109 protein-coding genes and 1 pseudogene (2 of these 110 running past the window's edge) are annotated in these 110732 nt (G+C 73.6%); 64 read left to right on the forward strand and 46 right to left on the reverse strand.

Translation table 11 applies throughout. The annotated features are described in order from the left end of the window. From BOQ63_RS37500 to BOQ63_RS37545, 10 genes are all read left to right on the forward strand, one after another. Positions 1 to 820 carry the 3' portion of an ROK family transcriptional regulator gene (locus BOQ63_RS37500; protein ID WP_030278791.1) on the forward strand. The gene continues 389 nt to the left of window position 1, outside the view, so the window shows 820 of its 1209 coding nt (coding positions 390-1209); its start codon lies off the left edge, out of view; the stop codon is at positions 818 to 820. Positions 821 to 944: 124 nt separating this feature from the next. Further along, positions 945 to 1361 carry a TOBE domain-containing protein gene (locus BOQ63_RS37505; protein ID WP_030278789.1) on the forward strand — a complete coding sequence of 139 codons (417 nt, stop codon included), beginning with the start codon at positions 945 to 947 and terminating at the stop codon, positions 1359 to 1361. An 81-nt stretch (positions 1362 to 1442) separates the two neighbouring features. After that, complete coding sequence (locus BOQ63_RS37510) at positions 1443 to 1880, forward strand: hypothetical protein (protein WP_072655767.1); 438 nt, start codon at positions 1443 to 1445, stop codon at positions 1878 to 1880. Beyond that, positions 1877 to 2596 carry a glycerophosphodiester phosphodiesterase gene (locus BOQ63_RS37515; protein WP_030278785.1) on the forward strand — a complete coding sequence of 240 codons (720 nt, stop codon included), beginning with the start codon at positions 1877 to 1879 and terminating at the stop codon, positions 2594 to 2596. The genes BOQ63_RS37510 and BOQ63_RS37515 overlap by 4 nt, the downstream gene beginning before the upstream one ends. Continuing rightward, a complete protein-coding gene (locus BOQ63_RS37520) occupies positions 2593 to 3684 on the forward strand; it encodes a winged helix DNA-binding domain-containing protein (protein ID WP_150476273.1) in 1092 nt (363 codons plus the stop codon). The genes BOQ63_RS37515 and BOQ63_RS37520 overlap by 4 nt, the downstream gene beginning before the upstream one ends. Before the next feature lie 81 nt (positions 3685 to 3765). Then, positions 3766 to 4848, forward strand: a complete 1083-nt coding sequence (locus BOQ63_RS37525; protein ID WP_223886156.1) for an AI-2E family transporter — start codon at positions 3766 to 3768, stop codon at positions 4846 to 4848. Between the two features lie 71 nt (positions 4849 to 4919). Then, positions 4920 to 5801 (forward strand): Vgb family protein, encoded by an 882-nt coding sequence (locus tag BOQ63_RS37530; RefSeq protein WP_030278779.1) that lies wholly within the window; start codon positions 4920 to 4922, stop codon positions 5799 to 5801. Positions 5802 to 6038: 237 nt separating this feature from the next. Then, entirely contained in the window at positions 6039 to 7784 is a 1746-nt protein-coding gene (ctaD, locus tag BOQ63_RS37535; RefSeq protein WP_050367185.1) for an aa3-type cytochrome oxidase subunit I, read from the forward strand. Positions 7785 to 7885: 101 nt separating this feature from the next. Continuing rightward, positions 7886 to 8419 (forward strand): hypothetical protein, encoded by a 534-nt coding sequence (locus BOQ63_RS37540; RefSeq protein ID WP_063737870.1) that lies wholly within the window; start codon positions 7886 to 7888, stop codon positions 8417 to 8419. A gap of 145 nt (positions 8420 to 8564) precedes the next feature. Further along, the gene (locus BOQ63_RS37545; RefSeq protein WP_051746552.1) at positions 8565 to 9275 is read left to right on the forward strand and encodes a response regulator; all 711 of its coding nucleotides are present in this window, start codon (positions 8565 to 8567) and stop codon (positions 9273 to 9275) included. A 50-nt stretch (positions 9276 to 9325) separates the two neighbouring features. On the opposite strand, the pseudogene BOQ63_RS37550 reads toward BOQ63_RS37545, so the two are convergent. After that, positions 9326 to 11028 (reverse strand): annotated as a pseudogene (locus BOQ63_RS37550) (sensor histidine kinase). A 358-nt stretch (positions 11029 to 11386) separates the two neighbouring features. Here BOQ63_RS37550 and BOQ63_RS37555 point away from each other — a divergent pair. Next, positions 11387 to 12244, forward strand: a complete 858-nt coding sequence (locus BOQ63_RS37555) for a universal stress protein (RefSeq protein ID WP_030278769.1) — start codon at positions 11387 to 11389, stop codon at positions 12242 to 12244. Positions 12245 to 12375: 131 nt separating this feature from the next. Here the strand turns inward: BOQ63_RS37555 and BOQ63_RS37560 are convergent, their stop codons facing one another. From BOQ63_RS37560 to BOQ63_RS37580, 5 genes are all read right to left on the reverse strand, one after another. After that, a complete protein-coding gene (locus BOQ63_RS37560; RefSeq protein WP_150476274.1) occupies positions 12376 to 12891 on the reverse strand; it encodes a copper chaperone PCu(A)C in 516 nt (171 codons plus the stop codon). Then, positions 12888 to 15155, reverse strand: coding sequence for a heavy metal translocating P-type ATPase (locus BOQ63_RS37565; RefSeq protein WP_454130577.1), 2268 nt, complete (start codon positions 15153 to 15155; stop codon positions 12888 to 12890). The genes BOQ63_RS37560 and BOQ63_RS37565 overlap by 4 nt, the downstream gene beginning before the upstream one ends. After that, positions 15152 to 15313 carry a hypothetical protein gene (locus BOQ63_RS37570; protein ID WP_158713983.1) on the reverse strand — a complete coding sequence of 54 codons (162 nt, stop codon included), beginning with the start codon at positions 15311 to 15313 and terminating at the stop codon, positions 15152 to 15154. The genes BOQ63_RS37565 and BOQ63_RS37570 overlap by 4 nt, the downstream gene beginning before the upstream one ends. 97 nt (positions 15314 to 15410) lie before the next feature. Then, positions 15411 to 15542 carry a hypothetical protein gene (locus BOQ63_RS37575; RefSeq protein WP_267885507.1) on the reverse strand — a complete coding sequence of 44 codons (132 nt, stop codon included), beginning with the start codon at positions 15540 to 15542 and terminating at the stop codon, positions 15411 to 15413. 158 nt (positions 15543 to 15700) lie between these two features. Next, positions 15701 to 16105 carry a PIN domain-containing protein gene (locus tag BOQ63_RS37580; RefSeq protein WP_030278759.1) on the reverse strand — a complete coding sequence of 135 codons (405 nt, stop codon included), beginning with the start codon at positions 16103 to 16105 and terminating at the stop codon, positions 15701 to 15703. A 62-nt stretch (positions 16106 to 16167) separates the two neighbouring features. On the opposite strand from BOQ63_RS37580, the gene BOQ63_RS37585 reads away from it, so the two are divergent. After that, complete coding sequence (locus BOQ63_RS37585) at positions 16168 to 16347, forward strand: hypothetical protein (RefSeq protein WP_030550650.1); 180 nt, start codon at positions 16168 to 16170, stop codon at positions 16345 to 16347. A 29-nt stretch (positions 16348 to 16376) separates the two neighbouring features. Here BOQ63_RS37585 and BOQ63_RS37590 read toward each other — a convergent pair whose 3' ends face one another. Together BOQ63_RS37590 and BOQ63_RS37595 are read right to left on the reverse strand one after the other, a co-directional pair. Further along, a complete protein-coding gene (locus BOQ63_RS37590; protein ID WP_046387164.1) occupies positions 16377 to 16790 on the reverse strand; it encodes a PPOX class F420-dependent oxidoreductase in 414 nt (137 codons plus the stop codon). 48 nt (positions 16791 to 16838) lie between these two features. Beyond that, positions 16839 to 18215, reverse strand: a complete 1377-nt coding sequence (locus tag BOQ63_RS37595; protein ID WP_078867002.1) for a D-alanyl-D-alanine carboxypeptidase family protein — start codon at positions 18213 to 18215, stop codon at positions 16839 to 16841. 212 nt (positions 18216 to 18427) lie between these two features. On the opposite strand from BOQ63_RS37595, the gene BOQ63_RS37600 reads away from it, so the two are divergent. Next, entirely contained in the window at positions 18428 to 18625 is a 198-nt protein-coding gene (locus BOQ63_RS37600) for a hypothetical protein (RefSeq protein WP_072655773.1), read from the forward strand. 79 nt (positions 18626 to 18704) lie between these two features. On the opposite strand, the gene BOQ63_RS37605 is transcribed toward BOQ63_RS37600, so the two are convergent. Further along, positions 18705 to 19463 carry a TetR/AcrR family transcriptional regulator gene (locus BOQ63_RS37605; RefSeq protein WP_030278749.1) on the reverse strand — a complete coding sequence of 253 codons (759 nt, stop codon included), beginning with the start codon at positions 19461 to 19463 and terminating at the stop codon, positions 18705 to 18707. 91 nt (positions 19464 to 19554) lie between these two features. Between BOQ63_RS37605 and BOQ63_RS37610 the strand changes: the two genes are divergently transcribed. The 3 genes from BOQ63_RS37610 to BOQ63_RS37620 all read left to right on the forward strand — a co-directional run bounded on the left by BOQ63_RS37610 (position 19555) and on the right by BOQ63_RS37620 (position 25495). After that, a complete protein-coding gene (locus BOQ63_RS37610; RefSeq protein WP_030278747.1) occupies positions 19555 to 20409 on the forward strand; it encodes a siderophore-interacting protein in 855 nt (284 codons plus the stop codon). 473 nt (positions 20410 to 20882) lie between these two features. Continuing rightward, a complete protein-coding gene (locus BOQ63_RS37615) occupies positions 20883 to 24374 on the forward strand; it encodes a S8 family serine peptidase (protein WP_030278745.1) in 3492 nt (1163 codons plus the stop codon). Between the two features lie 152 nt (positions 24375 to 24526). After that, positions 24527 to 25495, forward strand: a complete 969-nt coding sequence (locus BOQ63_RS37620; protein WP_030278743.1) for an alpha/beta fold hydrolase — start codon at positions 24527 to 24529, stop codon at positions 25493 to 25495. Here BOQ63_RS37620 and BOQ63_RS37625 read toward each other — a convergent pair. Together BOQ63_RS37625 and BOQ63_RS37630 are read right to left on the reverse strand one after the other, a co-directional pair. Further along, on the reverse strand, positions 25492 to 26226 hold the full coding sequence (locus BOQ63_RS37625) for a response regulator transcription factor (RefSeq protein WP_030278742.1): 735 nt from the start codon (positions 26224 to 26226) through the stop codon (positions 25492 to 25494). The genes BOQ63_RS37620 and BOQ63_RS37625 overlap by 4 nt on opposite strands. Further along, positions 26223 to 27464: a sensor histidine kinase gene (locus tag BOQ63_RS37630; RefSeq protein ID WP_078938765.1), complete on the reverse strand. Its 1242-nt coding sequence runs from the start codon at positions 27462 to 27464 to the stop codon at positions 26223 to 26225. Before BOQ63_RS37630 ends, BOQ63_RS37625 begins: the two co-directional genes overlap by 4 nt. A gap of 258 nt (positions 27465 to 27722) precedes the next feature. On the opposite strand from BOQ63_RS37630, the gene BOQ63_RS37635 reads away from it, so the two are divergent. Further along, positions 27723 to 29933, forward strand: a complete 2211-nt coding sequence (locus BOQ63_RS37635) for an MMPL family transporter (protein WP_078938763.1) — start codon at positions 27723 to 27725, stop codon at positions 29931 to 29933. A 47-nt stretch (positions 29934 to 29980) separates the two neighbouring features. On the opposite strand, the gene BOQ63_RS37640 is transcribed toward BOQ63_RS37635, so the two are convergent. From BOQ63_RS37640 to BOQ63_RS37650, 3 genes are all read right to left on the reverse strand, one after another. Further along, the gene (locus tag BOQ63_RS37640) at positions 29981 to 31423 is read right to left on the reverse strand and encodes a vWA domain-containing protein (RefSeq protein ID WP_150476275.1); all 1443 of its coding nucleotides are present in this window, start codon (positions 31421 to 31423) and stop codon (positions 29981 to 29983) included. Then, positions 31420 to 32328: an AAA family ATPase gene (locus BOQ63_RS37645; RefSeq protein WP_079183928.1), complete on the reverse strand. Its 909-nt coding sequence runs from the start codon at positions 32326 to 32328 to the stop codon at positions 31420 to 31422. The genes BOQ63_RS37640 and BOQ63_RS37645 overlap by 4 nt, the downstream gene beginning before the upstream one ends. A gap of 170 nt (positions 32329 to 32498) precedes the next feature. Beyond that, positions 32499 to 33170 (reverse strand): hypothetical protein, encoded by a 672-nt coding sequence (locus tag BOQ63_RS37650; RefSeq protein ID WP_030278732.1) that lies wholly within the window; start codon positions 33168 to 33170, stop codon positions 32499 to 32501. Positions 33171 to 33476: 306 nt separating this feature from the next. On the opposite strand from BOQ63_RS37650, the gene BOQ63_RS37655 reads away from it, so the two are divergent. The 3 genes from BOQ63_RS37655 to BOQ63_RS37665 all read left to right on the forward strand — a co-directional run bounded on the left by BOQ63_RS37655 (position 33477) and on the right by BOQ63_RS37665 (position 35617). Continuing rightward, positions 33477 to 34229 carry a TetR/AcrR family transcriptional regulator gene (locus tag BOQ63_RS37655; RefSeq protein WP_072655776.1) on the forward strand — a complete coding sequence of 251 codons (753 nt, stop codon included), beginning with the start codon at positions 33477 to 33479 and terminating at the stop codon, positions 34227 to 34229. 141 nt (positions 34230 to 34370) lie between these two features. Further along, the gene (locus BOQ63_RS37660; protein WP_030278729.1) at positions 34371 to 35024 is read left to right on the forward strand and encodes a DUF6230 family protein; all 654 of its coding nucleotides are present in this window, start codon (positions 34371 to 34373) and stop codon (positions 35022 to 35024) included. Positions 35025 to 35026: 2 nt separating this feature from the next. Next, a complete protein-coding gene (locus BOQ63_RS37665; RefSeq protein WP_435820362.1) occupies positions 35027 to 35617 on the forward strand; it encodes a DUF6114 domain-containing protein in 591 nt (196 codons plus the stop codon). 117 nt (positions 35618 to 35734) lie between these two features. Here the strand turns inward: BOQ63_RS37665 and BOQ63_RS37670 are convergent, their stop codons facing one another. Then, entirely contained in the window at positions 35735 to 36823 is a 1089-nt protein-coding gene (locus tag BOQ63_RS37670) for an NAD(P)-dependent alcohol dehydrogenase (protein WP_072655777.1), read from the reverse strand. 144 nt (positions 36824 to 36967) lie between these two features. Here BOQ63_RS37670 and BOQ63_RS37675 point away from each other — a divergent pair, with 144 nt between their 5' ends. Then, positions 36968 to 37864 (forward strand): helix-turn-helix domain-containing protein, encoded by an 897-nt coding sequence (locus BOQ63_RS37675; protein WP_037828204.1) that lies wholly within the window; start codon positions 36968 to 36970, stop codon positions 37862 to 37864. A gap of 100 nt (positions 37865 to 37964) precedes the next feature. Continuing rightward, the gene (locus BOQ63_RS37680) at positions 37965 to 39242 is read left to right on the forward strand and encodes a globin domain-containing protein (protein WP_030278723.1); all 1278 of its coding nucleotides are present in this window, start codon (positions 37965 to 37967) and stop codon (positions 39240 to 39242) included. On the opposite strand, the gene BOQ63_RS37685 is transcribed toward BOQ63_RS37680, so the two are convergent. Beyond that, on the reverse strand, positions 39235 to 40623 hold the full coding sequence (locus tag BOQ63_RS37685; RefSeq protein WP_072655779.1) for a selenium-binding protein SBP56-related protein: 1389 nt from the start codon (positions 40621 to 40623) through the stop codon (positions 39235 to 39237). The two genes, BOQ63_RS37680 and BOQ63_RS37685, sit on opposite strands and share 8 nt — an antisense overlap. Before the next feature lie 246 nt (positions 40624 to 40869). On the opposite strand from BOQ63_RS37685, the gene BOQ63_RS37690 reads away from it, so the two are divergent. Both BOQ63_RS37690 and BOQ63_RS37695 read left to right on the forward strand, forming a co-directional pair. Beyond that, on the forward strand, positions 40870 to 41841 hold the full coding sequence (locus tag BOQ63_RS37690; protein ID WP_072656442.1) for an alpha/beta hydrolase: 972 nt from the start codon (positions 40870 to 40872) through the stop codon (positions 41839 to 41841). Between the two features lie 29 nt (positions 41842 to 41870). After that, positions 41871 to 42719: a spermidine synthase gene (locus BOQ63_RS37695; RefSeq protein ID WP_030278717.1), complete on the forward strand. Its 849-nt coding sequence runs from the start codon at positions 41871 to 41873 to the stop codon at positions 42717 to 42719. A gap of 592 nt (positions 42720 to 43311) precedes the next feature. On the opposite strand, the gene BOQ63_RS37700 is transcribed toward BOQ63_RS37695, so the two are convergent. After that, complete coding sequence (locus BOQ63_RS37700; RefSeq protein ID WP_030278713.1) at positions 43312 to 44205, reverse strand: NADP-dependent oxidoreductase; 894 nt, start codon at positions 44203 to 44205, stop codon at positions 43312 to 43314. Positions 44206 to 44275: 70 nt separating this feature from the next. Between BOQ63_RS37700 and BOQ63_RS37705 the strand changes: the two genes are divergently transcribed. The 6 genes from BOQ63_RS37705 to BOQ63_RS37730 all read left to right on the forward strand — a co-directional run bounded on the left by BOQ63_RS37705 (position 44276) and on the right by BOQ63_RS37730 (position 49140). Then, on the forward strand, positions 44276 to 44881 hold the full coding sequence (locus BOQ63_RS37705) for a TetR/AcrR family transcriptional regulator (protein ID WP_072655780.1): 606 nt from the start codon (positions 44276 to 44278) through the stop codon (positions 44879 to 44881). Positions 44882 to 44971: 90 nt separating this feature from the next. Continuing rightward, complete coding sequence (locus tag BOQ63_RS37710; RefSeq protein WP_072655781.1) at positions 44972 to 45814, forward strand: class I SAM-dependent methyltransferase; 843 nt, start codon at positions 44972 to 44974, stop codon at positions 45812 to 45814. 289 nt (positions 45815 to 46103) lie between these two features. Next, positions 46104 to 46769, forward strand: coding sequence for a DedA family protein (locus BOQ63_RS37715; protein ID WP_030278707.1), 666 nt, complete (start codon positions 46104 to 46106; stop codon positions 46767 to 46769). A gap of 88 nt (positions 46770 to 46857) precedes the next feature. Next, the gene (locus BOQ63_RS37720) at positions 46858 to 47538 is read left to right on the forward strand and encodes an O-methyltransferase (protein ID WP_030278705.1); all 681 of its coding nucleotides are present in this window, start codon (positions 46858 to 46860) and stop codon (positions 47536 to 47538) included. Between the two features lie 73 nt (positions 47539 to 47611). Beyond that, the gene (locus BOQ63_RS37725) at positions 47612 to 48511 is read left to right on the forward strand and encodes a Gfo/Idh/MocA family protein (protein ID WP_072655782.1); all 900 of its coding nucleotides are present in this window, start codon (positions 47612 to 47614) and stop codon (positions 48509 to 48511) included. Then, positions 48508 to 49140: a ribonuclease FAU-1 family protein gene (locus BOQ63_RS37730; RefSeq protein ID WP_072655783.1), complete on the forward strand. Its 633-nt coding sequence runs from the start codon at positions 48508 to 48510 to the stop codon at positions 49138 to 49140. Before BOQ63_RS37725 ends, BOQ63_RS37730 begins: the two co-directional genes overlap by 4 nt. 6 nt (positions 49141 to 49146) lie before the next feature. Here the strand turns inward: BOQ63_RS37730 and BOQ63_RS37735 are convergent, their stop codons facing one another. Beyond that, positions 49147 to 50256 carry a hypothetical protein gene (locus tag BOQ63_RS37735; RefSeq protein WP_030550625.1) on the reverse strand — a complete coding sequence of 370 codons (1110 nt, stop codon included), beginning with the start codon at positions 50254 to 50256 and terminating at the stop codon, positions 49147 to 49149. Positions 50257 to 50503: 247 nt separating this feature from the next. Here BOQ63_RS37735 and BOQ63_RS37740 point away from each other — a divergent pair, with 247 nt between their 5' ends. The 3 genes from BOQ63_RS37740 (at position 50504) to BOQ63_RS37750 (ending at position 53751) form a co-directional block, all read left to right on the forward strand. Continuing rightward, positions 50504 to 52510: a transglycosylase domain-containing protein gene (locus tag BOQ63_RS37740; RefSeq protein WP_046386278.1), complete on the forward strand. Its 2007-nt coding sequence runs from the start codon at positions 50504 to 50506 to the stop codon at positions 52508 to 52510. A 23-nt stretch (positions 52511 to 52533) separates the two neighbouring features. Beyond that, the gene (locus tag BOQ63_RS37745) at positions 52534 to 53541 is read left to right on the forward strand and encodes a glycoside hydrolase family 113 protein (RefSeq protein ID WP_072655784.1); all 1008 of its coding nucleotides are present in this window, start codon (positions 52534 to 52536) and stop codon (positions 53539 to 53541) included. 72 nt (positions 53542 to 53613) lie between these two features. After that, positions 53614 to 53751 (forward strand): hypothetical protein, encoded by a 138-nt coding sequence (locus BOQ63_RS37750; RefSeq protein WP_167395709.1) that lies wholly within the window; start codon positions 53614 to 53616, stop codon positions 53749 to 53751. A gap of 58 nt (positions 53752 to 53809) precedes the next feature. Here BOQ63_RS37750 and BOQ63_RS37755 read toward each other — a convergent pair whose 3' ends face one another. From BOQ63_RS37755 to BOQ63_RS37765, 3 genes are all read right to left on the reverse strand, one after another. Then, complete coding sequence (locus tag BOQ63_RS37755) at positions 53810 to 55072, reverse strand: polysaccharide deacetylase family protein (RefSeq protein ID WP_072655785.1); 1263 nt, start codon at positions 55070 to 55072, stop codon at positions 53810 to 53812. 120 nt (positions 55073 to 55192) lie between these two features. Next, entirely contained in the window at positions 55193 to 56194 is a 1002-nt protein-coding gene (locus BOQ63_RS37760) for a trypsin-like serine peptidase (protein WP_150476276.1), read from the reverse strand. A 115-nt stretch (positions 56195 to 56309) separates the two neighbouring features. After that, on the reverse strand, positions 56310 to 57347 hold the full coding sequence (locus BOQ63_RS37765; protein ID WP_072655786.1) for a medium chain dehydrogenase/reductase family protein: 1038 nt from the start codon (positions 57345 to 57347) through the stop codon (positions 56310 to 56312). A gap of 120 nt (positions 57348 to 57467) precedes the next feature. On the opposite strand from BOQ63_RS37765, the gene BOQ63_RS37770 reads away from it, so the two are divergent. Beyond that, positions 57468 to 58109: a TetR/AcrR family transcriptional regulator gene (locus BOQ63_RS37770; protein WP_072655787.1), complete on the forward strand. Its 642-nt coding sequence runs from the start codon at positions 57468 to 57470 to the stop codon at positions 58107 to 58109. On the opposite strand, the gene BOQ63_RS37775 is transcribed toward BOQ63_RS37770, so the two are convergent. Together BOQ63_RS37775 and BOQ63_RS37780 are read right to left on the reverse strand one after the other, a co-directional pair. Beyond that, positions 58106 to 58291, reverse strand: a complete 186-nt coding sequence (locus BOQ63_RS37775; protein ID WP_030278685.1) for a hypothetical protein — start codon at positions 58289 to 58291, stop codon at positions 58106 to 58108. The two genes, BOQ63_RS37770 and BOQ63_RS37775, sit on opposite strands and share 4 nt — an antisense overlap. Then, a complete protein-coding gene (locus BOQ63_RS37780; protein WP_072655788.1) occupies positions 58288 to 58632 on the reverse strand; it encodes a recombinase family protein in 345 nt (114 codons plus the stop codon). The genes BOQ63_RS37775 and BOQ63_RS37780 overlap by 4 nt, the downstream gene beginning before the upstream one ends. Before the next feature lie 105 nt (positions 58633 to 58737). Here BOQ63_RS37780 and BOQ63_RS37785 point away from each other — a divergent pair, with 105 nt between their 5' ends. The 6 genes from BOQ63_RS37785 (at position 58738) to BOQ63_RS37810 (ending at position 64076) form a co-directional block, all read left to right on the forward strand. Continuing rightward, positions 58738 to 59562 (forward strand): helix-turn-helix domain-containing protein, encoded by an 825-nt coding sequence (locus BOQ63_RS37785; protein WP_072655789.1) that lies wholly within the window; start codon positions 58738 to 58740, stop codon positions 59560 to 59562. A 3-nt stretch (positions 59563 to 59565) separates the two neighbouring features. Then, positions 59566 to 59775 (forward strand): DUF397 domain-containing protein, encoded by a 210-nt coding sequence (locus BOQ63_RS37790; protein ID WP_072655790.1) that lies wholly within the window; start codon positions 59566 to 59568, stop codon positions 59773 to 59775. A gap of 130 nt (positions 59776 to 59905) precedes the next feature. Further along, positions 59906 to 60934: a phosphotransferase family protein gene (locus BOQ63_RS37795; RefSeq protein ID WP_030278677.1), complete on the forward strand. Its 1029-nt coding sequence runs from the start codon at positions 59906 to 59908 to the stop codon at positions 60932 to 60934. Beyond that, positions 60934 to 62145, forward strand: coding sequence for an acyl-CoA dehydrogenase family protein (locus BOQ63_RS37800; RefSeq protein ID WP_072655791.1), 1212 nt, complete (start codon positions 60934 to 60936; stop codon positions 62143 to 62145). The genes BOQ63_RS37795 and BOQ63_RS37800 overlap by 1 nt, the downstream gene beginning before the upstream one ends. 59 nt (positions 62146 to 62204) lie before the next feature. After that, a complete protein-coding gene (locus BOQ63_RS37805; RefSeq protein ID WP_141763793.1) occupies positions 62205 to 62669 on the forward strand; it encodes a hypothetical protein in 465 nt (154 codons plus the stop codon). Between the two features lie 120 nt (positions 62670 to 62789). After that, positions 62790 to 64076: an alpha/beta hydrolase family protein gene (locus tag BOQ63_RS37810; RefSeq protein WP_072655792.1), complete on the forward strand. Its 1287-nt coding sequence runs from the start codon at positions 62790 to 62792 to the stop codon at positions 64074 to 64076. 68 nt (positions 64077 to 64144) lie between these two features. On the opposite strand, the gene BOQ63_RS37815 is transcribed toward BOQ63_RS37810, so the two are convergent. The 5 genes from BOQ63_RS37815 to BOQ63_RS37835 all read right to left on the reverse strand — a co-directional run bounded on the left by BOQ63_RS37815 (position 64145) and on the right by BOQ63_RS37835 (position 67725). Continuing rightward, the gene (locus tag BOQ63_RS37815; protein WP_037828201.1) at positions 64145 to 64624 is read right to left on the reverse strand and encodes a ricin-type beta-trefoil lectin domain protein; all 480 of its coding nucleotides are present in this window, start codon (positions 64622 to 64624) and stop codon (positions 64145 to 64147) included. Between the two features lie 198 nt (positions 64625 to 64822). After that, positions 64823 to 65764, reverse strand: a complete 942-nt coding sequence (locus BOQ63_RS37820; RefSeq protein WP_072655793.1) for an ATP-grasp domain-containing protein — start codon at positions 65762 to 65764, stop codon at positions 64823 to 64825. Positions 65765 to 65947: 183 nt separating this feature from the next. Further along, complete coding sequence (locus tag BOQ63_RS37825; RefSeq protein ID WP_030278668.1) at positions 65948 to 66592, reverse strand: hypothetical protein; 645 nt, start codon at positions 66590 to 66592, stop codon at positions 65948 to 65950. Continuing rightward, positions 66589 to 67227 carry an RNA polymerase sigma factor gene (locus tag BOQ63_RS37830; protein WP_078938471.1) on the reverse strand — a complete coding sequence of 213 codons (639 nt, stop codon included), beginning with the start codon at positions 67225 to 67227 and terminating at the stop codon, positions 66589 to 66591. The genes BOQ63_RS37825 and BOQ63_RS37830 overlap by 4 nt, the downstream gene beginning before the upstream one ends. A gap of 84 nt (positions 67228 to 67311) precedes the next feature. Beyond that, on the reverse strand, positions 67312 to 67725 hold the full coding sequence (locus tag BOQ63_RS37835; RefSeq protein ID WP_030278663.1) for a winged helix-turn-helix transcriptional regulator: 414 nt from the start codon (positions 67723 to 67725) through the stop codon (positions 67312 to 67314). 79 nt (positions 67726 to 67804) lie between these two features. On the opposite strand from BOQ63_RS37835, the gene BOQ63_RS37840 reads away from it, so the two are divergent. After that, positions 67805 to 68635: an NAD(P)H-binding protein gene (locus BOQ63_RS37840; RefSeq protein WP_150476277.1), complete on the forward strand. Its 831-nt coding sequence runs from the start codon at positions 67805 to 67807 to the stop codon at positions 68633 to 68635. On the opposite strand, the gene BOQ63_RS37845 is transcribed toward BOQ63_RS37840, so the two are convergent. Genes BOQ63_RS37845 through BOQ63_RS37855 form a run of 3 tightly spaced genes read right to left on the reverse strand, consistent with a single transcriptional unit; the run spans position 68624 to position 71138 of the window. After that, complete coding sequence (locus tag BOQ63_RS37845) at positions 68624 to 69595, reverse strand: NADPH:quinone oxidoreductase family protein (protein ID WP_030278660.1); 972 nt, start codon at positions 69593 to 69595, stop codon at positions 68624 to 68626. The two genes, BOQ63_RS37840 and BOQ63_RS37845, sit on opposite strands and share 12 nt — an antisense overlap. Continuing rightward, positions 69592 to 70383: an SDR family NAD(P)-dependent oxidoreductase gene (locus BOQ63_RS37850; RefSeq protein ID WP_030278657.1), complete on the reverse strand. Its 792-nt coding sequence runs from the start codon at positions 70381 to 70383 to the stop codon at positions 69592 to 69594. The genes BOQ63_RS37845 and BOQ63_RS37850 overlap by 4 nt, the downstream gene beginning before the upstream one ends. Beyond that, positions 70380 to 71138: an SDR family oxidoreductase gene (locus BOQ63_RS37855; RefSeq protein WP_072655794.1), complete on the reverse strand. Its 759-nt coding sequence runs from the start codon at positions 71136 to 71138 to the stop codon at positions 70380 to 70382. Before BOQ63_RS37855 ends, BOQ63_RS37850 begins: the two co-directional genes overlap by 4 nt. Positions 71139 to 71331: 193 nt before the next feature. On the opposite strand from BOQ63_RS37855, the gene BOQ63_RS37860 reads away from it, so the two are divergent. The 4 genes from BOQ63_RS37860 to BOQ63_RS37875 all read left to right on the forward strand — a co-directional run bounded on the left by BOQ63_RS37860 (position 71332) and on the right by BOQ63_RS37875 (position 73765). After that, positions 71332 to 71958: a TetR/AcrR family transcriptional regulator gene (locus BOQ63_RS37860; RefSeq protein WP_030550601.1), complete on the forward strand. Its 627-nt coding sequence runs from the start codon at positions 71332 to 71334 to the stop codon at positions 71956 to 71958. 90 nt (positions 71959 to 72048) lie between these two features. Beyond that, positions 72049 to 72678: a maleylpyruvate isomerase N-terminal domain-containing protein gene (locus tag BOQ63_RS37865; RefSeq protein WP_030278651.1), complete on the forward strand. Its 630-nt coding sequence runs from the start codon at positions 72049 to 72051 to the stop codon at positions 72676 to 72678. Positions 72679 to 72766: 88 nt separating this feature from the next. Further along, complete coding sequence (locus BOQ63_RS37870) at positions 72767 to 73138, forward strand: hypothetical protein (RefSeq protein ID WP_072655795.1); 372 nt, start codon at positions 72767 to 72769, stop codon at positions 73136 to 73138. Between the two features lie 327 nt (positions 73139 to 73465). Continuing rightward, positions 73466 to 73765, forward strand: a complete 300-nt coding sequence (locus tag BOQ63_RS37875; protein WP_043480473.1) for a hypothetical protein — start codon at positions 73466 to 73468, stop codon at positions 73763 to 73765. Positions 73766 to 73848: 83 nt separating this feature from the next. Here BOQ63_RS37875 and BOQ63_RS37880 read toward each other — a convergent pair whose 3' ends face one another. Further along, complete coding sequence (locus tag BOQ63_RS37880; protein WP_030550599.1) at positions 73849 to 74952, reverse strand: carboxylate-amine ligase; 1104 nt, start codon at positions 74950 to 74952, stop codon at positions 73849 to 73851. 329 nt (positions 74953 to 75281) lie between these two features. Between BOQ63_RS37880 and BOQ63_RS37885 the strand changes: the two genes are divergently transcribed. The 3 genes from BOQ63_RS37885 (at position 75282) to BOQ63_RS37895 (ending at position 80100) form a co-directional block, all read left to right on the forward strand. Next, positions 75282 to 75851 carry a GNAT family N-acetyltransferase gene (locus BOQ63_RS37885; RefSeq protein ID WP_072655796.1) on the forward strand — a complete coding sequence of 190 codons (570 nt, stop codon included), beginning with the start codon at positions 75282 to 75284 and terminating at the stop codon, positions 75849 to 75851. Positions 75852 to 76060: 209 nt separating this feature from the next. Next, positions 76061 to 77857: a glycosyltransferase family 2 protein gene (locus BOQ63_RS37890; RefSeq protein WP_078866994.1), complete on the forward strand. Its 1797-nt coding sequence runs from the start codon at positions 76061 to 76063 to the stop codon at positions 77855 to 77857. A gap of 122 nt (positions 77858 to 77979) precedes the next feature. After that, positions 77980 to 80100 carry an acyltransferase family protein gene (locus tag BOQ63_RS37895; RefSeq protein WP_223886158.1) on the forward strand — a complete coding sequence of 707 codons (2121 nt, stop codon included), beginning with the start codon at positions 77980 to 77982 and terminating at the stop codon, positions 80098 to 80100. 140 nt (positions 80101 to 80240) lie between these two features. Here BOQ63_RS37895 and BOQ63_RS37900 read toward each other — a convergent pair whose 3' ends face one another. Continuing rightward, positions 80241 to 80702, reverse strand: a complete 462-nt coding sequence (locus BOQ63_RS37900; RefSeq protein WP_030278637.1) for a hypothetical protein — start codon at positions 80700 to 80702, stop codon at positions 80241 to 80243. A gap of 283 nt (positions 80703 to 80985) precedes the next feature. Between BOQ63_RS37900 and BOQ63_RS37905 the strand changes: the two genes are divergently transcribed. Genes BOQ63_RS37905 through BOQ63_RS37915 form a run of 3 tightly spaced genes read left to right on the forward strand, consistent with a single transcriptional unit; the run spans position 80986 to position 82406 of the window. After that, complete coding sequence (locus tag BOQ63_RS37905; protein ID WP_030278635.1) at positions 80986 to 81216, forward strand: hypothetical protein; 231 nt, start codon at positions 80986 to 80988, stop codon at positions 81214 to 81216. Positions 81217 to 81255: 39 nt separating this feature from the next. Further along, positions 81256 to 81762 carry a hypothetical protein gene (locus tag BOQ63_RS37910; protein ID WP_141763794.1) on the forward strand — a complete coding sequence of 169 codons (507 nt, stop codon included), beginning with the start codon at positions 81256 to 81258 and terminating at the stop codon, positions 81760 to 81762. Beyond that, positions 81759 to 82406 carry a class I SAM-dependent methyltransferase gene (locus BOQ63_RS37915; protein WP_223886159.1) on the forward strand — a complete coding sequence of 216 codons (648 nt, stop codon included), beginning with the start codon at positions 81759 to 81761 and terminating at the stop codon, positions 82404 to 82406. The genes BOQ63_RS37910 and BOQ63_RS37915 overlap by 4 nt, the downstream gene beginning before the upstream one ends. Before the next feature lie 112 nt (positions 82407 to 82518). Here the strand turns inward: BOQ63_RS37915 and BOQ63_RS37920 are convergent, their stop codons facing one another. Both BOQ63_RS37920 and BOQ63_RS37925 read right to left on the reverse strand, forming a co-directional pair. Continuing rightward, positions 82519 to 83160 carry a histidine phosphatase family protein gene (locus BOQ63_RS37920; RefSeq protein WP_072655800.1) on the reverse strand — a complete coding sequence of 214 codons (642 nt, stop codon included), beginning with the start codon at positions 83158 to 83160 and terminating at the stop codon, positions 82519 to 82521. A gap of 100 nt (positions 83161 to 83260) precedes the next feature. Beyond that, complete coding sequence (locus tag BOQ63_RS37925; RefSeq protein WP_094742855.1) at positions 83261 to 84178, reverse strand: oxidoreductase; 918 nt, start codon at positions 84176 to 84178, stop codon at positions 83261 to 83263. A 48-nt stretch (positions 84179 to 84226) separates the two neighbouring features. On the opposite strand from BOQ63_RS37925, the gene BOQ63_RS37930 reads away from it, so the two are divergent. The 10 genes from BOQ63_RS37930 to BOQ63_RS37975 all read left to right on the forward strand — a co-directional run bounded on the left by BOQ63_RS37930 (position 84227) and on the right by BOQ63_RS37975 (position 94338). Continuing rightward, positions 84227 to 85252, forward strand: coding sequence for a DUF5937 family protein (locus BOQ63_RS37930; RefSeq protein ID WP_223886160.1), 1026 nt, complete (start codon positions 84227 to 84229; stop codon positions 85250 to 85252). A gap of 20 nt (positions 85253 to 85272) precedes the next feature. Continuing rightward, a complete protein-coding gene (locus BOQ63_RS37935; protein ID WP_030278624.1) occupies positions 85273 to 85623 on the forward strand; it encodes a response regulator transcription factor in 351 nt (116 codons plus the stop codon). Continuing rightward, entirely contained in the window at positions 85620 to 86588 is a 969-nt protein-coding gene (locus BOQ63_RS37940) for a D-2-hydroxyacid dehydrogenase family protein (protein ID WP_030278622.1), read from the forward strand. The genes BOQ63_RS37935 and BOQ63_RS37940 overlap by 4 nt, the downstream gene beginning before the upstream one ends. 41 nt (positions 86589 to 86629) lie before the next feature. Further along, on the forward strand, positions 86630 to 87670 hold the full coding sequence (locus BOQ63_RS37945) for a hypothetical protein (protein WP_078866992.1): 1041 nt from the start codon (positions 86630 to 86632) through the stop codon (positions 87668 to 87670). 292 nt (positions 87671 to 87962) lie between these two features. Beyond that, complete coding sequence (locus BOQ63_RS37950) at positions 87963 to 88835, forward strand: hypothetical protein (protein ID WP_150476278.1); 873 nt, start codon at positions 87963 to 87965, stop codon at positions 88833 to 88835. Positions 88836 to 89147: 312 nt separating this feature from the next. Beyond that, positions 89148 to 89963 carry an ABC transporter ATP-binding protein gene (locus BOQ63_RS37955; protein ID WP_030278615.1) on the forward strand — a complete coding sequence of 272 codons (816 nt, stop codon included), beginning with the start codon at positions 89148 to 89150 and terminating at the stop codon, positions 89961 to 89963. Between the two features lie 141 nt (positions 89964 to 90104). Then, complete coding sequence (gene efeO, locus BOQ63_RS37960; RefSeq protein WP_030278613.1) at positions 90105 to 91253, forward strand: iron uptake system protein EfeO; 1149 nt, start codon at positions 90105 to 90107, stop codon at positions 91251 to 91253. A 56-nt stretch (positions 91254 to 91309) separates the two neighbouring features. Next, the gene (efeB, locus tag BOQ63_RS37965; RefSeq protein WP_150476279.1) at positions 91310 to 92620 is read left to right on the forward strand and encodes an iron uptake transporter deferrochelatase/peroxidase subunit; all 1311 of its coding nucleotides are present in this window, start codon (positions 91310 to 91312) and stop codon (positions 92618 to 92620) included. A 34-nt stretch (positions 92621 to 92654) separates the two neighbouring features. Continuing rightward, positions 92655 to 93488 carry an iron uptake transporter permease EfeU gene (gene efeU / locus BOQ63_RS37970; RefSeq protein WP_072655803.1) on the forward strand — a complete coding sequence of 278 codons (834 nt, stop codon included), beginning with the start codon at positions 92655 to 92657 and terminating at the stop codon, positions 93486 to 93488. Positions 93489 to 93714: 226 nt separating this feature from the next. After that, a complete protein-coding gene (locus tag BOQ63_RS37975; RefSeq protein ID WP_051746539.1) occupies positions 93715 to 94338 on the forward strand; it encodes a DUF4232 domain-containing protein in 624 nt (207 codons plus the stop codon). Positions 94339 to 94409: 71 nt separating this feature from the next. Here the strand turns inward: BOQ63_RS37975 and BOQ63_RS37980 are convergent, their stop codons facing one another. The 4 genes from BOQ63_RS37980 to BOQ63_RS37995 form a co-directional block, all read right to left on the reverse strand. Next, a complete protein-coding gene (locus BOQ63_RS37980; protein WP_072655804.1) occupies positions 94410 to 96998 on the reverse strand; it encodes an ABC transporter permease in 2589 nt (862 codons plus the stop codon). 81 nt (positions 96999 to 97079) lie between these two features. After that, positions 97080 to 97850 carry an ABC transporter ATP-binding protein gene (locus tag BOQ63_RS37985; RefSeq protein ID WP_050366984.1) on the reverse strand — a complete coding sequence of 257 codons (771 nt, stop codon included), beginning with the start codon at positions 97848 to 97850 and terminating at the stop codon, positions 97080 to 97082. 178 nt (positions 97851 to 98028) lie between these two features. Continuing rightward, on the reverse strand, positions 98029 to 100182 hold the full coding sequence (locus BOQ63_RS37990; protein ID WP_037829876.1) for a restriction endonuclease: 2154 nt from the start codon (positions 100180 to 100182) through the stop codon (positions 98029 to 98031). Positions 100183 to 100364: 182 nt separating this feature from the next. Beyond that, positions 100365 to 100997 carry a maleylpyruvate isomerase N-terminal domain-containing protein gene (locus tag BOQ63_RS37995; protein ID WP_030285063.1) on the reverse strand — a complete coding sequence of 211 codons (633 nt, stop codon included), beginning with the start codon at positions 100995 to 100997 and terminating at the stop codon, positions 100365 to 100367. A gap of 124 nt (positions 100998 to 101121) precedes the next feature. Here BOQ63_RS37995 and BOQ63_RS38000 point away from each other — a divergent pair, with 124 nt between their 5' ends. Next, positions 101122 to 102060 carry a DUF2797 domain-containing protein gene (locus BOQ63_RS38000; RefSeq protein WP_191093626.1) on the forward strand — a complete coding sequence of 313 codons (939 nt, stop codon included), beginning with the start codon at positions 101122 to 101124 and terminating at the stop codon, positions 102058 to 102060. A 124-nt stretch (positions 102061 to 102184) separates the two neighbouring features. Here BOQ63_RS38000 and BOQ63_RS38005 read toward each other — a convergent pair whose 3' ends face one another. From BOQ63_RS38005 to BOQ63_RS38020, 4 genes are all read right to left on the reverse strand, one after another. After that, positions 102185 to 102496, reverse strand: coding sequence for a hypothetical protein (locus BOQ63_RS38005; RefSeq protein ID WP_030285068.1), 312 nt, complete (start codon positions 102494 to 102496; stop codon positions 102185 to 102187). Positions 102497 to 102831: 335 nt separating this feature from the next. Further along, the gene (locus tag BOQ63_RS38010; RefSeq protein WP_030285070.1) at positions 102832 to 103569 is read right to left on the reverse strand and encodes a succinate dehydrogenase/fumarate reductase iron-sulfur subunit; all 738 of its coding nucleotides are present in this window, start codon (positions 103567 to 103569) and stop codon (positions 102832 to 102834) included. Further along, the gene (locus BOQ63_RS38015; protein ID WP_030285072.1) at positions 103566 to 105509 is read right to left on the reverse strand and encodes a fumarate reductase/succinate dehydrogenase flavoprotein subunit; all 1944 of its coding nucleotides are present in this window, start codon (positions 105507 to 105509) and stop codon (positions 103566 to 103568) included. Before BOQ63_RS38015 ends, BOQ63_RS38010 begins: the two co-directional genes overlap by 4 nt. Then, positions 105506 to 106210, reverse strand: a complete 705-nt coding sequence (locus BOQ63_RS38020; RefSeq protein WP_030285074.1) for a succinate dehydrogenase cytochrome b subunit — start codon at positions 106208 to 106210, stop codon at positions 105506 to 105508. The genes BOQ63_RS38015 and BOQ63_RS38020 overlap by 4 nt, the downstream gene beginning before the upstream one ends. 96 nt (positions 106211 to 106306) lie before the next feature. Between BOQ63_RS38020 and BOQ63_RS38025 the strand changes: the two genes are divergently transcribed. Then, positions 106307 to 107227, forward strand: coding sequence for a LysR family transcriptional regulator (locus BOQ63_RS38025; protein ID WP_030285076.1), 921 nt, complete (start codon positions 106307 to 106309; stop codon positions 107225 to 107227). 47 nt (positions 107228 to 107274) lie between these two features. Here the strand turns inward: BOQ63_RS38025 and BOQ63_RS38030 are convergent, their stop codons facing one another. Both BOQ63_RS38030 and gcl read right to left on the reverse strand, forming a co-directional pair. Then, positions 107275 to 107763, reverse strand: coding sequence for a glutathione peroxidase (locus BOQ63_RS38030; protein ID WP_030285078.1), 489 nt, complete (start codon positions 107761 to 107763; stop codon positions 107275 to 107277). A 170-nt stretch (positions 107764 to 107933) separates the two neighbouring features. Continuing rightward, complete coding sequence (gcl, locus tag BOQ63_RS38035) at positions 107934 to 109715, reverse strand: glyoxylate carboligase (RefSeq protein ID WP_072655807.1); 1782 nt, start codon at positions 109713 to 109715, stop codon at positions 107934 to 107936. A gap of 498 nt (positions 109716 to 110213) precedes the next feature. Between gcl and BOQ63_RS38040 the strand changes: the two genes are divergently transcribed. Further along, the gene (locus BOQ63_RS38040; RefSeq protein ID WP_072655808.1) at positions 110214 to 110510 is read left to right on the forward strand and encodes an MTH1187 family thiamine-binding protein; all 297 of its coding nucleotides are present in this window, start codon (positions 110214 to 110216) and stop codon (positions 110508 to 110510) included. A 5-nt stretch (positions 110511 to 110515) separates the two neighbouring features. Here BOQ63_RS38040 and BOQ63_RS38045 read toward each other — a convergent pair whose 3' ends face one another. After that, on the reverse strand, positions 110516 to 110732 hold the final stretch of the coding sequence (locus BOQ63_RS38045) for a DoxX family protein (RefSeq protein WP_046385763.1). The gene runs 266 nt beyond the window's last position; only the last 217 of its 483 coding nucleotides appear in the window; the start codon falls outside the window, past its right edge; the stop codon is at positions 110516 to 110518.

The following is a 110732-nucleotide window of genomic DNA, read 5'->3' on the forward strand; positions in this document are numbered from 1 at the left end:
CGTCGCCGAGAGGATCGTCCGCACCCTGCTGGAGACCGCGCGCGGCGCCGGCGTCGAGCAGCTGCACACCGTCGCGGTCGGCGCCCCCGGCCTGGTCGACCCCGCCACCGGCCGACTGCACAGCACCGGCAAGCTCCCCGGCTGGCACGCCGAACTCCTCACCGCACTGCGGGAGTTGCCCGGCACCGATGTCATCCTGGAGAACGAGGTCAACCTGGCCGGCCGGGCCGAGTACCGGGTCGGCGCCGCGCGCGACCGCGACACCTTCGTGCTGATGTGGCTCGGCCACAGCGTCGGCGCCGCCGTCATCCTGGACGGCCGGCTGCGCCGGGGCTTCTCCGGCGGTACCGGCGAGATCTGCTTCCTGCCCGTCCCCGGCACGGTCGGGCTGCCCAGCGCCGACAGCTGCGAGGGCGGATTCCACGGCCTGGTCGGCAGCGCCGCGATCTGCGCGCTCGCCCGCAGCCACGGGCTGTCCGCCGACCCGGCCGGGGACGCGTCCGCCGCCGAGGCCGCCGTGCGCACCGCACTGGCCGCCGGTGCGGCGGGCGAGGCGTTCCTGGACGAGCTGGCCGAGCGGATCGCGCTCGGCGCGGCCGCGCTCTGCGTGGTGCTCGACCCGGGCTGCGTGGTGCTCGGCGGCGAGATCGGCCGGGCCGGCGGCGCCGAGCTGGCCGGCCGGGTCGAACGGCGGCTGGCCGGGTTCTCCCCGCTGCGCACCGAGGTGCGGGCCGGTACGGCGGGCGGCGGGGCGGTGCTCGCCGGGGCGGTGCTCACCGCCGGGGACGCCGTGCGGCGGGACCTGTTCGGCGAGCCGTAGGCCGTGCCGCCGTGCCGCCTCCGTGGGCTGGTCCGGGGCTGTTTCCCGTCGGCGTGCCCGGTACGGCAGGATGGCGGACGGGGGGCACGTACCCCGTACCTCGTACCACCGTCAGGAGTCGCACATGGGCCAGCCCGAGCTGCCGGTCAACCCGTACCGCATCGGTGAGGCGGCGGCGCTGCTCGGCGTCAGCGCGGACACCATGCGGCGCTGGGTGGACGCCGGGCGGCTCGCCGCCGTGCGGGACGAGCACGGGCACCGGATCATCCCCGGGGCCGAGCTCGCCGCCTTCGCCCGCGAGCTGGCCCGGCCGGAGAACGCCGAGGCCGAGGGCCGGCCGTCCTCGGCGCGCAACCGCTTCCCCGGGATCATCACCCATGTGGTGCTCGGCGACGTGGCCGCGCAGGTGGAGGTGCAGGCCGGGCCGTTCCGGGTGGTGTCGCTGATCAGCCGGGAGTCGGCGGAGGAGCTGAACCTGGTGCCGGGCGCACCCGCCACGGCGGTCATCAAGTCGACCAATGTGATGATCGAGCGGCGTTAGCCACCTCCCTTCCGATTCCCTTCCGACTCCCCGCCGAGCCACACCGAAGAACCGAAGACGAGTCCCGACCGAGAGGCCCGGATGCCGCCCCCGCACCTGCCGACCACCCAGAGCGCCGTGCTGGCGATCGAGGCCGTCGCCGCCCGGCACGGCCGCGCCGTGCGGGCCCAGCACGACATCGGGAGCGACCGGACCTTCGCCGGGCTGGTCGGCCACGAGGACGGACCGGACGCCATCCCGCACGAAGCCCTGCTGGAGTTCGACGGCAGCCCGCGGACCGCCGTCCGGCTGTTCACCCACGACGAGGTGACCGTGACCGTCGAGGGCATCCCCTTCGACGTCCCGCGCGACAGCGTCCCGGCCTTCCTGAACTCCGTCTGGTCCGGCCTGGTGCACGTCAGGGCGCGGACCTTCCCGCCGTCCACCACCCTGATCGTCACCGTCCCGGGGGAAGCCGGCTACCGCGAGTCCCTCGGCCTCCACGACCTCACCCCCTGGCTGTCCGGAAGGATCCGATGAGCCCCGCCGCCCCCGCCGACCGCCGCCCGGTGCTCGCCGTCGCCCACCGCGGCGACCCGTACCGCCACCGCGAGAACACCCTGCCCTCCGTCGAGTCCGCGCTCGCCGCCGGGGCCGACGCCGTCGAGGTGGACGTCCAGCTCACCCGCGACAAGGTGCCGGTGCTGCTGCACGACCCCACCCTGGAACGGCTCTGGGGCGACCCGCGCTCGATCGGCCGGGTCACCACCGAGCAGCTGGACGAGCTGCGGCAGGGGGAACTGGCCGTCCCCACCCTCGCCGAGGCGATCAAGGCCGTGGCGGAAGCCAACGGCCCGCGCCTGCTCATCGACCTGGACGACCCCGGCCCGGCCGCCGCCACCTGGTCCGTCGTCACCGGGCTCGGTGCCGAGGCGCTGGTCGCCTTCTGCGGCCACACCACCGCCATGCTCGCCGTGCGCGAGCTCAGCCCGGACGCCGAGATCGCGCTCACCTGGAAGCAGCCGCGGATGCCCGCGCCCGCCCTGCTGCGCGACCTGCGCCCGCGCTTCCTCAACCCGCCGTTCGGTCTGGTCACCCCCCGGTTCGTCGGGGAAGCGACGGACGAGGGACTCGCCGTCTCCACCTGGACCGCCGACCTGCGCCGCACCATGCGCCGACTGCGCGACACCGGCGCCGCCTCCATCACCACCAACCGGATCTCCGTGCTGCGCTCCGTCGTGGACGGCCGCCGGTGACGGTGCTCGGCACCCGCGCCCTGAGCCGCGCACTGCTGGCCCGTCAGCACCTGCTCGCCCGTACCGACCGGACACCCCTGGAGGTGATCCACCACCTCGGCGGCCTCCAGGCCCAGGCCGCCCCCCAGCCGCCGTACCTCGGGCTGCTCTCCCGGCTGGACGGCTTCGCCCCGGAGCAGCTCACCGGGTTGATCGAACAGCGGGCGGTGGTCCGGATCGCGCTCCAGCGCGGCACCATCCACCTGGTCACCGCCGAGGACTGCCTGACCCTGCGTCCGCTGCTCCAGCCCGTCCTGGACCAGGCCCTGCGGACCACCTACGGCAAGCGGCTGGCCGGACTCGACCTGGCCGTGCTGGCCGCCGAGGCCCGCGCCCTGGTCGAGGAGGAGCCGCGCACCTTCCAGCGGCTCGGCGCGCTGCTGGCCGCCACCCGCCCGGACCGCGACCCGGCGGCGCTGGCCCAGGCCGCGCGGTGCCTGCTGCCGCTGGTCCAGGTGCCGCCGCGGGGACTGTGGGGGCGCGGCGGACCGGCCGCCCACACCACCGCCGAGGCCTGGCTCGGCCGCCCGCTCGACCCCGAGCCCTCGCCGGACGGCCTGGTGCTGCGCTACCTCGCCGCCTTCGGCCCGGCCGGCGCGGCGGACCTGAGGAAGTGGTGCGGCCTTCCCGGCCTCGGCCCCGTCCTGCAGCGGGTCGCGCCGCGGCTGCTGACCTTCCGGGACGAGCAGGGCCGGCTGCTGTACGACCTGCCGCAGGCGCCCCGGCCGGAGCCGGACGCCCCGGCGCCGGTGCGGCTGGTCGCGCCGTTCGACAACCTGCTGCTCTCCCACGCCGACCGGAGCCGGGTGCTGCCGGAGGAGTACAAGGGGCGGGTGATGACCCGGAACGGGCTGGTGCCCGGCACCCTGCTGGTGGACGGGCTGGTCGCCGGGACGTGGGGGCTGACGGGGGAGCGGGAGGTGGCCGTCCAGCCGTTCGTCCGCCTGGCGCCGGCGGACCGCGAGGCGGCGGAGGCGGAGGCGCACCGCGTACTGGCCTTCGCGGGCGGGGGCGGGGGCGGGGCGGTGCGGATCGAGGCGGTGGGCTAGCCACCACAACGGGCGGATCGTCAGATTCTCTGTTGAGATGGGTCGGTTCGGACTCAACGACGACCCCCGTCGGAGGCTGCCGTGTCCGTGGAGCGCCCGCCCGGTGGGCGGCCCGACCACCGCAGGCCGTACCTGATGCTGCCGCCCGCCGTGCGGTGTGCGGCGGCCTGGTCGGTGGCGGTGATCCTGCTGATCACCGTGGGCTCCCTGGTGGTGTTCGCGCTGGTCGAGCTGAGGGCCGCCACCGTGCCGTTCCTCCTGGCGCTGCTGGGGGCCTCACTGCTCCACCCGGTGGTGCCCTGGCTGGTGCGGCGGGGGCTGAGCCGGAGCCTGGCGGCCGGGCTGACCTGCCTGGTGCTGGTGGTCGCGGTGGTCGGGGTGGTCGCCCTGCTGGTCAACTCCCTGGTGCACAGCGCCCCGCAGATCGCCGCCTCGCTCCCGGCCGCCGGGCAGCGGCTGGCCCGGTGGCTCGGACCGTTCGGGGCGAAGATCCAGCACGCGCTGGAGAACGCCAAGGGCGAGACCAACTCGCTGGTCTCGACGCTGACCAACGGCGTGCTCTCCGGGCTCGGCCTGCTCACCCAGCTGATCACCGGCGCGGTGCTGGCCCTGGCGCTGGTCTTCTTCTTCCTGCGCGACGGCCACCGCACCGGTGACGCCATCCGCGCCACCCTGCCCGGGCGCGGCGCCGAGACCGTGGTCGCCTGCGCCGACCGTGCCTTCGACGCGATGGCGGGCTTCATGCGCGGCACCACGCTGATCGCCCTGATCGACGCGGCCTTCATCACCGTCGGCCTGCTCGCCCTCGGCGTCCCCGGCGCCGCGGGCCTGGGCGCGCTGGTCTTCATGGGGGCGTACATCCCGTTCGTCGGCGCGTTCCTGTCCGGCACGGTGGCGGTGCTGGTCGCGCTGGCCGACGGCGGGCTCGGCACCGCGCTGTGGGCGCTCGGTGTGGTGCTGACGGTCCAGATGATCGAGGGCAACATCCTCCAGCCGGTCATCCAGAGCCGCACGGTCGAGCTGCACCCGGCGACCATCATGGTCGCCGTCGTGGCCGGTTCCGGCATCGCGGGCATCATCGGCGCACTGCTGGCGGTGCCGGTGTGCGCGGCGGGCATGGGCGTGGTCTCGGTCCTCCGGGGGCTGCCGGGCGGGCGCGAGTGACCTGGTTGCCCCCGGGAGGGCAGGTGTGCGAGCATCACTAATGCGACGGGAGTCGCGATAGGGGTGGAGGGGTGCGGGTGGAACTGTTCGAGGTGGCCGGGGCGGGGGACGGGCCGTACGGGATTGCCGTCGGCCCCGACGGGGGCGTGTGGTTCACCCTGGTGCACGCCGGGGAGATCGGGCGGCTGGGCGCCGACGGGGCGGTGGAACGCCTCGGGCTGGGGGCGCCGGGGTGCGGCCCCTCGGTGATCACCGTGGGGCCGGACGGGGCGCTGTGGTTCAGCCGGATGCGGGACCACCGGATCGGGCGGATCACCGTGGACGGGAAGATCTCGTCGTACGGGCTGCCGACCGGGGACGCCGGGCCGTACGGGATCGCCGCCGGACCGGACGGGGCACTGTGGTTCACCGAACTCAACGCCCATCGGGTCGGGCGGATCACGGTGGACGGGGAGGTGGCCGAGTATCCGCTGCCGCAGGCCGGGGCCTTCCCCTCGCTGATCACCGCCGGGGCCGACGGCGCGCTGTGGTGCACCCTCAACCAGGCCGACGCGATCGCCCGGGTGAGTGTCCACGGCGAGGTGACCGTCCACCGGCTGCCCACCGGGGGCACCGCGCCGGTCGGGATCACCGCCGGGGCCGACGGCGCGCTCTGGTACGTCGGGATCGGCGGCGGACTGGTCGGGCGGATCACGGTGGACGGGCAGGTCACCGAGTACCCGCTCGCCGACCGCGCGGCCAAGCCGCACGCGATCGCCGCCGGGCCGGACGGACGGCTGTGGTTCACCGAGTGGGGCGCAGGCCGGATCGGCGTGCTCACCCCGGACGGGCGGCTGGACGGCCACCCGATCCCGGGCCCCCGCGCCGAACCGCACGGGATCGCCGTCGGCCCGGACGGGGCGGTGTACGCGGCCCTGGAGCGCGGGCAGATCGCCCGGTTGGCGGGCGCGTGAACTGACCGGGCGCCAACTCCGGTCAGACCGCCGGCGGACCGCAGGGCCCGACGGGAAGTCCCGGGTGCGGTGCGGAACTCGGGCCCAGCGGCCCGGGCCGGGCGGGCCCAAGGGCCCTGGGGCGTACGTGGCGTGGATCCGGATCATGGATCGCCACCCATTCGCACGACGTTCCGAAGGAGTGCGTCCTTGAGCGCCACCCAGGCACAGGGCGACCCCACCCCGCCGCCGACGGCCCTGCCGCAACACCCGGTTCGGGCCAGGCGGCCCGGTTCGGCCGTGGTCAGGCTGTTGACCACCACCGACCACAAGACGATCGGCACCATGTACCTGGTGTCCTCGTTCGCGTTCTTCCTGATCGGCGGCATCCTCGCCCTGGTCATGCGCGCCGAACTCGCCCGGCCCGGAACGCAGATCCTCTCCAACGAGCAGTTCAACCAGGCCTTCACCATGCACGGCTCGGTGATGCTGCTGCTCTTCGCGATGCCACTGTTCACCGGCTTCGCCAACTGGATCATGCCGCTGCAGATCGGCGCGCCCGACGTGGCGTTCCCGCGCCTGAACATGCTGTCCTACTGGCTGTTCATGTTCGGCTCGCTGATCGCCGCCGCCGGTTTCGCCACCCCGCAGGGCGCCGCCGACTTCGGCTGGTTCCTCTACGCGCCGCTGTCCGACGCCGTCCACTCGCCGGGAGTCGGCTCCGACATGTGGATCATGGGCGTCACGCTGTCCGGCTTCGGCAGCATCTTCGGCGCGGTCAACTTCATCACCACCATCATCTGCATGCGCGCCCCCGGACTGACCATGTTCCGGATGTCCATCTTCTGCTGGAACGTGCTGCTGACCTCGGTGCTGGTGCTGCTGGTCTTCCCGGTGCTGGCCGCCGCGCTGCTCGCGCTCGAATGCGACCGCAAGTTCGGCTCGCACGTCTTCGACCCGGCCAACGGCGGGGCGATGCTCTGGCAGCACCTGTTCTGGTTCTTCGGGCATCCCGAGGTGTACATCCTGGCGCTGCCGTTCTTCGGCATAGTCTCGGAGGTCATCCCGGTGTTCAGCCGCAAGCCGATGTTCGGCTACGCGGGCCTGATCGCCGCCACGGTGGCCATCGCCGGGCTGTCGGTGACGGTGTGGGCGCACCACATGTACGTCACCGGGCAGGTGCTGCTGCCGTTCTTCTCCTTCATGACCTTCCTGATCGCCGTGCCGACCGGCGTCAAGTTCTTCAACTGGGTGGGCACCATGTGGAGGGGCTCGCTGAGCTTCGAGACGCCGATGCTGTGGACGGTCGGCTTCCTGGTCACCTTCCTGTTCGGCGGTCTGACGGGCGTGCTGCTCGCAGCCCCGCCGATCGACTTCCACGTCTCCGACTCGTACTTCGTCGTCGCCCACTTCCACTACACGCTGTTCGGCACGGTGGTGTACGCGATGTTCGCCGGCTTCCACTTCTGGTGGCCCAAGATGACCGGCAAGAAGCTCGACGAACGGCTCGGCCGGATCACCTTCTGGACGCTCACCGTCGGCTTCCACGCGACCTTCCTGGTGCAGCACTGGCTGGGCGCCGAGGGCATGCCCCGCCGGTACGCCGACTACCTCGCCTCGGACGGCTTCACCACCCTGAACACCGTGTCCACCATCGGGTCCTTCCTGCTCGGCCTGTCGATCCTGCCGTTCCTCTACAACGTCTGGAAGACCGCCAAGTACGGCGAGCGCGTCACCTCGGACGACCCCTGGGGCTGGGGCCGCTCGCTGGAGTGGGCCACCTCCTGCCCGCCGCCCCGGCACAACTTCGTCAGACTGCCCCGGATCCGCTCCGAATCCCCGGCCTTCGACCTCCACCACCCGGACATCGCGGCCCGGGACGTCCTGGAGCACACCGGGAAGCCGGCCAGGCACCTGGGCGGGGTGGAGCCGGTGAAGTACGACCGGCCGCTGACCCGGGCGCAGCGGGCCCAGACGTCCACGTCCTCTTCCGCCGACGGCTGAGGCCGTCACCCCGAACGGCCGTCCCCGCCCGTGCCGCCGCCCCCGGCGGGCGGGGGCGGCCCCCACCCTTCGTGATCCGTGCGCCCCAGGAAGGCCGGCCCATGACCCACACCGTGCTCGCCATCGGCACCGCCGCGCTCACCGCGAGCGGCTGCGTCTGGTACCTGCCCGCCATCGCCGACCTCCAGGCCGGCGCCGACCGGCCCCGCTCCACCCGTACGGCCGCGGCGGCCTGCGTGCTCTGGTGGGCGGCGCTCGCGCTGGCGGGCGGACTGCTGCTCGCCGTGCCCGACTGGCACCCGGCCGCTCAGGTGGCCATCACCGGACTGGTCGGTGGCACGGCCCTGCGGCTGCGGGCGGCTTGGGACCGGCGCGGAGAGCAGCGGGAGGGCGCGGCGCGCTGGGCCGCACTGGAGGGCGGCCCGGTGCCGCGCAGCGCCCGCCCGGCGGCCCCCGCCCTGGTGGGGTGGCTGGTGGTGGGGGCGGCGTTGGCTTCGCTGGGCGCGGTGGCGGTCCTGCTGTCCGCCGGGGGCGGGCTGGCCTCGAGGGTGGCGCTGGCGGGGGTGAGCGGGGCGGGCGTGGCGCTCGCGTTCCTGCTGGTGGGGCTGGGCAACGCCCGTCGGCAGGGGCGCTGAACGGCGTCCGGCCCGCGCCGTCGGAGGGACGGTGACGGGGACGGGCGAATGGGGTCGTTCGGCCCTGGGCCCCTGCCCTGACGCGCGGCATGATGCGGTGGGCCCCGCTGTTCGTGTGCGGGGGTGACGAGGGCGGAGCCGCGTGATGGCGACCATGGCGGAGGGGGCCGAGGCATCGGCGCCGGTCCGGGTGTTCCTGCTGGACGACCACGAGGTGGTCCGCCGCGGGGTGCACGACCTGCTGGACGGCGAGCCGGACCTGGTGGTGGTCGGGGAGGCCGCGACGGCCGAGCAGGCGCTGGTCCGGGTGCCGGCGCTGCGGCCCGACGTGGCGGTGCTGGACGTGCGGCTGGGCGACGGGGACGGCGTCTCGGTCTGCCGTGAGCTGCGGTCGCGGATGCCCGACCTGGCCTGTCTGATGCTCACCTCCTTCGACGACGAGGAGGCGCTGCTGGACGCCGTGATGGCGGGCGCCGCCGGGTACGTGCTCAAGCAGATCAGCGGCACCGACCTGGTCGCCGCCGTCCGGACCGTCGCCTCCGGCCGTTCGATGCTCGACCCGGGCGCGGCCACCCGGCTGCTGAACCGCCTGCGCAGCGACGCCGAGCCGGCCCGACCGGTGACCGCCGGACCGGCCCTGACGGCGCGCGAGCAGGAAGTGCTGGCGCTGATCGGGGAGGGCCTGACCAACCGGCAGATCGGCGAGCGGCTCTACCTCGCCGAGAAGACGGTGAAGAACCACGTCTCCCGGCTGCTCGCCAAGCTCGGCGTGGAGCGCCGGGTGCAGGCGGCGCTGATCGCCACCGAGCTGCGGCAGTCCGCCGCCGCCCGGCCGTCCCCGCTGCGCCGCGGCTGACGGGCACCGGTGACCGGAACGCGTCCCCTACGCTGGGCGGCGCAGCCGGGTCACGACCCGAGCGGTGCCTCCCACGCCAGGCGGGTGCCGCCGCCCTCGCCGTCCGCCGGGCCGAGGGTGAGCGCCCCGCCGACCCGTTCGGCGCGTTCGGCGAGGTTGCGCAGCCCGCTGCGCCGACCGCCCTCGGGGATGCCCACCCCGTCGTCCGCGACGCTGAGCACCAACCGTCCGGCCAGGGCGCGCAGGGTCACCTCGACCCGGGTCGCGCGGGCGTGGCGGGCGGCGTTGCTGAGCGCCTCCGCCAGGACGGCGACCACGTGCTCGGCGAGCTCCTGCGGGACGTCGGTGTCGAGCAGGCCCTCCATGCTCAGCCGGGGCGCGAGGCCGAGCGGGCCCTGCGCCTCGGTGACGACCCGGGTGGCGCGGGCGCGCAGGCCGCGGTCGGGTTCGCTGTGGGCGCGCAGGCCGAAGATGGTCGAGCGGATGATCTTGATGGTCTCGTCCAGGTCCGCCACCGCCCGGGCGACCCGGTCGGCGGCGGCCGGGCTGTCGATCAGCCGGCCCGCGCTCTGCAGCGTCATCCCGGTGGCGAACAGCCTCTGGATGGCCAGGTCGTGGAGGTCCCGGGCGATCCGGTCGCGGTCCTCCAGCAGGTTCAACTGCTCGGCGTCACGCCGCCGTTCGGCCAGCTCCAGGGCGAGCGCCGCCTGGTCCGCGAAGCCCAGCAGCGGCCCGGTCTCCTCCGGCCCAAAGGCGGCCTCGCCCCGCGCCCGGGCGAGCAGCAGCACACCGCGCCCGTACCCGGTGCCGGTGCCCAGCGGCACCGCGACGGCCGGGCCCAGCCCGTCGAAGCGGCCCGCCGGACCGGCCGCGAAGCGCGCGTCGCAGGCCAGTTCGTCGCTGGTCACCGGCGAGCCGGAGGCGTACGCGGCACCGGAGAGCGTGCCGTCCACCGGCACCGTCACCCCCAGCCGGGCCGAGGGCTCGGCGCCGAGTGCCACCTCCACCGCCAGATCCTCGGCCCGTTCCTGCGGGCCGGCCAGCGCCACCGAGACGTCCGCCAGCTCGGCGCCGGCGATCTCCCGGGCCCGGTGGGCGATCAGCTCGACCACCTCCAGGCGAGGCGCGCCGGACAGCAGGCTGCGGGTGATCTCGGTGCTCGCCCGCAGCCAGCGCTGGCGTAGCTGCGCCTCCTCGTACAGCCGGGCGTTGTCGATCGCGACCCCGGCCGCGACGGCCAGGGTGGCGATCACCGCCTCGTCGTCCTCGTCGAAGTCCAGTCCGCCGCGCTTGTCGGTCAGGTAGAGGTTGCCGAACACCTCGCCGCGCACCCGCACCGGCACCCCAGGAAGGTGTGCATCGGCGGGTGGTTGGGCGGGAAGCCGACCGAGGCCGGGTGGTCGGACAGCACCGGGCAGCGCAGCGGTCGAGGGTGGTGGATCAGTTCGCCGAGGATGCCCCGGCCGGAGGGCGGCGCGCCGATCCCCGCCATCTCCTCGTCGGACAGACCGACCGTCAGGAACTGCGACAGGCTGTGCCCGTCCGGGCCGATCACGCCCAGCGCGCCGTAACGGGCGTCCACCAGGTCGACGGCGGCCTCGACGATCCGGTGCAGCGCCTGCGCGAGGTCCAGCTCACGGCCGACCGCGAGCACCGCCTCCAGCAGGTTGTGCACCCGGTTCTGGGTGCCGCGCGCCGCGTCGATCCGCCACTGGAGCTCCTCCAACAGCTCGTCCAGGCGCAGCCGGGGCATCCGCGCGCCGCCACCCGCCGCGCTGCCGTCCCCTCCGCCCACCGCTGTCCTCCTCGTTCTCGGCCCGCGCTCGTACCCGCCCGGACCAGTCCTCGCCCCGACCGCCCACGCCGACTGGCGGAAGCGGCTCGGGCGCCGCTCCACCAGCGGGAATGTCGTGTCCACACGGTAGTGCCCGGGTGTCGGCGGGGTGGAGGGCGGGGTCGCCCGTAGTGTTCCGGCCGACGGGTCCTTCGTCCCGCGGGCAGAGGGCTTGCGGCCTCTGGCGGCGGGCCGTCGGCGGACGACAGGGTGGGAGCAGGGCGGACGGGGCGTCAGCGCGCACCGTTCCCGGCACCGAGACAGTGGAGGAACTCTGATGACGTCAACCGTGGTGGCCGGGATCGACGGCTCGCCGGCCAGCACCGCCGCCGCCCAGTGGGCCGCCGAGGAGGCGCGGCGCCGCGGGGCGACGCTGCGGCTGGTGCACGCCTGGCCGTGGCTGACCGACGGGGTGTCCTCCTACGCCGGACCCGACGACCTGCCGGCAGCCGCCCAGCGCATCCTGACCGAGGCCGCCGACACGGTCCGCGAAGCGCACCCCGAGCTGACCGTCCGCACCGACGCGGTGCTGGACGCCCCGGCGGACGGGCTGGTGGCGGCCGGCGCGGAGGCGGACCTGCTGGTGCTCGGCTCGCGCGGGCGCGGCGGCTTCACCGGGCTGCTGCTCGGCTCGGTCAGCATGGCGGTCGCCGGGCGCAGCGGCACGCCGGTGGTCGTGGTGCGGGACACCGGGCAGGGGCACGGGCCCTCCGGCGAGGTGGTGGTCGGCGTGGACGCCCACGCCCCCGAGGAGGAGGTGCTCGCCTTCGCCTTCCGCGAGGCCGCCCTGCGCGGCGCCCGGGTCCGGGCGGTGCACGGCTGGGACCTGCCGCCGCTGTTCGGCTACGCGGGCGGGGCCGTACCGGCGACACAGGTCGAGCAGCTGGAGGCGCTGGAGGCGAAGCTGCTGACGCTCGCCCTGGCCGGGCAGCGCGAGCAGCACCCGGCGGTGGAGGTGGTCGAGGACGTCCGGCTGGGGGCCGCCCGCGGGCTGGTGGAGACCTCCGCCGGGGCCGCCCTGGTGGTGGTCGGCCGACGCCGCCGTTCGATCGAGTTCGGCCCGCGCCTCGGCCGGGTCGCGCACGCGGCGCTGCACCACGCCGAGGCGCCGGTCGCGGTCGTGCCGCACGGCTGACGCGGACGGCCCGGCGGGCGGGGAGGTGGTCGTGCTCCCCGCCCGCCGGGGCCTTCTGCCCACAGGGTGCCTACCCGTCCGCCGGGCACTTCCCGCTCGCCGGGTCCTTCCCCGTCCGCCGGGCCGTCGGCTCAGCGCGGGCGCTCGCCGGGCGGCAGGACGGTGGCGGTCAGCCGCAGTGGCGGGCTGTGCCGGAAGGTGAGGGTGAACTCCACCCGTCGGCCGGGCTCCAGCGGGGGCGGGGCGGCGATCATCAGATCGGCGTCCTCGGGGGACATCGCCAGTACGCCCCGGCTGAGGACGGGCAGGGCGGGGGCCGGCTCCCAGCGGCCCGCCGCGCCCTGGTGCAGGTGCCGCTTCAGGGTGACCGGTCCGCCGAACTCCCAGCTGGCGCCGGTCAGTTCGTCGGGGACGTCGCCCGGGTTGCGGATCGTGAAGAAGGCCGAGGTGGCCGAGGCCGCGCCCGCCGTCGGCAGCAGCATCCAGCCGTCGTCGGCCTCCACCGGGCGCGGAGCCCCGGCGCCGCCGACGGCCGTCCAGCCGGTGAGGAGGGCCAGCGCCAGCGCCGCCGCGCCGACCGGCGGGCCCGCCGCCTTCAACCGCTCCGCCTTCAACCGCTCCGCCTCGAGCCGGTCCAGCGCCCTCACCGCCGGCCCCCCTGCCGCCGCTGCCCGCGCCCCGGTTCCCAGGTGCGCAGCCGCAGGCTGTTGCCCACCACCAGCAGCGAGCTGAGCGACATCGCGACCGCCGCCAGCATCGGGTTCAGCAGCCCGACGGCCGCCAGCGGGATCAGCACCAGGTTGTAGCCGAAGGCCCAGAGCAGGTTGGCCCGGATGGTGGCCAGGGTCTGCCGGGCGAGGCGCACCGCGTCCACCACCGCCTCGATCTCGCCGCGCACCAGGGTCAGCCCGGCCGCGCCGATCGCGGCGTCGCTGCCGGAGGCCAGGGCCACCCCGAGGTCGGCCGAGGCCAGGGCGACCGCGTCGTTGACGCCGTCGCCGACCACCGCCACCGTTCGTCCGGCGGCCCGCAGTTCGGCCACCACCTCGGCCTTGTGCTCGGGCGAGGCCGAGTCGTGCACCCGCTCGATGCCCAGTTCGGCGGCGACGGCCCGCGCGGCGCCCGGGCCGTCGCCGGTCAGCAGGACGGTCTCCAGGCCCATCCCGCGCAGCCGGTGGAGCGCTCGCCAGCTGCCCGAGCGCAGCGTGTCGCCGACCGCCAGCACGGCCGCCGCCCGACCGTCCAGCTCCACCAGTACGGCGGTGCGGCCCGCGTCCCCGGCCGCCGCGACGGCCCGGACGAGCTCCGGCGGCAGTGCGGCGGCGGCGCCGTCCGGCCGGACGGCCCGGACCGACCGGCCCTCGACCGTGCCGGACACCCCGAGGCCGGTCGTGGCCGCGAAGCCGTCCACCGGCGGCAGGGCCCCGCAGCGTTCCCGGGCGGCCGCCGCCACGGCCCGTCCGATCGGGTGCTCCGAGCGGTGCTCGACCGCGCCCGCCAGCCGCAGCACCTCGTGCTCGGGGAGCCCGGTGAGGCCGTCGGTGACCGTCACCGCCGCCAGTTCCATCCGGCCGGTGGTCAGCGTGCCGGTCTTGTCCACCACGACGGTGTCCACCCGGCGCAGGCTCTCCAGCACCTCCGGCCCGCGCACCAGCACACCCAGCTCGGCGCCCCGGCCGGTCGCGGCGAGCAGCGCCGTCGGGGTGGCCAGGCCCAGCGCGCACGGGCAGGCCACCACCAGCACGGCGACCGCCGCCGTCACCGCCGCCTGCGGGGCCGCGCCCGCCCCCAGCCAGAAGCCCAGCACGCACACCGCGACGGTCAGCACACAGGGCACGAACACCCCGGCGACGGCGTCCGCCAGCCGCTGCGCCCGGGCCTTGCCGGCCTGGGCGTCGGCCACCAGCGCGGTGATCCGGGCCAGTTGGGTGTCCGCGCCGACGGCCGTGGCCCGTACCACCAGCGCCCCGCCGACGTTCACCGTCGCCCCGGCCACCCGGTCCCCGGGACCGACCTCGACGGGGACGCTCTCCCCGGTCAGCAGGCTCAGATCGAGTGCCGAACCGCCTTCGACCACCACCCCGTCGGTGGCCACCCGTTCCCCCGGCCGTACCACGAACTCCTGCCCGGGCAGCAGGAGTTCGATCGGTATCAGGCGCTCCTCGCCGCCCTGGGCCCGGACGCACACCTGTTTGGCGCCCAGCTCGGCCAGCGCCCGCAGCGCGGACCCGCTGCGGCGCCGCACCCGGCCTTCCAGCAGCCGTCCGGCCAGCACGAACAGCGGTACACCGACCGCCGCCTCCAGGTACACGTGCGCCGCGCCGCCGCCGTCGGCGGTCAGCGAGAACGGCATCCGCATGCCCAACTGCCCTGCGCCGCCCAGGAACAGGGCGTACGCCGACCAGCCGAAGGAGGCGACGACGCCCAGAGCGACCAGGGTGTCCATGGTCGCGGCGGCGTGCCGCAGCCCCCGCAGGGCCCGTCGGTGGAAGCCCGCCGAACCCCAGGTCACCACCGGGACGGCGAGCGCGAAGCAGACCCACTGCCAGGCGGTGAACTGCAGCGCGGGCACCATCGACAGCACCAGCACCGGGACGGCCGACAGGGCTGTCACCAGCAGCCGCCACCGCTCGTCCGGTTCCTCCTCCGCCGGTCCGCCGGGCAGTCCGGCCGGGGCCAACTCGGCGGTGTAGCCCGCCCGTTCGACAGCAGCGACCAGTTCCTCGACGGTCACCCCGGCCGGGTGCAGCACCCGGGCCCGCCCGGTCGCCAGGTTCACCCCGGCCGTCACCCCGTCGATCCGGCCCAGCCGCTTCTCGACCCGGCCCACGCACGCGGCGCAGGTCATCCCGCCGACCGCCAGATCGGTGGACACCAGCGCGTCGGAGTCCACCCCCGCGACCGGGCTCACCGCATCCCGCCCATGTCGTGCCCACCCGTCCCGGGCGAGGCCCCGCCGCCCCGGCTCGGCGTCAGCCCCGGCGCCACCGGCCCGGCCTGCCGCCCCACCGCGTACGCCACCACGAACACCACCACCAGCAGCAGGACGAATCCCGCCAGCACACTCAACGACCGGACTCCCGGCGATTTCGCACTCACCCCCCACCAGTCGGACGACCGGAGGGGTTGGTTCCCGCGCCTTCCGAGGTCGCTTCCGTCCCCGGCGTCACCCGGCATCCGGATGGGAGGGATTCCACAGCCGGTCGGCCTCGCCGCGGGCGAGGTGCTCCTCGTAGCTCCGCGCCTTCTCCCGCATCACCTCCAAGGCTCCCTGCCGCTCCCGGATCTGCGCCTCCACGTGCTCCTGGTGCCGGCGCAGCACCTCGAGCCGTGCTGACGTGTCAGGGGAGCGTCGTGCGCCTGGTGGAGATGCTCCCGCGCGAGGGCTGGGGCTTCGAGTTCACCGTGCACACCTCGGACCCGTCGATCCGCCGGGGGGGTAGCCGCCTCCCGGGATCACTGACTCCGGACGCTGCGGGGTCCGGTGACGTCGGCGCCCAACTCGGCGACACGGGCTCGCAGTGCGCGGTCGGCGGTGACCACCAGGCAGGCCCGCGCCGGATCTTCGGCGCGGGCCTCGCGGACCAGTTCCACGATCCGGTCGTCCCCGCTGCCGTCCGCCGGCACCACCCGGACCTCGGGCAGGCCGGTGACGCCCCGGGCCGCTCCTTCGACCACCAGCACCACCTCCAGCGGGCCGGGGTGCTCCGGCAGGCCCCGATCGGCGATCGCGACCAGGGAGTCCCGCAGGCGCTCGGCGGCGCCGTGCCGGTCGTGCCACCAGCCGTCGGGCACCGAGCCGACCACGTTCGCACCGTCCACCACCAGCAGGAGCAGCGGCGCGGTCTCGTACTGTTCCATGGCCGTCAAGCCTCCCACGGCGAACGGCAGCCGGGCGTCACCCCGGCCGGCCAGGCCGGAGGATGGAGCGGGGGATCGCCCAGGACACCCCCGCCCGTGCCCTGATCGACACCGGCGAGCACCAGCGCGCCGCCCGGCTGCTGCACGAGCGCGTCACCACCCGCCGCCCGCACGTCTACGAGGACCTCCTCCTCGCCCCGCGGAGCTCGACCGGCCCGCGGGCGCACGCCGACGACCGGTGACCTCCGACTCCGGAGGTCACCGGCCAGGGTCAGTCCGCCAGGGTGATCCGGATGCCGACGGTGCCGCGTTCGCCGCGGCGCAGGCGGCTGCCGAGCAGGGTGAGCACGCCGAGCAGGCCGTACTTCTGCCGCAGCAGGGTGCGGTAGGCGGCGGTGCGCTCCGGGCCGAGGATCTCGGCGGTGGCGGGGTACTGCCCGCCGGTCGGGTTGCCCTTGACGTCGCAGGGGCCGACCAGGACGTCGGCGCGGTTGCGGATCCGCTTGACCTTCCAGGAGTCCGTGACGGTCCAGATGCCGAGGGCCTCCCCGTCGCGGACGACCCACACCGGGGTCGGCACCGGGGTGCCGTCCTTCTTGTAGGTGGTGACGAGCAGGTAGCTGCCGGCGGAGAGGCTGACGATCCGGGCGAGCCGGTCCGAGGCGGCGGGGTCGGGCGTGGTCATGGCCGGAAGTCTAGGGCCTGGGCCCGGTTCCGCGGGCGCCGTCGCAGGTCAGCCCCGCCGGGGGCGGCGGCGCAGCAGGGCGAGGGTGCGGCGGGCCAGCCGCCGGTGGCTGCGGCTGCCGACGCCGGTGGAGCCGATGCCCATCACTCCGACGCCGCTGGGACCGCCGACGAGCATCGGTGCGGCCGGGGCGGCGGATGCGGTGGAACGGGCCGAGGCACGGCGGCGGCCGACGGTACCGGCGGCGCCCCAGACAGCGAGTCCGGTGGCGAGCGCGGCCCCTGACCACAGCGCGGGCGCCAGCCCGGGGCCGCCGTGGAGGACGGGCGGGCGGGACCACGGCGGCAGGTCGGCGCCGCCGTTGCCGGCGGCCTGCGGGGTGCCGCCGGACGGGGTGCCGGCCGCGCCGCCGGTGCCGCCCGTGGTGGCCTGCGGGGCGAGGTCCTCGACCAGCTGCCCGACCGGCTGCACCTTGCCCGCGGCCGCGAAGCCCCAGTCGAGCAGGCTGGCGGCCTCGTCGTACACCCTGCCCTGGGCCCGGGGGTGCATCACCGTCACCAGCAGGGTGCGGCCGCCGCGCTCGGCGGCGCCGGTGAAGGTGGCGCCGGCGTTGGTGGTGTAGCCGTTCTTCACGCCGATCAGGCCCGGGTACTTGCCGAGCAGCCGGTCGGTGTTGGCGATGTCGAAGACGGTGCGCTGGCCGGTGTTCTTGTCCAGGCCGCCGGGGAAGCGCGCGGTGCGGGTGGAGCAGTACGAACGGAAGTCGGCGTTGCGCAGCCCGGCGCGGGCGAACAGGGTGAGGTCGTACGCGGAGGAGACCTGGCCGTCCATGTCGTAGCCGTCCGGGGAGGCCACCTTGGTGTCCTTGGCCTGGAGCGACCGGGCGCGGGCCTGCATCTCGCTGACGGTCTGCGGGACGCCGCCGTTCATGTGCGCCAGGACGTGCACGGCGTCGTTACCGGAGCTGAGGAAGACGCCCCGCCAGAGGTCCTCCACCCGGTACGGCAGGTTCTCCTTGACGCCGACCAGGCTGCTGCCGACACCGAGGTCGGCGAGTTCGTCGGCGGTCACCTGGTGCTCCAGCGAGCGGTCGAACTTCGGCAGCACGGTGTCCGCGAACAGCATCTTGAGGGTGCTGGCCGGGGGCAGCGGCAGGTGGGCGTTGCGGGCGGCGAGCACTTCGCCGGTGCCGGCGTCGGCGACCAGCCAGGAGCGGCCGGTCAGTTCGCCGGGCAGCGCGGGGGCACCGGCCAGCGGCGCGACCTGGACGTCCGAACGGCCCAGCCGCTCCCCGCCCACGGCGGAGGAACCGGTGTCCTGGGCGAGGGCTGCCGGGGCACCGACGCCGAGCGCCAGGGCGGAGACGGCGGAGACGGCCGCGATCCTGGTCGCGGACGGTGGCTTCGGTTGACGCTTTGGCTGCACACGGCGAACGTACCGGCGCCGCCGCCGGGCCGCCGTGCCTGCTGCTCCGTCCGGAGCCACCGGCCCTTCCGTCGCCCGCCTGCCCGTCCTCCTGCCTGCCCGTCCTCCTGCGTGCCCGTCCTCCTGCGTGCCCGGCGCCCGCGACTTTGGTGATCGCCGGTCGCGCCGAAAGTCGGTTGGGCGGGCGGCCGCGGGTTCCTAGGCTCGGAGGCATGAAGAACCTGCTCGGCTACCTCGGTTTCGTGCTGATCCTGGGCGGCGGCTCCGGCCTGTTGTCGGACCGGCTCGGGGGTTTCCGGCTGTTCGGGTTCGTCCGCTTCCTGGTGCTGGACGGCCACGAGACCGCCGGGTACGCGGTGCTGCTGGTGCTCGGCGTCCTGCTGGCGATCCCGGCCGCCCGCCAGGGCTGACCCCGCAGCACCGGCCCACCCGCCGGGGCTGAGCCACCATGGCCGACCAACCGGGGCTGACCCGTTCGGCCCGAGCGCCTCAGCTCCCGGCCCCCGAGGCCACCCCGTCGAGCAGCACCGCGAGTCCGGTGCGGAAGGCCTCCCGGCCGCTGTCCTCGGGCGCGCCGCCGCCGGCGCTCTGCAGGGCCGTGAGCAGCGGGAAGCGTTGCGGGAAGTCCGGTGCCAGTTCGGCGAGTCGGGCCGAGCGGGCGTTCCACCAGTCCTCGTCGGCGACGCCGGTGGCGGCCGCTGCGCCGCGCGCGTCCGCGGTGGTGGCGGCCGTGCCACGGACGAACTGCCAGAGTGCGGCGACCGCTCCGCGCAGTCGTTCCGGGGCGAGCGCGGCCGGCTGGAGGGCTGCCAACAGGCGTTCCATCGCGGTGAGTTCGGCCGGTCCGAGGACGGGGCGGGCCTGCGAGACCTGGAGTACCCAGGGGTGGCGCAGGTAGCAGGCGTAGAGGTCCTCGGCCCAGGCGGTGACGGCGGCCCGCCAGCCGTCCGACAGCGGGAGTCCGCCGGGGAGTTCGGCGAGCACGCGGTCGTGCATCAGGTCGAGCAGTTCGGCTTTGCCCGGCACGTAGGTGTAGAGCGCCATCGCGGTGCGGCCGAGCCGTTCGCCCACGGCGCGCATCGACAGGGCGGACATCCCCTCGGCGTCGGCCACCGCGATTCCGGCGGACACGATCGCGTCCACACTCAGACCCGGTTTCGGGCCGCTGCGCCCGGTGCGCGGTTCCTCGCCGCCCCACAGCAGGGCGAGCGAGCGATCGGGGTCTCCCTGCCCGGCGTAGACGGTCATCCAGGCATCTCCTTATGGCGTAAAGTACCGGTCCGACGGCAACTCTTTATGCCGTAAGGTTATCAGCATTCCGCATCGAAGGGGTTTCGCGATGACACTGCCCGTCACCTTCCTCGAGGTCATGGCGGTCGACCGGATCACGCCGCGCACCGCCCGGGTCACCTTCGAGGCCGAGGCCCTGGCCGACAGTGTGGGCACGACGCCCGACCAGCAGCTCAAGCTGTGCTTCCCGCGCCCCGGGCAGCGCCTGCCGGTGCTGCCCGCCCAGCAGGACGACCCGATGGGCTGGTACCAGGCCTACCTGGCCGTCCCCGAGGCCGAGCGCCCGCTGCTGCGCAGCTTCACCCTGCGCCGCCGGCACCCCGGCACCCGCCGGATCGAGGTCGACTTCGTGCTGCACGGCGACGCGGGCCCGGCCGCCGCCTGGGCGCTGCGGGCCGCACCGGGGGACCGGCTCGGCCTGGTCGGGCCGTCCGTGCTGTACGCCCCGCCGGTCCCGTTCGCCGAGGCCGCGGCGCAGGCCGACTGGGTGCTGCTGGCCGGGGACGAGACGGCACTGCCGGCCATGGCGACGCTGCTGGAGGCGCTGCCCGAGGGGGTGCGGGCGTACGCCTGGATCGAGGTCGCGGACCGGGCGGAACGCCAGGAGCTGCGCAGCCGTGCCGACTTGGAGGCGCGGTGGCTGTATCGGGACGGCGCGGCTCCGGGCAGCCTGCTGACCGGGGTGTTCCGGGAGGCCGCACTGCCGGGCGGCCGGCCCTTCGTCTGGCTGGCCGGGGAGGCGGGGGCGGTACGGGCGGTGCGCCGTCACCTGGTCGAGGAGCGGGGGGTGCCGAAGCGGGACGTCGACTTCACCGGGTACTGGCGCCACCGGCTGACCCAGGACGACGCGCCGACGGCCGAGGACCTGGCGGACGCCCGGGAGCGGCTGGCCGCCTCCTCCTGACGGCGCGTGACCGGAACCCGCCGGGCGGCGCAGGCGCGTGGAGGTGTGTGGACGAACTCCCCGGCGCCCGCGCGCCGTCCGCCCGGCGCCGTCGAAGTGCGTTGTTTCGGCTGCGGTCGACGGGGAAGGAAGGGTCGCAGTGTCGACAAGTAGGCAGCCGGTGGCGATGTTCCGCCGGTGGCCAGAGTTCGCCACCGGCGCTTTTTGCCGGTCGATCGGTCAGTTCTCACCGTTCTCCGACCGTCCCTGATCGGTGAAAAAGGGGCGGACGCCGCCGGATTTATACTGTGTATTTTACTTTCTGATGGTCATTTTTACTTTCTGATGGGGATTTCCCCCCTTGTCGCGGTCGTGTCGGATGCGCTGGAATGCGACCGCTGTCGGGACGCGCGGTCCGGAGCACACGCGTCCGACCAGGATCCGGGTACGCTCAGCCGTGCAACCTGACGTCTCATCAGACGAAAGGATGTCCATTGATCGGCTGGCGCAAGACCCAGCTAGCAGCCGCCGTCACCGTCACCGCCGCGTCCATGGTCCTGAGCCTCGGGACCATCGCGAGCGCAGCTCCGGCCCAGGACCCGCAGAACGCCCAGGCGGCGTCCTCGGACGGGGCGCCGGCACCGGTGATCGTGATCCTGAAGGACCAGATAGCGGACGCCCCGGCCGACCACGGCCACCTGGGCGCCCGTCAGCAGAAGACCGCCGGCTCTCAGGCGCCGCTGCTGAACAAGGTCAAGGCCAACGGCGGCACCAACGTCAAGAGCTTCGTGGTCGGCAACGCCTTCTCGGCCACGGTCAGCCCGGCCCTGCGCGCCTCGCTGCAGGCCGACCCGGCGGTCGCCGCCGTCGTCGCGGACACCCAGGTCCAGGTCGCCCCGGTCGCCGGGACCAAGGCCAAGAAGGACGCGGACACCGCGGCCGCGTCCTCGGGCACGTCCGGCGACGCGTCGAAGGCCGTTACGGGCAGCAACGGCCAGGCCTCCCAGGAGAACGCGACCAACACGGTCTGCCCCTCGGACCCGTCCAAGCCGCTGATGGAGCCCGAGGGCCTCTACTCGGTGCACGCCTACACCGGCAACGGCAACCCCGGCGTGGAGAACCTGGCCACCGGCAAGGGCGTCAAGGTCGCCTACATCGCCGATGCGCTCGACCCGAACAACCCGGACTTCATCCGGGCCGACGGTTCGCACGCCGTGGTCGACTACCAGGACTTCTCCGGTGAGGGCTGGAACACGCCGAGCGGTGGCGCCGAGGCCTTCGGTGACGCTTCGGCGGTCATCGCCCAGGGCCGTCAGACCTACGACGTCTCGCAGTGGGTCAACGCCTCGCACCCGCTGCCGGCCGGCTGCAACATCCACATCCGCGGCCTCGCCCCGGACGCCGACCTGGTCGCCCTGAAGGCCGGCGGCGAGATGATGTCCAACTCGTCGATCCTGCAGTCCATCGACTACGCGGTGCGGGTCGCCCACGTGGACGTGCTGAACGAGTCCTTCGGCGGCAACGTCACCCCGGACAGCGGCGCCCACGACACCATCGCGCTCTTCAACGAGCAGGCCGTCAAGGCCGGTGTCACCGTCGCCGTCTCCACCGGTGACGCGGGCCTCAGCGGCACCATCGGCACCCCGGCCACCGACCCGTACGTGATCTCGGTCGGCGCCTCGACGGACAACCAGAACTACCAGCAGACCGGTTACGCGGCCTCCAAGTTCTCCAACGGGACCTGGAGCAACAGCCGGATCTCCGCGCTGTCCTCGGGTGGCTTCACCCAGGCCGGCCGGACCCTCGACCTGGTCGCCCCGGGCGAGTCGGACTGGGCGCTGTGCACCGCCGACACCTCCAAGTTCGCGGACTGCACCAACTTCAACGGCAAGCCCACGAACATCCAGTCGTTCGGTGGCACCAGCCAGGCCGCCCCGTTCGTCACCGGTGCCGCGGCCCTGGTCATCCAGGCCTACCGTGACACCCACGGCGGCGACTCGCCGTCCCCGGCGCTGGTGAAGAAGTTCATCACCGGCACCGCCTCCGACCTCGGCGTCCCGGCCGAGGAGCAGGGCGCCGGTCTGCTGAACGTCCGGGCCGCCGTCGAGGCCGCCCGCGGCTACGACGACGGCGACGGCACCGACGGTGCCCGCACCGTCGTGGTCAACACCGGCCAGGTCAACATCTCCGGCACCCCGGGCTCGACCCACACCGCCGACGTCTCCGTCACCAACACCAGTGACGAGACCCAGTCGGTGAGCGCCACCACCCGCAGCTTCGCCCCGCAGGCGAACAACCAGCAGACCGTCAAGCTGGACTCGTCCGCGACCGACACCTTCAAGTACGCCACCAACGGTGCCACCTGGGTGCAGAAGCAGGTCAAGTTCACCGTTCCGGCCGGTGCCGACCGCCTCGCGGCGTCGATCGCCTGGCACGGCGGCCCGAACCCGGTCACCAACGGCCCCGTGGTCCGCATGACGCTGCTCGACCCGTCGGGCCGCTTCGAGACCAACACCCGTCCGCAGGGCGGCGCCACCCCGGCCAACTACGGCCTGGTCGACGTCCCGCACCCGGTGGCCGGCGAGTGGACCGCGGTCCTCTACACCCCGGCGGGCAAGGCCGGTTACACCGGCGACGTCCAGTTCGGCACCTCCACCCAGCGCGCCGTCCCGGCCGGCTCGGTGAGCCCGAACACCACCGACCTGAAGCCGGGTGAGACCAAGACCCTCAAGGTCCAGCTCACCACCCCGGCGACCAGCGGTGACAGCAGCGAGGCCGTCGTGGTCTCCAGCTCGAACGGCAACACCACCAGCGTTCCGGTCGTGCTGCGCAGCCTCGTCCCGGTCAAGGACGGCAAGGGCACCTTCACCGGCACCATCACCGGCGGCAACGGCCGCGGCTCCTCGCCGACGCAGATGTTCGCCTACGGCTTCGACGTCCCGAAGGGCCAGAAGGACCTGCGGGTCGGCGTCACCGTCGCCAAGGACGCGAACCTGTTCATGCAGGGCGCGCTGATCAGCCCGAACGGCACCCCGATCGACATCGAGGGCAACGCGCTGTTCGACGCCCAGGGCAACGTGACCGGCACCGCCAACGGCGTCTCGGCCACCACGGTCAACCCGGCCGAGGGCCACTGGCGCTTCGTCCTGAACGTGCTCGGCCCGGTCAGCGGCCAGGAGCTCTCGCAGGACTTCGCCGGCACCATCGCGCTCAACCAGAACCAGGCCACCGCGGCCGGTCTGCCGAACGACGCGAAGACCAAGCTGGCGGCCGGCAAGCCGGTCACCGTCAACGTGAACTACACCAACAACACGGTCGCCCCCCAGTCGATCGCGGCCGACGGCCGCCTCGACAAGCGCGTCGACCTGCCGCTGGTGCCGCAGGGTGCCTCGGCCAGCGTCAACCTGCCGCTGAGCCTCACCTCCTCGGTGCCGAGCTTCCTGGTGCCCCCGGGCACCGACCAGCTCAAGGCCGTGGCGGCGTCCACGACGCCGGCGCAGGTCGAGCTGAGCGCCACCACCGCCTCGCCGGACCTCTTCGGTGACCTGAAGAAGGCCCAGGACGGCTCGACCATCTCGGTCGCCACCTCCAAGGGCAGCGCCGAGCAGCCGGTCGTCCCGGGTGCCTGGGGCACCTTCGTCCAGCAGATCGGCCCGTTCGGCCCCGCCGGCGCGCCGAAGGGCACCTCCACCATCACCGCCACCGCGCACACCCTGGCGTTCGACCCGGCGCTGACCTCCAGCACCGGTGACCCGTACGCCTCCGGTGTCAACGCCTCGGCCCCGGCCGCCGCCCCGGTGACCGTCGCCCCCGGCGCCACCGGCTCGCTGCAGGTGACCCTCACCCCGAACGGCCCGAAGGGCAGCACGGTCAAGGGTGTGCTCTACCTGGTGTCCGGCCCGACGTTCGTGCCGACCGCCAACAACAGCCTCGGCACCACCGGTGCGGTGCTCGCGGCGATCCCCTACAGCTACACGGTGAACTGACGCTCAATCAGTTCAGCGGTAGCTGAGGCCGAGGCCGTCCCGGGAACTCCGGGGCGGCCTCGGCCGCTTCGGCCCCCCGGGATTCCGGACCCGCCGCGCTGGGCAGGTTCGGATCGAACTGACCATCCGTCGGGCCGAACCGGGAGCGGGAGTTGAACGAGGCGATCGAGCACAGCCACGTCGAGGTGAACGGCGTACGGCTGCACCTCGCGGAACAGGGGGAGGGGCCGCTGGTCCTGCTGCTGCACGGCTTCCCGGAGAGCTGGTACTCCTGGCGGCACCAGTTCGCACCGCTCGCCGCCGCCGGGTACCGGGTGGTCGCCCCCGACCAGCGCGGCTACGCCCGCAGCTCGCAGCCGGCGGACGCCGACAAGTACACCCTGCTGCACCTGGTCGGCGACGTGACCGCGCTGATCGGCGCGCTCGGCGCGGAGCGGGCCGTGGTCGTCGGGCACGACTGGGGCGCACCGGTCGCCTGGGCCACCGCGGCGCTGCGCCCGGACCTGGTGCGCGGCGTCGCCGGGCTGAGCGTGCCGCCACTGCCGATCGGCGGGCCGCCGCCGCTGCGGGCCGCCCGGGAGAACTTCGGGGACGGCTTCTACCAGCTCTACTTCCAGGAGCCGGGCCGGGCCGACGCCGAGTTGGCGGCCGACATCAAGTCCAGCCTGCGGCGCATCCTGTGCGGCGTCCAGCCGGACGGCGTGCCGCGCCCGTGGATCGTGCCCGAGGGCAAGGCCCTGCTGGAGACCGTCCCCGAGCCCGAGGAGCTGCCGGACTGGCTCACCGACGCCGATCTCGACGCCTTCACGGCCGACTACGCACGGCACGGCGGGCAGGCCTTCACCGGCGGGCTCAACTGGTACCGCAACCTGGACCGCAACGCCGAACTGCTGGCCGCCTTCACCGGCGTGACGGTCGAGGTCCCGGCGCTGTACGTCGCGGGCGAGCAGGACCTGGTCAACGCGATGGTGCCGCCGGAGGCCCTGGCCCACCTGCTGGGCCGGCTGCCCAGGCTGCACCGGCACGTCCGGCTGCCGGACACCGGGCACTGGACCCAGCAGGAGCGCCCGGCCGAGGTGACCGAGGCGCTGCTGGACTTCCTGAAGAGCCTGGACGGCTAGCCGCTCCGTTCGGCCTGGTCGCCGTTGCCCGTGCGGGCGGTGACCAGGCCGGATTCGTAGGCCGCGATGACGGCCTGGGCGCGGTCCCGGACGTCGAGCTTGCCGAAGATGCTGGTGATGTAGTTCTTCACGGTGGACTGGCTGATGTCCAGGGCCAGCGAGATCGCGGCGTTGTCCAGGCCGGTGGCGATCAGCCGCCAGACCTCGACCTCGCGGGGCGTGAGCTCGCCGGTGCCGGGCGCGGGCGGCGCCGGGGCGGCGGCCGCGACGGGTGCCCGGACGTAGGTCGAGATCAGCCGGGTGAGCAGGCGCGGGGCGACCACCGCCTCCCCGGCGTGCACGGTCCGGATCGCCGCGGCCAGGTCCTCCGGGGAGACGTCCTTGGGCAGGAACCCGTGGGCGCCGGCGCGCAGCGCGGCCACCACGTACTCGTCCATGTCGAAGGTGCTGAGGGCCAGCACCCGGCAGTCGGGCAGCACCCGGGCCAGTCGTTCCGTCGCGCCGACGCCGTCCAGGACGGGCATCCGGATGTCCATCACCACGACGTCGGGGCGCAGCCGGAGGGCGGCGGCGACGGCCTGCTCCCCGTCCTCGGCCTCGCCGACCACGTGGAGGGACGGGTCGGGGGAGAGGATCAGCGACAGGCCGCGCCGGACCAGCGGCTGGTCGTCCACGACGAGCACCTTGACGGCGGTGCCGGCGCCGTCGCCCGGGTGGCTGCGGTCGGTCACCGGATCTCCTGCCCGTGCTGGACGGCCGCCTCGGCCGATTCGTCGCAGGAGAGCGGGAGTTCGGCCCGCACGGCGAAGCCGCCCTCCGGCCGGGGGCCGGCCGTCAGGGTGCCGCCGTGCAGGGCGACGCGCTCGCGCATGCCGAGCAGGCCGTACCCGGCCGGGCCGGTGCCCGGCGCGCGCTCCGGCGGCGTGCCGCCGCCGTCGTCCCGAACCTCGACGGTGATCCGGTCCGGGTGGTACGCCAGGCGGACGGACGCCCGGGCGGGGCCGGCGTACTTGCGGGCGTTGGTCAGGCCCTCCTGGACGATCCGGAACACGGTCAGGCCGACGGTCGGCGGCAGCGGGCGCCGGGGCCCGTCGACGGTGAGCTCGGTCGGCAGCCCGGCCAGGCAGGACTCGTCCACCAGCCGGACCACCTCGTCCGCCCCGGGCTGGGGCAGCGGCGGGACGGACTCCGGTTCGTCGCCGGCCCGTAGGACGTTCAGCAGCTGGCGCATCTCGCGCAGCGCCAGCCGTCCGGAGGACTCCAGGGTGACCAGGGCGTCCCGGACCACCTCCGGCCGGTCGAGGTTGGCGCGGGCGCCGCCCGCCATCAGCTGCATCGTGGTGATGTGGTGGGCCACGATGTCGTGCAGCTCCCGTGCGATCCGGCGGCGTTCCTCGGCCACCGCGCGGTCGGCCTGCAGCCGCCGGTTGGCGTCCACCTCGCGCTGCCAGCGCGCGACCACGAGGCCGGCGCAGCCCACCAGGACGGCGGAGAGCGGGTCCGCGACGACCTGCTGCCAGAGCGGGGCGTGGAAACCGACCTGGCTCAGCGTGGTGGCCGCGGCCGTCAGCACGACGGCCGCCAGCGTGACCGGGACGCTCCGGCTGCGGCCGACCGAGAAGAGGGCGACGGTCAGCACGGCGCCGAAGTGCGGGCCGATCGGGGCGGTCAGGTCGATCGCCGCCTGGAGCACCAGGACGGCGGCGAGCACCGGCACCGGACGGCTGTGCCGGGCGAGCAGCGGCAGGGCGGACAGCACGATGAGGGCGAGGCCGGGCACGGTCAGGCCGCGGGCGCCGGCCACCTCGCCGAGGAACAGGTAGCCGAGCAGGTCGATGGCGCCGGCCCCGATGGCCACCAGGGCGTCGGGGCGGCTCCACGACAGGCCGACGACGGTGCCCTCCGTGGGCACGGTGCCGCCCGCGGGGACGGCGTCCGCCGTACGGCTGTCGGGCTGGTGCCCGCTCATCTGGTCCTCCCGGTTGATCATCGCTGACCCGCCCATTCTGGCATCGGCCGACCGGCCCGCACGTGCTCCCGGAGGCCGAGGGCGCGGGGGCCGGACCAGGACCACGGTCCCGGTTCCGCCGCAGGTGGGGGAGCGCGGGCCCTGTTCCGGATCGTCCGCTGCTCGGACGCTCCGGTACCCCCTCGCCTGATGGTCTTGGGACGGGCCGGGAAAACCCGGCGCCGAGGCCGACGTTCGCGTCCATCAGCCGGAGGAACAGTGATCCGCGCACTGACCGGGTTCTCCACCAGACACGCATGGAAGGTCATCGCCCTGTGGGCGGTGCTGGGCATGGGGCTGGGGGTCCTGGGCCCGATGCTGATGTCCCGGGTGACCGAGTCCCAGAGCGGGGACTTCCTGCCCCGGAGTTACGACTCGGCCGCCGCGCAGCGGATCGGGGAGGAACACTTCGGCGTGAAGTCGGACGCCACCACGGTCACGGTGCTGGTCGCCCGGACCGACGGCAAGGCGCTCGGCGCCGCCGACCAGCAGCGGATCGAGTCCGAGGCCGCGAAGCTCGCCACCCACCGGGTCACGATGCCCCGGCGGGCGGACGATCCGGAGTTCCTCGTCACCGACCGCTCCCAGACGCCCCGGATCGCCCCCGCGACGGTGGCGCCCGACCGGACCTTCGAACTGCTCTCGGTCGAGTTCACCGGCAACGCCTCGGAGGAGGGCGTGCAGGGCGTCTTCAAGGCCTTCCGGGACGACGCCCGCACACGGTTCGCCGACCTCGGCATGCGCACCGGGTTCACCGGCGGCCTCGCCCAGGTGTCGGACAGCGCCGACGCCAACCGGACCGCCGCGACGATCGGCAGCGCCCTCGTCACGGGACTGATCGTCCTGCTCAACGTGCTGGTGTTCCGCAGCGTCCTCGCCGCCGTGCTGCCGCTGCTCGCGGTCGCCGTGATCGGGGGCGCGGCCACCGGCGCCGTGGCCGGCGCGGCCTCGCTCACCGGCCTCAAGCTGGACGCCAGCACCCCGAGCCTGATCTCCGTGGTCCTGCTCGGCATCGGCGTCGACTACCTGCTGTTCCTGCTCTTCCGGTTCCGCGAGCAGTTGCGGGCGCGGCCCGAGCAGCCCGCCCGGGAGGCCGCCGCCCAGGTGTCCGGCCGGGTCGGTACCGCGATCACCTCCGCCGCGCTGACCATCGTGGCCGCCTTCGCCACCCTGGGCGTGGCGACCTTCGGCCTGTTCCGCTCCCTCGGCCCGGCCATCGCCGTCGCCGTGCTGGTCATGCTGCTGGGCAGCCTGACCCTGATGCCCGCCCTGCTGGCCGCCTGCGGACGCAAGATGTTCTGGCCGTCGCGCAGCCTGCGGCGGGTGCCGCGACCGGGCCTCGCCGCCCGCCTCGGCGACCTGGTCGCCCGCCGGCCGCTGGCGCTGCTGCTCGCCTCCGTCGCGCTGCTCGGCGCGCTGGCCGCCGGTACGGCCGGGCTCCGGATGAACTACGGCCAGGCCGACGACACCAGGACGCCGGCCACCGCCACCGCCGAGGAGATCGCCCGTGCCCTGCCGGCCGGGGTGTCCGACCCGACGACCGTCTACCTGGTGGCCAAGGACGGGGGCACCCTCGACGCCGGCCGGTTCGACGGCCTCGCCCACGCCCTGACCGGGGTCGAGGGCGTCGGCCAGGTGGGCCGGACCGTCCTCGCCGACGACCACCGCGCGGCCCGGATCGACCTCTACCTGAACGCCGACCCGCAGAGCCAGCGGGCCCGCGACCTCGCTTCCGGCCCGGTCCGCGCCGCGGTCGCCGCGCACGCACCGCAGGGGACCACCGGCCACGTCGGCGGCACGGCGGCGATCTTCGCCGACATCTCCACCGCCGTCGACCACGACCTGACCGTGGTCTTCCCGGTCGCCGCCGCGCTGATCGCCCTGATACTGCTCCTGCTCCTGCGCAGCCTGCTCGCCCCGCTGGCCCTGATGCTCGCGGTCGGCCTCGGCTTCGCCGCCACCCTCGGCGCCGCCACCCTGCTGTTCCAGCACGGCCTGGGCGAGCCCGGCGTCGCCTTCACGCTGCCCCTGGTGCTGTTCCTGTTCGTGGTCGCCCTGGGCACCGACTACAACATCCTGATCACCGACCGCATCCGCGAGGAGATGCACCGGCCCGGCCCGGCCCGCGCCGCCGTGGCCCGCGCCGTCCGGTACACCGCCCCCGCCATCGCCACGGCGGGCCTGGTGCTGGCCGGCTCCTTCGCCACCCTGGCCACCACCCCGGGCAGCGAGCAGGTCGCCTTCTCGCTGACCCTCGGGATCCTGCTCTCCGCCCTGGTCCTCTCCCTCGTCACCGTCCCGGCCGCGGCGGCCCTCCTCGGCCGCTCCCTCTGGTGGCCGCTGCGCCCCACCCCGGTCGCGCCGCCGTCCGCCGACCGCCCGCCGGTCGCCACCCCGCGGTCGGCCCCGGATCACCTGCGCCTCGGGTGACGGTTCCCGGCCGCAGCGGTCTGACGTCCCGGCCGTTCTCCGGGGCGTCAGACCGGCAGCAGCCGGGCGATCAGTTCGCCGAGGCGGCGGGCGTTGCGGCAGGAGTGCATCTCCACGACGTCCGCGTAGGCCGGGGCGGCGGAGTCGCCGGTCGACCAGAGTGCGGGCTGTTCGGGGTTGAGCCAGAAGACCCGCCGGGCCCGGGCCGAGATCCGGCGCAGGGCGTCCAGGTTGGGGTCGCGGTGGTTGTTGCGGGCGTCGCCGAGGACGAGCACGCAGGTGCGGGGGCCGACGGCGTCCGGGTGGCGGTCGGCGAACTCGCCGAGGGCGGAGCCGTAGTCGCTGTTGCCGTGGTGGCCCATCACCCTGGCCTCGGCGAGGATGCGTGCGGCGAGACGGGCCGGGTCGTCCTGGCCGCGCCGCAGCAGGTCGGTGACCTCGGCGGTGCGGTTGACGAAGGCGAACACCCGGACCTTGCTGAACTGCTCGCCCATCGCCTGGACCAGCAGCATGGTGAAGTCGGCGAAGCCCGCCACCGAGCCGGACACGTCGCACAGCAGCACCAGCTCCGGCCGACCCGGGCGGCGCAGCCGGTACGCCGGGCGCAGCGGGACTCCGCCGGTGGTGAGCGAGCGACGCAGGGTGCGGCGCAGGTCGATCTGTCCCCGGGCGGCGCGGCGGCGCCGGGCGGCCAGCCGGGTGGCGAGTTTGCGGGCCAGCGGGTGGACGGTGCGGCGCAGTTCGGCGAGCTGCTCGCGGCCGGCGTAGAGGAAGTCGATCCGGTCGGTGCTGGGGGCGACGGCGCGCTCCGCGATCCGTTCGGGCTCGCGCAGTTCGGCGACCCGGCGGCGGGCCTCGCCGGTGACCTGGGCGCGGAAGTCCTGGATGCGGCGGCGGATCTCGTCGGCGAGGACGCGTTCGGAGAGGTCCTCCCGGGCGGGGCCCTCCCGTCCGGGGTCCTCGCGCAGCGCGGCGAGGATCCGGGCGAGCAGGGTCTCGGGGGAGAGGCGGCCGAGGGCCTGGTGGGCGGACCAGCCGTCCGAGCCGGGGGTGCTGCCGGTGCCGTACCGGCCGAAGGCCTCGACGACCTCGCCGGCCAGCCGGGCCTGGGCGGCGCGGTCGTCGGCGGCGAGGGCGGCGGCGAGGCGTTCGCGCAGTTGGTCGCGCAGTGGGTCGGGGCGGCCGAAGCGGGGCGGCTCGGGGTCGTCCGGTGCGGGCGGCGGTTCGACGCGCAGGGCCTCCGGGGTGCCGACACCGAGCGGGAAGAACAGGTCGAAGACGGCGTCGAAGACCTTCCGCTGGCCGTCCGAGCGCAGCAGGGCGGCGGCCAGGCCGGCCCGCATCTGCTCTCGGTCGGCGAAGCCGAGGACGTCGAGCACGGCGGCGGCGTCCACCGTCTCGGCCGGGCCGATCCGCAGGCCGTGCCCGCGCAGGGCGCGGACCAGGCCGGTCAGCCGGGCGGCGGTGTCGGCGGGGCCTGCCGCGGTCATGCGAGGGTGAGCTTCTGGGTGGCCTTGCGGATGTCGTCCTGGTGCTTGAGGATCACTCCGAGAGTCTCCCGGACGACGGTCTCGTCCAGGCTGTCGGCGCCGAGCGCGAGCAGGGTGCGGGCCCAGTCGACGGTCTCGGCGACGGACGGTGCCTTGCGCAGTTCCATGGCGCGCAGCGCGCCGACCACCCGGACCAGCGAGGCGGCCAGGGTGTCGTCCAGGCCGGGCACCTTGAGCCGGACGATCCGCCGCTCCAACTCGGCGTCCGGGTAGTCGAGGTGGAGGAAGAGGCACCGTCGGCGCAGCGCCTCGGAGAGCTCGCGGGTGGCGTTGGAGGTGAGCAGGACGAAGGGGCGGCGGGTGGCGGTGACGGTGCCGAGTTCGGGGACGGTCACCTGGAAGTCGCTGAGCACCTCCAGCAGCAGGGCCTCGACCTCGACGTCGGCCTTGTCCATCTCGTCGATCAGCAGCACCGTGGGCTCCTCGCCGCGGATGGCGGTGAGCAGCGGGCGGGTGAGCAGGAACTCCTCGCCGAAGATGTCGTCGCGGGCCCGGTCCCAGCCCTCGTCGCGGCCGGCGGTGATCCGCAGCAGCTGCTTGGCGTGGTTCCACTCGTAGAGGGCGCGGGCCTCGTCGATGCCCTCGTAGCACTGCAGTCGCACCAGCCGGGCGGCGCCCAGCTCGGCGACGGCCTTGGCGAGTTCGGTCTTGCCGACCCCGGCGGGGCCCTCGACCAGCAGGGGCTTGCCGAGCCGGTCGGCGAGGAAGACGGTGGTGGCCACGGCGGTGGAGGCGAGGTAGCCGGTCGCGGCGAGCCGTTCGGCGGTGTCCGCCACCGAGGTGAAGAAGCCCATGCCGTCGCCGTTCCCGTTGACGCCGCCGTTCCCGCCGCTGCCGCTGGTCATCTGCCGCGCCCCGTTCCGGTTCGCCGGGCCCGTTCCGTCGGGCCCGCGCGGCGCCACCCTACCGGCCGGTCACTTGCTTGTCGCGGGGCCGGGAAGGGCACGGTGGAGCGGCGTACGACGGGCTGCTGCCCGTTGTACGCCGCTCGTGTAATTCCGCCGTCCCCGGGGCGTCAGTTGACGTACAGGACCGGGTTGCCGGCGGCCGAGGTGTCGGTGACCGGGCCGTAGGTGGCGCTGAAGTACCCGGTCGAGAAGCACAGGCCGGGGCCGGAGACCAGGGTGGCGGCCTGGTCGGCGAAGCTGATGGAGTTGCTGCTGTTCGAGGTGGAGCCGGTGATGCCGCTGGGGCTCTGGTAGACGCAGTTGACGGTGCCCAGCAGGGTGTTGAGCACCACGGTGATGCCCACCGGGCCGGCGCTGGTGCCGTTGAGCGACACGTTGTTGCCGGAGCCGGAGGTGACGGTGTTGGTGTAGGGCAGGCTGGTGGCGGTGACGCTCTGCACGCTCATCACGCCGAAGACGCTGGAGGTGCAGGAGTCGAAGGACTGGCTGTTGAGCTGCTCGGTCGCGCTGCCGGGGGCGGACGGGTTGGACGTCACGGTGGCGGAGAACGAGGAGTTGGCGCAGCTGACGCCGTTGGTGCTGCCGGGGCCGTCGGTGAAGGTGGCGGCGGTGCCGGAAGCGAGGTTGGCGACCAGGGTGTCGCCGACGGCGATGGCCGGGCCGCTCGAGCCGCCCTGGGTCAGGACGGCGGCGGCGGAGGCCTGAGCGGGTGCCACGGCGGCACCGGTGAGGGCGATGGCGGCGAGGGATGCGGCTGCGAGCGTGCGACGGATGCGCATGAGGGTGCCTCTCTCCGTCCGGGGACGGGTGGGGGAATCCCCGCGTGCGGGTGTGGTGGTGTGCACGACGGGGGAGGTGCACGGCGAACCGGAGCTCCGGCGGAGCGCGAGTGGGTGCGGGCCGGCGGACAGGCACTGGGGGCGGGCCCGGCGCCACGGGCCCGCTCGTGCGGTTCGGCGGTGTTGAGTGCAGTGCAGCGGTGTCGGAGTCGGTCGACGGTGGCCTGCGCACCGACCGGTCGGAAACCTGGCAGTGTTGTAAACCGGGCGTTGCGTCAATGTCAATACAGGACACAGGAGTTGGTGATGGATCCCAAGAACCTCCGGAGTTCCGACGTGCTCCTCCTGCCGGGTGCCCGCACCGGCCGTGATCCGGCCAGGTCGATCAAGCCGGGCCCGCGCCGGCAGCCCGCCGGAGTGGTCGCCGCGACCCAGCGCGAGCGGCTGCTGGACGGGCTGGTCCGGACGGTGGCCGAACGCGGCTACCAGCACGCGACGGTCAGCGACATCTGCCGGGCGGCCGGGGTGACCAGGCCGGTCTTCTACGAGCTGTTCAACGGCAAGGAGGACGCTTTCCTGGCCGCGCACCGGTTCGGCACCGGGGTGGTGGTCCGGCGGATGGCGGCGGCCTTCGCGGCCGAATCCGACTGGTGCGCGGGGATCCGGGAGGCGCTCGGAGCGATGCTCCAACTCCTGGCCGGGACACCGTCCTTCGCGACCATGGCGGTGATCGAGATCGAGGCGGTCGGGCCCGCCGGTCGGCGCGAGCGCGATCAACTCCTCACCCGATTCCGGGTGTTCTTTGCCGAGGTGCCACAACTTCCGTGCGGTGTAAGGGTGCAGGAGATGGTGGACGCGGTGGTGGGCGGTGTGTACAGCGCGATCTACCGGCGGATCGCCTCCGGTCGTACCGATCAACTGCCGGAACTGCTGCCGGTGTTGGGCATGTTCTGCCTGGCGCCATTCCTCGGGCCGGCCGAGGCGGACCGGCGACTCGGGTCGAGGATCGGTGAAGATCCTTCGTGCACCCGTATTGACCCGGCAACTACCCAGCAGTAGCTTCCAGTTACTCACCGCGCCCCGACCGGACCGACCCCGCCGCCGAGCGGCGGACGGCCCGGCCGGGACGCGCACAACGCTGTCCGCGCCAGGGCAACGTGCCAGTGCCTGCACACCCATTTCCGTCCACAGGGAGCACACATGGCCATGTCCGAGGACGCCGCCGTCGCGGCGGAGACCCCGACGCCGACCGGGACCAGAAGAGGCCGGGTACGGATCAAGCGCACCGCCCTGATGGCCGTACCGGCCGTCGCCGTCGGGGGCATCCTGATGACCCTCACCGCCCAGGGCGTGCTCGCCGCGCAGTTCTCCATCTCCGGCATGCCGTTCACCATCACCGCCGACAAGCTCGACGGCGACGGCTTCGCCCAGTTCGGCTCGCTGGACCACATGATCCCGGGCAGCCCCAACCAGGGCCACACCGGCGGTCAGGTGCTGGTCGCGGTGTCGGCGATCAAGACCGCCGAGATCACCAACCTGTGCCAGAGCGTCGACCTCGGTGGCGTCAACCTGGTGATCCACGCGGGCGACCAGGGCACCCCGGTGTCCGCCTCCGACCTCACCACCGACTCCGACCTGCTGTCCGGCGACGCGGAGTTCAAGAACATCGAGATCGGCGGCGACGCCAGCACCTACACCAAGGCCGGCGACGTCGGCAAGGGCGGCAAGGGCGTCTTCGGCCAGCAGGCCGACCACGTCCAGCTGACCCACCTCAACCAGCACAACTACGCGAGCACCGCCGTCGGGTTCAAACTGCCCAACCTGCGGCTGAGCTTCAGCTCCAAGGGCTGCTGAGCATGACGGAGTCCGTACCGGAGCCGGCTGCGACCGGCGAGGGCACCGTGGCGCGGGCCGAGGCGGTGACGGCCCAGGGGACGGCCGCCACCCCCGCCCCGGCCACCGCCCCCGCCGCAGGCCCCGCCGCAGCTCCCGCTGCGTCCGAAGCGTCCGCTCCGACCGCCGCGCCCGCGAGCCTCGCGGGTCCGGTCAGGCGTGACTGGCGGGGCCGACGACCGTTCTGGGGCGGGCTGCTGGTGACGCTCGGCGGCGCCGAGATCCTGTTCACGCTGTGGGCCCCGCTGCCCCTCCTGCTGCACATCTCGCTGGTGGGCCTGGCGGGGTACCTGGTGCCCTCGGTGATGCTGCTGTGCGGGCTGCTGATCCTGTTCAACCCGACGCAGCGGCTGTTCTACTCCGTCCTCGCGGTGCTCGCCTCGCTGGCCAGCTGGGTGACCTCCAACCTCGGCGGCTTCCTGATCGGGATGCTGCTCGGGGTGGTCGGCGCCTGCCTGACCTTCGGGTGGCTGCCCGACCAGCCGCTGCGCCGTGGGCGCCAGCGGCGGGAGGACCGGCGCGCGCAGCGCCGGGCGGCGCGGGCCGGGGTCTGACGGCCGCCGGGAGTCATCGACGGCGCCCCGCTCAACTGTGGTGGGAGAGCACAGGTTGAGCGGGGCGTTCCGTCCTGGCCGTCCGTCTGGCGGCCTGGCGGCCTGGCGGTGGGACGGTCAGATCGTCGAGGCGTCGATCACGAAGCGGAACCGGACGTCGCCGTCCAGCACCCGCCGGTACGCCTCGTTGATCTGCTCGGCCCGGATCAGCTCGATCCGCGCGGTGATGCCGTGCTCGGCGCAGAAGTCCAGCATCTCCTGGGTCTCCGGCAGCCCGCCGATCGCCGAACCCGCCAGCGAGCGGCGCCCGATGGCCAGCGGGAACGGGTGCAGCGAGACCGGCTTCTCCGGCACGCCGACCTGCACCATGGTGCCGTCGGTGCGCAGCAGGCCGATGTAGGCGGTCAGGTCGAGATCGGCGGACACCGTGTTGACGATCAGGTCGAAGCTGCCCGCGAGTTCCTCGAAGGTCGTCGGGTCGGAGGTGGCCCGGTAGTGGTCCGCGCCGAGCCGCAGGCCGTCCTCGCGCTTGCGCAGCGACTGGCTGAGCACGGTGACCTCCGCGCCCATCGCGTGGGCGAGCTGCACACCCATGTGGCCGAGCCCGCCCAGGCCCACGATCGCGACCTTCTTGCCCGGGCCGGCGCCCCAGTGCGCCAGCGGCGAGTACAGCGTGATGCCCGCGCACAGCAGCGGCGCGGCGGCGTCCAGCGGCAGGGCGTCGGGAATGCGCAGCGCGTACGCCTCGTCCACCACCAGTTCTGCGGCGTAGCCGCCGTACGTCGGCCGGCCGTCCCTGCCGGTGTCGTTGTAGGTGAAGACCATCCCGCCCTCGCCCTGGCAGTACTGCTGCAGGCCGGCCCGGCAGTTGTCGCACTCCCGGCAGGAGTCGACGAAGCAGCCGACGCCGACCCGGTCGCCGACCTGCCAGCGGGTGACGCCCGGGCCGACCTCGGCGACCACGCCGGCGATCTCGTGGCCCGGGACCATGGGGAAGGTCCCGCTGCCCCAGTCCTCGCCGACCTGGTGGATGTCGGAGTGGCAGATGCCGGAGTACTTGATGTCGATCACGATGTCGTGCTCGCCGACGGCCCGGGTGGTGACGGTGGTCTTCGCCAGCGGGGCCTTCGGCCTCGGGGCCGCGTAGGCGGCGACGGTGCGGGTGGTGCCGGTCGGGGTCGTGCTCTGCGTCGTCTCGTTCGTCATGCCCACCAGACTGCGGCGGCCCGGCGGGCCCAACCAGGTCGGAGTTCATCGCACGAAAGCGGAACGTACGACTGCGGAACCTACGCACGGCAGTATCACCCTCGCCCGTGCCCCGGCGGTTCCTGCGGCCCGCATACTGCACTCATGGACCAGCGCACCGAACTCAGCGAGTTCCTCCGATCCCGCCGCGCCCGCCTGCGGCCCGAGGACGTGGGCCTGCCGGGCGGCACCACCCGCCGGCGGGTGCCCGGGCTGCGCCGCGAGGAGCTGGCCCAGCTCGCCGGAGTCAGCACGGCCTACTACACCCGGCTCGAACAGGGCCACGGCGAGAACGTCTCCGCCGCCGTGCTGGACGCCATCGCCCGGGTGCTGCGGCTGGGCCCCGCCGAGCGCGACCACCTCGGCCGGCTCACCAAGCCCGCCCGCCGCCGCCCCGGCGGCACCGGGCCCACCCGCCCGCAGCGGGTGCGGCCCGCGCTCCAGCAGCTGCTGGACACCATGGAGAGCGTGCCCGCGTACGTCCTCGGACGGCGGCTCGACATCATCGCCTGGAACCGGCTCGGCGCCGCCCTGCTCGGGGACTTCGCCGCGATGCCGCCCGAGCAGCGCAACATCGCCTGGCACGTCTTCCTCGACCCGGCCGCCCGCGAGCTCTTCGAGGACTGGGAGACCAAGGCCGGCGACGTCGTCGGCCTGTTGCGGCTGGACGCCGGGCGCTACCCGGACGACCGGGGACTCGCCTCGCTGATCGGCGAACTCTCAGTCAAGAGCGAGGACTTCCGCAGCCTCTGGGCCACCTACCGGATCCAGGACAAGGGCCACGGCACCAAGCGCCTGCACCACCCGGTGGTCGGGCCGCTCAGCCTCCAGTACGAGACGCTGCGCCCGGCCGGGGACGCCGACCAGGTGCTGGTCGCCTACCACGCCGAGCCGGGTTCGCCGTCCGCCGAATCCCTGCGGTTGCTGGCGAGTTGGGACGCCACCGAGCTCCGGCCGGAGCCCGCCGACCGGGCCGGCCGGGTCGCCGAGCAGAACCGGTAGCGGGCAGCGCCGTCGGTTCACGGAGGGCCGATGGTCCCGGGTCGGTCCGGGGCCATCGGCCCTTCTCGCGCGCGGCGGTGGGCAGTTGACTGGATCGGTCATGGACAACAGCCGCACGGCCGATGCCGCCACCGCCACCGCCGAGTACGACCGCCTGATCGCCCGCCACCACGCGATGAGACTGCGGCGCCAACTCCTCACCCCCGCCGGTCCGTCGGAGGCCGCTCCCGGAGCCGATCCGGGTTCCGCCGGCCACGAGGGCTACGACGGCTCCGTGGACCAGCAGGTGATCCGGCGCGACCTCGACCTGGTCGCCCCGCTGTCGGAGCTGATCGACCACCTCTACGCGGTCATGTTCCGCCGCCGCCCGTACCTGCGCGCGCTCTTCCCCGCCTCGATGGAGTTCCAGCAGTCCCACCTGGAACGCGTCCTCCAGCACCTGGTCGACCACCTCCACCGGCCCGCCGAACTGGCCCGGACGCTCCGCCAGCTCGGCCGCGACCACCGGAAACTGGGCGTCCGCCCGGTCCACTACGAGGCCTTCGAGGAGGCCCTGTGCGCGGCGATCCGGCACCGGGCCGGCGAGCACTGGACGGACGGCCTCGAAGCCGCCTGGGTGCGGATGCTGCGCTTCGCCGTCGGCGCGATGGTCGCCGGCGCCGACTCCGCGCTCGCCGAACCCCCGTACTGGCACGCCGTGGTGACCGGCCACGAGCGCCGCCGCCCCGACCTCGCCGTCCTGCGGGTGCGCACCGGCGAGCCGTACCCCTACCGGGCCGGCCAGTACGGCACGGTCGAACACCCGGCGCTGCCGCACACCTGGCGGCAGTACTCGATCGGCTGCGCCCCGCGCGGCGGCAACGAGCTGGAGTTCCACGTCCGCCGGACCGGCCCCGGCGGTGTCAGCGCGGCCCTGGTCGAGCGCACCGCCGTCGGCGACCGGCTGCGCCTCGGCCCGCCGCGCGGCGGCCTGCTGCCCGAGGGCGACGGCCGGGGCGGGTCCCGCGACCTCTTGCTGGTCGCGGGCGGCACCGGACTCGCCCCGATGAAGGCGATCGTCGAACAGCAGGCGCTGCACCGTCCGCCGGGCCGCCGCGTTCACCTCTTCGTCGGCGCCCGCGACCGGGCCGACCTCTACGACTGGTCCGCGCTGGCCGAACTCGGCCTGCACAAACCCTGGTTGGCCATCACCCCGGTGACGGTCGGCCGCCTCGCCGACACCGTCGCCGCCGCCGGGGACTGGCGCGAACACCTGGCCTGCGTCAGCGGGCCGGCCGGGATGGTCGCCTCGGTGCGGTCCGAACTGCTGGCGGCGGGGCTTCCGTCGGCACGGGTTCGGTACGACCAGGTGCTCTCCCGGTGGTCACGTCCTACCTGAAGCAGTAGGAGTCCGAGGAGGCGTCGCCGCCCCCCAGATGGGTCTGGTGGACGCGCAGCCCCCGGAAGTCGGCGCCGTGCGGGAAGAAGCGCTCGTCGATGCTCAGCCCGCCGTTGACCGGGTCGGCGTCCAGCTTGACCAGCCAGGGGTCGATCCCGTCCGGGTAGAACTGGTCGTCCCAGGCGCCGTAGAGGGAGTTGGTGAGGTAGAGCCGCCGCCCGTCCCGGCTGATCTCCACCATCTGCGGGGCCCCGTTCAGCGGACGCCCCGGCTCGGCCGGGTGCGGCGTCCGGGCGGCGATCCCGCCCAGGCGCACCGAGGAGGCGAGCCGGGGGTGGAACGGGTCCGAGACGTCGTACTGGAGCAGCTCGCCGGTGCCCCAGGCCGAGACGTACAGCCAGCGGTCGTCCACCGACAGGTTGATGTCCGTCACCAGCGGCGGCACGGCGACGAAGGGCTGCAGCGCGGGGGGCAGTTCGTCGGCCGAGGCGGGTACCGCCGGGATCTCGATCACCTTGCGCGCGGTGAACGCCGGGCCCTCCCGGTACCAGAGCCACACCGAGGAGGAGAGGTCCTCGACGTTCACCACCACGCCGGCGAACCCCCACTCCGCCTGCGGGTCGTGCGCCGGGCGCAGCTCCAGCACCATCTGGTACTGGTCCCCGAGGTCGACCCGCTGGAGGTGCCGCCCGGTGCCCAGCTCCCAGAAGTGAAGTGCGTGCCCGTACTTGCGGCCGAGCAGCTGCTCGGGCAGCACGCCGTCCTCGACCATCCACGGGGTGCCCCACTCGCTGGTCACCCCGACGTCCGTCCCGAGGTGCCACCAGACGTCGTAGGCGAAGTGCTGCGGCCCGCGCTCGGTCTCCCAGGGGCGCAGCACGTCGAAGGTGGTGTGGTCGAGCAGCGCCACCCCGCCGGGCCCGTCGCCGCCGTCCGCCGCCCCGAGGCAGGACAGGAAGACGCCGTCCGGGCCGCAGTGCAGGGTGTGCGGCCGGGAGTAGCCCGCCCGCTCCGCAAGCTCCTTGGCCTCCACCGTCTTGACCAGCCGGGGCCGGACCGGGTCGGGGTGGGTGTCCATCACGTGCAGCCGCGAGGACCGCAGGCCGGGCAGCAGCAGGTAGCGCCGCTCCGGGTTCTCGTGGCAGGCGTGCGCCAGGGCGCTGGAGCAGGCGTTCCACCCGAAGTGGTGCAACTCGTCGCCCAGTGTGGGAAGTTCGGCGAAGTTGAGCACCTTCCCGTAGCTCGCCGACTGCGGATCGGTGTCGACGGTCAGCAGGGCGTCCGGCCGTTGCCCCGACCGGTCGAACCCGGCCACGTACGCCAAGGTCTCCGGCGGAGCCGCGATCGCCTCGGCAGCCGACCGGTAGAGCGACGAATCCATCTGTTCTCCCAACTCGCCGTGTCCGTCCGGGCAGCGTTCCACACGACCACCGGCGCACAGCAGGCGCACGGGAAGCGGCCGGGAGGCGCGCACGGCCACCCTGGTCAGGGGCGCGACAGGCGGCGAGGCGAGGCCCTGCGCCGACGTCGCCGCGCAGCGCGGATCTACCGGCCGGTATGGTCAGGGGCGGAACGGGTGGTCACCCGCCGTGGCGGCGGGCGGAGCAGAGGACGGGTGCGGCGGCAGATGGAGTTTCGGGAAGACATCCTGGGTGCCCCCTACGAGGCGACGGAGCTGGAGCTGCGTGCCGACGACGAGGGAGCGGTCTGCGCGACCCTCGTGCGGCGACTGGTGCCGGGGGCCGAGCGGGCCGTGCTGTACATCCACGGGTACAACGACTATTTCTTCCAGACCAACCTGGCCGACCACTATGCCGCGCTCGGGTTCTCCTTCTACGCCCTGGACCTGCGCAAGTACGGGCGCTCGCTGCGGCCGCACCAGTCGCCGAACTTCGTCCGGGACCTCGCCGAGTACGACGAGGAGATCGACGAGGCGGTCCGGATCATCCGGGAGGTCGACGGCCACCGGCAGCTGCTGCTGAACGGGCACTCCACCGGCGGCCTGGTCGGCGCCCTGTGGGCGGGCCGCCGCGCCGGGCGGGGCGTGGTGGACGGGCTGTTCCTGAACAGCCCCTTCCTGTCCATGCCCGCCGGGGCGGCCGTGCGGACCGCCGGCGGTCCGGTGGTGACGGCGATCGGCCGGCTGAGGCCGACCCGAATCCTGCCCTCCTCGCTCAACCCGCACTACACCCACAGCCTGCACCGGGACCACAAGGGCGAGTGGGACTTCGACCTCCGGCTCAAGCCCGCCGAGGGCTTCCCGCTGTACGCGGGCTGGCTGTCCGCGATCCACCAGGGCCACCGGCAGCTGCGGCGCGGACTGGGCATCGACGTGCCGGTGCTGCTGATGGCCTCGACGAAGTCCATCTCCACCACCACCTGGCACCACGGCCTGCACCAGGCCGACGCCGTGCTGCGGGCCGACGACATCGCCGCCCAGGGGCCGAAGATGGGGCGGCACGTCACGGTCGTCCGGATCGAGGGCGGCATGCACGACCTGGTGCTCTCCGGGGAGGCGGCGCGTACCAAGGTGTTCGCCGAACTGGACCACTGGCTCGCCGCCTACCTGGACGTCCGGCCGGTGGGGGAGGACGCGTGACGGACGAGCCGGCCACGGGCGAGCCGTCCATGGACGAGCCGGTGCCGGTCGGACGGACCACCGACCTCGGCTTCGCCAAGCTCATGCCGGACATCGACCGCGACGGCGGCTGGCTGCTCACCCTCGACGGCACCCCGCAGTCGTACGTCGACCTCGCCGACCCGACCCACCTCGAGTTCGAGTACACCCGGCGGATCGGCCACCTCGTGGACGCCCTCGCCCCCGCCGGCCGTCCCCTGGACGTGCTGCACCTGGGCGGCGGCGCCCTCACCCTGCCCCGCTACCTGGCCGCCACCCGCCCCGGCTCGCGCCAGCAGGTGGTGGACGTGGACGGGCCGCTGCTCGACCTCGTCGCCGAGCACCTGCCCTGGCAGGGCCCCGGCGCGGACATCACCGCGACGGTGGGCGACGCCCGGGCCGCACTGGCCGCCACCCCGGCCGGTTCGCAGGACCTGGTGATCGCGGACGTCTTCCACGGCTCCCGCACCCCGGCCCACCTCACCTCGGTGGAGTTCCTGCGGCTGGCCGCGGCCGCCCTGCGCCCCGGCGGCTGCTACGCCGCCAACCTGGCGGACGGCCCGCCACTGGCCTTCGCCAAGGCCCAGGCGGCAACGGTGCGGGCGGTGTTCCCGCACGTCTTCCTGGTCGCGGAGGCCCCGGTGCTGCGCGGGCGCCGCTACGGCAACATCCTGCTGGCCGGCTCGACGGCGCCGCTCCCGACGGCGGAGCTCACCCGCCTGCTGGCGGGCGACATCTTCCCGGCCCGGCTCACCGAGGGCGAGGAACTGGCCGCCCTGGTCGGCCGCACCGCCCCGGTCACCGACGCCGACGCCACCGACTCCCCGCCCCCGCCGGACGGCGCCTTCAGCGTCGGCTGATCCGGCGGCTCCGCCTTCCGCCCGGTCCGACAGCGCCGCCGACGCCGTCCAGGTTGTCCAGCCGGCGCGCAGCAGGCCGGGGAACCGCTCGTCGAACTCGTCGGCCCGCAGCCGGGCGCTCCGCTGCTGCCACTGACGGGTGTGGAGGAACAGGCCGCACTCGCGCAGCCGCGCAAACCGCCGCTCCTGCCCGGCGGGCACTTACTGTCCCACAACCACCCCAACCGACTTCGCCAGCAGAGTCGTGAGGCCGACTTCTCGTGCGGTGAACCCCGTGGCCCGCGGGTCCCGTGGCCGGGGCACTGCCAGTTGCCGGGTCCCCTCGTCAGGCCGAGGGTCGGGGGATTGTCGGCCCGGGTCGGCACCAGAAGTCGGTCTGGCCGACTTCTGCTGCAGCCGACCCGCATGGCCTGTGGCTGAGGGCCGGTGTTGGGCCGGATGGAAGCCGGTGGCGAGGGCCGCCGTCGGCGCGAGAAGTCGGTGTGGTCGACTTCCTGTGCAGGGAGGCTGGCGTGCCGTCAGGGCGTGGCGCAAGCCGCCCGGCGGGGGGAGCCGGGCGGCTTGCGGCGGCGGGATGTTGGTGCCGGGGAGGTCAGGGAACGATGACGCGGCGTCCGCGGGCGTGGCCTGCTTGGCTGTCGACGTGGGCGGCTGCGGCCTCGGCGAGCGTGTAGGTCCTCTCGACCGGGATGTGGAGCCTTCCGCGCGAGATGAGGTCGGCGGCCACGGAGAGCGCCGCCGGTACGCTCCCGGCTACGCCGGAGAAGCGGACGCCGAGGTCGGGCGCGCCGAGGTCGGCGATGGTGATCACCTTCTGCGGGTCCCCGGTCAGTTCGACGAGTTCGCGGATCACGCCCGAGCCGGCCAGGTCGAGGGCGGCGTCGATGCGGCCGAGTTGCCGTACCCGGTCGACCCAGCCCTCGCCGTACGTCGTGGGGAGGGCGCCCAGGCCGCGCAGGTAGTCCTGGTTGGCGGCCCCGGCCGTGCCGATCACCGTGATGCCGCGGTCGCGGGCGATCTGCAGCACCGCCGAGCCGACGCCGCCCGACGCGCCGCTGACCAGCAGCGTCTGCCCGGGCTGCACGCCGACCTCGCGGATGATGCGCAGCGCGGTCTCCACCACGGACGGGTAGCCGGCGGCCTCTTCGAAGGACAGGCCCTCGGGCATGCGGGCCCAGGCCGACAGCACGGTGAACTCGGCGTAGGTGCAGGCGCCTTCGCCGAACACGCGGTCGCCGACCTCGACCCCTTCGACGCCCTCGCCGACTTCGTCGACCACCCCGGCGGCGTCCAGGCCGACTCCGGAGGGCAGCTCGGTCGGATGGGCTCCCAGTTTCTGGCCTTCGCGGATCCTCCAGTCGACGGGGTTCACGCCGGCCGCCCGTACGGCGATGCGTATCCGACCGGGGCCCGCGTGGGGCTCCTCGGCGTCGATGAGTTGCAGAACGTCGGGGCCGCCGAACTCGGCGAAGCTCACTTTCCTCATGCGGTGGACCGTAGCACTAACGGTTAGTGTTTTGGAACTGTTGCGGTTTCGTATTTGCTAGGGTTACGGTATGACCGCGCCGCCCGGCCGCCGTGAGCGCAAGAAAGCCGCGACCCGCGAGAAGATCGCCGACACCGCCCTCCGGCTCTTCCTGGAGCGCGGGTACGAGGCGGTGGGAATCCGTGACGTGGCCGCCGAGGCCGACGTGGCCGTCACCACGCTCTTCTCCCACTTCGCCTCGAAGGAGGCCCTGGTCTTCGAGCGGGACGACGACTTCGAGCAACGCCTCACGCGGGCGGTCACCGGCCGGACGCCGGACGAGCCGCTCATCCCCGCGCTGCGCCGTGAGATCGAGGCCCTGGTCCGGCACTGCACGGCGGACGGCGCCGCCCCGATCTGGCGCATGATCGACGAATCGCCCGCCCTGCGGGAGTACGAGGAGTCGATGAGGCTGCGCCACGCGGAGTCGCTGGCAGCGGCCATCGCCGCTGATCCCGAGCTGTCACCGACCACGACGGCGAGCCGGACGATCGCGAGGTTCGTGATCGACGCCTACTCGCTGGCCCGTGAGGCGGCCGATCCGGACGCCGCGCTGGACGAGATCTTCGGGATGATCGAGGCGGCCTGGGCCGTCACCCGCCCCTCCGGGGAGCCCGACGGGAGGGCCGCCCTGTAGCCGGGTCCGGCGCGTCGGGGGGAAGGGCGGCACCGGGTCGGTGTCAGAATCGGCGGGGTCCGGGCCGGGGTTGTCCACGGAGGAGTCGAGATGAGCGGCGGCGGCGAACGACCGGAGTTGGAGCAGGTGCCGGAGACGGCGCTGTGGACGCTGTGGCACCGGGCGCTGGAGGCGCGCCGGCCGGACGCCGTGCTCCACGATCCCGAGGCCGTCGAGCTGGTCGACCGGATCGACTTCCCGTTCGCGGAGCGGTTCGGCGCCAGCGGCGTCCAGGGCCAGCTCCAGGCCCTGCGCGTGGCCTGCTTCGACCGCGAGGTGGCGGACTTCCTGGCGCGGGAGCCGCGCGGCACGGTGGTCTGTCTGGGGGACGGCCTGGAGACCCAGTACTGGCGGGTCGACAACGGACGGGCCCACTGGCTGAGCGTGGACCTGCCCGAGTCGGTGGCGCTGCGGGAGAAGCTGCTGCCTCCCGGGCCGCGTCAGCGCTACCTGGCCGCGGACGCCACCGACCTGGACGCCTGGGCCGACGAGGTGGACCGCGATCAGGCGGTGCTGATCAGTGCGCAAGGACTGCTGATGTACCTTCCGCCCGCCCGGGTGAGGTCCCTGATCGCGGGCTGCGCGGAGCGCTTCCCGGGCGGCTCCCTCGTACTGGACGCCGTCCCGCGCTGGTTCGGCCGACTCGCCTCGGCGGGGAGGATCCGCGGCCGCGGGTACCAGGTGCCGCCGATGCCGTGGGCGATGGACGCGGACGAGCGGGACAAACTCCGCACCGCCAGTCCGGCTGTGGTGGCGGTACGGGATGTCCGGCCGGCCGGCGGCCGCGGACTCCTCGGCGCCCTGCTGCCACTGGCCATGACCGTCCCGCCGCTGGCCAGTCGCCGCCTCTCCGTCACCGTCCTGGACTTCGCCGAGCGGACCGGGCAGGCGTAGCAGTGGGCGACGAACGGGCGGGATGCCGCTCACGCGGTGGATCATGCAGTGTCCGGCGGCGGCCGCACGACGTTTTGCCCAATCTTGAAGGAATGCCGACCGGGCTGGAACTATTGGTGCGGGGGCGCACGTCGTAACCAGGGGTGATCGGCCGGGGGGGCGGGCCGTTCGGCACGTTAGGCTGCGCCCCGGGGGAGCGGCCTGGTGCCGCCATCGGACAACCACCGGGACGGGTGTTCGGCTCCACGGGGAGCCGGGGCCGTTCCGAGCTGCCACGGAGGTGCTGGCCTTGCACATCGACGCCTGGATCGAGAGCGTCCCACCGACTGCGGTGTACGCCCTGATCGGCCTGATCATCGGGCTCGAGTCGCTGGGCATCCCGCTGCCCGGCGAGGTCGCCCTGGTCACGGCGACCCTGATGGCGGTCAAGGGCGTGGTGAGCCCGTGGGGGATCGCGGCCTGCGCGATCGCGGGCGCGATCATCGGCGACTCGATCGGGTACTCGATCGGCCGCAAGGGGGGCAAGCCGCTCTTCGAGAAGCTGGGGCGGAAGTTCCCCAAGCACTTCGGGCCCTCGCACCTGGCCACCGCCGAGCGCTCGTTCCAGAAGTGGGGCATGTGGGCGGTCTTCTTCGGCCGCTTCATCGCGCTGCTGCGCATCTTCGCCGGTCCGCTGGCGGGCGCGCTGAAGATGCCCTACTGGAAGTTCCTGATCGCCAACGTGCTGGGCGGCGTGATCTGGGCCGGCGGTACGACGCTGCTGGTCTTCAAGGTGGGCAAGGCCATCGAGCCGTGGCTGTCCCGGTTCTCCCTGGTGGCCCTGGCGGCGGCCGTCGTGGTGGGCGCGACCTCGGCCTGGCTGATGAAGCGCCGGGCGGCGAAGACCCACGCGAAGATCGAGGCCGAGGAGGCGGCGAAGGCCGCCGAGGCGCTCAAGGCTCCCGTCGCGGAGTGACGGAGCGTAACGGATACTGTGCCGGCGTCGTCGGGCCCCGGAGTAGCATCGGCTGGAACCTGTCGATCTTGCACCACTGGAGGGCCCGATGACGCAGCCGACGCAGCAGACGACGTGGAACGCCGTGGACGCGTACTTCTCCGAGCAGTTGGTCGGCCACGACCCGGCGCTGGAGGCCGCCACGGCCGCCGCCGACGCCGCCGGGCTCCCGAAGATCGCGGTGGCGCCGAACCAGGGCAAGCTGCTGCACCTGCTGGCGCTGACCCAGGGGGCGCGCCGGATCCTGGAGGTCGGCACGCTCGGCGGCTACAGCACGATCTGGCTGGCCCGGGCACTGCCCGCGGACGGCACGCTGATCTCCCTGGAGCTCGACCCCCGGCACGCCGAGGTGGCGCGCGGCAACCTGGCCCGTGCCGGGCTGGGCGAGGTCGCCGAGGTGCGGGTCGGCCGGGCCGCCGACTCGCTGGCGGCGCTGGTCGAGCAGGGCGAAGAGCCCTTCGACCTGGTGTTCATCGATGCGGACAAGCCGAGCAACCCCGAGTACTTCCGCCGGGCGCTCCAGCTGACCGGGCCGGGTTCGCTGATCATCGTCGACAACGTGGTGCGCGGCGGGGCCATCGCCGACGCCGCCAGCACCGACCCGGCGATCGTCGGCACCCGCACCCTGCACGAGCTGATCGCCGCCGAGCCGAGGGTCACCGGGACGTCCGTCCAGACGGTGGGCAGCAAGGGCTACGACGGGTTCACGCTGGTGCGGGTGCAGGGTTGACCGAGGTGCACCTGAGCGAGGTGCAGGGCTGAGCGAGCACAGCGCAGGGCAAGAGAGAAGGAGCGGAGACATCGTGCGCATCGGACTGCTGGGCACCGGCACCTGGGCAGAGCGGGTGCACGCGCCCGTGCTGGCGGAGCACCCCGGGCTGGAGTTCACCGGCGTCTGGGGCCGCCGGCCGGAGGCGGCCGAGGCGCTCGGCGTGGCGCACGGTGTGCCAGGGTACGGCGACCTCGACCGGCTGCTGGCCGAGGTGGACGCGGTCTCCGTCGCGCTGCCGCCGTCCGTCCAGGCGGGGCTCGCCGTACGGGCCGCCGAGGCGGGCCGCCACCTGCTGCTGGACAAGCCGGTCGCGTTCACCGTGCCGGACGCCCGGGCGGTGGCCGAGGCGGTGTGCGCGCACGAGGTGGCCTCGGTGGTGTTCTTCACCGTCCGCTTCGGCGGCGAGCAGATCCCGTGGATCGAGCGGCAGGCGGAGCTCGGCGGCTGGTTCACCGGCCGCTCGGACTGGCTCGGCTCGGTGTTCGCGCCGGGCAGCACCAGCCCGTACGCGGCCTCGCCGTGGCGCCGGGAGAAGGGCGCGCTGTGGGACGTCGGCCCGCACGCGCTGTCCGTGCTGCTCCCGGTGCTGGGCGACGCGACGCAGGTCACGGCGGTCGCCGGGCCGCTGGACACCGTGCACCTGGTGGTGCGGCACGTCGGGGGCGCGTCCAGCACGATGGCGCTCAGCCTGACCGTGCCGCGGGCGGGCGGCGGCGCCGTGATGGAGCTGCGCGGCGAGCACGGGGTGGCGCAACTGCCCGAGCGCGGCGAGGCCCCGACCGTCGCCCTGCACCGGGCGGTGGACGCCCTGCTGGCCTCGGCCGCCTCCGGCGAGCCGCACCCCTGCGCGGCGGACTTCGGTCTGCGGGTGGTGGAGATCCTGGCCGGGGCCGAGCGCTCGCTGGCCGACGGCCGTCCGGTGGACCTGTGAGGCCCGCCACGACGCCTCCGGAGCATGTCCCGGGGCAGGTGCTGCGCTGGAACTTCCACTTCGGCGGGCAGCTGACCAGCTGCCTGCCGATGCGGGTGGTCGAGTGCGGCCCGGACGGGCTGCTGCTCTGGCTGGCGGCCGGTTCGCCGCTGTGGAAGGCCGAGCTGCCCGACGGGCAGCACATCCGGGACATCCCGCCGGAGAGCCACCCGGCCGGGGGCTACCCGATGGTGGCCGGGGAGTGGGACGCGGTCAGCGCGCTGATCCACCAGCCGGCCGGTGAGCCGTACGCGGTCTGGTGGATCTTCGAGCCCGGCAGCGGCTTCTCGCACTGGTACGTGAACCTGGAGCGCCGGGAGTACCGGGGCGAGGAGATCGACGTCCACGACCTGGAACTGGACCTGGAGGTGGACGCCGAACGGCGGTGGCGCTGGAAGGACGAGGAGTCCTTCGCCGCCAAGACCGGGCACCCGGCGTTCTGGAGCGCGGCACAGGCCCGTGCGATCCGGGCGGGCGGCGAGGCGGTGGCGCGGCTGGTCGAGGCGGGGGCGTTCCCCTTCGACGGCACCCACCGCGACTTCGCCCCGCCCGCCGACTGGCCGCTTCCGCCGTTGCCCGCCCGGCCGTAGGGCGTCTCAGGCCGGCGGCAGCGTGGGCCGGGAGTTGTCCGGCCGGCGGTCGGTGGGCCGGGCCGGCGGGATGACCGGGGCGTGGAAGTCGCGCGGGCCGGTCCACAGCGTGGGTACGGCGTCGCTGCGGCGGGCGAGTTCGTAGGCCAGCGCCTCGTAGTTGACGCGCCAGCCGCGGAAGTGCCGCCAGGCTTCCTCGACCGGGCGTTCGTGCGCGAAACCGGCGGCGGTGATCATGGCGACGGCGCCCAGGTACTCGGCGTAGGTGAGGCGGATCGGGGTGTCCGGGTCGGGGTCGGTGTCGAAGTCGACGCGCAGCGAGCGGCCGATGTCGCGCATCGCGGTGAAGCCGGCCCGGATCACCAGCCGGGCCTCGGGCGGGGCAGAGCGCGGGCAGAGGGCGAGGTGCAGGGCGGCGGCGTCCATGACGGCGATCAGGCCGACCACCCAGCTGCGGTTGGGCTGCGGGGAGCGGAAGGACAGCAGCACCGGGTAGTTGGAGTGGCTCTCGCCGATGTCGGCGGCCAGGCGCTCCCAGTCGCGGTAGAGCTGGGGGAGCGCCGTCTCGGTGTCGACCAGGGACTGACGGGCGAGCAGCTCCGGCCCCCAGGCCGGCTCGCCGGCCCGGGACTGGAGCAGGGTCACCTCGGTCTCGCGCCGCTGGTAGGCGGCGTACAGGGTGGGCAGGTAGGCGATCTGCAGGGCGATCACCAGCGGGCCGCTGGCGGCGGCCAGGAAGTCGATCGCGGACAGCTGCAGCCGCTCGCCGCTGGCGTAGCCGAGGGTGAACAGACTGGACCCGGCCTCCCGGATGGACACCGACCAGCTGAGGTCGGAGATGCCGTGCAGCAGCAGGGTGTAGGCGAGCAGCATCCCGCTGAGCCATATCCCGAGCATGCCGAGCAGCACCAGCGGGGCCAGCCAGGTCAGCGCGCGGTCCTGCGCCCGGTAGGTGCCGAACGGCGCGGCCCACAGCCGTAGCACCGTGCGCAGCACCCACCAGAGCCGGTGCACCAGGGCCGAGTAGAGACCGCGGGGGACGACCAGGGTGCGCAGGATGCTGCCCACGACGAGCAGGAGCAGCAGCACGCCGAGCAGCGTGTGGATCAACCTCATGCCGCCATTCTGGCGGTAGGCCGCGGGGGACGGGCTCCCAGGGGCTCCGGGCGGGTTGCGGGCGGGTCCCGCAGGGGTTCCGGGCGGGGTTCCGGGCGGGGTTTTCCACGGCTTCCGCAGGGATCCCGCAAGGGTTCCGCCTACCGCTATGAGCATGATCACACCGGTTTCGCCCGTCCAACGGACCGGCCTGTCGGCGTCTATCCAGTGGAGGGGTCTGTCCCACGAGCGAAGCGGAGAGCAGCCTGTGAGTGCACATCAGGACGGGGAAGTCGAGGAGCGGAAGGCCGGGCGCCGCCGGTGGCGTGCGCTGCGGTGGATCGACTACCCGCGCGGCGGGCGGCGCGGCGTCCGCCGCTGGCTCCCGTCCTGGCGGCAGCTGCTCGTGGTGGTGGGGCTCCCGGCGGTGGCGCTGACGGCGCTGGCGGCCTGGTTCTACGCGACCACGGAGGTCCCGGACGACCTGAACGCCTTCGCCACCCAGCAGAACAACGTCTACTACTGGGCCGACGGCACCGAGATGGCCCGGATCGGCGACACCAACCGGCAGGAGGTGCCGCTGGACCAGGTGCCGGAGCCGGTGCAGTGGGCCGTGCTGTCCGCCGAGAACGAGACCTTCTACTCGGACCCGGGGATCTCCCTCAAGGGCATCAGCCGTGCGGTCTACGAGATGCTCTCGGGCGGCGACACCCAGGGCGGCTCGACCATCACCCAGCAGTACGTGAAGAACATCTACCTGAACCAGCGCCAGGACGTCTCCCGCAAGCTCAGCGAGATGGTCATCGCGGTCAAGCTGGACCGGCGGATGAGCAAGCGGGAGATCCTGGCCGGCTACCTGAACACCAGCTGGTTCGGGCGCGGCAGTTACGGCATCGAGCGCGCCGCGGCGGCGTACTACGGCAAGGACGTCTCGCAGCTGAACCCGAGCGAAGGCGCCTTCCTGGCAGCCCTGTTGAAGGGGGCCGGGCAGTACGACCCGGCGCTGGGCGCGGCCAACCACGAGCGGGCCGAGGAACGGTGGTCCTGGATCCTGGACCGGATGGTGGAGGCCGGCAAGCTGTCCGCCGCCGAGCGCGCCACGTACACGGTGTTCCCGGAGCCCCGGCCGCAGCCGAAGGCGGCCGGGCTGAGCGGGCAGGTCGGGTACCTGGTGGACATGGCCCGGAGCTACGTGGAGAGCCACACCGACATCACGCCCGCCCAGTTCGACCTCGGCGGCCACCAGATCTTCACCACCTTCGAGAAGCCGAAGGTCAACGCCCTGGCCGCGGCGGTGCAGGAGGCCACCAAGGGCATCGACCCCGGCAGCCGGGAGGCCGACAAGCTGGTGAAGGTCGGCGCCGCGTCGGTGGCCCTCGACGGGCGGATCGTGGCGCTGTACGGCGGCCCCGACTACCTGAAACAGGGCTTCGACAACGCCAATGCCTCGACCGTGCCGATGGGTTCGGCCTTCACCCCGCTGGTGTACGCCGCCGGGCTCGACCAGGGCGTCCAGCGCCGGCGCGACGGCAACCGGACCCCGGTGACACCCGGCACCACCTACGACGGCGACAACGGCGTGAACGTGACGACCCCGGAGGGCCCGTACTGGGGGCGCGACGGGAAGACCGTGAAGACCGCCAACGACGGCAAGCGGAACTGGGGCCAGGTGACCCTGCGCAGCGCCGTGGAGCAGTCCGTCAACGGGCCGATGATGCAGCTCGCCATGGACGTCGGCCTGGACCGGGTGCAGCAGACCGCGGCCGCCCTGGGCCTGCTGCCGGACAGCATGGGCGAGTTGGTGCCCGCCTTCGGCGTCGGCAACTCCAAGCCGAGCGCGATCCGGGCCGCCGACGCCTACGCCGCCTTCGCGGCCGGCGGCCGCCACACCGACCCGTACTCGGTGCTCAGGATCACCCGCAACGGCGCGCAGCTCGACCTGCGGCTGCCGACCGCCGTTCAGGCGCTGCCCCCGTCGGTGGCGGCGGACGTCGACACGGCGCTCAAGGGGGCGGTGCGCGGCGGCAGCGCCCAGTCGCTCGCCGAGGCGGGCCCGGGCCTGGCGGCCAAGCCCGGCACCACCCCGGACCGTACGGCCGGATGGACCGTCGGCTACAACGGGCAGCTGTCCACGGCGGTCACCGTCTTCCGGGCGGACCTGAAGGACATGAAGCTGTTGTCATTGGAGGGCCTCGGCGGGGCAGCGCCGGACACCCCGGACTCCGAACTGCCGGGCCGGATCTGGACCTCGTACATGAAGGAGGCGGGCCGGTAGGAGAATTCCGGTAGAACAGGGGGGTGAAGATCAACGGCATCACCTATGACACCGGCACCCCGACCGTCGACGGCTCCGTCACCCGTCCGGACCTCACGGCGGCGACGATGCGGCGGGAACTCGCCGCCGTCGCCGGCGAACTGCACTGCACCGCGGTCCGGATCACCGGCGACGACGTCACGAGGATGCGGCAGGCCGCGGAGACGGCCATCGGCCTCGGCCTGGCGGTGTGGCTCTCCCCGATGCTGCCGAACGCGGACGAGGCGGCGACGCTGGGAGCCGTCGCCGCTGCGGCCGAGGTCGCCGGGGAGCTCCACCGGGCCGGCGGCGACGTCACCCTGGTGGTCGGCTGCGAGCTGAGCGCCTTCATGACCGGACTGGTTCCGGGTACGGACATCGCCGCCCGGCTGGCCGCGCTGGCGGACCCGATGAGCTGGCCGCCGGAGTACTTCGCGGCCGGTCCGCCGCCGGTCCGGTTCAACGCCTTGCTGGCCACCGCCGTCGCCACCGCCCGGAAGCACTTCGACGGTCCGGTCACCTACGCCGCCGGGCTGTGGGAGGACGTCGACTGGACGCCCTTCGACCTGGTGGCGGTCGACGCCTACCGGGACGCCGCCAACGCGGCGACCCTCCGGACCACGCTCGAAGCGCTGCACGGGCACGGGAAGCCGGTGGTGGTGGCCGAGTTCGGCTGCGCCGCGTTCACCGGGGCGGCCGACCACGGCGCCCTGGCCTGGACCCTGGTCGACCGCACGGACGGCGTCCGCCGACCGCGCCCCGGACTGGTCCGGGACGAGGCGGCCCAGGCCGCCGAACTCACCTTGCTCATCGAGCTGTTCACGGCGGCGGGGCTGGCCGGAGCGTTCGTCTTCACCTATGTGACCCCCGCCTACCCGGCGTCCGACGACCCCCGGGAGGACCTGGACACGGTCGGCTACGGCCTGGTCCGCTCCTGGCCGGACGGGCGCACCACGCCCAAGGCCGCCTTCGGGGCCGTGGCCCGGGCGTACGCGCCGCCCGGCATCGGCTGAGGTCCTCGCCGGATCAGCCCTCCCGCACCCAGGGCCAGGAGCTTCTCCGGGTCGCGGACCACCCGGATCCGGGTGACCCGGCCGTCGTCCGAGACCTCGAAGGAGGCCACCGTGGTGCTCGGCATCGCGCACGTCCCTGCGGTCCACCTCCTGCTGGGGGTGCGGATGTTCGGGCTCAGCGTGCTCGCCCTGGCGCGGCGCACCGGCTGAGGGGGTCCTGCTGGATCGCCTGCCCGCCCGGCCGCCCGCCCGGCCGGCTGCCCGCGCGTCACTTCACCAGGCGGGACCAGTCGGCCGGTTGGCCGGGGTCGAGCTGGCGCAGCTTGTCGAGGACCTTCGGATCCTGGGCGTCCAGCCAGTCGGCGACCTGGCGGAAGGTGACGCAGCGGACGCCGTCCCGGTGGCAGACGTCCTTCACCACGTCCTCGATGGCCTGCATGTAGATGCCGCCGTTCCAGTCCTCGAAGTGGTTCCCGATGAACAGCGGGGCCCGGCTGCCGTTGTAGACGCGCTCGAAGCCGGCGAGGTAGCTCTCCTTGGTCTCCTTCTCCCACTCGTCGAACTTCTTCGGATCGCCCTTGGAGGTGTTCCCGGACTGGCCGGCGAGGAAGTTGAAGTCCATAGAGAGGCCCTGGGAGCCCTTCGCCGGGAAGGGCAGCAGCTGGAGCGGAAAGTTCCAGATGCCGTCCTTCTTGCTCGGCCAGACCTGGAACTCGCCGGGGGAGCTGGCGTCGTAGCGGAAGCCCGCCGCCTTCTCGGCCGGGAGGAGGTTCTTCTGCCCCTCCAGGCAGGGGGCTCGGCCGCCGACCAGTTCCTTGGTGTAGTCGAAGGGAAGCGGCGGGAGGTCCTTGTAGCCCGTGTTGGTCTTCCAGTTGGTGACGAAGGAGACGGCCTGGTCCAGCTCGCTCTTCCACTCCTCGGCGCTCCAGTCGTCACCGCCCTTCTTCCCGCAGAAGTGCCCGTTGAAGTGGGTGCCGATCTCGTTGCCGTCCAGCCAGGCCAGGCGCAACTGCTCCAGGGTGTCCTTGATGTGGGCGTCGGTGGCGTAGTCGATCGAGGCGGCGCCCGGGTCGTGCTGGGGCGGGTGGTAGAGGGTGCGCTTGGACCTGGGGAGGGTGTAGATGCCGCTCAGGAAGTACGTCATCTGCGCGTTGTTCTCCGCGCCCAGCTTGCGGAAGCGGGAGAACAGGTGGTCGTCGCCCTCCAGGCCGCCGTCCCAGGAGAAGACGACGAACTGCGGTGGCTTCTCGCCCGGTTTGAGCTTCTCGGGCGTGGGCTGCTTTGGCTGGGGGCCGGTGTAGGAGGTGGAGCCGTCGCCGAGGACGTGGACCTTGCCGTCCCAGGTCGGCGTCGGGGTGGGGGTGGGAGCGGGGGTGCCGGCGGGTTCCGGTTCCGGCTCCGCTTCAGGGGCGGTGGGATCGGGGGCGGCGGCGTTCGGTCTGCCCCGCGAGAAGGAGTCTCCCGTGGTGAGTGTGAGGGACGCGACGACCCCCACGGCCAACAGGACGACCGCACCGCGAGCAGTCCGCACGGATTCCCCTTCTCCCGGCCTACAGTTCGATCGAACAGAACATTCATGTGATCGATGACCTGAGGGACGGAAAAGGTTGCACGGGTCGTCGAACAATCTCGCGAACGGGAGCGCGGGGGTTCAGGAAGCGGGGGCCGCCGGAGGCGCGCCAGTGGTCGCGGCGTCGTAGAGGTCCCGGGTGGCGGAGCCGAACGAGGCGCTGTAGGAGATCTGGGGGGTGTTGCCCCCGGTGTGGTAGCCCCCGATGATTCCGATCACCGCCCAGCCGCCCGGCCACGGCACCAGCATGGGCCCGCCCGAGGTCCCGCCGACGAAGCCGTCGCACGCGATGCGTTCGAAGGTGCCCGGATCCGCCGGGTCGTCGCTGGCCCACCAGGTGGTCCAGCTCAGGCACTCCAGCGGTTTCGGCGCGCCGCCCGGGTACCCGATCATCCGGACCGGAGCGTGGAACCAGCCGGTGCCAGTGAGCAGCCGGACCGCGCCCACCGCGTCCTCCAGCCGCTCGCCGTCCTGGTTGGGCTCGGTCACGGCGAACCCGAAGTCGTAGGCGGCGCCCGCGTGTTCACCCTTGTCGTAGTACTCCTGCGGGACGTAGACGCCGTTGCTCCTGACCGGGAAGATGCCGAACGGCTTGAGTCCGTCGTGGTACTGCGGGACGAAGCCCAGGTTCCGCTCGGGGGCGGTGCCGGAGTAGCCCTTGAGGCAGTGCCCCGCGCTCAGCACCAGGTCGTGGTCGGGACTGTGCACCACGGAGGCGCTGCACGTACGACCGGTGCCGCCGGCGTCGGTCCAGAAGAACGTGCCCACTGGGGGGATGCCGTCGAAGCTCCTGCTCGACGGGATGAACTCCCCGGGCCGGGGGCCGTCCGCCGGGGCCGCCGCTGCCGTACTCGGTGCGGTCGGTGCGGTCGGTGCGGTGGGTGCGGTGGGTGGGGCGGGTGGGGCGGGGGCGGGCAGGGCGGCCGCCATGCGGGCCGGGGTCCAGTACGCGTTGAGCCGCTTCGCGGTCGGGTTGGCCGGGCCCGGTGTTGCGGCGCCGGCGGCGGGGACAGGCCCGGTCGTCAGGAGCAGGGTGGTTGCTGCGGCGGTGGCACGGCTGATGAGCCTCGTCCTGCGCACCATCAGGTGTCCTTCCTGCGTCGGTGGGCCGATGGTTCAAGGCTCCCGTGGAAGGACCGTGGGCGCTACGCCAGTGCGCTGTTTCCCATGGACCGGCCCGTGGAGCACGCCGCCGACGTCAGGCGACGATGACGACCTTGCCCGCGACGGTGCGTGACTCTGCCAGGGCGAGCGCGGCCGCGGCCTGGTCCAGCGGGAACTCCGCGGCGACCTGGGCGGTGAGAGTGCCGTCGGCGAGCAGGGTCAGCACCTGGGTGAGGTCCTCGCGCAGGCGGGCGCGGAAGGACGCGGGGCGGCGCTTGCCCGCCCAGAGGTTGTAGAAGTGCGCGGACCTGCCGTTGGGGAGGAGGTTCCACAGGGCCAGCCGGGCGAACAGCTTCAGCACCGGGAGCCGCGAGTTGCCGGCCTCGTCCTTGGTGGCGGCGGTGCCGTAGGACACCAGGGTCCCACCGCGGCGCAGCAGCCGCCAGGACTCCTCCAGCCCGGCGCCGCCGACGTGGTCGAACACCGCGTCGACGCCGTGCGGTGCGAGCTGCCGGATGCGGCGGTACTGCTCGGGGTCGCGGTAGTCGACGGGGGTGGCGCCCAGGGCGCGGACGGCGTCGTGGTGCCGTGCGGAGGCCGTGCCGATCACCGTGATCCCGGCGTGCCGGGCCAGCTGGACGAGGGTGGAGCCGACGCCGCCGTTGGCGCCCAGCACGACGATGGTGGCGCCCCGGGAGACCTTCGCGGTGCGGTGCAGCATCTGCCAGGCCGTCACGCCGTTGACCACCACGGTCTCCGCGTCGGCGGCCGCCACCCCGTCCGGTACGGGGACGGCGTCAGCGGCGTCGAGCAGCAGGTGGCTGGCCCAGGCCCCGGTCTTGGTGACGGCGGCGACGCGGCGCCCGACCATCGCGGGGTCGACGCCGGGGCCGGTCGCGACCACCGTGCCGACCACGTCGTAGCCGGGCACGAAGGGGAAGGGCGGCTGGTCGTAGTACTTGCCTCGGCGCATCTGCTGCTCGGCGAAGGAGACGCCGGTGGCCTCCATCTGCAGCAGGACCCGGCCCGCGGTCGGCGGCGGGAGGTCGCGGGTGCGGAGCCGGAGGCCGCTCGGCTCGACCTCGCCCGGCAGGACGACCTCGGTGGCGGGGGTGGCGACGGGGTTGCTCATGGCGTGCTCCGTTTCGGGGCGGTGGCGGTGACGGTTGTGGCTACGGCCGTAAAGTTACAGGTGTAAGTTCACGGCCCGCAAGGGCTGCCGGTCGTAAGTTTTCACCTGTAAGCTCACGCCATGGGAAACGACGAACCGAGCACGCCCCCCGCCCGCGCCCGCAACCGCCGCGGGGAAGGTGCCCGTCTGCACGAGGACATCGTGGCGGCGGCGGTCGAACTGCTCGACGAGGCCGGCACCGAGAGCGCCGTCACGCTGCGGTCGGTGGCCCGCCGGGTCGGGATCGCCGCGCCGTCGATCTACCGGCACTTCCCCGACCAGCCGGCCATCATGCTGGCCGTGGTGCGGCAGGCCTTCGACGAGTTGGAGGCCCAGCTGCGGGCAGCCCTGGGCAGTGCTGGTGAGGATCCCCGGCAGCGGCTGTTCGCCCTTTGCCATGCCTACCTGGGGTTCTCCCGGGAGCACCCCGAGCGCTACCGGACCATGTTCGGCGGCGTCTGGGTGCCCGCGCTGCAGGACAGCAGCGTGACGGTGGATGATATGAGCGCCCTCGGGCAGGGGGTGCTCCAGTTGCTCATCGAGGCTCTGGGCGCGTGCGTGGCCGCGGGCGTGTCCGGCAGTGATGATCCCTACGCGGACACCGTGGCCCTCTGGCTGGGCCTGCACGGGCTGGCCCACCAGCGGGCGGTCACGGTCGCCTTCGCCTGGCCCGAGGACATCGCCGACCGGCTCGTCGTCGCGCTGGCGCGGCTGAAGAGTTAGCTGGCGGGGGAGTTGGTGCGGGTCCAGGCGAGGGCCTGGGCGTAGGAGTAGAAGCGGAGCGGCTCGTCGGCCGGGGGGAGGGCCTTGACGAGGTGGGTGGTGGTGCGGTCGCGGACGACCCAGACCTGGTAGGAGGCGCCGTGCGGGGCGTCGGCGGGGAGGATGGCGTAGCGCTCGGTCATCGCCGGGTCGCGATCTGGATGAAGCCGGAGGCCTTCTCCACGCGCTCGGCGAACTCGTTGAACTCGCCGTCGATGGGGGAGATTGTCGCCTTGGTGGGGACGAGGATCGCGCCGGCTCGGCGGTCGAGGAGGCGCTGAAGGGCGGCCTGGAGCATGGGCCGGTGCTCGGGCCCCTTCGCGTGGGTCTCGTCGTCGACGACGGTGAGGGAGATGTCCCAGTTGAAGGTGTTGGCGTAGGACTCGCACATGCGCAACTCGCGCTCGGGGAAGGCCGAGTTGCTCTTGGCGAGGTAGACCACCACCTCGACTCGGCTGGCCTGCGGGGGCTGGGGGCAGGACATGGCTGCTCCTCTCCGTAGTTGTGGGACTACCAGGAGTGCTTACTGTCCGCTAGGCTTGGCAATCGTTCAACTTGCCTGCGTTTCAGGTGGAATCGGGTGTGAGCGATGAACCGCAAAGAGCTTGACCCAACAGCCTCCCCGCGGGAGTCCTTCGGCGCGCTACTTCGCAGCTCGCGTGAGGCGCTGGGCTGGACCCAGCAGGATCTGGCTGCGGCGAGTGGGTACTCGGACAGCTACATCTCGGCGGTGGAAACCGGCCGCAAATCCACCAGTCGAGATTTCGTCAGGGCGGTCGACAAGGCGCTCGGGACCGGCCAGACGCTTGAGCTGATGTGGGTCGGGATGCGGCGGAAGGGCTTTCTGGAGGGCTTCCCCGAGCATGCTGCGCAGGAGGCCCGCGCGGCCGAGATCAGGATCTTCGAACCGAATCTCATTCCTGGACTGTTCCAGACCAAGGCCTATGCTTCTGCGATCGAGGCTGGCGCGGTGCATCGAGGAAGCAGCACGCAGGACCAAGCCGAGGAGCGAGTGAAGTTCCTCGTGACGCGACAGCGACTCCTCAAGCGCGCTCAACCGCCCGTGGTCCATGCGGTGATAGACGAGAGTGCCCTCCGAAGGCCGGTGGGTGGTAGTGCGATCATGCGTGCGCAACTTGATCACTTGGCCGAGATGGCGGCCAGGCCTCATGTGATCTTCCAGGTAGCCCCCTTCGGCCTGGCTGAGCATGCCCCATTCCGCTCCTTCCTCACGTTGTTGACGTTTGCCGACCGTTCCGTGGTCGGCTACACCGAGACAGCGGATCACGGCTTCGTCGTGCGCGAAGACAGGACTGTCAGGGCGTGGGAAAAGGCCTACGATCGGTTGCAGGTGGAAGCGCTGACCCGAGCCGCATCCCTTGACCTGATTCGCAAGGCCCGAGAGGAACTTTGACCCATGATCCGCCTAGACCTGTCCCGCGCTTCCTGGTTCAAGTCGTCGTACTCCGGCAACGGCGGTTCCTGCGTGGAGGTCGCGGGCGACTTCCCCGGCGTCGTTCCCGTCCGCGACTCGAAGGACCCTGAGGGCCCGGCACTGGTCTTCCCGGTCGAGGCGTGGAAGTCCTTCGTCGCTGCGGCTGCCTCGGGCGAGTTCGGCGACATCTAGTCCCATCCGTCTTCCCTGCGAGCCTCCGGACTGACCAGTCCGGGGGCTCGTGGCATTGACAGGAGGGTCCTTGCGCTGAATGCTAAGCAAGCGCTTAGTCATCGATCTCGCCACCCTCAGGAGCCGCCCGATGTCCGAGACCCCCACCGATCCGCCCGGCCTGGATCTGGGCCGCCTCCGCTCGTACCTGGACCAAAAGCTCCCGGGGATCGTCCAGGGGTCTCTGCGTGCCGACCTCATCGAGGGGGGCCGCTCCAACCTCACGTACGTCCTCAGCGACGACGCCTCCCGCTGGGTCCTGCGCCGCCCCCCGCTCGGGCACGTCCTGGCCACCGCGCACGACATGGGCCGGGAGTACCGCGTGATGTCCGCCCTCCGTGACACCGGCGTTCCCGTCCCCAACATGCTCCTGATCGACCACGACACCGACGTCCTCGGCGCTCCCTGGTACCTCATGGAGCACCTCCCGGGCGTCGCGCACCGGTCCCGGACGACCCTGGCCGCCGTCGGCGAACAGCGGGTCGCCGCGCTCGGCCGCCGCCTGGTCGAGACCCTCGCCGCCCTCCACAGGATCGACCCGTCCACCGTCGGCCTCGCCGACTTCGGCCGGCCCGACGGCTACCTGGAGCGCCAGCTGAGCCGCTGGTCCAAGCAGCTCGCCGCCTCCCGCAGCCGCGACCTCCCCGACCTCGACCGGCTGCACGCCCTCCTCTCCGACCGCCTCCCGACCTCTCCGGCCCCCGCCCTGGTCCACGGCGACTACCGCCTCGACAACGTCCTGGTCGACGACTCCGACACGATCACCGCCGTCCTCGACTGGGAGATGTCCACCCTCGGCGACCCGCTCACCGACATCGGCCTCCTGGTGATGTACACCGAGCTGGCCGGCGTCGGCGGCGGCATCATCCCCTCCGCCATGACCGCCCCCGGCTTCCCCAAGGCCGACGAAATCGTCTCGTACTACGCCGAGTTGACCGGACGCCAGGCCGCCGACCTCGACTGGTACGTGGCCTTCGCCTCCTTCAAGCTGGCCGCCGTCGCCGAGGGCATCCACTACCGCTTCCAGCAGGGCCGCACCCTGGGCGCCGGTTTCGAGCGCGCGGGCGAGATGGCCCCGATCCTCGCCCGGCACGGCCTCGGCACCCTCAAGGAGAACTGATGGACTTCGCCTACGACGCCCGCACGAACGAACTCCGTGAGCAGCTGCTCGCGTTCATGGACCAGCACGTCCACCCCGCCGAGCCCGTCCTGGCCGCCCAGCTCGCCGACCCCGCCCGTGAGCCCTGGGCCGTCCCGTCCGTCGTCGCCGACCTCCAGGCGGAGGCCCGCAAGCAGGGCCTGTGGAACCTCTTCATCCCCGGCGAGCACGGCGCCGGACTCACCAACCTCCAGTACGCCCCGCTCGCCGAGATCACCGGCCGCAGTATCCAGTTGGCCCCGCCCGCCCTCAACTGCGCCGCCCCCGACACCGGCAACATGGAGCTGCTCGCCCAGTTCGGCAGCGCCGAGCAGAAGGAGCGCTGGCTGCGCCCGCTCCTCGACGCCGAGATCCGCTCCGCGTTCGCGATGACCGAGCCCGAGGTCGCCTCCTCGGACGCCACCAACATCGCCACCCGGATCGAGCGCGACGGCGACGAGTACGTCGTCAACGGCCGCAAGTGGTACATCACCGGCGCGATGAACCCGGACTGCAAGCTGTTCATCGTGATGGGCAAGACCGATCCGACCGCCGAACCGCACCGCCAGCAGAGCATGGTGATCGTCCCGCGCGACACCCCGGGCGTCACCGTCAAGCGCGGCATGACCGTCTTCGGCTACGACGACGCCGACCACGGCGGCCACGCCGAGGTGCTGTTCGACGGCGTCCGCGTCCCGGCCGAGAACCTGATCGGCGAGGAGGGCACCGGCTTCGCCATCGCGCAGGCACGGCTCGGCCCGGGCCGGATCCACCACTGCATGCGGGCCATCGGCATCGCCGAACGCGCCCTGGAGCTCATGTGCCGCCGGGCGAGCGAGCGGGTGGCCTTCGGCCGTCCGCTGGCCGAGCAGGGCGTGGTGCAGGACTGGATCGCCGAATCCCGGGTGCGGATCGAGCAGTTGCGGCTGCTCGTCCTCAAGACCGCCTGGCTGATGGACACCGTCGGCAACCGCGGCGCCCACACCGAGATCCAGGCCATCAAGATCGCCACCCCGCGCACCGTCGAGTGGATCCTCGACAAGGCCGTCCAGGCCCACGGCGCCGCGGGCGTCAGCCAGGACACCCCGCTGGCCCAGCTGTGGGCGGGCAACCGCACCCTGCGGCTCGCCGACGGGCCGGACGAGGTCCACAGGCGCTCGCTGGCCCGCCGGGAGCTCAAGCGGTACCGCTGATGCGCGATGAGGCAGCCCTCGCGTTCGGTCCTCGGTGATCCCCTTCTACTCTGACGGGCATGACTGAGGCTCTGATGAACCGCTACCGACCGGCTGTGCAACCTCTGCTGGAGCCGGGCGAAGACCTGGTGGACGTCGCGAAGGTAATTCCGGCCGCCGGGGCGGAGGGGGTCGGGGACGGCGCCGGAGCGGCGATCGGCAACGCGCTGGCGCGGATCGGTGCGGTGACGGGGGAGTCGGGCAGCATCGCCCGCAGCTTCCCGAAGGCGGAGGGCGGGGTGGCGGCCAAGCTGCTGGTGGTGACCGACCGCCGGACCGCCTTCGTCACGGTCGGGCCGGACATCCGCAAGGTCGGCCGACTGCTGTGGCACGTCCCGCGCAGCGTGGTGGCGCGGGTGGAACGGCGCCCGCGACTCCAGGCCATGGCGAGGTTCCGGCTGTGCTTCGCGGACGGCTCCGCGGTCTCGATGTACACCATGCGGCGCCGCACCGTGGAGGCCCTGGCCGACCATCTCGGGCGGTAGCGCCCGCACGAGGGTCATACCCGAGTACCCAGGACGACTTGGCTCCTCGGTATGACGGATTCCGACCGCCCCGCCCGTAGCGTTCCCCTCGTCAACGGAACACGACGAGGAGGCAGTGGGATGGGCAGGCGGGGACGGGCCGTGGCGGCGGTACTGCTGGTGGCGTCGGCGGCGCTCGGGGTGGCGGGTGCGCCCGGGGCGGTGGCGGTGGCGGTGGCGGCGCCGGCGGACGGTGGCGGACGGCAGGCCGCGGCGTGGCTGCCGCAGCCGACCGGGCCGTACCCGATCGGGACCACCTCGCTGCACCTGACCGACGCCGGGCGGGAGGACCCCTGGCACCCCGGGCACGAGCGCGAGCTGATGATCAGCTTCTGGTACCCGACCGCCCGCCCGGCCGCCGGGCAGGAGCGGGCCCGCTACATGGCGCCCTCCGCCGGGGAGCACTTCGGCAGCGACACCGGCGCGGGAAAGCTCAACTACGGTCTGCAGCCCGGCAGTACGGACTGGTCCGGCATCCTCACCCACGCCCGGCAGGACGCCCCGGCCCGCCCCGGCGGATCGCGCCCGGTGGTGCTGTACTCGCCCGGGCTCGGCGACCCGCGCAGCTGGGGCACGGCCCTGGTCGAGGACCTCGCCTCGCGCGGCTACGTCGTCGTCACCATCGACCACACCTACGACGCCTCCGAAGTCGCCTTCCCCGGCGGGGACCTGGCCACCTCGGTGTTCCCCGCCATGATGGGGCAGCCCGGCCTGGACATCGGCGCCGTGCTGCGCAAGTCCATGGCCACCCGGGTCGACGACACCCGCTTCGTGCTGGACGAACTCGCCGGGCTGCGCCGCTTCTCCGGCCTGCCGACCGGCCTCGCCGCCTCGCTGGACCTCCAGCGGATCGGCATGGTCGGCCACTCGGCGGGCGGTTTCACCGCCCTGCAGACCATGCACGACGACCCGCGGATCGCGGCCGGGATCAACATGGACGGTCAGATGCACTTCCCCGGCCCGGACGGGCAGACCGGCGTCTTCCTGCCGAGCGTCGCCCAGGACGGCCTGGACCGCCCGTTCCTGCTGATGGGCACCAGGAGCAACGACTCCGGCAGCTACCACGGACAGCCCGGCTGGGACGCGCTGTGGCAGAACAGCACCGGCTGGCACGCCGACCTCACCCTGGAGGGCTCCCGGCACGGCTCCTACACCGATGCGGAGTCCCTGCTGCCCCAACTCGCCCGCCAGGGCGCGATCAGCCCCGAAGGGCTGGCCTCGGAGGTCGGGACCATCCGCCCCGACCGCGCCGAACTCGCCACCCGCTCCTACGTGGCGTCCTTCTTCGACCGCTGGCTGCGCGGCCACGACGACCACCTGCTGGACGGCCCCTCGGCACGCTTCCCGGAGATGACGTACGAGCGGTAGTCCCTTGCGCAGGACAGGGCCGTGCCCGGGGCCGACTGGAGTGGCCCCGGGCACGGCGGCGGGGTTCGTCAGGCGAGCGCCAGGCTGATCTGGTCGTCGAAGACCACCCAGTGCTGTCCGGGGTCGGCGGCGTTGCACGGCCTGGTGCCGACGCTCGGGCTCTGCCAGACGTTGGCGAGGCAGTGGGCCGGGGCGAAGGTGAGGGTGATCTGCTGGCCCGAGACGGTCCAGTACTGCCCCTGGTCATTGGGGTCGCACGGCTTCACCGAGACGGTCTGGGTACCCCAGGTGTTGGCGAGGCAGTAGCCCCGGGCGTTGCTGAGGGAGATCTGCTCGCCCGAGAGGGTCCAGTGCTGGCCGAGGTCGCTGGGGTAGCACGGCTTGGTGCCGATGTTCGGGGTGTTCCAGGTGTTGGCGAGGCAGTAGAGGCCGGGGGTGCGCGGGCTCGCCTGCGCGGTGTCGGCGGCGCCCGCCCCGACGGCCGGCAGGAAGGAGGCCGTCAGCGCCAGGGCCGCGACGGCGAGGGTCTTGCGGAGAGCAAACACCATGACGAGTCGGTTCCGTTCTCGCTGAAGGTCGTGCGGATCGCACACGACCGTGGTGGGCTTCAGCAGCTCGGGCTCGAGTGCGTGCCAATTTGAGCATCGCTCGTTGGCGAACTAGTAGAGTCGGCCTACGTATTCATGCGAACGGCTCATCATGGGTGGTCTGGTGTTCGAGGGTTGAATTTCGGTCGAAACCTTGCTTCAGGAGTGCAGGTGTGCTGCGACGTACGGGGCGGCGATCTGGTCCACGCCTCGGGTGCGGCCGAAGGCCGGGTGGACGTTGACCTCGAAGACCACGCCGCCGCTCTCGGCGGCGAGGTCGACGCCGGCCAGCGGGAGGCCCAGGGACTTGGTCGCGAGGATCGCCAACTCTGCTATACCAGGCGGTAGTTCGTCGATCTCCAGGGTGGTCGAGGAGGCGCCCTGGCACTCGTTGCAGGGGGCGTCCGGATCCGGCTGGACGTGCTCCACCGCGCGGACGGCCCGGCCGTCGAGGACGACCACCCGGTACTGGTGGCGCCGCCCGTCGGCGGTGAAGTTCCGGGCGTCCCGGGCGATCAGCCAGTCCTGCCCGAGGTCAGCGTAGTGCCGTGCTGCGGCAGCGAGTTGGGCGTGGTCGGTGACGTGGAAGACGTCGTTCCCGCCCATGCCGACGCACGGCCGGGCCCAGACGTCGCCGCCGAGTCGTGCGAAGGCCTCGGCGGCGGCCTCCGGCGTCGGCCGGGAGAGCGTGATCGTCGGCATGTGCGGTACGCCGTCGCGGGTGAAACGCTCGACCGTGCGGTCCTTCTCGGTCGCCGTGCGCCAGGCCTCGACGTCGGTGCCCAGCGAGCGGACGCCGGAGGCGCGCAGCAGCCGCTGGCAGTGGGCGAAGGCGGGGCGCCGGTGCGGCGGGATCTCGTAGACGACCACCGCGTCCGTGGTCACGACGCGCCCCTCGGCCTCCAGTCGGACGGTCCCGTCGCCCACCGCCTCGATCCGGCCGGTGCAGGCGGCGCTGCCCGTGCCGTCCGTCATGAAGTGCCGGGCGTCCAGCTGGACTGGCTCGCGGCCGGTCAGCCGCCGGGCGGCGACGGCCATCACCTCCCGGGTGCCTTCGGTCGAGCTGTGGTCGGTCAGAAGAACGAGATCCCGTCGGCTCATGGAGCCATGGAAACGGCGCGCACCCGGACGCGGCAAGGAGGCCTGGTGAGCCATCCGGGTGCGGCCGTGGCCTGAACCGGCCCGGCCCGGCCCGGCCCGGCCCGGCGTCGGTGGGCGGTGCGCACCGGCTTGCCGACGGTGCGTCCGACCCCGCCGAGCCGGGGCGGCCCCAGCTCAGGGTGTTCAGCCCACGCCGACCACGTTGGTCTGGGAGAGCGGGAAGCAGCTGGGAGTCTCCTTGGTCAGCGAGATGTCCAGGCTTCCGACCGTGGCCGGGTGGAGCGATCCCTCGGGGACGGTGTTGAGCAGAAGCAGGCTCTCACCGGGCGGGATGGCGGCCGGATGAAGGACGGCGATGCGGCCGTTGGCGGGGTCCAGCGACATCACCTCCTCCAGTCCGTTGCTATTGGTGGCCACCGAGGTGCGGCAGGACGCCGAGGGCTTCATGACCAGGGCCGGCACTCCCACGGAGCGCAGCGCCTCCTGGAGCCCGGACCATTCGGCGCCCATCAGCTGGAAGGAGACGGTGCCGTCCTTGTTGGGGGTCACCGTGTAGGAGGCGGTGCTGAGCCGCACAGCGGTGGCAGACGGTACGGGAGCCGACGGGCCCGAGGGAGCCGCAGGAGCCGCGGGGGTCGCGGGGGTGGCGCCGGTGTGCGGTACCAGGACGACCGCAGTGACGGCCGCGGCCAGCCCGAAGCCGGTCACCACCACCCTGCGGGTGTGGCGCGGCCGGACCCGGACCGGGGCGGCCGCGGCGGGCAGGTCGGCGGCACGGGCGGTGAGTTCGTCGGCGAGCTGCTGCCGGAAGTGGGCGGGCGTGGTCACGGGGCAACCTCCAGAAGGTTCACGGACGTGCCGGCGGTGTCGTGGGTCTCCGGGGTGCCCCGGGTGGCGGTGCTGTCGGTGCTGCCGGGTGTGCCGGTCGGCGGGGCGGCCTTCTGCAGCGCCTTGCGGGCCCGGTGCAGTCGCACCCGGGCGGTGGCGGCGGTGATGCCCAGCGCCTTGGCGGTCTCGCGGACGGCCAGCCCGTCGACGGTCACCAGGTCCAGCACCGCGCGCAGCGGCTCCGACAGGGCGGCGTGCCGCGCCGCCAGCGCCCGGGCCTCCCGGGCCGCGTCGATGCGTTCCTCGATCGCGGACACGTCCTGGTCGTCCAGCATCCGCTGGCCGGCGATCCTGGCCACCGCCCTGAACTCGCGGGCACTGCCGCGGAAGTGCGAGGCCACGACGTTGCGGGCGATGCCGTACAGCCAGGCGGCCGGCGTGCCGCGGCGGGCGTCGTAGTTGTCGGCCTGCTCCAGCGCCGTGAGGAAGATGTCGGCCGTCAGATCGGCCGCCAGGTGCACGCTGTCGGTGCGCCGGGTGACGAATCCGAGCACGGCGTCGAACTGTTGCTGGTAGAAGACGGCGAAGGCCGCCGGGTCACGCGAGGGTGGTGCTATCGGGTGCTCCGCTGACACGGGTGAACTCCTTGGAACGGCGAGCACTGCCTTACGCCACTACTTGGCTCGGGCCGTCCGGGGCGTTACACGGGCCGTGCCCGGTCAGCGGATCTCCGAGCCCGGGTTGGCCTCGTCCCACTCCCGGCGGGAGGTGACGATCGCGTCGTGGTGGGAGTAGGACCAGTCGACCATCGCCCGCACCAGGTGGGTGAGGCTGTGGCCGAGCGGGGTCAGCTCGTACTCCACCTGCGGGGGGACGGTCGGGTGGACGGTCCTGGAGACCAGGCCGTCGCGCTCCAGGCGGCGCACCGTCAGGGTCAGCATCCGCTGCGAGATCCCCGGCAGGGCGCGCTGCAGCTCGCGGAACCGCCGTACGCCCTGGGCGAGTTCGACGACGGCCAGGACCGACCAGCGGTCGCCGAGGCGGTTCAGCAGGTCGCGGATGCCGCAGTCGACGCCGTCGTCGCACCAGACCACCGGCCGGCGGGTGGTTACCGCGGTGTGCCCTACTGACATGGAAGTGCCTCCTTACGCCGGAGGCCCAGGCTACCGAGGATGGTCACGTCCTCAGCGACCAGCCGTCCGAAGGAGAAACATGCTGCTCGTCACCGGTGTCAACGGAGGGCTCGGCGCCCTCGTCCTGGAGCGCCTCGCCGGCCGTGCGGACGTCGTCGCCGGGAGCCGGACACCCGAGCGGGTCCGGGCCGAACTGCCCGCCCGGCTGGTGGACTTCGACCGGCCGGAGACCCTGGCCGCGGCCTTCGAGGGCGTCCGGACGCTGCTGCTGATCTCGGCGGGCGCCGCCGAGGACGACGTGGTGACCGCCCGGCACGGCGCGGCGATCGAGGCCGCAGAGAAGGCCGGCGTCGAGCACGTGGTCTATACCAGCCTGTCCGGCGACGGCGACCACCTGCCCTACGCGCTGGCGCACCGCTGGACCGAGCGGCGGCTGCGCGAGTCCGGCACCCTGCGCTGGACGGTGCTGCGCAACGGCCTCTACGCGGAGCTGCTGGCCGGGATCGCCGCTCCCGGCCCGGACGGGGTGATCACCGCGCCGCTGGGCACCGGTCGGCTGGCGGCGGTGGCCCGGGCCGACCTCGCCGAGGTGGCGGTGAACGTCGCCCTGGCACCCGCGCGGCACGCCGGCCGGACGTACGAGCTGGTGGGGGAGCGGGCGGTGGGCGGCGCGGAGGTGGCCGAGGTGCTGGGCGCCGAGTACCGCCCGGGCCGGCTCACCGACGCCCGGGCGGCGGTGGCGGCCTCGGACGCCCTCGACTTCCAGGTGCCGATGGTGCTGGGCACCTACTCGGCGATCGCCCACGGCTTCCTGGCCGGGCCGGGCGGGCCGGGCGATCTGGCGGCCCTGCTCGGCCGCCCGCCCCGCCCGGCCCTGGAGGTCATCGCCGGGCCGGCGTCAGTCGGCTAGCACCGCGATCCGGCCCGTGCTGCGCCCGTCGGCGACCAGCTGGACGGCCTCGGCCGCCCCGGCCAGCGGCACCCGGGCGCTGACCAGCGGCCGGACCACGCCCTGCTCGGCGAGCTTGGTCAGCTCGTCGTGGGCGGCCCGGACGGCGCGCGGGTCGTGGGTGTTATAGAGGCCCCAGTGCAGGCCGAGGATCGCGTAGTTCTTCACCAGGGCGTGGTTGAGCGCGGGCGCCGGGATCTGCCCGGCGGCGAAGCCCACCACCACGATCCGGCCCTCGAAGGCCACGCACCTGGTGGAGCCGGTGTAGGCGTCACCGCCGACCGGGTCGAAGACCACGTCGGCGCCGCGCCCGCCGGTGAACTCCTTGACGGCGGCGACGAAGTCCCCGGCCGTCCGGTCGACCACGAGGTCGGCACCGAGGGCACGGGCCGTCTCCGCCTTGGCCGGGCCGCCGACCACGGCGACCACCCGGGCCCCGGCGGCCCGGCCGAGCTGGACGGCCGCGCTGCCGACCCCGCCGGCCGCCGCGTGCACCAGCAGGGTCTCCCCGGCCCGCAGCCGGGCCCGGCGGTGCAGGGCGAACCAGGCCGTCTGGTAGCCGATGTGCAGCGCCGCCGCCTCGGCGTCGTCCAGCGCTTCGGGCGCCGGGAACGCGGCCGCGGCGTCCAGCAGCGCGTACTCGGCGAAGGCGCCGTGCGGCAGCACCGGGTTGCCGATCAGCCGCTCGCCCCGCCGGGCGCCGTCCGCGACCTCGCCGCACAGCTCCACCCCGGGGGTGAACGGCAGCGGCGGACGGACCTGGTACTGCCCGCGCACCATCAGCGCGTCCGGGAAGTTCACCGCCGCGGCCCGGACCCGCACCAGCAGCTGCCCCGGGCCGGGCACCGGCCGTGCCACGTCGTCGGCCAGCCGCATCACCGCGGCCGGCTCGCCGAGCTCACCCACCTGCCAGGCCCTCACAGCACCTCGCTCCTCTCCAGTCCCTGCTGGAGCCGGTTCATCCCGGCGATCCAGCGGTCCGGGTCGGTGGCCCGGACGCGGTAGTACTCGGCGGTCTCGGGGTGCGGCAGGATCAGGAAGCGGTCCTCCCGCAGCGCGTCGAGCGCCGCTCCGGCGACGACCTCCGGCTCCAGCGCGGTCGGCGCGAGCAGCGCCTCGCCGACCGCGCCGGTGGAGGCCAGCATGTCGGTGCGCACGCCCTGCGGGCACAGCGCGTGCACCTTGACGCCCCGGTGTTGGTAGGTGGCGGACAGCCACTCGGCGAAGGCGAGTGCGCCGTGCTTGCTGACGGCGTACGGCGCCGAGCCGAGCATGGTGAGCAGCCCGGCGGCGGAGACGGTGGCCAGGAAGCGGCCCTGGCCGCGCTCGAGCCAGTGGGGGAGCAGCAGTTCGGCGGCCCGGACGTGGGCCAGCACGTTGACCTCCCAGGCGCTCGCCCAGGCCGTGGCGGGCGCGTCGGCGCCGCCGACCGGGGCGACGCCCGCGTTGGCGCACCACACGTCGATCTCGCCGAGTTCCGCGCGGGCCCGGCCGACCAGGGCGGCCAGACCGGTGGCGGAGGCGGCGTCCCCGGGCAGTGCGACGCCGCCGCAGTCCTCGGCGACGGCGCGGGCGGCCCCGGCGTCCAGGTCGTTGACCACCACCCGGGCGCCGGACGCGGCGAAGGCCCGGGCCAGCGCGGCGCCGATGCCCCGGCCGGCGCCGGTCACCACTACGCCCTGGCCCTCGAAGGCGCCGTGCTCGCTCACAGGCCACCGCCGAGGGTGACTCCGCCGTCCACCACCAGGGTCTGGCCGGTGATCCAGTCGGCCGCCGGGGAGAGCAGGAAGGCGACCGCCCCGGCGATGTCCTCCGGGACGCCGAGCCGGCCCAGCGGGTAGGCCTTGGCGACCTTCTCCTCGCGGCCCTCGTACAGCGCCTCGGCGAACTTGGTCTTCACCACGGCCGGGGCGACGGCGTTGACCCGGATGCCCTGCGGGCCCAGCTCGGCGCCGAGTTCGGTGGTGAGCCGTATCAGCGCGGCCTTGCTGACGCCGTACATGCCGATCCCGAGGGAGGCGCGGATGCCGGCGATCGAGGCGACGTTGACGACCGAGCCGCCGTGCTCGCCCATCCAGGCGGCGTGTGCCCGGCGGGTCCAGGCCAGCGGGCCGAGCACGTTGACGGCCATGATCTTGGCGGCGGCGGCCTCCTCGGTCTCCAGGACCGGCCCGTACGCCGGGTTGATGCCGGTGTTGTTGACCAGGTGGTCGAGCCGGCCGAAGGCCTCCAGGGTGCGGGCGACGGCCTCCTCCTGGTGGGCCGGGTCGTCGGCCTTGCCCGCGACGGCGATCGCGTTCTCCGGACCGCCGAGGTCGCGGACGGCCTCGGCGAGCGGCTCGGCGTTGCGGGCGGTGAGGCAGACCTTGGCGCCGCGCCCGACCAGTTCGCGCGCGATGCCGAGGCCGATGCCGCGGCTCGATCCGGTCACGACGGCCACCCGGCCCTTGAAGGAGTGCACCACGGAGGGTCCTGCCTTTCCCGCGAGGGTCTTGAGTTCGAGACTGCCGACCGGGTCGGCGTGGGCTGACCGGGCGGCTGGACTGACTAAGCGCTTGCTCAGCATGGTGTCGGTGCGGCAGCCTGTCAACAGTCCGCCGGACCACGACGGACGGCCGACGGGAAAGCCCGTACGAATCCTCTGGGAGGATGGCGCCATGACCAGCACGCCGATCGCCGACCTCTGGCCGACCCTGCCCGGCGCCGACACCCGCCCCGAGGCGGCGTACCGGCTGCTCCAGGCGGCCGTCGAGTCGTTCGCGGAGCGCGGCTTCCACGCCACCACCACCCGGGACATCGCCACCGCGGCCGGAATGAGCCCCGCCGCGCTGTACATCCACTACCAGTCCAAGGCCGCCCTGCTCGCCGAGATCAGCCAGGCCGGGCACACCGCCACGCTCGCGCTGGTGCGGGCGGCGGCGGCCGGGGACGGCGGCCCGGCGCAGCGGATGCGCCGGATGGTCGAGCAGTTCACCGCCTGGCACGCCCGGGCCCGTACCGTCGGCCGGGTGGTCAACTACGAGCTGCACGCGCTGCCCGAGGACGCCTACGCCGTCGTCGCGGCGCTGCGCCTGGACATCGAGCGCGAGGTCAGCGCGCTGATCGAGGCAGGCGCGGCGGCCGGGGAGTTCGAGGTCGCGGAGGTGCGCACGGCTGCCCGCGCAGTGACCTCGCTGGGCATCGACGTCTCCCGCTGGTACACCGAGCGCTCCTCCGAGACGCCGGAGGAACTCGGCCGCCGTTACGGCGACTTGGTGCTGCGGATGCTCGGCGCCCGGGTCTGACCTCCGGCGTGCGGAGGGGGTGCGGGCGGCTCGGTCGGTGAGGACGGGTAGCGTGGTGGCTCCGGTGGACTTTGGTTCGAGGAGGTACTGATGGCCGATCAGAACGACCGTGTGAGCGAGCTGTTGGCCGAGGTCTGGATGTCCTGGGCGGAGCGCGGCGCGACCCTGAGCGCGGAGGACTGGGACCGGCCCACCCGGCTGTCCGAGTGGACCGTCCGGGACCTCTACGCGCACGTGGCACCGGCGCCGGGGCAGTTCTCCGAGCTGCGCGAGGCCGTGGTCGAGGGCCCGGCCGGGCTGACCGGCGGGGCGGAGATCCTGCGGGTGTTCAACCAGCCGGGCGGGCTGGCCCACACCGCCGCCGGGCAGATCGCCGAGATGGCCAAGGAGGCCGCCAAGGCGACCGAACCCGCCGTGCTGATCGCCCGGTTCGGCACCGAGGGCCCGGCCGCCCTGGCCGCGATCGCGGACCTCGCGCCCGACACCGTGGTGGCGCACCAGCTGCTCGGGAAGGTGACGGTGGGGGCGCTCGGCGAGTTGGCGCTGATGGAGGCCACCGTCCACCTGCTCGACCTGATCGCCGCCGTCGGCGGACCGGCGCCCGTGGAGGGGGCGCTGCACTTCACCCGCGGACTGCTGGCCGAGGCCGCGGACCCGGTGGCCTTCATCGAGGCGGCGGCGGGGCGCGGTTCGGAGCCGGTGCTGCCGATCATCCGCTGAGGCCTGGGGGCGGGAGCTCCCGGTCAACCGTCTGAGCTGGTCAGTCGTATGATCTGCACCAGACAGAACGGGATGGGTGGGGGCGTCGATGGACTCGTTGTGGAACCTGTGGTGGCTGGTGCCCGCCGTCCTCTACGGGGGCGGATCGATCGCCAACCGGGTGCGGCGGGACGTGAAGGAGCGGCACGAGCGCAAGCTCGAACTGCTCGAGGCCCAGCACCAGCAGCGCCTGGCCCTGGACGCGGCCAACCGGCCGCCCGAGCCGGTCTGCGGCTGCACCCACCACCTGGCCAAGCACGACAAGCAGGGCCGCTGCCACGAGGTGGTCGAGACGCCCACCGCCTGGGACGCCGACCGCCGCCCGGTGCGCTACGAGGCCGGGCAGTGCAACTGCCAGCAGTACGTGGGGCCGGAGCCGCTGGGCACGGTGTACGCCCCGGAGCTGATCGACCCGCGCTGAGCCGTACCCCGCGTCGAGGAGCGGCGACGGTGGAACGCTGCCGACGGCTGACCGAACCAGTCGCGTTCCACTGCGCGACGCTGGACAGGCGCAGCGGGCGGTCCTGCCACCAGTCCTCGACGGCGAGGGAGGTGACGGACATGATGTCGCGTCCATCCGTCCTCGGGCCGTGAAGTGCCCGCTCCGACGGGGCTCGGTTGTTTCGCCCGGACGGAGCGGGTACGCGCGGAGTGAAGGCGGGTCGGCGGCCTCGTGGCGGGGCCGTCCCGATCCCGAGCGCCCCGGCCCGTGAGCGGGTACCGGCGGCTACGCACCGAGGTGAGCGTCATGAGCAGCGAACGACCGGACGACGACCGTAGGGACCGGCAGGACCCAGACCAGAAGGAGCAGGAATCGCCCGTCGGCCCGGGAGGGGTGGGCGGATCCAGCGGCGCGGAGGCGCAGCCGCGCGAGCGCACCGTCCCCGGCACCGCATCCGCACGGGAGGGCTACCAGCCCGACCACGGCACGGGTTCCGGCTCCCCGTTGGAAGGCGTCGAGATCGACCCGGACGAGCAGCAGGAGATCCACCCCTCCGACGACGAGGACCAACCCGACGCTGGCCCGGTCCGGCGCAGCCCGTCCTGAACAGGTCCCGACCGGAGGAGGCCGGCCCGCCCGGATGAGCGGCAGCGCCCCGCGGACTCCCTCCGGGCGGGCCGACCGGCCCCTCAGGGCGTGACGGTGACGGTGGAGCCCACCAGGTGCTCTGCCAGTCCGGCCCAGCCCTGCTCGCGGTACCAGCGCCGCTGGCGGTCCGCGCCGTTGCCCGTGCGGTCGAACTCCCGCCACAGCTCGGCCACCCGGCCGGTGTCGCCGGCCGCTTCCAGGCCCGGGGCGAGGTAGGCGCGCAGCTCCTCGACCACGGCGGCGGCCGGGCGGGCGGTGCCGTCGGCGGGGGAGACCAGCTGCCCGTGCAGCCCGGTGCGGGCGGCGTGCCAGGTCGCGGCCCGTAGCAGCTCCTCGGGGGTCCGCGGGCGCGGGCGCCCCTGCCGCTCCTCAAGGACAGCGGTGGTCACCAGGGCCCGGACCAGGCCGGCGAACAGCTCGGCGTCGGCGACCGTCAGCTGGACGTCCGCCGCCCGCACCTCCACGGTCGGATAGCGCTCGGACAGCCGGGCGTGCCAGTACAGCTGCCCCGCGTCGGCCACCGCTCCGGCAGTCCGCAGTGCCGCCACCCGCTGCCGGTAGTCCGCGGCGTCGCGGAAGGCGGGCGGCGGCCCGCTGACCGCCCACTGGTCGAACTGGACCGTGCGCCAGCTGGCGAAACGGGTGTCCGCGCCGCGCCAGTAGGGCGAATTCGCGCTCAGCGCGATCAGCACCGGCAGCCAGGGCCGCAGCCGCACCAGGGCGCCCAGGCGCTCCTCCTCGTCGCGGACGCCGACGTGGACGTGCATGCCGTTGAGCATCAGGTCGTCGACCAGCGCGGGTGCCTGCCGGTGGGCCCGCCGGTAACGCTCGGCGTCGGTGACCGGCACCGGGCCCGGCGGCCCGAACGGGGCCGAGCCGACCGGTACGACCCGGCAGCCGTGCTGGGCCGCGGCCGCGTTCAGCCCGGCGCGTACCCGGGCCAGGTGGCGGGCCACCCCCGCCAGGTCCTCACAGACCGGCGTCGCGCTCTCCACCTGGACCTGGAGCAGCTCGTGCTGCGCCTCGGCGGGGCGCAGCGCGGGCGCCAGTGAGGCGGTGGCCAGGACCTCGGCGGCCCGGGGCAGTGGCATGCCGTCGCGGGGATCGACCAGCAGGTACTCTTCCTCGACTCCGAGTGTCAGCATGCCGCTCGGCTACCCCGGGCGGCTTCTCGTACACGGCCGGAGCTGCGGGATGCTTCGGAGTGACCTGGTCCGAGCACGCGAACCGGATCCGGGGCACCCTCGGAAACCTCCGGCTGCGAGAGGGAGTTCGGGAGCTCTCGGCTGGTGCGGGTGTGCGTACGGGTGTGGATGGCCCAACGGCCCGGCGTCGTCCGGTGGTTGATCCGGTCGGGAGGCAGGGTGGCCATGTGCCCGCCGGCTGCGCCAGGTGTCTGCCGCCACACCGTGAACTCGGTGACCTGTGGCACCATGCCCCGGAAGTCGACTTTTCCGAGGAAAGGACCAGCGGCATGTCCGACACCGCCACCGGGCCCGGCGCCGTACCCGCCGGGGAGCCCGTCTTCCGCACCGCGACCCTCGCCGACGTCCCGGCACTGGTCGAGCTGGTCGAGTCCGCCTACCGGGGCGAGGCCAGCAAGGCCGGCTGGACCACCGAGGCGGACCTGCTGGACGGGCAGCGTACCGATGCGACGAGCGTTTCCGAGGCCGTCCAGGATCCGGACGGGGTGGTGCTGCTGGTCGAGCGCGACGGCGAACTGGTCGCCTGCTGCCAGCTGGAGCGGCGGCCGGACCGCGCCTACTTCGGCATGTTCTCGGTGCGCCCGACGCTGCAGGGCGGCGGGATCGGCCGGGTGGTGCTGGCCGAGGCGGAGCGGCTGGCCAGGGAGGAGTGGGGTATCGGGCTGCTGGAGATGAAGGTGGTCGAGCAGCGCGGCGACCTGATCGCCTGGTACGAGCGGCGCGGGTTCCGCCGTACCGGCGTCTACAGCCCCTTCCCGTACGGCGACGAGCGCTTCGGCGTCCCGCGTCGGCCGGACCTTCGGTTCGAGCTGTTGACCAAGGAGCTGAAGGGGGTGTGAGGGCGGCGGGTCCGGGGGCGGGCCGTGGTTCGCGCCGCGCCCGGTTCGTTGATCGTTTGATGGTTCGTCGTCTCGCTGGCGCAACGTCAACTGGCTGAGCTGGGGCGATGCGGAGTTGTCACACCTCGTTCATAATTGGTCCAGACCAATGTGAGAGGCTGGGGTCGAACGGCAAGGTTCCGCCCGACGCCCAGGGGGGCCGTCTCCGCATGCCCGTACTCCATGGCACCACCGTGCCAGCACCCGACACCGGCCCGCGCCGGACAGCCGCGGACCCCGACCTCCGCCTGCCGAGCCCGCCCGACGACGAGGAGCTCTACTGGTACTTCGGCCCGCAGCGCCGATGGGTGCTGCTGTGCGCCACCCTCTCCTACGCGGGAGCCACCGCCACCCTCGGCCTGTTCGCGCTGAGCAAGCCGCTGCTGTGGCCGTTCCTGCTGCTCACCCTGCTCAACGCCGCCACCTGGCTGCTCTCGCTCGCCGACGGCCAGCGCGCCCGCCGCTACACCCGCGACTCGCACGACCTGCTGCTGCGCGCCTGGAACCCCGCCCGCCACCCGAGCGTGGACCTGCTGCTGCCCACCGCGGGCGAGCCGCTGGCCGTCCTCGACAACGCCTACCGGCACACCGCCGCCGTCCACTGGCCCGGTGAGCTCACCGTCCTGGTCCTCGACGACGCCGACCGCCCCGAGGTGTGCCGGCTCGCCGAGTCCTACGGCTTCCGCTACCACGCCCGCCCCGACCGGGGCCGGTTCAAGAAGGCCGGCAACCTCAACCACGGCCTGGCCGCGGGCGAGGGCGAGATCGTCGCCGTGCTCGACGCCGACTTCTGCCCCCGCCCCGACTTCCTGCACCACCTGGTGCCCTACCTCGACAACCCCGGGGTCGGCATCGTGCAGAGCCCGCAGTGCTTCGACACCGACGCCGACATGTCCTGGCTCGAACGCGCCGCGGGAGCCACCCAGGAGATCTTCTACCGCTGGATCCAGCCCTCCCGGGACGCCCAGGACGGCACCGTCTGCTGCGGCACCAACGCGCTCTACCGCCGCGCCGCCCTCCAGCGGATCGGCGGCTTCGCGGAGATCGACCACAGCGAGGACCTCTACACCGGTCTCGCCCTCGCCCACGTCGGATGGAGCACCCGGTACGTGCCCGCGCTGGTCGCCAAGGGCATGTCGCCCACCGGCCTGCCCGCCTTCATCAGCCAGCAGTACCGCTGGTGCCTCGGCTCGCTCGCCCTCGTCCGCGACCCGGACTTCCGCAAGGGGCCGCTGTCGCGCTCGGCCCGGCTCTGCTTCTGGAACGGCATCCTCGGCTACCTGACCAGCGCGGTGAACGTGTTCGCCGTACCGCTGCCCGCGCTGATCATGCTGTTCTTCGCACCCGGGGAGATCCGGCCCTGGCAGGTGCTCCCCTTCCTGCCGCCGATCTGGGTCGCCCTCGTGCTGCTGCCCGCGATGTCCCGCACCCGCTGGCGCTTCGAGGTCACCAGGGTCCAACTCCTCGGCGGGCTCTGCCACGTGGTCGCCATCGGCCACGCGCTGCGCCGCCGCTCCGCCGACTGGGTGCCCACCGGCGCCGTCTCGGGCGGGACGTCACTGGCCCGGTCCGTCGCCCGGATCGGCGTCGGCTGGCTCGGCCTGGTCGTCCTCGCGGGCAGCGCGGGCCTGGTGCGCGCCGCGCTGGAGTACGGCTGGCGGCCGTTCTGGGCGCTCGCCGCGCTGCTCGGGCTCACCGCGTACACCATGATCCCGCTGATCCGGGCCCTGTGGCCGCTGCTCGGCGGGGGCCGGGGAACCGCCGGGGAGGTCGCCCCACCGGTGCGGCGCCGTACCGGCCTCGGCTCCGGCCACGGTTCCGAGCACGGTTACGGCTTCGGCTCCGGCCTCGGTTCGGACCTCGGCTGCGGCCCCGGCTTCGGGCGGGCGGAGGCCGTCGCCGTCACCGCCGTACTGCTGCTGTGCGGGGTGCTGGCCTCCGGCTGGGCCGATCCGCTGCTCTTCTGACCGTCTGCTCCCACCGCCTCGTTTCCTTGCGCGTCGCCCCACCGGCGCGGATCCCGCCGACCGGCCGCCCCATCGGCCCGGCGGGCCCGACCACCGCTGCCTGCCCAGCAAGGAGCACCGCCGTGTCCACGGCCGTACCACCGACGTCGTCCACGCCTTCCGAAGAACTGCTGCCCGGAGTCGTCCGGGTGGACCGGCAGGCCGCCGCTGTTCCCACTGCCTCCGCCTCCGCCTCCGGCGAGGTGCTGCCGACGGGAGGGCCCCGCCGCCGCAGCACCTTCCGCCCCGACATCGAGGGACTGCGCGGGATCGCCGTGCTCTCCGTCCTCGCCTTCCACGCGGCGGTCCCCGGCCCGACCGGGGGTTACGTCGGCGTCGACATCTTCTTCGTCATCTCCGGCTTCCTGATCACCGGCCTGCTCACCGGCCGCCCGCTCGGCCTCTGGGACTTCGCCGCCCGCCGTGCCCGGCGCATCCTGCCCGCGGCCGCCACCGTGCTGGTCGCCACCGCCGCCGCTGGCGGCGCCCTGCTCGACCCGCTGCGCGGCACCGACCTCGCCCGCGACCTGATCGCCGCCGCCGGCCAGTACGCCAACTGGCGCTTCGTCGGCCAGCAGACCGACTACCTGGCCGCCGAACGCGACCCCAGCCCGCTCCAGCACTTCTGGTCCCTCGGTGTGGAGAACCAGTTCTACCTGTTCTGGGGCGTCCTCCTGCTCGGCCTCGCCCGCTACCTGCACGGGCGGCGCCGCTCCCTGGCGATCACCCTCGCCACCCTGGCCGTCGGCGGCACCTCGCTGGCCCTGTGCCTGCGCTGGACCGCGGCCTCGGCGCCGCTCGCCTACTTCTCCACCGGCAGCCGACTCTGGGAGTTCGCCGCCGGGGCGTGCGCGGCCCTGCTGAGCAGCGCCCTCGCCACCCGCACGCCGGGGCGCGCCGTCACCCGGACGCTGCGGCCGCTCGGCTGGGCGGGCCTGGCAGCCGTGCTCGGGTCGATCCTCCTCTACGACCGCACCACCCCCTTCCCGGGCGCGGCCGCGCTGCTGCCCGTCCTCGGCACCGCCGCCGTGCTGCTCGCGGGCCCCTCCGACCGTCTCGTCGGCGGACTGCTCGCCACCCGCCCGCTGCGTGCCGCCGGGCGCCTCTCGTACGCCTGGTACCTGTGGCACTGGCCGGTGCTGATCATCGCCCAGGCCCGCTACGGCCAGCTGCCCTGGACGGTGCTGCTCGCCCTGACCGCGGCCAGTGCGCTGCCCGCCTGGCTCACCCTGCGCCTCGTCGAGCAGCCGCTGCGGTACGGCAGCAGCCCGGCACCCCGGCGCGGCCTCGCCGTCGGCGCCAGTGCCCTGGTCATCCCGCTGATCGCCGCCCTCACCCTCGGCGGCGGCACCGTCCGCGCGCTCGGCGGCGCCACGAACACCCCGACCGCCGCACCCGCCGGAGCCGTCGACGGGCCCACCCTGCTCGCGGCCGGCACCCGGGTGCTCGGCCTCACCCCCTCGCTCGCCCGGGCCCGGGAGGACTTCCCGCCCGGCAAGGGCTGCGAGATCCCGCTCAACGCCGACAGCAGCCCACGCTGCCTCTTCGGCGACGAGAACAGCCCCGACCGGATCGTGCTGCTCGGCGACTCGCACGCCGGACAGTGGATCTCGGCCGGGCTGAAGATGGCCGAACAGCGGCACTGGGCGCTGGAGGTCCTGGTCAAGCCCGGCTGCCCGCTGGCCACCCTGACCGTGCGCAACGACGTCCTCGGCCGCACCTACGACGAATGCGACCGCTGGCGCGAGGACACCCTCACCCGGCTCACCTCCGGCCCCGAACCCCGGCTGGTCCTGATGGCCGGGCTCAACCGCTACGGCGGCCAGGAGGAGCGGACCGTCGGCTGGACCCGGACCCTGGACCGGCTCGCCGCGCTCGGCGCCCCGCTCGCCTACCTCGGCGACACCCCGATGCCGGGCAAGGACATCCCCACCTGCCTGGCCGCCTCCGACGGCCGCTCCGACGCATGCTTCTTCCCCCGCGACACCGCCTTCGAGCCCGACCCGATGCTCGACGGCGGCCTCGCGGCCCGCTACGGCGTCCGGACGCTCGACCTCGGGCCGCTGCTCTGCCCGGGCAGCGGCCCGAGCTGCCCGGCGGTGCTGGAGGGCGTGGTGCTCTACCGGGACACCGGGCACATCACGGACACCCTCGCCCAGGTGCTGGCGCCCCGGCTGGACAAGGGACTGCTGGGCGCGCCGTGACCGGTCCCCGCGGATGAGGGAGCTGCCCCGGTGCGTGGGCGGGGCGGCTCCGGAGGGGACGGGCCCCGCAACCGGCAGCTGCATTCGAGTAAGTCCCTGTACGCGTCGCACCGTTGAGGTCCGACGCCCCCCGCCCGGAATCAGCCGTAGAACTCGCGGCAGAGGCGGCCCTGCTGGGAGCCGGCCGGCCAGCGGCCGATGCGTTCGGCCTGGTCGCAGATGCTGCCCGGGCCGAGGGAGGGGACGGTCTGGGCTCCGCCGCCCGACGTCGGGCGGGTGCCGGGGCTGGGGTGCGGGGTGCGGCCCGACCTGGGGTGGGCACTGGGGCTCGGGTGCCGGCCGTCGGCGTGCTCCGGCCCGGCCGGGGCGGCCGCCGGAGTGGCCGCCGAAGTGGCCGGGGCACCGATGCTCGCCACAGCGCTCTCGGCGCTGGTGGGGGACGGCAGCGGGGACGGCGCGGGCGTGCCGTCCGTCAGCACGTCCGACGGGGTGGCGGAGGGCGAGGCGTCCGGCAGGGCCACCACCCGCACGTCGTCACCCGAGCCCGGACCGCACATCACCAGGACCGCCGCCAGCACCGCGAGCGTCCCGCCCGCCGCCACCGCCCACACCTTCCGCGAACGGCGCGGCGGCTCCGGCGGCGGAGCCACCGGCGGGCCCGTCCGTGGCGGCCCCGCCTGGGGCGGAACAGGGACCGGTGGCGGCTGCCAGGCGTTCGACGGCCACTGCCACTGTCCTCCGGTGGGCTGCCCAGTCATCTGCTCGTCCTTCCAGCGCGCCCCCGCCGTACCTTTCCGTGCTCAACGAGCGCGCGGACGCCGGGACATGACCCGGAAGAGGGGTCTGGACGGGCGGGGATTGCCACCGCGCCACATGCTGGGGGTCATGGAGACCAACAGCACGACCGCACACCTGATCGAGGTGGCCGAGTTCCGGACCGACAGCCGCTACCGTCTCGTCCATTTCGAGGGGCACGGCTGGGAACCGCTCGCCCCCGAGGAGTTCGAACCCCGGATCCACCAGCTCTTCCCCGGCCTCGACCCGCGTGACCCGGCCAAGGTGCACTGGGCCGACCGCCCCTGGGAATGGCCGGCCTGGCACCCCGGAGAGGCCTGATCCACCGATCACCGTGCCGCCGTTCGCTACGCTTTCCGGGTGAGCGTGGATCACTTCTGGTGTCGCCTGCCGGGTCGGGCCGTGGACACCTGTTCGCCCGAGGAGCTCGGCGAACTGGTGCCCCGGAGCCGCGACCACCGGTACGACCGGCTGGCCGCCGACGGACTCGCCCTCGGGGTGCGGCAGACCGCCGCCCTGATGGAGCTCGCGCTCACCGAGAACGGACTGCATCCCGACCCGGCCGCCCGACTGCCCGTCTACGGCGGTGCCCGCCCGGCGGCCGGGGCCGAGATGCTGGTGCTGCGCCCCGAACAGGTCGCCGCCGCCTCCGCCTTCCTGCGCGGCTCGGCGCTCGGCGAACTCGTCCGTCAGCAGAACACCGTGCTCGCCCGGCGGGTCGCCCAACTCGACTCCGCGCCGCCCTGGTCGGAGACCTGGGCCACCCGCGTCGTCAACGACCTGCGCGAACTGCGGGACTTCTTCGCGGGCGCGGCCGCGGCCGGGGACGCGGTGGTCGTCCGGGAGTCGGCGGGGACGGTCCGATGAGCGCCGCGGACGCCACGAGTGCCGCGGACGCCATGAGTGCCGCGGGCACGGCCGGCACCGCCGGTTACGGCGAGGCGGCGGAGCAACTCGCCGTCCAGTACGAGAGCGTGGCCTTCACCGAGGTCCACCACTCGCTCCTGCACCTCTACCCGGCCGCGCCCGCCGCCGTCCTGGACGTCGGCGCCGGCACCGGACGCGACGCGGCGGCTCTCGCGGCCCTCGGCCACCGGGTGGTGGCCGCCGAACCGACGCCCGAACTGCGGGCCGTGGGCCGGCGCCTGCACCCGGACGCGGACATCCGGTGGGTGGCGGACGCGCTGCCCGCGCTGCCCCGGCTGAGCGCCGAGGGTGAGCGCTTCGACCTCATCCTGCTCACGGCGGTGTGGATGCACCTCACCCCTGCCGAAGGCCCGCCCGCCATGGACGCCCTGGGCCGCCTGCTCGCCCCCGGCGGCCGCCTGGCCCTCACTCTCCGCCACGGCCCCGTCCCGCCCGGCCGCCGGATGTTCGACCTGCCGCCCGAGCACACCATCGCCCTGGCGCGGGCCCGCGGCCTCCGACTGCTCCACCGCGGCGCCCGCCCCGACCTGCACGGTCGGGAGGGCGTCAGCTGGACGGAACTGGTCTTCGGCCGCGGGCAGTGACCGGCGGCGGCACTGACCGGCGTCCCCGGCAGGAGCCGGGGCCGCCGTTGGCCATGGGGTGATCGCTGCCGCATCCTCCGCGGTCGGTCGAGGCGTTTCCGAGAGCGCGGCATCAGATCCGCAGTTCGGGCGGGAAGCCCGTCCAGCGCAGGTCCTCGGGCAGGTGGCCCTGGTCGTTCAGCAGGAGGACGGAGGAGGGGCGCCCGGGGGTGAAGCGCAGGACTGTGAGGGCCGCGTTGGCGGCGTTGAGGCCGAGCCAGCGCCACCTGGGTGCGTCCAGGGTGTGGCGGACCAGCCAGCCGACCAGGAAGGCGTGGGTGACGACCAGTTCGTGCCGCTCCTCGCCGCCCGGGACCGGCCCGGTGAACCGTTCGACGGCCCGGCGGGCCAGCTCCGGACCCCGGGCGAGCTCCTCCGCCGAGGCGCCGGACAGGAACTGCAGCAGGAACTCCGCGCTGTCGGTGGGAAGTTCGTCGGCCGCGGGCAGGCAGGGGACGTAGTCGTCGGCCTCCTCGCAGGCCGACACCGCCGCCCCGCGCAGCTGCTCCCCGATGAGCCGGGCGGTCTGCGCGGCCCGGGGGAGCGGCCCGTGGTGCACCGCCGTGATCGGGCGGTCCGCCAGGCGGCGGCCGAGCAGGACGGCCTGGCGGCGTCCGGCGGCGGTGAGTCCCCCGCCGTCCGGGCCGTCCGGGCCGTCCGAGGTGGCCTCGCCGTGGCGGGCGAGGTAGAGGTAGCGGGTGGCGGTGCCGGGCATGCTGGGGGGCTCCTCGACTCTTCGTTGATCTTCAGGGATCTTCGGTGATCTTCGGGGTTGGTGTCCCTCAGCGACGCCTTCGGAGCGGCTTCCGGTTCCGTCAGCCGGTGTGGGCCTGGTCCAGGAGGGCGAGTTCCTCCGCCGTCAGCCGCACCGCGCCCGCGGCGATGTTGTCCTCCAGGTGCGCCACGTCGCCGGTGCCCGGGATGGCGAGGACGTGCGGGCCGCGGTGCAGCGTCCAGGCGAGCCGGACCTGGGCGGTGCTGATCCCGCGGGCCTCGGCCACCGCCTGGACCTGGGCGGGTTCGGTCGCGCCGGCGCCGCCCTGCCGGCCGTCGCCCGCGATGGCGTAGAAGGGGACGAAGGCGATGCCCTGCTCGCCGCAGAGCCGCAGCAGTTCGTCCTGGGCGGCGGAGGCGCCGATGCCGTACGGGTTCTGCACGCAGGTGACCGGGGCGATGGTCCGGGCCTCGGCGAGCTGGTGGGGGTGGATGTTGGACAGTCCGAGCCGGCGGATCAGGCCGGCCTGCTGCAACTCGGCGAGCGCGCCGAAGCGTTCGGCGATCGAGTCGGTGCCGAGGATGCGCAGGTTGACCAGGTCGAGGTGGTCGCGGCCGAGTTGGCGCAGGTTCTCCTCGACCTGGGCGCGCAGCCCGGCCGGGGTGCGGGCGTGCTCGGTCCACTGGCCGTCGGGGCCGCGGGCGGGGCCGACCTTGGTGGCGATCACCAGGTCGTCGGCGTAGGGGGCGAGGGCGCGGTTGATCAGCTCGTTGGCGGAGCGCAGCGGGGAGAAGTAGAAGGCGGCGGTGTCGATGTGGTTGACGCCCAGTTCGACGGCGCGGCGCAGCACCCGCAGGGCCTGCTCGCGGTCGCGCGGCACGGCGTCGGGCATCAGCGCCGGGCCGGTCTGCGGCAGGCGCATCGCGCCGAAGCCGATCCGGTGGACGGTGCGGTCGCCGAGCTTCCAGGTGCCGGAGGCGGAGGCGGTCACAGTGGTCACGGTGGTGTCGGAAGTCATGTCGGTCATGATCGCTTCTGGACTAACCTGACCGCCACTGATTCGCGAATGCGCGAATCCGATGGGACGGCCGAGGGGTGGGCGTTGGCGGAGCTGCTGTTCACGGCCGGTGACCTGGCGCGGATGCGGTTCGCGGTCGCGCCGATGTGGGAGGTCGGACCGAGCCTGCGGCTGCTGCGCGCGGGGCTCCCGCACGCCGTCCACGGCCCCTGGGCGGAGCAGGTGCGGCCCCGGCTGACGGCGCTCGGCCCGGCCTTCGGACTGCTCGCCGAGCTCGTGCCGCCCACCGGCTACGTGCCCGACTTCATCAACCCGGCCCCGGCCGGGCCCGCGCCGACCCTCGCCGAGGAACTCGCCGCGATCCGGGCCACGCCCGCCGGGCAGGTCCGGCGCGACCTCGACCGGCTCGCGGCGGAACGCGGCGCGCTCGGACCGAGGCTGCGGGCTCTGCACGCCGATCCGGAGGCCGGACTGGCGCGCCTCGCCGAGGCGGTCGAGGCGTACTGGGAGCTGGCCCTCGCGCCGTACTGGGCGAGGATCCGCGCGGTGCTCGACGCGGACGTGCTGCACCGGGCGCGGCAGGCGGCCGAGCACGGCGCCGAGCGGGTGCTGAACGACCTCCACGCCGAACTGCGGTGGGCGGGAGACGCCCTGCGGCTGAGCCGCCGCTCCCGCCCGATGCCGCGGGGGACGGCCGGGCCGGGCCTGCTGCTGATCCCCTCCGCGTTCACCGGGCCCGGTCTGTACACGCTGATCGCCCCACCGGGCCCGCCCCAACTCGCCTACCCGGCCCGGGGGATCGGCGGCCTGTGGCACACGGCCGCGGCGCCGGCCCCCGGATCGGCGGCGCTCGCGGCGGTGCTCGGCCGCTCCCGCGCCCTGCTGCTCGCCGAACTCGCTGCCCCCGCCGCGACCACCGAACTCGCCCGCCGCACCGGGCTGTCGCCCTCGGCCGTCTCCCAGTACCTGACGGCGCTGCGCGACGCGCGCCTGGTGAGCGCCCACCGCGCGGGCCGCTGGGTGCTGTACGCCCGGACGGCCGCGGCGGAGGCACTGCTGAACCCGGGGAACTGACGCCCGCTAGGCTGCCGGGCATGGACCGGAAGGAACCCGTGGAGCAGCCGCAGGGCCCGCTGACCGCCTTCGGCGGTCGCCTCGCCCTCGACCCGGACGCCAGGACCGCCACCGTGGACGGCCGCGCCGTCCCGCTCACGTACCAGGACGTCCGCGGCTTGCGCACCCTGATCGAGCTGGGCGAAGGGCTGCACGACGCGCGGGACGTCCTGCTGTACGGCTGGGGCGCCTGGACCGACCCCAGGGAGCTGCGGTACCCGATGGCCGTCCTGCGGGCGAAGCTCGGCGAGCCGTGGTGGATCGTCCGGGACGGGGACCGTTACGGCCTGCGGCCCCCGGGCCCGCCGCCGTCTGGCAGGCTGCCGTCATGACGCTTCCGATACTTCGCTGCGCCGTCCTGGACGACTTCCAGGGCGTCGCCACCAGCTCCGCCGACTGGTCGTCGCTGGCCGACCGGGTCGAGGTGACGTCCTTCCGCGAGCACCACGGCTCGGAGGACGAACTGGCCGCCGCGCTCGCCGGGTTCGACATCGTGGTCACCCTGCGCGAGCGGGTGCCGTTCCCCGCCACGCTGTTCGCCCGGCTGCCGAGGCTCAAGCTGCTGATCGCCTCCGGCATGCGCAACTCGGTCATCGACCACGCCGCCGCCGCGGCGCACGGCGTCACGGTCTGCGGCACGGCCAGCTCCGGCACCCCGCCGGTGGAACTGACCTGGGCGCTGCTGCTCGGCCTGGCCCGCGGGATCGTCCAGGAGAACACCGCGCTGCGCGAGGGCGGCCCGTGGCAGAGCACCGTCGGGGCCGACCTGCACGGGCGGACGCTCGGACTGCTCGGCTTCGGGCGGATCGGCGCGCTGGTGGCCAGAGTGGGGCTCGCGTTCGGCATGGAGGTGCTCGTCTGGAGCCGGAGCCTGACCGACGAGCGGGCGGCCGAGGCGGGCGTGCGCCGGGCTCGGTCCAAGGAGGAACTGCTGCGGGAGAGCGACTTCGTCTCGGTCCACCTCGCCTCGAACGCGGAGACCCACGGGCTGATCGGCGCCGCCGAACTCGCCCTGATGAAGCCCGACGCCTACCTGGTCAACACCTCCCGCGCGGCGATCGTCGACCAGGACGCGCTGCTCGCCGCGCTCACCGAGGGCCGGATCGCGGGCGCCGCCCTGGACGTCTTCGACGTCGAGCCGCTGCCCGCCGACCACCCGCTGCGCACCGCGCCCCGGCTGCTCGCCACCCCGCACCTGGGGTACGTCTCGCAGGACAACTACCGGCGGTACTTCGGTGAGGCGGTGGAGGACATCGAGGCCTTCCTCGAGGGTGAGCCGATCCGCCGTCTGGGCTGAGACCGGCGCCCGTGCCCGGGCCCCGGTCGGATACTGACCGCATGACGAGCGGAGACGGCTACGGCTACCGGGGGACGGGCCGACGCGGGGTGCTGCGGGCGGGGGCGGCGGCGGTGCTGCTGGGGGCGGTGGGGTGTTCGAGCGGCGGCAAGCCCGGCGGGGCTTCCACGAGTTCCGTCGCCGCGCCGACCGCGACCCCGACTGCAGCCACCACCCCGACTGCAGCCCCGACCCCGGCCGCGACGCCGACCCCGCTGCCCAGTCCGCCGCTCTGGCAGCCCGGCCCCGGCGAGATCCAGCCCGACGTCAAGCGTCGCGCCGTCGAGCTGGTCGCCGCGCTCGGGGCCTGGCCGCCCGGCGGGCAGGGCGTGGAGCCGGGCCGGGCCCGGGTGGCGGCGCTCGGGCTGCCGCCGGGGCTGGCGGACCAGGCCGGGCGGCTCGCCCCGGCGGCGGTCGAGGCGAGCCTGGAGGTGATCGACGCCCAGTACGGCGGGATCCTGGCCGACTCGGCGAGCGTGCTGGTGGTCTGCCGCCAGTGGACCCGGCAGTCGGACGGTTCGGTGGCCCCGGGCGGGATCACCGTGGACGTCCGGCTGAGCCGGGCCGAGCCGCGCTGGACCGTCATCGCCCTGCACCCGGGCGATCCGGGCCCGGCCGCCGCCTCGCCCGCCCCGGCGGTGGCCAAGGTGCTGGCCGAGCCGAGGATCGAGCTGCCGCCCGAGGCGGAGGCCGACCTGCTCAGCGGCAACGTCCACGACACCGTGCCGACGGCGATGCTGCGGCTGGCCGGCCCGTACACGCTCTCGGTGAGCGTGGTGCGCACCGGCCACCCGCTGGACGTCTTCGGGACGACCCGGCCCAGCGACCATCCGCTGGGCCGGGCCTTCGACGTCCGGCGGATCGACGGACGGGCGGTGGTGGACCCGGCCACGCCCCGGCAGCTGATCGAGTCCTTCATGCGGGACGCGGCGGCGGCCGGTTCGTACAACGTGGGCGGGCCGGTGGCGATCGCGGGCGCCGGCAACCAGTTCTTCACCGACGACACCCACCACGACCACGTCCACATCGGGTTCAACAGCTAGCGGCGGCAGGCGGCCGGGTGGGCTGGTCGGTCAACTTGACGCGATCGTGGACGACCGGGCTTGTGGGCGGCGCGCGGCTGGCTGCCGCGTGACGGCAGGCCTAAGCTCTCGGGGCATGGACGGATGGGTGGGGGCCTGGACCGGCGGGCGGGCGGCGGTGCACTTCGGGAACGTCGCGGATTTCAACGCGCAGTTCTTCGCCCCGGGCACGGACGCCTAGCAGCGCGCCCGGCGGCTGCGGCAGGCGCACCACTACGCCTGCCTGGCCGTCGGGTACAGCCCGGAGCCGGCGGTGCTGGTGCTGCCCGCCGAGGTCGACCGGGAGTGGACCGACTGGCTGGCCCGGGAGTTGGAGTGGGGCCCGGTCGAAGTGCACAGCGGAGTCGCGGACGGCCGGACGCTCGCCGAGGCGCTCGCCGCCCGGCCCGCCCTCGCCGCGCGGATCGCCGACTCCGGTCTTCCGGTGCTCAGTTGGGGCCGTACCGCCGCGCAGGGCGAGGGGCCGGAGCTGGCCGCCGTCCGCCGCTACGAGTCCGAGGCCGCCGCGCACGGGCTGTTCGCCGCCCTGGCCGCCGAGCACCCCGGGATCGTCGTCCCCGCGCAGGAGCGCCCGGAGAGCCGCCGCCGGGCGGCGCGGCGGCTGACCGTCCGCGCCGCCCGGGGGCTGACCACCGTACTGAAGAGCCCGCACGGCGTCGGCGGCTACGGCACCGTCGTGGTCGAGCCCGCCGAGCTGTTCGCCGCGGGCGGCGGGAGCGCCCTGCTGCGCCGCCTGGTCCGCTCCGACACCATGCCGCGCCACGGCGAGTTACTGCTGGAGGAGTACGTCGCCCCGGGCCCGGCCGCCCGGCTGCGCGACCGCACCTACGACGCCGTGGTCGGCCCGGACGGCGCCGTGCACCCCGTCGGTGCCGGCGCCATGGAGGTGGCCGGCACCCGCTACCAGGGCGTCACCGTCGGCCCCGGCGCCGTCCCCCGGGCCGCCGCCGAGACGGCCCGCCGGTTCGCCCTCGCGGTGGGGGAGCGGCTCGCCGCGGACGGCTACCGCGGCTGGTTCGACGTCGACTTCGTCACCGACCGGCCGACCGTCAGCCGCTTCCCAGGGGTCGGCTCCACCTCGACCACGGCCGCCTCCCGCACCGCGGGGTGGGCGCGCTCCCCGTAGGTCAGCTCCGCCCCGCCGCAGCGCACCGCCACCGCCTGCGGCGCCCGGCGGGCCTGCCGCTCGACCAGTCCGTGCACGGTCCCCGGCCGCTCCGAGTCAGCCACCATCACGCCTCCCCCTCGCTCCCCTCGGAAAGGCACCATGTTCCTCCCAACTCCCCTCGTGCAACAGGGTTCTGCCGCGTCCACCCATCGGACGGACGGAGTCCGCCCAGGCCGGCGGTTGTACGGTGCACACGGACGGTCGGCGCCGGCCCGTCCGGTGCGGCGCCCCCGCCCGCACCCTGCCCGGCGCCATGAATCGGAGTTCCCCATGAGCCCGTCCTTCGACGGCCCGCTGCTGCGCACCCAGGATGTGGACGTCGTGCGCGACGGCCGGCACCTGCTGCGCGGCATCACCCTGGAGATCCGGCCCGGCGAGCACTGGGCGCTGCTCGGCCCCAACGGGGCGGGCAAGTCCACGCTGCTGGCCCTGCTCGGCGCGGTCTCCCACCCCACCCGGGGCACGGTGGACGTGCTCGGCCGCCGACTCGGCCGCGTGGACGTCCGTGAGCTGCGCGCCCACCTCGGGCACGTCAACCCGCGCCACCCGCTGCGCTCGCCGCTGAGCGTGCGCGAGGTGGTGCTCACCGGCTCCACCAACACCATCGAGCCGGAGTGGCACCGCAAGCCCGCCCCCGAGGCGGTGGAGCGCGCCGAGCAGCTGATCGAGACGCTCGGCATGGGCGCGATGGCCGAGGCCCCGTGGACCACCCTCTCCCAGGGCGAGCGCGGCCGGGCGCTGATCGCCCGTGCGCTGATGCCCAGCCCCCGGCTGCTGCTGCTCGACGAACCCGCCACCGGGCTGGACCTCACCGCCCGCGAGCTACTGCTGGACAGCCTGGACCTGCTGCGCCACCAGCACCCGGAGCTGGCCAGCGTGCTGGTCACCCACCACCTGGAGGAGCTGCCGGAGAGCACCACCCACGCCCTGCTGCTGCGCGGCGGCGAGTGCGTGGCGGCCGGGCCGGTGGACGAGGTGATGACCACCGGGCTGATCAGCGAGACCTTCGGCCACCCGATCCGGATCAGCCGCCACGAGGGCCGCTGGACGGCCCGGGCGGCGGCCCGTCGAGCCCCCGGCAGGTAGCGGATCGGGTCGGGCGGGGGGCCGGGTATCGACGGTAAAGAGTTCTTACGTAAGGTATGCCTTAGCTAAAAAGGAGGCGCCGGCCCGGTCGGCGCTTTACCCGGCCTTGGCACCCCCATGCCCTTTTCCGTTGGAGCACCCATGCCCGCCCGCCGCCGTTCCACCGCAGCCGCCCTGCTCAGCCTCGCCGTGGCGACCGCCGCCCTGGCCGGCTGCGCCTCGAAGAAGGACGACAAGGCCGGCGGCGCGGACGCGGTCAAGATCAACGCCACCGACACCGCCTGCGAGGTCTCCACGACCAGCTTCCCGGGCGGCCACGTGGTGCTGGACATCAGCAACAAGGGCTCCAAGACCACCGAGGTCTACGTCTACGCCGCCGGGGACAAGATCGTCACCGAGCGGGAGAACATCGGCCCCGGCACCAAGGCCTCCATCAACGCCGAGATCAAGGCCGGCTCGTACGAGATCGCCTGCAAGCCCGGCATGGTCGGCGACGGCATCCGCCAGAAGATCACCGTGACCGGCGAGGGCGGCAGCACCGCCCCGGCCGACCCGCGTCTGGGCGCCGCCGTCGACTCCTACCGCAAGTACGCCCAGGAGCAGGCCGACGCCACCGTCCCGGCCGTCGAGGCCTTCGCCGCCGCGATCAAGGGCGGCGACCTGGAGAAGGCCAAGTCGCTGTACGCGCCCTCGCGCACCGGCTGGGAGCGCACCGAGCCGGTCGCCGAGAGCTTCGGGGACGTCGACCCCAAGACCGACACCCGCGAGGACAAGCTGGAGCAGGGCCAGCAGTGGACCGGATGGCACCGGCTGGAGAAGGCCCTCTGGGCCGACGCGAAGACCGGCGACGACGAGAAGAAGCTCGCCGACCAGCTGGTCGCCGACCTCAAGGACTGGCAGAAGAAGATCCCCGAGGCGGAGATCACCGCGACCAGCATGGCCAACGGAGCGAAGGAACTGCTGGACGAGGTCGCCACCAACAAGATCACCGGCGAGGAGGACCGCTACAGCCACACCGACCTCGCGGACTTCCAGGCCAACGTCGAGGGCGCCCAGAAGGCCTACGAGCTGCTGAAGCCGGTCGCCGCGGAGAAGGACCCGGAGCTCGCCAGGACGCTCGACTCCGAGTTCGCCGCCATCACCGCCCTGCTCGCCAAGTACAAGCAGGCCGACGGCACCTTCACCCCCTACGACAAGGTCACCGAGGCCGAGCGCAAGGCCTTCTCCGACGCGGTGAACTCGCTGGGCGAGCCGCTGTCGAAGCTGGCCGCCGCCGTGGTCGTCAAGTAGCCGGTCCCCGACCGAAGTCCAGTAGTTCCGCAAGAGTGAGAAGGGCCCGCCCGCCGATGGACGCCGAGAACGAGCAGCAGAACGGCACCCCGGCCGCTGCCGCCACTGCCACCCCCGACCGGGCCGCGGTCAGCCGGCGCGCCGTCATCGGCTGGGCCGGCGCGGGCGTCGCGCTCGGCGTCGCCGCCGCCGGCTCGGTCGCCGCGGCCGTCCGGCAGGACGACGACCCGGCCCCGGCGGCGAACGCCGTGGTCGGCGGGGAGGTGCCGTTCTACGGCGAGCACCAGGCGGGCATCTCCACCCCGGTCCAGGACCGGCTGCACTTCGCGGCCTTCGACGTCTCGGAGAAGGCCACCCGGGACTCCCTGGTCAAGCTCCTCAAGGAGTGGACCAGGGCGGCCGCCGCGATGACCGGCGGCCGCGAGGTCGGCACCGGCGCCGTCCCCGCCTCCGCCGAGGCGCCGCCGGACGACACCGGCGAGGCGCTCGGCCTGCCCGCCTCCAGGCTCACCCTCACCATCGGCTTCGGGCCGAGCCTGTTCGAGAAGGACGGCATCGACCGCTTCGGCCTCAAGGTCCAGCGCCCCGACGCCCTGATCGAACTGCCCACCTTCAAGGGCGACAAGCTCGACCCGCTGCGCAGCGGTGGCGACCTCTGCGTCCAGGCCTGCGCCGACGACCCCCAGGTCGCGGTGCACGCGATCCGCAACCTGGCCCGGATCGGCATGGGCACCGTCAACATCCGCTGGTCCCAGCTCGGTTTCGGCAAGACCTCCTCGACCACCCCGGACGAGCAGACCCCGCGCAACCTGATGGGGTTCAAGGACGGCACCCACAACATCGCGGGCACCGACACCGCCAACCTGTCCGAGCACGTCTGGGCCGCCCCCGGTGACGGCCCGGAGTGGATGACCGGCGGCTCCTACCTGGTCGCCCGGCGGATCCGGATGCACATCGAGACCTGGGACCGCGCCTCGCTCAAGGACCAGGAGGACACCTTCGGCCGCACCAAGGGCGAGGGCGCCCCGTACGGCAGGGCCAAGGAGCACGACGCCCCGGACCTCAAGGCGATGCCCGCGACCTCGCACGTAGCCCTGGCCCACCCGGACGCCAACAACGGCCTGATGATCCTGCGCCGCGGCTTCTCCTTCACCGACGGCACCGACGGCCTCGGCCGCCTGGACGCCGGACTGTTCTTCCTCGCCTACCAGCGCGACACCCGCAAGGCCTTCGTGCCGCTGCAGCAGCGGCTCGCGGCCTCCGACAAGCTCAACGAGTACATCCAGCACGTCGGCTCCGCCCACTTCGCCTGCCCGGCGGGGGTGCGCAAGCCGGGGGAGTGGTGGGGCCAGGCCCTCTTCGGCTGATGTCACCCACCCCCACCACCACGAGGAGTCAGCCGTGTTCGGCAACTACCTGATCGGCCTGCGCGAAGGCCTCGAAGCCAGCCTGGTCGTCTGCATCCTGATCGCCTATCTGGTCAAGACCGACCGCCGGGACAAGCTGCCGCCGGCCTGGCTCGGCGTCAGCGCGGCCGTGGTGCTCTCCATGGCCTTCGGCGCGGTGCTGCAGTTCGGCTCCTCACAGCTCACCTTCGAGGCCCAGGAGGCGCTCGGCGGCTCGCTGTCGATCATCTCGGTCGGGCTGGTGACCTGGATGGTGTTCTGGATGCGGCGCACCGCCCGGCACCTGAAGACCGAACTGCACGGCAAGCTGGACGCGGCGATCGCGATGGGCACGACGGCCCTGGTTGTCACCTCCTTCCTGGCCGTCGGCCGCGAGGGCCTGGAGACCGCGCTGTTCATCTGGTCGGCCGTGCAGGCCACCGACGACGGCTGGAACCCGCTGGTCGGCGCCGCGCTCGGCCTGCTCACCTCGGTGGTGCTCGGCTGGCTGTTCTACCGGGGCGCGCTGAGGATCAACCTGGCGAAGTTCTTCACCTGGACCGGCGCGATGCTGGTCGTGGTCGCGGCCGGCGTGCTCGCCTACGGGGTGCACGACCTCCAGGAGGCCGGCTGGCTGCCCGGCCTGCACTCGCTGGCCTTCGACATCTCCAGCACCATCCCCAAGGACAGCTGGTACGGCACCCTGCTGAAGGGCGTGTTCAACTTCCAGCCGGACCCGACCGTCCTGCAACTGGTGGTCTGGCTGGCCTACCTGCTGCCCACCCTGGCCGTCTTCTTCAACCTCTTCGGGAGCAGGGCGAAGCCCGTCACCGCCAAGTCGGCCGCCTGACCCGGCAGTTCGACCTCACTCCACCCGCCCCGCCCGGCCGTCGAACGCCCGGCGGGGCGGTGTCGTTCCCGGCGGCGGGTGACCGTCCGTGAGCGCTACTCCTCGTACGCACCACGCGGGATCCCCGGGTGGAGTGGCACCTCCGGCCTGCCGCGGTCATGCTGGGAGGCGGACGGCCTCGCTCGACCTGCGTACCTCGCACCACCCGCGTACCCACGGAGAGAACATGAACGTCCACAAACCCTCCCGCTCGTCCGTCATCGGCACCGGCACGCTCGCCGCCACCCTCCTGCTCACCGTGTGCGGCACTGCCGGAGCACAGACACCGCCGACGGCGGTCGACAAGGCCACCACCGCCACCGCGGCGGCGGCTCCCCGGTCGGCCACTCCCCGCTGCACTGCCGACGACCTCGCCGCGACCGTACAGCTCCAGAACACCGGCTCCGCGAAGAACGCCGGCTCCGCGATGGTGATGCTGCAGAACAAGGGCAGCCGCACCTGCACCCTGCGGGGCTACCCGGGCTTCGCCGGACTGCTCGCCAACAACCGTTCGGACAGGCTGGCCGTCAAGCGTGTGCCGCACCCCGGGCCGCCGATGCGGGTCACCCTCAAGCCGGGCGCGACCGCCTTCGCCGGTCTGAAGTGGACCACCTGCCAGAAGTCCGACAAGAACTGCCACGTGATCGCCGGGCTGCGGCTCACCCCGCCGGACGGGAACAGGCAGCTGACGGCCAAGGTGGTCGGCCTGAACGGTCAGGCCGTCACCCAACTGACCGTCTCCGCGGCCGGACTGACCACCGGCACGCTGCAACCCACCAGCCAGGGCGTGGTGTTCGCGCCTGGATCGTGACGCACCTTGGCCATGACGCGCAGGAGCCCCGGACGGTGTGACCGTCCGGGGCTCCTGTCGTCGGCCCCGTACTACTCGCTCCTGATCGCGTCCAGGATGTCCAGCTTCGCCGCCCGGTGGGCGGGCCAGAGCGCGGCCAGCAGGCCGATCACGGCGGCCGCGAGCAGGAAGCAGACGATCTGCAGCGGCGGCACGACGGTGGTGATGCCCTTGAGGTCGTCGGCCAGGGTCCGGACGCCCGCCCAGGCGACCAGGATGCCGAGGCCGACCCCGACCAGCCCGCCGAACAGCGCGATCAGCAGCGACTCCAGACGGACCATCCGGCGGATGCCCAGCCGGTCCAGGCCGATCGCCCGCAGCATGCCGATCTCCCGGCGGCGCTCGAACACCGACATCGCCATGGTGTTGACCACACCGAGCACCGCGATCACCACGGACATGCCGAGCAGCCCGTACATCATGTTCAGGATGTTGGTGACGGCCTGGCGGCTCTCCGCCTTGATGTCCTTCTCGCCCTTGACGGCGATCAGGGGGTTGCCGCCGGTCGCGTCCCGCAGCGCCTGCTTGAGCTGCTCGGTCGCGCCGTTCGTCCCCTTGACCAGGACCTTCTCCAGGCCGGAGCCGGGCTGCGCGTGCGGGCCGACCACGGCCTCGGGTGCGAGCACCGGAGCCAGCGCGGTGTTGGCCTCCAGGACGCCGCCGACGGTGAGCGAGCCCTTGCTCCCGTCCGGGTAGGTCACGGCGAGGACGTCGCCGACCTTGTACCGGGCCTGCTCGGAGCGGCCCGAACTCACCAGCAGCTTGCCCTGCTCGAGCGCGTCCGCCGAGCCCTCCCTGATCCTGACGGTGGCCAGCTGGTCGATGGTCGCCGCGTCCACCGCGGTCAGGAACTCGTTCTCGCCGTCACCCGCACCCCGGCCCCGGTCCTGCCCCCGGTCGATGGTGACCGGGACGCTGCGCTCGGTGCTCATCGCGCTGACGCCGGGCGCCTTGGCGATCTGGGCGGCGACCTCGGGGGAGAGGTCCGAGAAGTTCTGCATGGCGACGGTGTAGTCGGCCTTGAGGTCGCTGGAGGTGGAGTCGTCGACGGCCTTGTTCACCGAGGCGCCGACCACGGTCAGCGAGGTGATCAGGGTGACGCCGATGGTCAGCGCCGAGGCGGTGGCGGCGGTGCGGCGCGGGTTGCGCACCGCGTTCTCCCGGGCGAGCTTGCCCGGGGTGCCGTACACGGCCCGCAGCAGCGGGGCGAACAGTGCGATCAGCGGCCGGGAGAGCAGCGGGGTCAGCACGAACACGCCGATCAGCAGCGCGCCCGCGCCGAGCCCGACCAGCTTGACCTCCTTGCCGCTCGCACCGGCGGCCAGCGCGGCCGCCCCGGCCAGCGAGAACAGCAGCCCCACCGTGTTGCGCAGCCGCAGGCTCTTCTGGGTGGCGGGCTGCTCGGAGGAGCTCATCGCCGCGACCGGCGCGATCCGGGAGGCCCGGCGGGCGGGCAGCCAGGCGGCGACCAGGGTGACCAGCACGCCGACCGCGATCGCGGCGAGGACGGTGGTCGGGGCGATCACCAGCGGGCCGTCCGGCAGGTTGGCGTCCATCGGGCCGTTGAGCAGCGCCTTGAGCCCGAGGGCGATCCCGATGCCGGCCAGCAGGCCGGCGACGGAGGCGGTCAGGCCGACCAGCGCGGCCTCGACCTTCACCGAGCGGGTGATCTGCCGCCGGGTGGCGCCGACGGCGCGCAGCAGGGCCAGCTCCCTGGTGCGCTGGGCGACCAGCATGGAGAAGGTGTTGGCGATGATGAAGACCCCGACGAACAGCGCGATGGCGGCGAAGCCCATCAGGAAGGTGCTCAGGATCCTGGTGCCCTGGGCGATCATCCGGTCCTGCTCATCGGCCAGTTCGCGGCCGGTCTTCGCCTCGAGGTTGTCGCCCTGGGGGAGGGCCTGCCTGACGGCGGCGAGCAGCGCGGTGTCGTCGGTGCCCGGCGCGGCCCTGACGTCCAGTTCGGCGAAGCGGCCGGGGCTGAGGTAGAGCTGCTGGGCGGTGGCGGTGTCGAAGGCGGCCAGCGAGCCGCCGGCCGTCACCCGCGGGTCGTTGGTGTGCAGGGTGCCGGTGAGCTTGAGCTGCATCACCGGGCCGTTGACCGCGACCCGCACGGTGTCGCCGACCTTGAACCCGCCCTTCTCGGCGGTCCTGGTGTCGAGGGCGATCTCGCCGGCGTCCTTGGGGCCGCGGCCGGCGACCAGCGGGTAGCGCGGGTCGGTGCCGTCGGCGCCCGGCACGTAGTTGGTGCCGGTGGTGGAGAAGCCGTTGCCGATCAGCGCGCCCTTGTGGTCGGCGATGCCGGCGAAGCCGCTGACCACGCCGCGCACGTCGGCGGCGCCGGGCAGGGTGACGAGCTTGCGGCGGGTGTCCTCGGTGAGGGTCGGGCCGGCGGCGGTCCGGCCGCCGTGGTCGTAGCCGCGGCCGACGGCCTCGCTGTCGCTGACCGTGACGGCGATGTCGGCGTAGCTCTTGGAGTTCTGGGTCCTGAGCGCCTGGCCCATGGTGTCGGTGAAGACGAGCGTGCCGGCCACGAAGGCGGTGCCGAGCATGACGGCGAGCATCGTCATCAGCAGTCGGCCCTTGTGGGCCAGTACGTTGCGCAGTGCGGTGCGGAACAAGAGTGGTGTCCTGGGGGTCGTGGGCGTCGGGCTTCGTTCGCCGGTGTTCGGCGGTTCGCCGGGGCTCGGCGGCTCAGGGGCTCAGCTGGTGCGGCCCTTGGCGTCGAAGCGGCGCATGCGGTCCAGGACGGTGTCGGCGGTCGGGGCGTGGAGTTCGTCGACGATGCGGCCGTCGGCGAGGAAGACGACGCGGTCGGCGTAGGAGGCGGCGACCGGGTCGTGGGTGACCATGACGACGGTCTGGCCGAGTTCGCGCACGGAGTTGCGCAGGAAGGAGAGGATCTCGGCGCCGGAGCGGGAGTCGAGGTTGCCGGTGGGTTCGTCGGCGAAGATGATGTCGGGCTTTCCGGCGAGGGCGCGGGCGCAGGCGACGCGCTGCTGCTGGCCGCCGGAGAGCTGGGAGGGGCGGTGGCCGAGGCGGCCGGACAGGCCGACGGTGTCGACGACGCGGTCGAGCCAGGCCTGGTCGGCCTTGCGGCCGGCGATGTCCATCGGCAGGGTGATGTTCTCCAGGGCGGTCAGGGTGGGGAGCAGGTTGAAGGCCTGGAAGATGAAGCCGATGTGGTCGCGGCGCAGCTGGGTGAGCTGCTTGTCCTTGAGGCCGACGAGTTCGGTGTCGCCGATGGTGGTGGAGCCGGAGGAGACGGTGTCCAGGCCGGCCATGCAGTGCATGAGGGTGGACTTGCCGGAGCCGGAGGGGCCCATGATGGCGGTGAACTCGCCCTGGGGGAAGGTCACGCTGACGTTGTCGAGGGCGACGACCCGGGTCTCCCCCTCCCCGTAGACCTTGTTCAGACCGGTGGCGCGGGCGGCCGCCAGACCGGTGCGGACGGCGGTTGCGGGGAAGCTCACGTGGACTCCTGGGAACGGACGGGAACGGATCGGATTTTCCTACCGACCCATCCTCCCAAGTGGTTCGGGCCCGATGCGTATGCCGAGGGGACGGTGGGCCCCCGCCGACCCGGTGGCGCGGCGGGGGCGCTCTCCTCCTCAGGTATGACAGATCCCCCGAGGTCCGCGTCGCCGCCGGTCACTCCACCGCGACGCCGAAAGCCGTCGCCAGCCCGGCCAGACCGTTCGTCACCGCCCGTGCCGAGGGCACCAACTGCCAGCCGCCGTCCGCCCGCCGGAAGCTGCCGAGCAGCATCGCCGAGTCCGGGATACCGCCGTTGGCGCCCGGCCACTTGGCCGGCCCGGCCGCGCCCGGACCGTACTCGGCGGCGACGGCCAGCCCGTACACGTAGCCGAGCGGCAGCGCCGGTGGCTCCTCCTCCTCGGTGGAGACCGCGAGCACCACCTCGTCGACGGCGGCCGGCAGCCGGTGCAGGTCCAGGCTCAGCCGCGCCGCCCGGGCCGGCTCGCCCGGCACTGAACGTGTCGGGTGCAACCGCACGGCGCCGTCCGGGTCCTGCGGGTTGTTGAAGAACACGAAGTGCTCGTCGCTCAGCACCCGGCCGCCGGCGCACAGGAACGCGGTGACGTCCAGCTCCACCGGGTCGCCGCCGGCCGTACGGCTCTGCCAGCTGACCGTGAGGCTGCTCTGCGGTACGGCCGGCTCGGCCTCCTTCGGCAGCGGCCCCGGCTCGGCTCCCCCGCCCGGTCCGCCGCCGAGCCGGCCGCGCAGGCCCTGCTCCGCCAGCAGCTCGACCAGCTCCGGCCCGCTCACCAGGGTCAGCGGCTTGCCCTCGATGTAGCTGTACGAGCCGCGGCCGAAGCCCGCCGTGGTGACCAGGATGCCCTTGATCGCGCCGTGGTGGCGCACGGTGGACTCCAGGTCCCGCACGGCCGTCGGCGGCACCGTCTTCTTGTAGCGCTTGGCCTGGATCACGATCTTGCCGCCGGTCACCGGGTCCAGGTCCTCGGCCACCACGTCCACCCCCACGTCGCCGCTGCGCGCCGTGGTCATGACGCGGAAACCGCGCAGCCGGAACAGCTCGGCGATCAGGTCCTCGAAGTCCAGCGGATCCATCTCGAAGAGGTCCGGCTCGTCCTCGCCGAAGTGCCCGGCCAGGTTCCCGCCCACCGACTCCGGCAGCCGGTCCGGCTTCACCTCGTCCAGCCGCTCGGGCCGCGCCGACAGCTTGCCGCCCAGGCCCTGGAAGCACTCCACCGGCGCCACCCGGTCCAGCGCCAGCCCGGAGAACTCGGCCCGGGTCGCGGTCAGCGTGGACAGGAAGCGCTCCGCCTCCCGGCCGGTCGCCGGGTCGATGCCCAGCACGAAGCCGTTCAGCACCACCGAGTCCAGCATCCCGTCCCGGTCCGCCCGGAACAGCTCCGCCGCCACCCGCAGCGCCGACTGCGCCAGCACCTCCCGGTACAGCGCCTTGCGCTCCGTCGCCGGACGGGCCACCTCGGCCTCGCGGTCGTCCGACTTCACGTACCGCACCCGCACGGCCGCCGGCACCACGTCCGGACCGGGCAGCTCCCAGTTCACCACCAGCTGACGGCTCGACACCTCCCAGGCCGCCACCAGCCGGTGCGGGAAGCCCTCCGGCCAGGCCGCCGAGGCGTACAGACCCGCCGTGAAGTACTCCTGTACCGCCTCCGGGTCACCCGCCCGCAGCCGCCGCAGCAACTCCTCGGTGCCGGCCCCGCGCTCCGCCTCCTGGCGCCGGAAACCCTCCGCCCACACCAGGTACTCCTGGTGGTACGCGGCAAGCCGGCGCTGCCGGTCCGCCTCCTGCGCCTGCGCGGCGTACCAGTCCTGCTCGAACCGGGCCCGGGCCCGGGCCAGGTACTGCTCGTACTGCCGGCGCACCCCGGCGTTGCGGGCCTGCGCGGCATCCGGCGGCGGAACGTGGTACTCGGCGGAGGTCTGGTCCGGCATCGGCACCGGCTCGCCCAGCGGCCCCGGATCGAACGGCGGCACCGGGCGCGGCGCCAGCAGCGACTGCGGACCGAACGCCGGCGCGGCCAGCCCGGCCGCCAGCAACCCGCGCAACTCCGCCACCCGGCCGTCCAGTTCGGCGGTCCGCCGGGCCGCCTCCGCCTCCCGCGACTGCTGGTACGCGCGCTGCGCCTCCCGCTCGTCCCGGGCGGCCGCCCGCTGCGCCTCGCGCTGCGCGCGCTCGTGCCGGCGCAACTCCGCCGTCTCGGCACGCCACCGGGCCTCCTCCCGGCGCTGCTGCTGCCGCTGCGCCTCCGCCCAGACCGTCAGCACCCCGCTGTTCCGCCGCCCCGCCACGAGCCACCCCTTCGCCCTCACACCGACCCGGCCGCCCCGCGCCGCCTCCCGGCGACACCTCGACCGCGCCCGCCACAATAGAACGTGGACGCCCCGACGGGCCAAGCGCCCGCGACCTGCGGAAGAGAACGGGCGCGCAGGCACCGCCGGGCACCTGGCGTTCGGTCAGCGGGCCCCCGGGCTCAGCCCCGGACTTCGGCGTACCAGCGCCAGTCGGTGCGCGGCGGCCGGCCGGGGAGGGCGGTGCGGCCGGTCGCCCACAGCAGGGTGGGCCAGGGGGCGTCGACGGGCGGGACGTCGGGGAACAACCGGGCCAGGGTCCGGGCGCAGACCTCGGCGGGCGGGTCCCAGGCGAGGCCGAGGCCCTGGCTGACGTCGTGGAGGTGGACCAGGGTCTCGACCAGGCTCATGGCCACGAAGCCGGTCGCATCGGCCAGGCCCCACGGGTGGTACGCACGCGCGTCCGGCGGCGCGACCCGGGCGACGGCGACCATCAACCCGCCGCTCGCGTCCAGCACTTCGAGCAGCCCCGCCACCCCGTCGGCCGGGTCGGCCCGGACGAAGTTGTTCGGGGCGCCGGGGGAGCGGCGGGTCGCCACGAAGGGCACGTACCGGTCACGTGGCGGCCGCGCCGGGCCCAGCTGGGCCGCGTAGGCGAGGAGGTCGTCGGCGAGGTGCTCGACGGTCTCCCAGCAGCTCCAGCCGAGCGTGCCGGCGGGCCGCGACCAGTCCGCGCCGGCCGGGGCCCCGGCCAGGGTGTCGACGGCGAGGCGCAGGGTGCGGGTGAGGTCGTCCGGGGTCGGTGAGTCGGTCATGGCCCGGACGCTAGCAAGCGCTCGGCGCCACCGGCTTCCGGGCCCCGCATCCTCCGGGATGCGGTCGTTGTCAGTGGCAGCGGGTAGCCTCGACCGGGTCGTACACCCACAGGGAGGGCTGCCCGTGACGATCCCCGCACCCCAGCACCCGGAGCGGCCGGCCGGCTGGATCTCCACCGGCCTGAGCTGGCACGACGGCCGGGCACTGCTCGGCGCGGTGCGCGGCGGCCGGGTGCACGAGCGCGCCGTCGCGCCGGGTACGGAGGTCGGCTGGCTGCTCGGCGGCCCGCGCCGCTGCACCGGGGCCTGGCTGGCCGGGGCGACGGCGCGCACGCCCTGCCCGCACCACGCGGAGATCGCCCCGGACGGCGGCGCCACCCAGTGCCCGGCCTGCCAGAGCGTGGACCGCGGTCTGGCCCTCGCCCGGGACCAGATCCTGGACGACGGCCGCACCTACCTGCTCTACCTCGCCTGGTTCGGCGAGGGCCTGCTGAAGGTCGGCCTGACCGCCGAGCAGCGCGGCGACAGCCGACTGCTCGAACAGGGTGCGCTGGCCTACGCGTTCACCGCGCGCGGCGGCCTGCCCGCGGTGCGCCGCGCCGAACTGACCGTCGCCGCCTCGGGGATGGCCCGCGAGCGCTACAAGTCCCGGCTGAAGACGGACCACTGGTGGTCCCACGGCGACGCCCCGCACCGCCGTACGGTGCTCACCGAGGCCCGTGCCCGGGCGCACGGGCTGCTGAAGGGCCACGCCGTGGAACTGCTCGCCGACCGCCCGGTGGTGGACCACGTGGAGCGCTTCGGCCTGGCCGACGGCGCCCCCGAGGTCTACCGCGAGATCACCGGCCTGGCCCCCGGCGCGGTGATCGCGGGCACGCTGCGCCCGCCGGTGGGCCGGCACCTCTTCCTCGACCAGCCGGACGGCTCCGGGCCGCTGCTGCTGGACACCCGCCGGCTCACCGGCTGGGCGCTCACGCCCGTCACCGGCCGCGCCCCCGAGGGCCTCGCCCTCCAGGAGCGCGTCCGCCCGCCGGAGCCGGACACCCAGGAGGCGCTGTTCTGACGCCGGAGCCGACGCCCGTCAGCTGCTGATCAGGGCCAGCAGCTAGGTCACCAGGCCCAGCGCGGGCGCGGCCGCCTCGCCGAGCTCCCGGGTCAGCCCGGCCAGCAGGTGGAGGGTGTTGCGCTCAGCCCAGTCTGCCGCGCACCCCGCCCGGGCCGGAGCGCGCGCGGCGGGACAGCGGGGGCCGGGACGGCCGTACGTCACCGCGCCCGGCGGCGGCCGGCTCGGCGGCCTCGGCGGCGCGCCGGGCCAGGGCGGCCCGGGCGGCGGCCAGGGCGACGCGGGCGAGCACCGGGTCCTCCCTCAGGCCCGCCGTGCGCTTGGACGTCTGGCAGCGCGAGCACCAGACCGGCGAGGCCGGCCCGTCCGGATACACCATGCCCTCGGGCGGCAGGTAGTGCCCACCGCACTCGACGCACTCGAAGACCAGTCTCATCCGACGATCACCGTCCCGGATCCGTGGCACCGACCGCAGGGCGACCAGTAGTCGTGAACCCTGGGCACTATGCTCCCTTCCTCGTCCAGCTCGACTGTTGCCTCGGTCTTCTGGGTCCCCCCGGACCCGCCGCAGCCGGAGCAGGACTGAACCTCGGGCATATGCCGTCCTTCCGTAGCGGAGCACCACCGTAGCGCGATTCTCCGTCGGGAAGCACCGCTCGCGGCCATCCACCACCCGTTCGGGGAGCGCGAACTGCCGTCGCACGCCCCGTGGAACAGTGTCGGCCCCTCGCCTGAGCACCAGAGCGAGGGGCCGACCGATCAGGGGGAGTCTCAGCCGCGGGCGGCCCGCAGGAACTCCCGGTTCATCGCCGCGATGCTGGGCAGCGGGATGCCCTTGGGGCAGGCGGTGGCGCACTCGCCGGTGTTGGTGCAGCCGCCGAAGCCCTCGGCGTCCATCGCCGAGACCATGTTCCGCACCCGGGCGGCACGTTCGGGCGCGCCCTGCGGCAGCACGTTGAGGTGCACCACCTTGGCGGAGGTGAACAGCATCGCCGAGCCGTTCGGACAGGCGGCCACGCAGGCGCCGCAGCCGATGCACTCGGCGTGCTCGAAGGCGGTGTCCGCGGCCTCCTTGGGGACGGGCGTGGCGTGCGCCTCGGGGGCGCTGCCGGTCGGGGCGGTGATGTAGCCGCCGGAGCCGATGATCCGGTCGAAGGCCGATCGGTCCACCACCAGGTCCTTGACCACCGGGAAGGCGGCAGCCCGCCACGGTTCGACGTCGATGGTGTCGCCGTCGCGGAAGTGCCGCATGTGCAGCTGGCAGGTGGTGGTGCGTTCGGGCCCGTGCGCCTGGCCGTTGATGACCATGCCGCAGGCGCCGCAGATGCCCTCCCGGCAGTCGTGGTCGAACGCGACGGGCTGGTCGCCGCGGGTGATCAGCTCCTCGTTGAGGGTGTCCAGCATCTCCAGGAAGGACATGTCCGGGCTGATGCCGCTGACCTGGTAGGTGGTCATCGAGCCGGGCGCGTCCGGGCCCGCCTGGCGCCAGATGCGCAGGGTGAGGTTCATGCGTAACTCCGCTGGGTGGGGTGGACGTGCTCGAACTCGAGGTCCTCGCGGTGGAGGACGGGGGGCTCGCCGGTGGCGGTGAACTCCCAGGCGGCGGCGTAGGAGAACTCCTCGTCCCGCCGGGCGGCCTCGCCGTCGGGGGTCTGGCTCTCGGTGCGGAAGTGGCCGCCGCAGGACTCGGCGCGGTGCAGCGCGTCCAGGCACATGAGTTCGGCCAGTTCGAAGTAGTCGACCAGCCGGTTGGCCTTCTCCAGCGACTGGTTGAGCTCCTGTCCGGTGCCGGGCACCTTGATCCGGCGCCAGAACTCCTCGCGCAGCTGCGGGATCCGCTCCAGCGCCCGCTTGAGCCCGGCCTCGTCGCGGGCCATCCCGCACTCGTCCCACAGCAGTTCGCCGAGTTCGCGGTGGAAGGAGTCCGGGGTGCGGTCGCCGTCGACGGAGAGGATCAGGTTGAGCCGGTCCTCGACCTCGGCCTCGACCTCGGTGAGCACCGGGTGGTCGGCGGGCACCGCGTCGACCGGGTTGCGGGCCAGGTAGTCGTTGATGGTGGGCGGCAGCACGAAGTATCCGTCGGCGAGGCCCTGCATCAGGGCGCTGGCGCCCAGCCGGTTGGCGCCGTGGTCGGAGAAGTTGGCCTCGCCGATCGCGAACAGGCCGGGGACGCTGGTCTGCAGGTCGTAGTCGACCCAGAGGCCGCCCATCGTGTAGTGGATCGCCGGGTAGATCCGCATCGGCACCTGGTACGGGTCCTCGGCGGTGATCCGTTCGTACATCTCGAAGAGGTTGCCGTACTTGGCCTCGACCGCGTCCCGGCCCATCCGGCGGATCGCGTCGGCGAAGTCCAGGTACACGCCCTGGCCGCCGGGGCCGACGCCGCGGCCCTCGTCGCAGACGTTCTTGGCGGCCCGGGAGGCGATGTCGCGGGGCACCAGGTTGCCGAAGGACGGGTAGATCCGCTCCAGATAGTAGTCGCGCTCCTCCTCGGGGATCTGCGCGGGCGGGCGGGTGTCGCCCTGGGCCTTGGGCACCCAGATCCGGCCGTCGTTGCGCAGCGACTCGCTCATCAGGGTGAGCTTGGACTGGTGCTCGCCGGAGCGCGGGATGCAGGTGGGGTGGATCTGGGTGAAGCACGGGTTGGCGAAGTAGGCGCCGCGCCGGTGGGCCCGCCAGATCGCGGTGGCGTTGGAGTTCTTGGCGTTGGTGGAGAGGTAGAAGACGTTGCCGTAGCCGCCGGTGGCGAGGACGACGGCGTCCGCCGTGTAGCTGGTGATCCTCCCGGTGACCAGGTCGCGGGCGACGATGCCGCGGGCCCGGCCGTCGACCACCAGCAGGTCGAGCATCTCGGTGCGCGGGTGGATCTCCACGTTCCCGGCGGCGATCTGCCGGGAGAGCGCCTGGTAGGCGCCGAGCAGCAGCTGCTGGCCGGTCTGGCCGCGGGCGTAGAAGGTGCGGGAGACCTGAACGCCGCCGAACGAGCGGGTGTCCAGCAGACCGCCGTACTCGCGGGCGAAGGGCACGCCCTGGGCGACGCACTGGTCGATGATCTCCACCGACACCTGGGCGAGCCGGTGCACGTTGGACTCGCGGGCGCGGAAGTCGCCGCCCTTGACGGTGTCGTAGAACAGCCGGCGGATCGAGTCACCGTCGTTGCGGTAGTTCTTGGCCGCGTTGATGCCGCCCTGGGCGGCGATCGAGTGGGCGCGCCGCGGGGAGTCCTGGAAGCAGAACTGGACGACGTGGTAGCCCTGTTCGGCGAGGGTGGCGCCGGCCGCGCCGCCGGCCAGGCCGGTGCCGACCACGATCACGGTGTGCTTGCGCCGGTTGGCCGGGTTGACCAGCTTGGCGTCGAACCGGCGCTGGTCCCACCGCTGTTCGATCGGCCCGGCGGGGGCCTTGGTGTCGGCGATCGGCTCGCCGAGGGTGTAGTCCTGGTAGCTCACTTCACCACTCCGGTCATCACGGCGACGGGGACGGACAGGAAGCCGGCCGTCAGCAGCAGCGCCAGCCCGTTGGCGGTCAGCTTCAGCGCCCGGTCGCGGCGGGCGTTGTTGGCGCCGAGGGTCTGCGCGGCGCTCCAGAAGCCGTGCCGGATGTGGAAGCCCAGGGCCAGCATCGCGACGATGTAGATCACGTCGCTGTACCAGCGGCCGAAGGTGCCCACGATGTTCTGGTAGACGTGGCCGTGCTCGGCGACCGGGTTCACGGTGAGCGTGGTGAGGTCGAGGATGTGCCAGACGACGAACAGGCCCAGGATCACCCCGCCCCAGCGCATGGTCCGGGTCGCGTAGCTGGCGCGGCGGCGCTGGTGCACGTACTTGCTCGGGCGGGCGGCGAGGTCCCGGCGGCTGAGCTGGTACGCGGACACCCCGTGCAGGACGACGGAGGCCAGCAGGGCGAGGCGGGCGATCCACAGGAACCACTCGTGGCCCAGGAACGGCTGGCCGATGGTGCGCAGCCAGGCGGCGTAGCCGTTGATGTCGTCGGGGCCGAAGAACACCTTGAGGTTCCCCAGCATGTGCGCGACCAGGTACAGCAGCATGACCAGTCCGGTGACGGCCATGACCGCCTTCTTGCCGACGGTCGACCGCCACAGGGTCGCCAGGGTGGACGGATGCCGGGCCGTCCGAGTCGCGGTTGTCATGGCAGCAACGGTAGGGAGGGCGGCAAGGGTGCGTCCAAGACATGCTGCGGCTGGTGACGATAGCTGGAGCCTATCGACGCGGCGTAGCCTGGTCGTGTGCAGCTCCAGCAACTCCGCTACTTCCTGGCCGTCGCCGAGACCCGGCACTTCACCCGGGCGGCCGAGACCGAGCACGTCGCCCAGCCCTCGCTCTCCCAGCAGATCCGGTCGCTGGAAAGGGAGTTGGGGGCCGAACTGTTCCACCGCACCCGGGGCAACATCGCCCTGACCGACGCCGGGGACGCCCTGCTGCCGCTGGCCCGGCGCATCCTCGCGGACACCGAGAGCGCCCGTCTGGCCGTCCAGGAGACGGTGCAGCTGCGCCGCGGCCGGGTCCGGCTGGGCGCGCCGCCGAGTCTGTGCACCAGCCTGGTGCCGGACGTGCTGCGGGTGTTCCGGGACCACTACCCGGGTGTCGCGCTTGGCGTGCGCGAGGGCGGCTCGCGGGACCTGGTGCGCTGGCTGGCGGCGGGCGAGCTGGACCTCGCGCTGGTCATCACCCCGCCCAGCGGGGAGGCCGCGCCCGCCCTCGCCGTCACCGAACTGCTGCACGAGGAACTGGTGCTGGTCTCGGCCGCCGGGCCCGCCCGGCGCCCGGTGCGGGTGGCGGAGCTGAGGGGGCGGCCGCTGGTGATGTTCCGGGAGGGCTACGACGTGCGCGAGGCGGCGCTGGCGGCCTGCCGGGCGGCCGGCTTCGAGCCCGAGTTCGCCGTCGAGGGCGGCGAGATGGACGCGGTGCTGGGCTTCGTGCGGGCCGGGCTCGGGCCGGCGGTGGTGCCGGGCATGGTGGCGGCCCGCTCGGGCCTGTCCGTCACCCCGTTCGCCGGGCCCGGTCTGGGCCGCACCATCGCGGTCGCGCACGGCCACGAGGTGCCGCTCACCCGCGCCGCCGAGGCGCTGCACGACACCCTGCTGGCGCATCTGCGCGACGCCGCCCGTGAGGGTGAACTCCCACCCGGAACCCGGCTGTTGCTGTAGCGGCGGAGGGCCGCCCGAAGGCGGCCCCCAGCGCTGACCGGCGGGTGTCAGGCCGGCAGTACGGCCTCGATCGCGGCGATCGCCTCGGCCGACTCCGGCTCGACGCGCGGACGCAGGCGCGCGGCGACGGTGCCGTCCGGGGAGATCAGGAACTTCTCGAAGTTCCAGCTGACGTCCCCGGCCTGGCCCTCGGCGTCGGCGACCTCGGTCAGCTGCTGGTACAGCGGGTGCCGGTCGTCACCGTTGACGTCGATCTTCTCGAACAGCGGGAAGGTCACCCCGTAGGTGGTCGAGCAGAAGCTCTGGATCTCCTCGGCGCTGCCCGGCTCCTGCCCGGCGAACTGGTTGCAGGGGAAGCCCAGCACGGTGAACCCCCGCCCGGCGTAGCGCTTCTGGAGGTTCTCCAGGCCGGTGTACTGCGGGGTCAGGCCGCACTTGGAGGCGACGTTGACGATCAGCAGCGCCTTGCCCTTGTGCTCGGCCAGCGAGGTGGCCTCGCCCGCCAGGGTGCGCAGCGGAATGTCGTACAGGCTCACGGTGGTGGGTCCTTTCGGCAGGTTGGGCAGCGGGTCTCGCCCGGGCACACGGTAGCGGCCCCGGACGGCTCAACCGTGCCGGGCCCGCCGGTGTTCCGTCCGGTGCCGCCGGTGTGCCGCGGGCGCGGGGGCGTACGGAGCGGCTCGCACGCCCCCACTCCTCGGCCGGCTCAGACGGCCAGCGGCTTGACGGCGGTCGGCGCGTGCTCGGGGAGGGTGGCCAGCTCCTCCCACTCGTTGACCTTGTCGATGTCGGCGGCGGCCATCGAGATGTTGGTGACCCGCTCCAGGATCGCCTCGACCACGACCGGGACGCGGAACTCGGCGGCCAGCTTCTTGGCCTCCTCGAAGGCCGGCAGCAGGCCCTCGGGCTCGGTGACCCGGATCGCCTTGCAGCCCAGGCCCTCGGCGACCTTGACGTGGTCCACGCCGTAGACGCCCAGCTCCGGCGCGTTGATGTTCTCGAACTCCAGCTTGACCTGGAAGTCGATGTCGAAGTTGCGCTGCGCCTGGCGGATCAGGCCCAGATAGGAGTTGTTGACCAGCACGTGGACGTACGGGATCCGGTGCTGGGCGCCGACCGCCAGCTCCTCGATCATGAACTGGAAGTCGTAGTCGCCGGAGAGGGCGACGATCTGGCCCTCCGGGTCGGCGGTGGCGACGCCCAGCGCGGCCGGGATGGTCCAGCCCAGCGGGCCGGCCTGGCCGCAGTTGATCCAGTGCCGCGGCTTGTAGACGTGCAGCATCTGCGCGCCCGCGATCTGCGACAGGCCGATGGTGGTGACGTACCGGGTCTCCGGGCCGAAGGCCCTGTTCATCTCCTCGTACACGCGCTGCGGCTTGAGCGGCACGTTGTCGAAGTGGGTGCGGCGCTGGAGCTGCGCCTTGCGCGCCTGGGTGGAGGCGGCCCACTCGCTGCGGTCCTTGAGGGTGCCCGCCGCCGTGAGCTCCCGGGCGACCTGGACGAACAGCTCCAGGGCGGCCTTGGCGTCGGAGGCGATGCCCAGCTCGGGGGCGAAGATCTTGCCGATCTGGGTCGGCTCGACGTCCACGTGGACGAACTTGCGGCCCGCCGTGTAGACGTCCAGCCCGCCGGTGTGGCGGTTGGCCCAGCGGTTGCCGATGCCGAGGACGAAGTCGGAGGCGAGGAAGTTCTCGTTGCCGTAGCGGTGCGAGGTCTGCAGGCCGACCATGCCGGCGTTCAGCTCGTGGTCGTCCGGGACGATGCCCCAGCCCATCAGGGTCGGGATCACCGGGACGCCGGTCAGCTCGGCGAACTCCAGCAGGAGTTCGGAGGCGTCGGCGTTGATGACGCCGCCGCCCGCCACGATCAGCGGGCGCTCCGACTCCTGGAGCAGCGCGACGGCCTTCTCGATCTGGATCCGGTTGGCGGTCGGCTTGTAGACCGGCAGTGGCTGGTAGGCCTCCGGGTCGAAGTCGATCTCGGTCAGCTGGACGTCGATCGGCAGGTCGATCAGGACCGGGCCGGGACGGCCCGAGCGCATCAGGTGGAAGGCCTGCTGGAACACGCCGGGGACCTGCGCGGCCTCCAGGACGGTGGTGGCGGCCTTGGTGACCGGCTTGGCGATCGAGGCGATGTCGACGGCCTGGAAGTCCTCCTTGTGGAGGCGGGCGACCGGGGCCTGGCCGGTGATGCACAGGATCGGGATGGAGTCGGCGATCGCCGAGTACAGGCCGGTGATCATGTCCGTGCCGGCCGGGCCCGAGGTGCCGATGCACACGCCGATGTTGCCGGCCTTGGCGCGGGTGTAGCCCTCGGCCATGTGGGAAGCCCCCTCGACGTGCCGGGCCAGGGTGTGCCTGATTCCGCCGGAGGCCTTGAGGGCGGCGTAGAAGGGGTTGATCGCGGCGCCCGGCACGCCGAAGGCGACGTCGACACCTTCGAGCTTGAGGATCTCCACGGCCGCGCGGGCGGCTGTCATACGGGGCATCGGTTCTCTCCTGCGTCGGCCCGCAGTGGGTCGGAGGGCTCATCTCCTGATTTCCACCATACGGAAGAACGGTTTCTGTATGTGGAAAGCACGGTAGGGTCGGGTCCAGTGAGGAGTCAAGGGGCACTTCAACAGAATGTGGAAGGCCGGATAGTGCGCTGCGTGGCCGGACCCGCACACCGGAACCGCGTTCGCGCCGGTGCACCCGGGGGAGCGGAGCCGCCGGGCCGGAAAGCGCATTCGCCGCGCAGTGCCCGTGGAGCGACGGTGCCCGAGGTCGGCCCGGCGGGCGGGGCGGGGACACCGTCGGAGGGCCCGTCCAGGAAGACCCGACCGCAGCGCACCTGGATCGCACCTGCCCGGTGCCGTCCGGCCGCCGCATGAGTACGTGTACTCAACGGCGTGCGCCGCGATCCTCGGCGCGGACCCTAACCTGGTCGCGGCCCGGAGTGGTCCGGGCCGCGACCAGTGCCGTCGGGTGACAAGGAGCGCAGAACCGTGATCGCAGCTTTTTCGGTGACCCCGCTGGGGATCGGCGAGGACGTGGGGGAGGCGGTGGCGGCGGCCGTCCGGGTGGTCCGGGCCAGCGGGCTGCCGAACCGCACGGACGCGATGTTCACCAGCATCGAGGGGGAATGGGACGAGGTGATGCCGGTGATCAGGGCGGCGATCGAGGCGGTGAAGGCGCACAGCAACCGGGTGAGCACGGTCATCAAGATCGACGACCGGGCCGGGGTCACCGACGGCCTCACCGCCAAGGTCGCCTCGGTCGAGCGGCACCTCGCGAACGACTGAGGGCCTCAGCCGGTGGTGGACTGTGCGGCGGTCGCCTCGACCGGGTCGGGCGCCGCCTGTGGCTGACGGGTCCTCAGCAGCCGGTCCAGCGAGTAGGGTCCGGAGCCGAGGACCGCGATGGCCAGGAAGGCCCAGCAGAACATCACCGAGGGTTCGCCCCCGTTCTGCAGCGGCAGCAGCGCGTGCTCCTGGTGGACGGTGAAGTAGGCGTAGGCCATCGAG

The organism is Streptomyces viridifaciens (assembly GCF_001888885.2).
Lineage (GTDB): Bacteria > Actinomycetota > Actinomycetes > Streptomycetales > Streptomycetaceae > Kitasatospora > Kitasatospora aureofaciens.

Excerpts from the sequence above, each read along its gene's own strand:
- BOQ63_RS37995 (WP_030285063.1), bottom strand. The coding sequence starts at position 100,997 with ATGACCGACTCACCGACCCCGGACGACCTCACCCGCACCCTGCGCCTC.
- BOQ63_RS37670 (WP_072655777.1), bottom strand. The coding sequence starts at position 36,823 with ATGACGAACGAGACGACGCAGAGCACGACCCCGACCGGCACCACCCGC.
- BOQ63_RS37630 (WP_078938765.1), bottom strand. The coding sequence starts at position 27,464 with ATGAGCGGGCACCAGCCCGACAGCCGTACGGCGGACGCCGTCCCCGCG.
- BOQ63_RS38020 (WP_030285074.1), bottom strand. The coding sequence starts at position 106,210 with ATGACAACCGCGACTCGGACGGCCCGGCATCCGTCCACCCTGGCGACC.
- BOQ63_RS37790 (WP_072655790.1), top strand. The coding sequence starts at position 59,566 with ATGATCCGCCTAGACCTGTCCCGCGCTTCCTGGTTCAAGTCGTCGTAC.
- BOQ63_RS37690 (WP_072656442.1), top strand. The coding sequence starts at position 40,870 with ATGGAGTTTCGGGAAGACATCCTGGGTGCCCCCTACGAGGCGACGGAG.
- BOQ63_RS37760 (WP_150476276.1), bottom strand. The coding sequence starts at position 56,194 with ATGGTGCGCAGGACGAGGCTCATCAGCCGTGCCACCGCCGCAGCAACC.
- BOQ63_RS37935 (WP_030278624.1), top strand. The coding sequence starts at position 85,273 with ATGGACCGGAAGGAACCCGTGGAGCAGCCGCAGGGCCCGCTGACCGCC.
- BOQ63_RS37540 (WP_063737870.1), top strand. The coding sequence starts at position 7,886 with ATGACCCACACCGTGCTCGCCATCGGCACCGCCGCGCTCACCGCGAGC.
- BOQ63_RS37815 (WP_037828201.1), bottom strand. The coding sequence starts at position 64,624 with ATGGTGTTTGCTCTCCGCAAGACCCTCGCCGTCGCGGCCCTGGCGCTG.
- BOQ63_RS37735 (WP_030550625.1), bottom strand. The coding sequence starts at position 50,256 with ATGAGGTTGATCCACACGCTGCTCGGCGTGCTGCTGCTCCTGCTCGTC.
- BOQ63_RS37905 (WP_030278635.1), top strand. The coding sequence starts at position 80,986 with ATGGAGACCAACAGCACGACCGCACACCTGATCGAGGTGGCCGAGTTC.
- BOQ63_RS37765 (WP_072655786.1), bottom strand. The coding sequence starts at position 57,347 with ATGAGCAACCCCGTCGCCACCCCCGCCACCGAGGTCGTCCTGCCGGGC.
- BOQ63_RS37835 (WP_030278663.1), bottom strand. The coding sequence starts at position 67,725 with ATGTCAGTAGGGCACACCGCGGTAACCACCCGCCGGCCGGTGGTCTGG.
- BOQ63_RS37600 (WP_072655773.1), top strand. The coding sequence starts at position 18,428 with ATGAAGAACCTGCTCGGCTACCTCGGTTTCGTGCTGATCCTGGGCGGC.
- BOQ63_RS37720 (WP_030278705.1), top strand. The coding sequence starts at position 46,858 with ATGACGCAGCCGACGCAGCAGACGACGTGGAACGCCGTGGACGCGTAC.
- BOQ63_RS37685 (WP_072655779.1), bottom strand. The coding sequence starts at position 40,623 with ATGGATTCGTCGCTCTACCGGTCGGCTGCCGAGGCGATCGCGGCTCCG.
- BOQ63_RS37875 (WP_043480473.1), top strand. The coding sequence starts at position 73,466 with ATGAGCAGCGAACGACCGGACGACGACCGTAGGGACCGGCAGGACCCA.
- BOQ63_RS37555 (WP_030278769.1), top strand. The coding sequence starts at position 11,387 with ATGACGTCAACCGTGGTGGCCGGGATCGACGGCTCGCCGGCCAGCACC.
- BOQ63_RS37700 (WP_030278713.1), bottom strand. The coding sequence starts at position 44,205 with ATGAGGAAAGTGAGCTTCGCCGAGTTCGGCGGCCCCGACGTTCTGCAA.
- BOQ63_RS37890 (WP_078866994.1), top strand. The coding sequence starts at position 76,061 with ATGCCCGTACTCCATGGCACCACCGTGCCAGCACCCGACACCGGCCCG.
- BOQ63_RS37925 (WP_094742855.1), bottom strand. The coding sequence starts at position 84,178 with ATGACTTCCGACACCACCGTGACCACTGTGACCGCCTCCGCCTCCGGC.
- BOQ63_RS37695 (WP_030278717.1), top strand. The coding sequence starts at position 41,871 with ATGGACGAGCCGGTGCCGGTCGGACGGACCACCGACCTCGGCTTCGCC.
- BOQ63_RS37780 (WP_072655788.1), bottom strand. The coding sequence starts at position 58,632 with ATGTCCTGCCCCCAGCCCCCGCAGGCCAGCCGAGTCGAGGTGGTGGTC.
- BOQ63_RS38005 (WP_030285068.1), bottom strand. The coding sequence starts at position 102,496 with ATGAGACTGGTCTTCGAGTGCGTCGAGTGCGGTGGGCACTACCTGCCG.
- BOQ63_RS37775 (WP_030278685.1), bottom strand. The coding sequence starts at position 58,291 with ATGACCGAGCGCTACGCCATCCTCCCCGCCGACGCCCCGCACGGCGCC.
- gcl (WP_072655807.1), bottom strand. The coding sequence starts at position 109,715 with ATGCCCCGTATGACAGCCGCCCGCGCGGCCGTGGAGATCCTCAAGCTC.
- BOQ63_RS37675 (WP_037828204.1), top strand. The coding sequence starts at position 36,968 with ATGGACCAGCGCACCGAACTCAGCGAGTTCCTCCGATCCCGCCGCGCC.
- BOQ63_RS37770 (WP_072655787.1), top strand. The coding sequence starts at position 57,468 with ATGGGAAACGACGAACCGAGCACGCCCCCCGCCCGCGCCCGCAACCGC.
- BOQ63_RS37545 (WP_051746552.1), top strand. The coding sequence starts at position 8,565 with ATGGCGACCATGGCGGAGGGGGCCGAGGCATCGGCGCCGGTCCGGGTG.
- BOQ63_RS37870 (WP_072655795.1), top strand. The coding sequence starts at position 72,767 with ATGGACTCGTTGTGGAACCTGTGGTGGCTGGTGCCCGCCGTCCTCTAC.
- BOQ63_RS37800 (WP_072655791.1), top strand. The coding sequence starts at position 60,934 with ATGGACTTCGCCTACGACGCCCGCACGAACGAACTCCGTGAGCAGCTG.
- BOQ63_RS37580 (WP_030278759.1), bottom strand. The coding sequence starts at position 16,105 with ATGGAACAGTACGAGACCGCGCCGCTGCTCCTGCTGGTGGTGGACGGT.
- BOQ63_RS37505 (WP_030278789.1), top strand. The coding sequence starts at position 945 with ATGGGCCAGCCCGAGCTGCCGGTCAACCCGTACCGCATCGGTGAGGCG.
- BOQ63_RS37915 (WP_223886159.1), top strand. The coding sequence starts at position 81,759 with ATGAGCGCCGCGGACGCCACGAGTGCCGCGGACGCCATGAGTGCCGCG.
- BOQ63_RS37640 (WP_150476275.1), bottom strand. The coding sequence starts at position 31,423 with ATGACCGCGGCAGGCCCCGCCGACACCGCCGCCCGGCTGACCGGCCTG.
- BOQ63_RS37650 (WP_030278732.1), bottom strand. The coding sequence starts at position 33,170 with ATGCGCATCCGTCGCACGCTCGCAGCCGCATCCCTCGCCGCCATCGCC.
- BOQ63_RS38010 (WP_030285070.1), bottom strand. The coding sequence starts at position 103,569 with ATGAACCTCACCCTGCGCATCTGGCGCCAGGCGGGCCCGGACGCGCCC.
- BOQ63_RS37860 (WP_030550601.1), top strand. The coding sequence starts at position 71,332 with ATGACCAGCACGCCGATCGCCGACCTCTGGCCGACCCTGCCCGGCGCC.
- BOQ63_RS37885 (WP_072655796.1), top strand. The coding sequence starts at position 75,282 with ATGTCCGACACCGCCACCGGGCCCGGCGCCGTACCCGCCGGGGAGCCC.
- BOQ63_RS37680 (WP_030278723.1), top strand. The coding sequence starts at position 37,965 with ATGGACAACAGCCGCACGGCCGATGCCGCCACCGCCACCGCCGAGTAC.
- BOQ63_RS37610 (WP_030278747.1), top strand. The coding sequence starts at position 19,555 with ATGACACTGCCCGTCACCTTCCTCGAGGTCATGGCGGTCGACCGGATC.
- BOQ63_RS37865 (WP_030278651.1), top strand. The coding sequence starts at position 72,049 with ATGGCCGATCAGAACGACCGTGTGAGCGAGCTGTTGGCCGAGGTCTGG.
- BOQ63_RS37810 (WP_072655792.1), top strand. The coding sequence starts at position 62,790 with ATGGGCAGGCGGGGACGGGCCGTGGCGGCGGTACTGCTGGTGGCGTCG.
- BOQ63_RS37660 (WP_030278729.1), top strand. The coding sequence starts at position 34,371 with ATGGCCATGTCCGAGGACGCCGCCGTCGCGGCGGAGACCCCGACGCCG.
- BOQ63_RS37840 (WP_150476277.1), top strand. The coding sequence starts at position 67,805 with ATGCTGCTCGTCACCGGTGTCAACGGAGGGCTCGGCGCCCTCGTCCTG.
- BOQ63_RS37665 (WP_435820362.1), top strand. The coding sequence starts at position 35,027 with ATGACGGAGTCCGTACCGGAGCCGGCTGCGACCGGCGAGGGCACCGTG.
- BOQ63_RS37605 (WP_030278749.1), bottom strand. The coding sequence starts at position 19,463 with ATGACCGTCTACGCCGGGCAGGGAGACCCCGATCGCTCGCTCGCCCTG.
- BOQ63_RS37880 (WP_030550599.1), bottom strand. The coding sequence starts at position 74,952 with ATGCTGACACTCGGAGTCGAGGAAGAGTACCTGCTGGTCGATCCCCGC.
- BOQ63_RS37975 (WP_051746539.1), top strand. The coding sequence starts at position 93,715 with ATGAACGTCCACAAACCCTCCCGCTCGTCCGTCATCGGCACCGGCACG.
- BOQ63_RS37805 (WP_141763793.1), top strand. The coding sequence starts at position 62,205 with ATGACTGAGGCTCTGATGAACCGCTACCGACCGGCTGTGCAACCTCTG.
- BOQ63_RS37585 (WP_030550650.1), top strand. The coding sequence starts at position 16,168 with ATGGAGCGGGGGATCGCCCAGGACACCCCCGCCCGTGCCCTGATCGAC.
- BOQ63_RS37590 (WP_046387164.1), bottom strand. The coding sequence starts at position 16,790 with ATGACCACGCCCGACCCCGCCGCCTCGGACCGGCTCGCCCGGATCGTC.
- BOQ63_RS37515 (WP_030278785.1), top strand. The coding sequence starts at position 1,877 with ATGAGCCCCGCCGCCCCCGCCGACCGCCGCCCGGTGCTCGCCGTCGCC.
- BOQ63_RS37655 (WP_072655776.1), top strand. The coding sequence starts at position 33,477 with ATGGATCCCAAGAACCTCCGGAGTTCCGACGTGCTCCTCCTGCCGGGT.
- BOQ63_RS37930 (WP_223886160.1), top strand. The coding sequence starts at position 84,227 with ATGCGCGAATCCGATGGGACGGCCGAGGGGTGGGCGTTGGCGGAGCTG.
- efeO (WP_030278613.1), top strand. The coding sequence starts at position 90,105 with ATGCCCGCCCGCCGCCGTTCCACCGCAGCCGCCCTGCTCAGCCTCGCC.
- efeB (WP_150476279.1), top strand. The coding sequence starts at position 91,310 with ATGGACGCCGAGAACGAGCAGCAGAACGGCACCCCGGCCGCTGCCGCC.
- BOQ63_RS37795 (WP_030278677.1), top strand. The coding sequence starts at position 59,906 with ATGTCCGAGACCCCCACCGATCCGCCCGGCCTGGATCTGGGCCGCCTC.
- BOQ63_RS37510 (WP_072655767.1), top strand. The coding sequence starts at position 1,443 with ATGCCGCCCCCGCACCTGCCGACCACCCAGAGCGCCGTGCTGGCGATC.
- BOQ63_RS37710 (WP_072655781.1), top strand. The coding sequence starts at position 44,972 with ATGAGCGGCGGCGGCGAACGACCGGAGTTGGAGCAGGTGCCGGAGACG.
- BOQ63_RS37955 (WP_030278615.1), top strand. The coding sequence starts at position 89,148 with ATGAGCCCGTCCTTCGACGGCCCGCTGCTGCGCACCCAGGATGTGGAC.
- BOQ63_RS37820 (WP_072655793.1), bottom strand. The coding sequence starts at position 65,764 with ATGAGCCGACGGGATCTCGTTCTTCTGACCGACCACAGCTCGACCGAA.
- BOQ63_RS37645 (WP_079183928.1), bottom strand. The coding sequence starts at position 32,328 with ATGACCAGCGGCAGCGGCGGGAACGGCGGCGTCAACGGGAACGGCGAC.
- BOQ63_RS37940 (WP_030278622.1), top strand. The coding sequence starts at position 85,620 with ATGACGCTTCCGATACTTCGCTGCGCCGTCCTGGACGACTTCCAGGGC.
- BOQ63_RS37920 (WP_072655800.1), bottom strand. The coding sequence starts at position 83,160 with ATGCCCGGCACCGCCACCCGCTACCTCTACCTCGCCCGCCACGGCGAG.
- BOQ63_RS37785 (WP_072655789.1), top strand. The coding sequence starts at position 58,738 with ATGAACCGCAAAGAGCTTGACCCAACAGCCTCCCCGCGGGAGTCCTTC.
- BOQ63_RS37705 (WP_072655780.1), top strand. The coding sequence starts at position 44,276 with ATGACCGCGCCGCCCGGCCGCCGTGAGCGCAAGAAAGCCGCGACCCGC.
- BOQ63_RS37945 (WP_078866992.1), top strand. The coding sequence starts at position 86,630 with ATGACGAGCGGAGACGGCTACGGCTACCGGGGGACGGGCCGACGCGGG.